This is a genomic window from Allobosea sp. P1_B10 (assembly GCF_056406735.1).
In genome coordinates this window covers 53070-166439 of sequence record NZ_JBFTZP010000009.1, presented here as the reverse complement: position 1 = coordinate 166439, position 113370 = coordinate 53070, and the positions used below count along the sequence as shown (strand labels likewise).

The 113370-nt window shown below is 65.0% G+C and carries 109 protein-coding genes (2 of these 109 running past the window's edge); 44 read left to right on the top strand and 65 right to left on the bottom strand.

Annotation, left to right across the window (positions count from 1 at the left end):
- Positions 1–258, top strand: the 3' portion of a protein-coding gene (locus AC1D2L_RS19235; RefSeq protein ID WP_476847500.1) for a 5-oxoprolinase subunit C family protein. Its footprint begins 747 nt before the window's first position; 258 of the gene's 1005 nt are visible here — the last part of the coding sequence; its start codon lies beyond the left edge, outside the window; the stop codon is at positions 256–258.
- Positions 259–291: 33 nt separating this feature from the next.
- On the opposite strand, the gene AC1D2L_RS19230 is transcribed toward AC1D2L_RS19235, so the two are convergent.
- From AC1D2L_RS19230 to AC1D2L_RS19200, 7 genes are all read right to left on the bottom strand, one after another.
- On the bottom strand, positions 292–1107 hold the full coding sequence (locus tag AC1D2L_RS19230; protein WP_476847499.1) for an ABC transporter permease: 816 nt from the start codon (positions 1105–1107) through the stop codon (positions 292–294).
- Positions 1108–1109: 2 nt separating this feature from the next.
- Positions 1110–2024, bottom strand: a complete 915-nt coding sequence (locus AC1D2L_RS19225) for an ABC transporter permease (protein WP_476847498.1) — start codon at positions 2022–2024, stop codon at positions 1110–1112.
- The gene (locus AC1D2L_RS19220) at positions 2021–3166 is read right to left on the bottom strand and encodes an ABC transporter ATP-binding protein (RefSeq protein ID WP_476847497.1); all 1146 of its coding nucleotides are present in this window, start codon (positions 3164–3166) and stop codon (positions 2021–2023) included. The genes AC1D2L_RS19225 and AC1D2L_RS19220 overlap by 4 nt, the downstream gene beginning before the upstream one ends.
- A complete protein-coding gene (locus AC1D2L_RS19215) occupies positions 3166–4221 on the bottom strand; it encodes an ABC transporter substrate-binding protein (RefSeq protein WP_476847496.1) in 1056 nt (351 codons plus the stop codon). The genes AC1D2L_RS19220 and AC1D2L_RS19215 overlap by 1 nt, the downstream gene beginning before the upstream one ends.
- Before the next feature lie 156 nt (positions 4222–4377).
- Positions 4378–5676, bottom strand: a complete 1299-nt coding sequence (locus AC1D2L_RS19210) for an NAD(P)/FAD-dependent oxidoreductase (protein ID WP_476847495.1) — start codon at positions 5674–5676, stop codon at positions 4378–4380.
- Positions 5677–5699: 23 nt separating this feature from the next.
- Positions 5700–7193, bottom strand: a complete 1494-nt coding sequence (locus tag AC1D2L_RS19205; RefSeq protein ID WP_476847494.1) for an aldehyde dehydrogenase family protein — start codon at positions 7191–7193, stop codon at positions 5700–5702.
- Positions 7190–8296: a mandelate racemase/muconate lactonizing enzyme family protein gene (locus AC1D2L_RS19200; RefSeq protein ID WP_476847493.1), complete on the bottom strand. Its 1107-nt coding sequence runs from the start codon at positions 8294–8296 to the stop codon at positions 7190–7192. Before AC1D2L_RS19200 ends, AC1D2L_RS19205 begins: the two co-directional genes overlap by 4 nt.
- Before the next feature lie 139 nt (positions 8297–8435).
- Here AC1D2L_RS19200 and pdxR point away from each other — a divergent pair, with 139 nt between their 5' ends.
- The 3 genes from pdxR to AC1D2L_RS19185 all read left to right on the top strand — a co-directional run bounded on the left by pdxR (position 8436) and on the right by AC1D2L_RS19185 (position 12059).
- Positions 8436–9920: a MocR-like pyridoxine biosynthesis transcription factor PdxR gene (gene pdxR, locus AC1D2L_RS19195; protein ID WP_476847492.1), complete on the top strand. Its 1485-nt coding sequence runs from the start codon at positions 8436–8438 to the stop codon at positions 9918–9920.
- A 113-nt stretch (positions 9921–10033) separates the two neighbouring features.
- Positions 10034–11644 (top strand): GMC family oxidoreductase, encoded by a 1611-nt coding sequence (locus AC1D2L_RS19190; RefSeq protein ID WP_476847491.1) that lies wholly within the window; start codon positions 10034–10036, stop codon positions 11642–11644.
- A 70-nt stretch (positions 11645–11714) separates the two neighbouring features.
- Entirely contained in the window at positions 11715–12059 is a 345-nt protein-coding gene (locus AC1D2L_RS19185; protein ID WP_476847490.1) for a RidA family protein, read from the top strand.
- Between the two features lie 71 nt (positions 12060–12130).
- On the opposite strand, the gene AC1D2L_RS19180 is transcribed toward AC1D2L_RS19185, so the two are convergent.
- Genes AC1D2L_RS19180 through AC1D2L_RS19140 form a run of 9 tightly spaced genes read right to left on the bottom strand, consistent with a single transcriptional unit; the run spans position 12131 to position 21099 of the window.
- Positions 12131–12547, bottom strand: coding sequence for a Rieske (2Fe-2S) protein (locus AC1D2L_RS19180; RefSeq protein ID WP_476847489.1), 417 nt, complete (start codon positions 12545–12547; stop codon positions 12131–12133).
- A 1-nt stretch (position 12548) separates the two neighbouring features.
- Positions 12549–13655, bottom strand: a complete 1107-nt coding sequence (locus AC1D2L_RS19175) for an amidohydrolase family protein (protein WP_476847488.1) — start codon at positions 13653–13655, stop codon at positions 12549–12551.
- Positions 13652–14716 (bottom strand): amidohydrolase family protein, encoded by a 1065-nt coding sequence (locus AC1D2L_RS19170; protein ID WP_476847520.1) that lies wholly within the window; start codon positions 14714–14716, stop codon positions 13652–13654. Before AC1D2L_RS19170 ends, AC1D2L_RS19175 begins: the two co-directional genes overlap by 4 nt.
- 2 nt (positions 14717–14718) lie before the next feature.
- Positions 14719–15975 (bottom strand): MGH1-like glycoside hydrolase domain-containing protein, encoded by a 1257-nt coding sequence (locus AC1D2L_RS19165; RefSeq protein ID WP_476847487.1) that lies wholly within the window; start codon positions 15973–15975, stop codon positions 14719–14721.
- Entirely contained in the window at positions 15972–17039 is a 1068-nt protein-coding gene (locus AC1D2L_RS19160) for an ABC transporter ATP-binding protein (protein WP_476847486.1), read from the bottom strand. Before AC1D2L_RS19160 ends, AC1D2L_RS19165 begins: the two co-directional genes overlap by 4 nt.
- Positions 17040–17082: 43 nt before the next feature.
- Positions 17083–17901, bottom strand: coding sequence for a carbohydrate ABC transporter permease (locus tag AC1D2L_RS19155; RefSeq protein WP_476847485.1), 819 nt, complete (start codon positions 17899–17901; stop codon positions 17083–17085).
- A complete protein-coding gene (locus AC1D2L_RS19150; RefSeq protein WP_476847484.1) occupies positions 17898–18746 on the bottom strand; it encodes a carbohydrate ABC transporter permease in 849 nt (282 codons plus the stop codon). The genes AC1D2L_RS19155 and AC1D2L_RS19150 overlap by 4 nt, the downstream gene beginning before the upstream one ends.
- Before the next feature lie 9 nt (positions 18747–18755).
- The gene (locus tag AC1D2L_RS19145) at positions 18756–20048 is read right to left on the bottom strand and encodes an ABC transporter substrate-binding protein (RefSeq protein ID WP_476847483.1); all 1293 of its coding nucleotides are present in this window, start codon (positions 20046–20048) and stop codon (positions 18756–18758) included.
- Positions 20020–21099 (bottom strand): substrate-binding domain-containing protein, encoded by a 1080-nt coding sequence (locus tag AC1D2L_RS19140; RefSeq protein WP_476847482.1) that lies wholly within the window; start codon positions 21097–21099, stop codon positions 20020–20022. The genes AC1D2L_RS19145 and AC1D2L_RS19140 overlap by 29 nt, the downstream gene beginning before the upstream one ends.
- A gap of 350 nt (positions 21100–21449) precedes the next feature.
- On the opposite strand from AC1D2L_RS19140, the gene AC1D2L_RS19135 reads away from it, so the two are divergent.
- The 4 genes from AC1D2L_RS19135 to AC1D2L_RS19120 all read left to right on the top strand — a co-directional run bounded on the left by AC1D2L_RS19135 (position 21450) and on the right by AC1D2L_RS19120 (position 26864).
- Positions 21450–22538 carry a linear amide C-N hydrolase gene (locus tag AC1D2L_RS19135; protein ID WP_476847481.1) on the top strand — a complete coding sequence of 363 codons (1089 nt, stop codon included), beginning with the start codon at positions 21450–21452 and terminating at the stop codon, positions 22536–22538.
- 122 nt (positions 22539–22660) lie between these two features.
- A complete protein-coding gene (locus AC1D2L_RS19130) occupies positions 22661–23500 on the top strand; it encodes a hypothetical protein (protein WP_476847480.1) in 840 nt (279 codons plus the stop codon).
- 278 nt (positions 23501–23778) lie between these two features.
- The gene (locus tag AC1D2L_RS19125; protein ID WP_476847479.1) at positions 23779–25359 is read left to right on the top strand and encodes an ABC transporter substrate-binding protein; all 1581 of its coding nucleotides are present in this window, start codon (positions 23779–23781) and stop codon (positions 25357–25359) included.
- A gap of 11 nt (positions 25360–25370) precedes the next feature.
- The gene (locus AC1D2L_RS19120; protein WP_476847478.1) at positions 25371–26864 is read left to right on the top strand and encodes a M81 family metallopeptidase; all 1494 of its coding nucleotides are present in this window, start codon (positions 25371–25373) and stop codon (positions 26862–26864) included.
- 37 nt (positions 26865–26901) lie between these two features.
- Here AC1D2L_RS19120 and msrA (AC1D2L_RS19115) read toward each other — a convergent pair whose 3' ends face one another.
- Both msrA (AC1D2L_RS19115) and AC1D2L_RS19110 read right to left on the bottom strand, forming a co-directional pair.
- A complete protein-coding gene (gene msrA, locus AC1D2L_RS19115; protein ID WP_476847477.1) occupies positions 26902–27426 on the bottom strand; it encodes a peptide-methionine (S)-S-oxide reductase MsrA in 525 nt (174 codons plus the stop codon).
- Positions 27427–27586: 160 nt separating this feature from the next.
- Positions 27587–28087 (bottom strand): class I SAM-dependent methyltransferase, encoded by a 501-nt coding sequence (locus tag AC1D2L_RS19110; RefSeq protein WP_476847476.1) that lies wholly within the window; start codon positions 28085–28087, stop codon positions 27587–27589.
- 167 nt (positions 28088–28254) lie between these two features.
- Between AC1D2L_RS19110 and AC1D2L_RS19105 the strand changes: the two genes are divergently transcribed.
- Positions 28255–29235 carry a Bug family tripartite tricarboxylate transporter substrate binding protein gene (locus AC1D2L_RS19105; protein ID WP_476847475.1) on the top strand — a complete coding sequence of 327 codons (981 nt, stop codon included), beginning with the start codon at positions 28255–28257 and terminating at the stop codon, positions 29233–29235.
- A gap of 30 nt (positions 29236–29265) precedes the next feature.
- Here the strand turns inward: AC1D2L_RS19105 and AC1D2L_RS19100 are convergent, their stop codons facing one another.
- Positions 29266–29847 (bottom strand): regulatory protein RecX, encoded by a 582-nt coding sequence (locus tag AC1D2L_RS19100; protein ID WP_476847474.1) that lies wholly within the window; start codon positions 29845–29847, stop codon positions 29266–29268.
- Positions 29848–30267, bottom strand: a complete 420-nt coding sequence (arfB, locus tag AC1D2L_RS19095) for an alternative ribosome rescue aminoacyl-tRNA hydrolase ArfB (protein WP_476847519.1) — start codon at positions 30265–30267, stop codon at positions 29848–29850.
- A gap of 37 nt (positions 30268–30304) precedes the next feature.
- Here arfB and mazG point away from each other — a divergent pair, with 37 nt between their 5' ends.
- Positions 30305–31144, top strand: a complete 840-nt coding sequence (gene mazG, locus AC1D2L_RS19090) for a nucleoside triphosphate pyrophosphohydrolase (protein WP_476847473.1) — start codon at positions 30305–30307, stop codon at positions 31142–31144.
- Positions 31145–31223: 79 nt separating this feature from the next.
- Here mazG and hflX read toward each other — a convergent pair whose 3' ends face one another.
- The 7 genes from hflX to dusB all read right to left on the bottom strand — a co-directional run bounded on the left by hflX (position 31224) and on the right by dusB (position 40527).
- Complete coding sequence (gene hflX / locus AC1D2L_RS19085; protein ID WP_476847472.1) at positions 31224–32612, bottom strand: GTPase HflX; 1389 nt, start codon at positions 32610–32612, stop codon at positions 31224–31226.
- 5 nt (positions 32613–32617) lie between these two features.
- Positions 32618–32866 (bottom strand): RNA chaperone Hfq, encoded by a 249-nt coding sequence (hfq, locus tag AC1D2L_RS19080; RefSeq protein WP_056713550.1) that lies wholly within the window; start codon positions 32864–32866, stop codon positions 32618–32620.
- Between the two features lie 218 nt (positions 32867–33084).
- Positions 33085–34452, bottom strand: coding sequence for a nitrogen assimilation response regulator NtrX (gene ntrX / locus AC1D2L_RS19075; RefSeq protein ID WP_476847471.1), 1368 nt, complete (start codon positions 34450–34452; stop codon positions 33085–33087).
- Complete coding sequence (locus tag AC1D2L_RS19070) at positions 34449–36725, bottom strand: sensor histidine kinase NtrY-like (RefSeq protein ID WP_476847470.1); 2277 nt, start codon at positions 36723–36725, stop codon at positions 34449–34451. The genes ntrX and AC1D2L_RS19070 overlap by 4 nt, the downstream gene beginning before the upstream one ends.
- A 154-nt stretch (positions 36726–36879) precedes the next feature.
- The gene (ntrC, locus tag AC1D2L_RS19065; protein WP_476847469.1) at positions 36880–38328 is read right to left on the bottom strand and encodes a nitrogen regulation protein NR(I); all 1449 of its coding nucleotides are present in this window, start codon (positions 38326–38328) and stop codon (positions 36880–36882) included.
- Between the two features lie 20 nt (positions 38329–38348).
- Positions 38349–39488 carry a two-component system sensor histidine kinase NtrB gene (locus AC1D2L_RS19060; RefSeq protein WP_476847468.1) on the bottom strand — a complete coding sequence of 380 codons (1140 nt, stop codon included), beginning with the start codon at positions 39486–39488 and terminating at the stop codon, positions 38349–38351.
- 16 nt (positions 39489–39504) lie between these two features.
- Positions 39505–40527, bottom strand: coding sequence for a tRNA dihydrouridine synthase DusB (dusB, locus tag AC1D2L_RS19055; RefSeq protein ID WP_476847467.1), 1023 nt, complete (start codon positions 40525–40527; stop codon positions 39505–39507).
- Between the two features lie 181 nt (positions 40528–40708).
- On the opposite strand from dusB, the gene AC1D2L_RS19050 reads away from it, so the two are divergent.
- Both AC1D2L_RS19050 and AC1D2L_RS19045 read left to right on the top strand, forming a co-directional pair.
- On the top strand, positions 40709–41902 hold the full coding sequence (locus AC1D2L_RS19050) for a bifunctional 2-C-methyl-D-erythritol 4-phosphate cytidylyltransferase/2-C-methyl-D-erythritol 2,4-cyclodiphosphate synthase (RefSeq protein WP_476847518.1): 1194 nt from the start codon (positions 40709–40711) through the stop codon (positions 41900–41902).
- A gap of 5 nt (positions 41903–41907) precedes the next feature.
- Positions 41908–42399, top strand: a complete 492-nt coding sequence (locus AC1D2L_RS19045; RefSeq protein WP_476847466.1) for a CinA family protein — start codon at positions 41908–41910, stop codon at positions 42397–42399.
- A 3-nt stretch (positions 42400–42402) separates the two neighbouring features.
- On the opposite strand, the gene AC1D2L_RS19040 is transcribed toward AC1D2L_RS19045, so the two are convergent.
- The 11 genes from AC1D2L_RS19040 to AC1D2L_RS18990 all read right to left on the bottom strand — a co-directional run bounded on the left by AC1D2L_RS19040 (position 42403) and on the right by AC1D2L_RS18990 (position 51970).
- Positions 42403–42873, bottom strand: coding sequence for a type II toxin-antitoxin system RatA family toxin (locus AC1D2L_RS19040; protein WP_476847465.1), 471 nt, complete (start codon positions 42871–42873; stop codon positions 42403–42405).
- A 20-nt stretch (positions 42874–42893) separates the two neighbouring features.
- Entirely contained in the window at positions 42894–43901 is a 1008-nt protein-coding gene (gene lipA / locus AC1D2L_RS19035; protein ID WP_476847464.1) for a lipoyl synthase, read from the bottom strand.
- Between the two features lie 98 nt (positions 43902–43999).
- Positions 44000–44263 carry a GlsB/YeaQ/YmgE family stress response membrane protein gene (locus AC1D2L_RS19030; protein WP_476847463.1) on the bottom strand — a complete coding sequence of 88 codons (264 nt, stop codon included), beginning with the start codon at positions 44261–44263 and terminating at the stop codon, positions 44000–44002.
- An 80-nt stretch (positions 44264–44343) separates the two neighbouring features.
- Positions 44344–44688, bottom strand: coding sequence for a GlsB/YeaQ/YmgE family stress response membrane protein (locus AC1D2L_RS19025; protein WP_476847462.1), 345 nt, complete (start codon positions 44686–44688; stop codon positions 44344–44346).
- Positions 44689–44731: 43 nt separating this feature from the next.
- On the bottom strand, positions 44732–46174 hold the full coding sequence (gene lpdA, locus AC1D2L_RS19020; protein ID WP_476847517.1) for a dihydrolipoyl dehydrogenase: 1443 nt from the start codon (positions 46172–46174) through the stop codon (positions 44732–44734).
- Positions 46175–46189: 15 nt separating this feature from the next.
- Positions 46190–47563 (bottom strand): pyruvate dehydrogenase complex dihydrolipoamide acetyltransferase, encoded by a 1374-nt coding sequence (locus AC1D2L_RS19015; protein ID WP_476847461.1) that lies wholly within the window; start codon positions 47561–47563, stop codon positions 46190–46192.
- Entirely contained in the window at positions 47554–47937 is a 384-nt protein-coding gene (locus tag AC1D2L_RS19010; protein ID WP_476847460.1) for a hypothetical protein, read from the bottom strand. Before AC1D2L_RS19010 ends, AC1D2L_RS19015 begins: the two co-directional genes overlap by 10 nt.
- 3 nt (positions 47938–47940) lie before the next feature.
- Complete coding sequence (locus tag AC1D2L_RS19005; RefSeq protein ID WP_476847459.1) at positions 47941–49341, bottom strand: pyruvate dehydrogenase complex E1 component subunit beta; 1401 nt, start codon at positions 49339–49341, stop codon at positions 47941–47943.
- 60 nt (positions 49342–49401) lie between these two features.
- A complete protein-coding gene (pdhA, locus tag AC1D2L_RS19000) occupies positions 49402–50499 on the bottom strand; it encodes a pyruvate dehydrogenase (acetyl-transferring) E1 component subunit alpha (protein WP_476847458.1) in 1098 nt (365 codons plus the stop codon).
- Between the two features lie 177 nt (positions 50500–50676).
- Positions 50677–50988 carry an FtsB family cell division protein gene (locus AC1D2L_RS18995; RefSeq protein WP_476847457.1) on the bottom strand — a complete coding sequence of 104 codons (312 nt, stop codon included), beginning with the start codon at positions 50986–50988 and terminating at the stop codon, positions 50677–50679.
- 70 nt (positions 50989–51058) lie between these two features.
- Entirely contained in the window at positions 51059–51970 is a 912-nt protein-coding gene (locus AC1D2L_RS18990; protein ID WP_476847456.1) for a helix-turn-helix domain-containing protein, read from the bottom strand.
- 227 nt (positions 51971–52197) lie between these two features.
- Here AC1D2L_RS18990 and AC1D2L_RS18985 point away from each other — a divergent pair, with 227 nt between their 5' ends.
- Genes AC1D2L_RS18985 through AC1D2L_RS18970 form a run of 4 tightly spaced genes read left to right on the top strand, consistent with a single transcriptional unit; the run spans position 52198 to position 58425 of the window.
- A complete protein-coding gene (locus AC1D2L_RS18985) occupies positions 52198–54414 on the top strand; it encodes a TonB-dependent siderophore receptor (RefSeq protein ID WP_476847455.1) in 2217 nt (738 codons plus the stop codon).
- 58 nt (positions 54415–54472) lie between these two features.
- A complete protein-coding gene (locus AC1D2L_RS18980; RefSeq protein ID WP_476847454.1) occupies positions 54473–55369 on the top strand; it encodes an ABC transporter substrate-binding protein in 897 nt (298 codons plus the stop codon).
- Between the two features lie 4 nt (positions 55370–55373).
- Positions 55374–57347, top strand: coding sequence for a Fe(3+)-hydroxamate ABC transporter permease FhuB (gene fhuB / locus AC1D2L_RS18975; protein ID WP_476847453.1), 1974 nt, complete (start codon positions 55374–55376; stop codon positions 57345–57347).
- A complete protein-coding gene (locus AC1D2L_RS18970) occupies positions 57340–58425 on the top strand; it encodes a DUF2218 domain-containing protein (RefSeq protein ID WP_476847452.1) in 1086 nt (361 codons plus the stop codon). Before fhuB ends, AC1D2L_RS18970 begins: the two co-directional genes overlap by 8 nt.
- 8 nt (positions 58426–58433) lie before the next feature.
- On the opposite strand, the gene AC1D2L_RS18965 is transcribed toward AC1D2L_RS18970, so the two are convergent.
- The 3 genes from AC1D2L_RS18965 to AC1D2L_RS18955 all read right to left on the bottom strand — a co-directional run bounded on the left by AC1D2L_RS18965 (position 58434) and on the right by AC1D2L_RS18955 (position 59702).
- Positions 58434–58670 carry a hypothetical protein gene (locus AC1D2L_RS18965; RefSeq protein ID WP_476847451.1) on the bottom strand — a complete coding sequence of 79 codons (237 nt, stop codon included), beginning with the start codon at positions 58668–58670 and terminating at the stop codon, positions 58434–58436.
- Positions 58671–58839: 169 nt separating this feature from the next.
- On the bottom strand, positions 58840–59187 hold the full coding sequence (locus AC1D2L_RS18960) for an ArsC family reductase (RefSeq protein WP_476847450.1): 348 nt from the start codon (positions 59185–59187) through the stop codon (positions 58840–58842).
- Positions 59188–59204: 17 nt separating this feature from the next.
- On the bottom strand, positions 59205–59702 hold the full coding sequence (locus AC1D2L_RS18955; protein ID WP_476847449.1) for a peptide deformylase: 498 nt from the start codon (positions 59700–59702) through the stop codon (positions 59205–59207).
- A gap of 321 nt (positions 59703–60023) precedes the next feature.
- Between AC1D2L_RS18955 and AC1D2L_RS18950 the strand changes: the two genes are divergently transcribed.
- The 8 genes from AC1D2L_RS18950 to AC1D2L_RS18915 all read left to right on the top strand — a co-directional run bounded on the left by AC1D2L_RS18950 (position 60024) and on the right by AC1D2L_RS18915 (position 68264).
- The gene (locus AC1D2L_RS18950; RefSeq protein ID WP_476847448.1) at positions 60024–61550 is read left to right on the top strand and encodes a xylulokinase; all 1527 of its coding nucleotides are present in this window, start codon (positions 60024–60026) and stop codon (positions 61548–61550) included.
- A 5-nt stretch (positions 61551–61555) separates the two neighbouring features.
- A complete protein-coding gene (locus AC1D2L_RS18945) occupies positions 61556–62497 on the top strand; it encodes an ABC transporter permease (protein ID WP_476847447.1) in 942 nt (313 codons plus the stop codon).
- Positions 62498–62527: 30 nt separating this feature from the next.
- Positions 62528–63469 (top strand): sugar ABC transporter substrate-binding protein, encoded by a 942-nt coding sequence (locus AC1D2L_RS18940; RefSeq protein WP_476847446.1) that lies wholly within the window; start codon positions 62528–62530, stop codon positions 63467–63469.
- Between the two features lie 159 nt (positions 63470–63628).
- The gene (locus AC1D2L_RS18935; RefSeq protein WP_476847445.1) at positions 63629–64402 is read left to right on the top strand and encodes an ATP-binding cassette domain-containing protein; all 774 of its coding nucleotides are present in this window, start codon (positions 63629–63631) and stop codon (positions 64400–64402) included.
- 7 nt (positions 64403–64409) lie between these two features.
- Positions 64410–65336 (top strand): nucleoside hydrolase, encoded by a 927-nt coding sequence (locus AC1D2L_RS18930; protein WP_476847444.1) that lies wholly within the window; start codon positions 64410–64412, stop codon positions 65334–65336.
- Between the two features lie 25 nt (positions 65337–65361).
- Positions 65362–65883, top strand: coding sequence for a hypothetical protein (locus AC1D2L_RS18925; protein WP_476847443.1), 522 nt, complete (start codon positions 65362–65364; stop codon positions 65881–65883).
- A 48-nt stretch (positions 65884–65931) separates the two neighbouring features.
- Positions 65932–67050: a mandelate racemase/muconate lactonizing enzyme family protein gene (locus tag AC1D2L_RS18920; RefSeq protein WP_476847442.1), complete on the top strand. Its 1119-nt coding sequence runs from the start codon at positions 65932–65934 to the stop codon at positions 67048–67050.
- A gap of 8 nt (positions 67051–67058) precedes the next feature.
- Positions 67059–68264 carry a mandelate racemase/muconate lactonizing enzyme family protein gene (locus AC1D2L_RS18915; RefSeq protein ID WP_476847441.1) on the top strand — a complete coding sequence of 402 codons (1206 nt, stop codon included), beginning with the start codon at positions 67059–67061 and terminating at the stop codon, positions 68262–68264.
- A gap of 8 nt (positions 68265–68272) precedes the next feature.
- Here AC1D2L_RS18915 and rsgA read toward each other — a convergent pair whose 3' ends face one another.
- Positions 68273–69298, bottom strand: coding sequence for a ribosome small subunit-dependent GTPase A (gene rsgA, locus AC1D2L_RS18910; RefSeq protein WP_476847440.1), 1026 nt, complete (start codon positions 69296–69298; stop codon positions 68273–68275).
- Positions 69299–69504: 206 nt separating this feature from the next.
- Here rsgA and AC1D2L_RS18905 point away from each other — a divergent pair, with 206 nt between their 5' ends.
- The 7 genes from AC1D2L_RS18905 (at position 69505) to msrA (AC1D2L_RS18875) (ending at position 77352) form a co-directional block, all read left to right on the top strand.
- A complete protein-coding gene (locus AC1D2L_RS18905) occupies positions 69505–70974 on the top strand; it encodes a M81 family metallopeptidase (protein ID WP_476847439.1) in 1470 nt (489 codons plus the stop codon).
- Positions 70975–71077: 103 nt separating this feature from the next.
- Positions 71078–72679, top strand: a complete 1602-nt coding sequence (locus AC1D2L_RS18900; protein ID WP_476847438.1) for an ABC transporter substrate-binding protein — start codon at positions 71078–71080, stop codon at positions 72677–72679.
- A gap of 107 nt (positions 72680–72786) precedes the next feature.
- On the top strand, positions 72787–74253 hold the full coding sequence (locus AC1D2L_RS18895) for a M81 family metallopeptidase (RefSeq protein ID WP_476847437.1): 1467 nt from the start codon (positions 72787–72789) through the stop codon (positions 74251–74253).
- A 27-nt stretch (positions 74254–74280) separates the two neighbouring features.
- On the top strand, positions 74281–75222 hold the full coding sequence (locus AC1D2L_RS18890) for an ABC transporter permease (protein WP_476847436.1): 942 nt from the start codon (positions 74281–74283) through the stop codon (positions 75220–75222).
- 17 nt (positions 75223–75239) lie between these two features.
- A complete protein-coding gene (locus AC1D2L_RS18885; protein WP_476847516.1) occupies positions 75240–76118 on the top strand; it encodes an ABC transporter permease in 879 nt (292 codons plus the stop codon).
- A 134-nt stretch (positions 76119–76252) separates the two neighbouring features.
- Positions 76253–76504 carry a hypothetical protein gene (locus AC1D2L_RS18880; protein ID WP_476847435.1) on the top strand — a complete coding sequence of 84 codons (252 nt, stop codon included), beginning with the start codon at positions 76253–76255 and terminating at the stop codon, positions 76502–76504.
- 98 nt (positions 76505–76602) lie between these two features.
- Entirely contained in the window at positions 76603–77352 is a 750-nt protein-coding gene (gene msrA, locus AC1D2L_RS18875; RefSeq protein ID WP_476847434.1) for a peptide-methionine (S)-S-oxide reductase MsrA, read from the top strand.
- 15 nt (positions 77353–77367) lie between these two features.
- Here msrA (AC1D2L_RS18875) and AC1D2L_RS18870 read toward each other — a convergent pair whose 3' ends face one another.
- Positions 77368–77853, bottom strand: coding sequence for a GAF domain-containing protein (locus AC1D2L_RS18870; protein ID WP_476847433.1), 486 nt, complete (start codon positions 77851–77853; stop codon positions 77368–77370).
- A 138-nt stretch (positions 77854–77991) separates the two neighbouring features.
- Between AC1D2L_RS18870 and AC1D2L_RS18865 the strand changes: the two genes are divergently transcribed.
- Complete coding sequence (locus AC1D2L_RS18865) at positions 77992–78270, top strand: YARHG domain-containing protein (RefSeq protein WP_476847432.1); 279 nt, start codon at positions 77992–77994, stop codon at positions 78268–78270.
- Positions 78271–78381: 111 nt separating this feature from the next.
- Positions 78382–79890 (top strand): helicase HerA domain-containing protein, encoded by a 1509-nt coding sequence (locus AC1D2L_RS18860; protein WP_476847431.1) that lies wholly within the window; start codon positions 78382–78384, stop codon positions 79888–79890.
- Between the two features lie 9 nt (positions 79891–79899).
- Here AC1D2L_RS18860 and AC1D2L_RS18855 read toward each other — a convergent pair whose 3' ends face one another.
- Positions 79900–80475 carry a TIGR00645 family protein gene (locus AC1D2L_RS18855; RefSeq protein WP_476847430.1) on the bottom strand — a complete coding sequence of 192 codons (576 nt, stop codon included), beginning with the start codon at positions 80473–80475 and terminating at the stop codon, positions 79900–79902.
- Between the two features lie 270 nt (positions 80476–80745).
- Between AC1D2L_RS18855 and AC1D2L_RS18850 the strand changes: the two genes are divergently transcribed.
- Both AC1D2L_RS18850 and xth read left to right on the top strand, forming a co-directional pair.
- Positions 80746–81165, top strand: coding sequence for a BA14K family protein (locus AC1D2L_RS18850; protein ID WP_476847429.1), 420 nt, complete (start codon positions 80746–80748; stop codon positions 81163–81165).
- Between the two features lie 144 nt (positions 81166–81309).
- Positions 81310–82095, top strand: a complete 786-nt coding sequence (xth, locus tag AC1D2L_RS18845) for an exodeoxyribonuclease III (RefSeq protein ID WP_476847428.1) — start codon at positions 81310–81312, stop codon at positions 82093–82095.
- Positions 82096–82156: 61 nt separating this feature from the next.
- Here the strand turns inward: xth and AC1D2L_RS18840 are convergent, their stop codons facing one another.
- The 5 genes from AC1D2L_RS18840 to dps all read right to left on the bottom strand — a co-directional run bounded on the left by AC1D2L_RS18840 (position 82157) and on the right by dps (position 89421).
- Positions 82157–83092, bottom strand: coding sequence for a tetratricopeptide repeat protein (locus AC1D2L_RS18840; protein WP_476847427.1), 936 nt, complete (start codon positions 83090–83092; stop codon positions 82157–82159).
- A complete protein-coding gene (gene ilvD / locus AC1D2L_RS18835; RefSeq protein WP_476847426.1) occupies positions 83079–84809 on the bottom strand; it encodes a dihydroxy-acid dehydratase in 1731 nt (576 codons plus the stop codon). The genes AC1D2L_RS18840 and ilvD overlap by 14 nt, the downstream gene beginning before the upstream one ends.
- A gap of 277 nt (positions 84810–85086) precedes the next feature.
- Positions 85087–85539, bottom strand: coding sequence for a YqaA family protein (locus tag AC1D2L_RS18830; protein ID WP_476847425.1), 453 nt, complete (start codon positions 85537–85539; stop codon positions 85087–85089).
- Between the two features lie 440 nt (positions 85540–85979).
- Positions 85980–88799: a valine--tRNA ligase gene (locus tag AC1D2L_RS18825; protein ID WP_476847424.1), complete on the bottom strand. Its 2820-nt coding sequence runs from the start codon at positions 88797–88799 to the stop codon at positions 85980–85982.
- Positions 88800–88941: 142 nt separating this feature from the next.
- The gene (dps, locus tag AC1D2L_RS18820; RefSeq protein ID WP_476847515.1) at positions 88942–89421 is read right to left on the bottom strand and encodes a DNA starvation/stationary phase protection protein Dps; all 480 of its coding nucleotides are present in this window, start codon (positions 89419–89421) and stop codon (positions 88942–88944) included.
- Between the two features lie 311 nt (positions 89422–89732).
- On the opposite strand from dps, the gene AC1D2L_RS18815 reads away from it, so the two are divergent.
- Positions 89733–90218 (top strand): pyridoxamine 5'-phosphate oxidase family protein, encoded by a 486-nt coding sequence (locus AC1D2L_RS18815; protein ID WP_476847423.1) that lies wholly within the window; start codon positions 89733–89735, stop codon positions 90216–90218.
- Positions 90219–90255: 37 nt separating this feature from the next.
- Complete coding sequence (locus tag AC1D2L_RS18810) at positions 90256–90483, top strand: hypothetical protein (protein ID WP_476847422.1); 228 nt, start codon at positions 90256–90258, stop codon at positions 90481–90483.
- A gap of 55 nt (positions 90484–90538) precedes the next feature.
- On the opposite strand, the gene AC1D2L_RS18805 is transcribed toward AC1D2L_RS18810, so the two are convergent.
- The 3 genes from AC1D2L_RS18805 to AC1D2L_RS18795 form a co-directional block, all read right to left on the bottom strand.
- Complete coding sequence (locus tag AC1D2L_RS18805) at positions 90539–91132, bottom strand: PopZ family protein (protein ID WP_476847514.1); 594 nt, start codon at positions 91130–91132, stop codon at positions 90539–90541.
- 220 nt (positions 91133–91352) lie between these two features.
- Positions 91353–92774 carry a TolC family outer membrane protein gene (locus AC1D2L_RS18800; protein WP_476847421.1) on the bottom strand — a complete coding sequence of 474 codons (1422 nt, stop codon included), beginning with the start codon at positions 92772–92774 and terminating at the stop codon, positions 91353–91355.
- Between the two features lie 161 nt (positions 92775–92935).
- Positions 92936–93577 (bottom strand): protein-L-isoaspartate O-methyltransferase family protein, encoded by a 642-nt coding sequence (locus AC1D2L_RS18795; protein ID WP_476847420.1) that lies wholly within the window; start codon positions 93575–93577, stop codon positions 92936–92938.
- A gap of 827 nt (positions 93578–94404) precedes the next feature.
- Here AC1D2L_RS18795 and AC1D2L_RS18790 point away from each other — a divergent pair.
- Both AC1D2L_RS18790 and AC1D2L_RS18785 read left to right on the top strand, forming a co-directional pair.
- The gene (locus tag AC1D2L_RS18790; RefSeq protein WP_476847419.1) at positions 94405–96309 is read left to right on the top strand and encodes a hypothetical protein; all 1905 of its coding nucleotides are present in this window, start codon (positions 94405–94407) and stop codon (positions 96307–96309) included.
- Between the two features lie 80 nt (positions 96310–96389).
- Positions 96390–97931, top strand: a complete 1542-nt coding sequence (locus AC1D2L_RS18785; protein ID WP_476847418.1) for a class I SAM-dependent methyltransferase — start codon at positions 96390–96392, stop codon at positions 97929–97931.
- Positions 97932–99211: 1280 nt separating this feature from the next.
- Here the strand turns inward: AC1D2L_RS18785 and AC1D2L_RS18780 are convergent.
- The 10 genes from AC1D2L_RS18780 to AC1D2L_RS18735 form a co-directional block, all read right to left on the bottom strand.
- Positions 99212–99580 (bottom strand): response regulator, encoded by a 369-nt coding sequence (locus tag AC1D2L_RS18780; RefSeq protein ID WP_476847417.1) that lies wholly within the window; start codon positions 99578–99580, stop codon positions 99212–99214.
- 47 nt (positions 99581–99627) lie between these two features.
- Positions 99628–100794: a sensor histidine kinase gene (locus AC1D2L_RS18775; protein WP_476847416.1), complete on the bottom strand. Its 1167-nt coding sequence runs from the start codon at positions 100792–100794 to the stop codon at positions 99628–99630.
- A gap of 387 nt (positions 100795–101181) precedes the next feature.
- Complete coding sequence (locus AC1D2L_RS18770; RefSeq protein WP_476847415.1) at positions 101182–101904, bottom strand: SOS response-associated peptidase; 723 nt, start codon at positions 101902–101904, stop codon at positions 101182–101184.
- Between the two features lie 300 nt (positions 101905–102204).
- Entirely contained in the window at positions 102205–102402 is a 198-nt protein-coding gene (locus tag AC1D2L_RS18765) for a hypothetical protein (protein WP_476847414.1), read from the bottom strand.
- Between the two features lie 75 nt (positions 102403–102477).
- Positions 102478–102906 carry a hypothetical protein gene (locus AC1D2L_RS18760; RefSeq protein ID WP_141740031.1) on the bottom strand — a complete coding sequence of 143 codons (429 nt, stop codon included), beginning with the start codon at positions 102904–102906 and terminating at the stop codon, positions 102478–102480.
- Positions 102907–103547: 641 nt separating this feature from the next.
- Positions 103548–103733 (bottom strand): hypothetical protein, encoded by a 186-nt coding sequence (locus AC1D2L_RS18755; protein ID WP_476847413.1) that lies wholly within the window; start codon positions 103731–103733, stop codon positions 103548–103550.
- Positions 103730–104917: a Na+/H+ antiporter NhaA gene (gene nhaA, locus AC1D2L_RS18750; RefSeq protein ID WP_476847412.1), complete on the bottom strand. Its 1188-nt coding sequence runs from the start codon at positions 104915–104917 to the stop codon at positions 103730–103732. The genes AC1D2L_RS18755 and nhaA overlap by 4 nt, the downstream gene beginning before the upstream one ends.
- 148 nt (positions 104918–105065) lie before the next feature.
- The gene (locus tag AC1D2L_RS18745; protein WP_476847411.1) at positions 105066–105578 is read right to left on the bottom strand and encodes a DUF1993 family protein; all 513 of its coding nucleotides are present in this window, start codon (positions 105576–105578) and stop codon (positions 105066–105068) included.
- A 78-nt stretch (positions 105579–105656) separates the two neighbouring features.
- Positions 105657–106034 (bottom strand): hypothetical protein, encoded by a 378-nt coding sequence (locus AC1D2L_RS18740; protein WP_476847410.1) that lies wholly within the window; start codon positions 106032–106034, stop codon positions 105657–105659.
- Entirely contained in the window at positions 106031–106252 is a 222-nt protein-coding gene (locus tag AC1D2L_RS18735) for a hypothetical protein (RefSeq protein WP_476847409.1), read from the bottom strand. The genes AC1D2L_RS18740 and AC1D2L_RS18735 overlap by 4 nt, the downstream gene beginning before the upstream one ends.
- A gap of 84 nt (positions 106253–106336) precedes the next feature.
- Here AC1D2L_RS18735 and AC1D2L_RS18730 point away from each other — a divergent pair, with 84 nt between their 5' ends.
- Positions 106337–106834 (top strand): hypothetical protein, encoded by a 498-nt coding sequence (locus AC1D2L_RS18730; protein WP_476847408.1) that lies wholly within the window; start codon positions 106337–106339, stop codon positions 106832–106834.
- 37 nt (positions 106835–106871) lie between these two features.
- On the top strand, positions 106872–107138 hold the full coding sequence (locus AC1D2L_RS18725; RefSeq protein WP_476847513.1) for a DUF7696 family protein: 267 nt from the start codon (positions 106872–106874) through the stop codon (positions 107136–107138).
- Positions 107139–107190: 52 nt separating this feature from the next.
- On the opposite strand, the gene ligD is transcribed toward AC1D2L_RS18725, so the two are convergent.
- The 3 genes from ligD to AC1D2L_RS18710 form a co-directional block, all read right to left on the bottom strand.
- Entirely contained in the window at positions 107191–108195 is a 1005-nt protein-coding gene (gene ligD / locus AC1D2L_RS18720; RefSeq protein WP_476847407.1) for a non-homologous end-joining DNA ligase, read from the bottom strand.
- A 67-nt stretch (positions 108196–108262) separates the two neighbouring features.
- The gene (locus AC1D2L_RS18715; RefSeq protein ID WP_476847406.1) at positions 108263–108637 is read right to left on the bottom strand and encodes a hypothetical protein; all 375 of its coding nucleotides are present in this window, start codon (positions 108635–108637) and stop codon (positions 108263–108265) included.
- Positions 108638–109184: 547 nt separating this feature from the next.
- Positions 109185–109541, bottom strand: a complete 357-nt coding sequence (locus AC1D2L_RS18710; protein WP_476847405.1) for a helix-turn-helix domain-containing protein — start codon at positions 109539–109541, stop codon at positions 109185–109187.
- A 217-nt stretch (positions 109542–109758) separates the two neighbouring features.
- On the opposite strand from AC1D2L_RS18710, the gene AC1D2L_RS18705 reads away from it, so the two are divergent.
- The 3 genes from AC1D2L_RS18705 to AC1D2L_RS18695 form a co-directional block, all read left to right on the top strand.
- Positions 109759–111657, top strand: coding sequence for a hypothetical protein (locus AC1D2L_RS18705; protein WP_476847404.1), 1899 nt, complete (start codon positions 109759–109761; stop codon positions 111655–111657).
- 78 nt (positions 111658–111735) lie between these two features.
- Positions 111736–113277: a class I SAM-dependent methyltransferase gene (locus tag AC1D2L_RS18700; RefSeq protein WP_476847403.1), complete on the top strand. Its 1542-nt coding sequence runs from the start codon at positions 111736–111738 to the stop codon at positions 113275–113277.
- On the top strand, positions 113277–113370 hold the start of the coding sequence (locus AC1D2L_RS18695) for a hypothetical protein (protein WP_476847402.1). It continues 134 nt past the right edge of the window; only the first 94 of its 228 coding nucleotides appear in the window; it begins with the start codon at positions 113277–113279; the stop codon falls past the right edge of the window. Before AC1D2L_RS18700 ends, AC1D2L_RS18695 begins: the two co-directional genes overlap by 1 nt.

The window sequence follows — 113370 nt, the reverse complement described above, 5'->3', positions numbered from 1 at the left end:
ACCACCGGTGGTTATCCGAAGATCGCCACCATCATCAGCGCGGATCTGGGCCGCTTCGCCCAGCTGCCCGCCGGGTCGCCCGTACGCTTTATCCGGGTTTCGATCGAGGACGCGATCGAGGCGGCGCGGCAGATGCGGCTGCGTATCGCAGGGCTGCACAACCAGCTCGCCCCCCTCCAGCCGGAACTGACGAGTGAGCGCTTGCTGTCGCTCAACCTGATCGACGGCGTCGTCAGCGCGGGCGTGGCGCAGCGCTGAAGCGAGTGATTTCGCGCGAGACCTTCGCGCGCCTTAGGTCTCCGCCTTGCCGATCATTTGCGAAATGGCCAGGAGGAGCGAGGTGATCACGATCATGATGGTCGAGATCGCCGCGATTGTCGGGTCGATCTGGTCGCGGAGTGCCATGAACATCGCCCGCGTGAGGGTTGAGTTGTCGCCGCCGGAGACGAAGAGCGAGACAACCACCTCGTCGAACGAGGTCAGGAACGACAGCAGCGCCGAGGTGACGATCGCGAAGCTGATCTGCGGCATGGTCACCTGCAGGAACGCCTGGGTCCGCGTCGCGCCAAGGCTGCGGGCGACGCGCTCCTGATCGAGATCGAAACTCTTCAGCGCCGAACCCACGATCATCATAACGATCGGAACCGCCAGCACGGTATGGGCCAGCACGATGCCCAGGAACGAGTTGACCATCTTGAGCTGCACGAAGGCATAGAACAGCGCGATGCCGACGAGGATGACCGGGATGATGGTCGGTGTCAGCAGCGCCAAGATCGCGACCCCGGTGAAGCGCAAGCGCGAGACATGGAGGCCATAGGCGGCGAGCGTGCCGAGCGGCGTCGCCAGCAGGGCCGTACAGAACCCGGCCTTGAGCGACGTCTCCGTCGCCGCCATCCAGCTGCGTGACGAGAAGAACGCCTCGTACCAGCGCAGCGACCACTCCCGCGGCGGGAATTCCAGATACTGCGATTTCGAGAAGGACATCGGAATCACGATCAGCGTCGGGATCGCCAGGAAGGCGAGGACCAGCACGCCGACTGCGTAAAGCCAGAGCCGTGAGCGATGCGTGATCTGCGTATCGCTGGCGGCGCGGTTCAACCAGCTCATGGTCAGTGTCCCCCGCCGAAGAGGCCAGCGCCACGCGACAGCCGCGCGGCCAGCACCAGCACGGCCAGCGTGATCACCAGCAGCACGACGCCCAGCGCGCTTGCTGCACCCCAGTTGAAGAACAGCTCGATGTCGTTGGCGATGCGGTTGGAGACCATCGTGACCTTGCCGCCCCCGAGCATGGCCGGCGTCACGTAGAAGCCAAGGCAGAGCACGAAGACGAGCGCCGAGCCTGCAGCCAGTCCCGGCAGCGAAAGCGGGAAGAACACGGTCCAGAAGCCATGGGCCGGCGTCGAACCGAGGCTCGAGGCGGCGCGCAGCAGGTCGCGGTCGATCGCGCGCATCGTGCCGTAGAGCGGCAGGACGAGGAAAGGCAGCATTATGTGCACCATGCCGATCAGCGTGCCGCCGACATTGTGGACGAGTTGAAGCGGCTCGCTCCAGAATCCGAGCTGGATCCCCCATGTGTTGATCAGGCCGCTGCGCTGCAGCAGCACCAGCCAGGCATAGGTGCGCACCAGCAGGGAGGTCCAGAATGGCAACAGGACCGCGATCATGCAGAGATTGGCGGCGCGGCGCGGAAGCTGCGACAGGAAATAGGCCAAGGGATAGCCGAGCAGGATGCAGATCGCCGTGGTCAGCAGGCTGATTTCGAAGGTCGTGCGGAAGGTCCGGCCATAGGATGGCTCTGCCACCATGCGACGGTAATGCTCGAGGCTGGGCGCCCCGGCATCGTCGAGGAAGGACAGGCCAAACAGCCAGCCGACCGGCAGCAGCACGGTGATCCCAACGAGGAGCAGCGCGGGAGCAGCAAGCGCAGCCAGCCCGAGCCGTTCACGCCAATGGTCTCGGCGCAGCGCGGCGGCATGGAAGTCGCCTCCGGGCTCGCCGGCGATGCTCAGGGCGGGCGCGTTCATGCTTGCGCCTTCCCCTCGTCCGCCAGCAGAACGGTGTCGCGGACGGCGATGCCCACGGCGATTGCGGACCCGCGAGCGGGCGGCGGGGCATCGTCGCCGCGTGTCGCCATGCGCAGGCTGACCGCGCTGCCATCGGCGAGCACCAGCTGGAGCAGCAGCGTATCGCCCTGGTAGATCGCGCTGTGGACCTTGCCCTCGAAGCGGTTCATCGCCTCCGTCTCGCTGCCGTCGAGGATGTGGAGCCGCTCGGGCCGCAGCATCATCACGCAGCGTCCCTGCGAAACCGGGACGCTGGGCGCCCGGATATCGGAGCCGGCGGCGTGGCAGACGCCGTCGAAGACATCGACATCCAGGAACGAGGATTCGCCGATGAACTCCGCGACGAAGCGGCTGCCGGGCTGGTCGTAAATCGCTCTCGGCGTGTCGATCCGCGCGATCCGGCCGCGATCGAGCACCGCAATCCGGTCCGACATCGTCAGCGCCTCGCGCTGGTCGTGCGTGACGTAGACGGTGGTAGTGCCGAGCCGGTCATGGAGCTGGCGCAGTTCGATCTGCATTCGCTCGCGCAATTGCTTGTCGAGTGCCGACAGCGGCTCGTCCATCAGGATGATGCGCGGCTCGAAGACGATGGCGCGGGCGAGCGCGACGCGCTGGCGCTGGCCACCCGAGAGCTGCGTGATGCTACGCGTGCCATAGCCGCCGAGCTGGAACATCTCGAGCGCGGCTTCGACGCGGGCGGCGATCTCGGCTGCCGGTACGCCACGCAGCCGCAAGGGAAAGCCGACATTGCGGGCGACGTTCATGTGCGGGAACAGCGCATAGTTCTGGAAGACCATGCCGATCTCGCGCTTGTGCGGCGAGAGACGCACGACCTCGCGCTCGCCGAAGCGGATGCTTCCCTTGTCGGGCCGCAGGAAGCCCGCAATCGCCATCAGGAGGGTCGTCTTGCCCGACCCCGAGGGGCCGAGCAGGGTCAGGAATTCGCCGGGCCTGACATCGAGATCGATGTCGTCGAGCACGGAGACGGCGCCGTAGGATTTGCTCAGGCGCCGCACCGCGATCGGCAGCGCCTTGCCGGCGGCGGAGGCGAGCGCCGTTGCGACTGGCGCAACCTCACGCTCGCCAAGGGTAGCCTCCCGCATCATTCGGTCAGCATGTTCTGGTACGCGGCAGAGGCTTGCGCCTCGAACTTGATGTACCAGTCGAGGTCGATCGCGATCTGCTTGGAGGCGTTGTCGGGATGTGAGGGCAGCGCCTTGGCATAGGACGCCTCGATCGTTCCGAGGTCGTAGGCCTTCTTGTTGGTGGGCCCGTAGGTGATGTATTTGGTGAATTCGGCCTGGTATTGGGGCTTGCTGATCTCAGCGAGGAACTTCATCGCCAGATCCTTGTTGGGCGCGCCCTTGGGGATGGCGAAACAGTCATTATCGAGCAGGCCCTGATTGTAGGTGTAGGCGACCTTGGCGCCGTCCTTGGCCGCGACGTCGAAGCGCCCGTTCCAGCCGGTCACCATGTCGACCTCGCCATCCTTCATCAGCTGGGCGTGCTGGGCGCCCGAGCTCCACCAGACCGCGATATGGGGCTTCAGCTCGCGGATCTTCTTGATCGCGCGCTCGATGCCGCCGGGCTGCGACAGCACCTCGTAGACCTTCTCCATCGGCACGCCATCGGCCATCAGCGCCGGCTCCAGCGCCCCGGCGACGCCCTTGCGATAGGCGCGCTTGCCCGGGAATTTCTTGACGTCCCAGAAATCGGCCCAGTTCTGCGGGCCGTTCTGGCCATAGGTCTTGGTGTTCCAGGCCATCACGGTCGAAAAGACATCGCCGCCGATGCAATAGTCCTGCACCGTCTCCTTGATGAAGCTCGAGACGTCGATGACCTTGTAGTCGAGCTTCTCGAGGATGCCTTCGGTGCCGGCGCGCGCGGCGCTGCCCGAGCCGCTGGCGACCACATCCCAGGTCACGGCGCCAGCCTTCACCTTCAGGCGGAGGTCCGCGATGCTGCTATAGGTCTCTTCCTTGATCTTGATGCCCAGCGCCTTGGCGGCAGGCTGGAAGAGCGCCTTGCTCTGGCCCTCCTGGTAGGAGCCGCCGAAGGAAACGACGGTGAGTTCCTGTGCGAGGGCCGGCATTGCGCCCGCCAGGCTCAGGAGAAGGACGAGGGTCGACCGCGAAGGCAGGATCGGCTGGCGCTGCATGTCAAATCTCCTGGGCTGAAATACGCATGGGCATCAGCGGTTTTAATGTCGCCGGAGCGATCCGGCGGCCCACCGCTGTGAGCCTGCAGAATTTGGGGAAATTGGTCTGGCTATAAGGTCCATTCTGAGAATTAGGGTAATCCAATCCGGCGCAGTTCAACGCGCCAGCCGATCACGCCAGCGGTAATACAGAACAGATGGCGCAAGGAACCAGGGATTGCCGGTATACAAAGGGCGCGTCGAGAATGGCAGGTCGTCCAGCGCGGTCTTTCCCTCGGTCAGGCCAAGGACCTGCTGGCCCAGCCGCATGCCGAAATAACTCGCCGTGCCGACCCCTGCCCCGCAATATCCCATCGCATAGTGGACGCCATCATGGCGGCCGATATGCATGAGTTCGTCGAATGTGTAGGCGACGTAACCGCTCCAGGAGTGGCTGATCCGCGTCGTCGCCAGTTCCGGGAAGATCGCGCTCATGTCGGCATGGAGTTTCGGCCCGCTACGGCGCGGATCGGTCTCGTTGAGCGAGACCCGGCCACCGAACAGGATGCGCCGCCGGTCCGGCGAGGCGCGGTAGTAGTAGACGACCTTGCGGGTATCGCTGACGATGCGGTTTCGCGGAATGAGCCGGTCGATCACGGCCGGGTCCAGCGCCTCGGTCGCAATCATGTAGCTGCCGATGGGAATGACGCGGCGGCGCAGCCAGCCGGTGGGCGGGCCGGTATATCCGTTCGTGGCAACGACGACGTTGCGCGCACGGATCGTGCCCCGCGGCGTCTCGACCACAAAACCGTGCCCCTCGCGGGTGATCGCGGTTGCTGGGCAATAGGGCACGAGGTCGGCGCCGGCGGCGACCACGCGATCGAGCAGGCCCTGGTGATAGCGCGCCGGATTCACGGAAGCGTGGCCGGAATAGATCGCGCCGCCATGATAGAGATCAGAGCCGATCTCGCTGCGCTGCTCGGCCTTGGGCACGACATGGCACTCCACCTCGAGGCCCTTGGTCTGATTGGCGACGCGGCGCGCGAGTTCCTCGTACTGCCCCGGCGAATGGGCCGCGTGGAACCGCCCGACCACGCCGAAATCGCAATCGATGGCTTCGTCGCGCACGAAGTCGCCGATGAAGCGCAGGGAGTTGTGCCCCTCCTTCAGGATCGCGAAGGCCTTTTCCTTGCCGTGACGGCGGGCGAGCACATCGAAGCTCGGCTTGATGCTGGTCGAGATCTGCCCGCCATTGCGGGTGCTGCAGCCGAAGCCGGCGGCCTCCGCGTCGAGGACGACGGTGCTGCGCCCGCCCCTTACGGTCTGGAGCGCTGCATGGAGGCCCGTATAGCCGGAACCGACGACCACGACGTCGGCCTGCCTGGGTGGCTCGCTGCGGGACAGATCGGGCCGCGGCACGCCGTCCCACCAATAGGGCGCCGCCTTGAAGTCGGCGCTGAACAGATCGCTCGCCATGTCGTCGTATCCCCCCGGCCGACTCAGAGCCTGGCCACAACACTCTTGAGCTTGCAGTAGCTGCGCAAGCCCGCCATGCCCTTCGCTCGGCCGAAGCCGGATTTGCGATTGCCGCCGAATGGCATGGCGATGCCGCCGGCGAAGAACTCGTTGATGTAGACCTGGCCGGCATCGACAGCCCGCGCGAAGCGCCAGCAATTGGCAAGGTCGCGGCTGTAGATCCCCGCGACGAGCGCATAGGCGGTCGCGTTGGCAGCCGCGATCGCCTCGTCGAGATCGGCGACGATCTGGACCGTCAGGACCGGACCGAAGATCTCCTCCTGCACCAGCGGATCGTCGGGGCCGCGTGCCAGGATGATGGTGGGACGATAGAACCAGCCGCCGCCGCATTGCTCCGCCGGCACGATACCGCCGCCGATCAGGATGCTGTTGCCGGCGGCACGGGCGCGCTCGACATGGGCGTCGATACGGGCGAGTTGCTGGGCGGAGTTGATGGGACCGATCGCGGCCTCACTCAGGCCATGCCCGAGCTTCATGGCGGCGACACGGGCGACGAGCCTGTCGAGCGCCTGTTGGGCGATAGGCTCGTCGAGGATCAGCCGAGACCCTGCCGAGCAGATCTGCCCTGCATTCTCGTAGATGGCTCCGATCACGCCCTCGATGGCCTGGTCGAGATCGCAATCGGCCATCAGCACGACCGGCGATTTGCCGCCAAGTTCGAGCTGGAGCCGCGTCACATGCTCGGCCGCCGCCCGCATGACGCGCTGGCCGGTCGCAACAGAGCCGGTGAAGGTGATGTGGTCGATGCCGGGATGGGAGACGAGCGGTTCGCCGGCCTCGGGGCCGGTTCCGGTGACGACGTTGAAGACGCCCTCCGGCAGGCCCGCCTCATGCAGCAGTTCAGCCAGCATCAGGGTGGTGAAGGGCGTCTGCTCGGCCGGCTTGACCACAAGGGTGCAGCCTGCCGCCAGAGCCGGCGCTATGCCGCGCGCTGCGGTCGAGAGCGGATAGTTCCAGGGAATGATCTGGGCAACGACCCCGACCGGCTCATCGATGGTAAGGCCGACATAGTCGGGCCCGAGCGGGATGGTGTCGCCGTGCAGCTTGTCGGCCGCTCCCGCATAATAGGCGAAGGCGCGCACGACACCGCCGACATCGCCCTCCGATTCGGTCAGCAGCTTCCCGGAATCGAGCGTCTCGACCACGGCGAAGCGCGCGGCCCGCTCTCGCAGCTGTTCGCTGGCGCGCATCAGGATCGCCCCGCGCGCGGCCGGCGTCAGCCGCGACCATGGACCCGACAGAGCCTCCCTCGCCGCCTCGACGGCGCGTGCGACATCCGCCGCGTCGCCTGCAGCGAAGCTGGCGAAGGCGACGCCGCGACCGGGGTCGAAACTCTCCATCTCGCGGCCCGATGCCGATGCCACAAAGCGGCCGCCAATGAAGTGCCCGCGCGGCAGGCCGGCAAGCGTGCCTGTGGACCTGGCTTCCTCGACCAGTTGCACTCTGTCGGAACTCACGCCGACACCTCGGTCACCTGATAGGTCGCCCGATCAAGCCAGCTCGGCTCGATCTCGACGCCCCAGCCGGGTTCGGACGGGATCTGTACCATGCCGTCGCGTGCCGTGGGCGGATTGCGAAGCAGGCCGCGCTCCCAGGGGTAATAATCCTCGCCCTCGATCGAGAACTCGACATAGGGACCGGCATTGGCGAGCGCGCCCATGACGTGCAGCGTGAACACCGTCACCATCGACTGGTTGGCCGAATGCGGCGTCACCGGGAGCCCTGCCTCGGCAGCCCAGCGCGCCACCGTCAGCATGCGCCCGACGCCGCCGATATAGCAGATGTCGGGCTGGACCACGTCGACCACGCGCCGGTCGATCATGGCGCGCCAGACAGCGAGATCGCAGTCCTGCTCACCGCCGGTGACATCGAGATCCAGGGCCTCCCGGACCTCGCGGGTCCAGGCATGCTCCCAATAGGGACAGGGTTCCTCGAAATGGACGATGCCGTGGTCCTGCAGCATGCGGCCGACCGCGATCGCCTTGGCCGGCGTATAACCGCTATTGGCATCGACCAGCAGCGTCGCCCCGTCGCCGAGCGCCTTGCGGACCTGCGGGACGATCGCCTCGGTGCGGCCGGGCCACTCGTCGAGATCGCGGCCGCACTCGCGCCCTACGCGGAATTTGAAGGCGCTGTAGCCATGGGCATCGCGCAGCCGGAGCAGGCGTTCCGCCTCGGCCTCCGGCGTGATCTCGCCGCGCTTCATGCTCGAGGCATAGACCGGAAACGGTCGCGGCGTGCCGCCGAGCAGCTCGCAGACGCTTTTGCCCTCCCTGCGCCCGCGCAGATCCCAGAGCGCGGTATCGAGCCCGGTCAGTGCGCGGCAGAGATAGGAGCCCGGAAACTTGTGTTCGCGCTCGCCAATCGTCGCCACGAGATCGTCGATGTCGGCGTTGTCGGCGCCCACGGCCCAGCGGGCAACCTGGCGGTGGAAGACGGTCGCGGTGATGTCGGCGTTATAGGGCGAGAACTGCCCCCATCCCTGGCTGCCATCCTCGCAGGTGGCGCGGACGAAGCCGACATCCTGGGTCGTGAAGCTCTCGAGCCGGGTGATCTTCATCGCTGCGCCGCCGCCTGCATCGCCGTGACCCTGCGCGATTGCAGGGCTGCGGCATGCCTTGAGAAAGGGGCTTGAATTGGTCTGAACCCAAGGTCCATTCTGGCGAAAGCAGCAGACCAATAGCTGCGCTGGGGGGACGATGGTCAAACGAGAGGAAGGCGTGCTGCTGCAGTCGATCGTGCTGGACCGCGATGGGCCCTACGGGCTCAGCGTCCAGATCTGCGTCGGGTTGCGGGAGTTGATCCTGAGCGGCGCCCTCAAGGTCGGCGAGCGGCTGCCGGCGACGCGGACCCTGGCACAGGAGTTCGGGGTCGCCCGGACGACCATAGTCGAGAGTTTCGAGCGGCTTGCCGCCGAGGGGCTGGTGGAGACGCGGGTCGGCGCCGGAACCTATGTCAGCCAGGCGCTGTCGAGCGAGCGGCCCGCGCCTGCCGCAGCAGCAGTCGCGGTGCCGACCGCGAAGCTCAAGCTGGCGCAGGCGATGGACTCCGCCTCAAAGCTGTTCGGCGCGCGCCTGCCGCATCAGGCCCGCGCCTTCACCACGGCGCTGCCGGCATTCGACGCCTTCCCCATGGCGCAGTGGGCGATGCTGTCGGGCCGGCACTGGCGCAAGGCGCGCCATCAGGTTCTCGGCTACCCCGACCCGCATGGCGAGGCGGTTCTGCGCCAGGCGATCGCAGCCCATCTGCGGCTCAACCGCGGCATCGCCTGCGAATGGCAGCAGATCTTCATCGTCGCCGGCGCGCAGCAGGCCTTCCAGCTGCTCGCCGCGACGTTGATCAATCCCGGCGACAAGGTCTGGTTCGAGAACCCGGGCGCAATCGGCGCGCGCAACAGCCTGATCCTGTCGGGTGCCGATATCGTGCCGGTGCCGGTGGACGATTCCGGGCTGATTGTGGAAGCCGGACTGAAGCGGGCGCCGGACTTCAAGCTCGCCTTCGTAACGCCCTCGCACCAGCAGCCGCTGGGCGCGAAGATGAGCCTGGAGCGGCGGCTGGCGCTGCTCGAGGCGGCACAGGCGAGCTCGGCCTGGATCATCGAGGATGATTGGGACGGCGAGTTCTGCTTCCATGGTGCGCCGATCTCGACGCTGACCAGCATCGATTCCACCGGACGGGTGATCTATGTCGGCACCTTCTCGAAGACGCTGTTTCCGTCGCTGCGCCTGGGCTTCCTGGTCGCGCCGCCGCAGCTCGCCGAGCAGATCGGCATTTGCCTCGATGCCTATTCGCCCGGCGTCCCGACGGCCTTGCAGGGCATCGTCGCCGATTTTATCGTCGAGGGCCATTTCGCCACCCATGTCCGGCGCATGCGCAAGCTCTATCAGGAGCGCCACCAGGCACTGCTCGACGCCGCAAGCGAGCATCTGGCGCAGGATCTGACGGTGGTGCCGACCCATACGGGCATGCACACCGTCGCCTATCTCCGGGACGGGCTCGATGCGTTGGCGCTGACGCAGGCAGCCGCGAGGCGTGGCATCACGGTCGCCCCGATCAGCCGCTTCGGCCTCGAGCCAGTCGAGCGCGACGGGCTCGTGCTCGGCTTCAGCGGATTTACGCCCGCGCAAATCCAGGCCGGCGTGCTGGGCCTGCGGCTGGCGATCGACGATCTCGCCCGAGACTGAGCGAACCAGGATTGGACTGGCCCCGCAGGCAGAATGGCCCTTAGCGGCAAGCCCAATTCTCCGTAGACCTTTCTGACATTCGCAGTGCCGGTGCTCCCGGCGGGGAGACCGCCTTGCAGGAATGGGACGTCATCGTCATCGGCGCGGGCTCGGCCGGCTGCGCGCTGGCCGGACGCCTCGCCATGGCCGGACGCGGCCCCATCCTCGTTCTGGAGGCCGGTCCGCGAGATCTCAGTCCCTGGCTGCATCTGCCGATCGGTTACGGAAAGACCTTCTACAATCCGCGGCTGAACTGGATGTACCGGACGCAGCCCGAGCAAGGGCTGGCCGGCCGCGAGATCTATCAGCCGCGCGGCAAGGTCGTGGGCGGTTCGAGCGCGATCAACGCGATGGTCTATGTGCGTGGCCAGCCGGAGGATTTCGACGGCTGGGAGCGCATGGGCAATCCCGGCTGGGGCTGGGGCGAGGTCCTGGCGAGCTATCGCCGGATGGAGGACCATGCGCTTGGCGCCTCGGCCTGGCACGGAGCGGGCGGCCCCTTGCATGTCGAGGATATCTCGAAGGCGGTGCACCAGCTGACGCCGCTGTTCCTGAAGGCTGCCCAGGAGGCCGGCCTGCCCTTCAACCCGGACCTGAATGGGGAGAACTGCGAGGGCGCCGGCATCTACCAGATCACCACGCGCGGCGGCCTGCGTGAATCAGCGGCGCGCGCCTATCTGCATCCGGCCAGGAAGAGCGGGCGCGTGCAGGTCGAGACCGGGGTGCTCGCCTCGCGCATCGTCTTCGAGGGTCGGCGCGCCGTCGGCGTCGAGGGTGTCCGAGATGGCCAGCCGGTCCATTTCCGGGCCACCAGTGAGATCGTCATTGCCGCGGGCGCGATCAACTCGCCGCAACTGCTGCAGCTGTCAGGCATCGGCGCGGCAGAACTGCTGGCCCGACACGGCATCGCGACGGTGCACGCCTTGCCGGCCGTGGGCCAGAACCTGCAGGACCATCTCTGCTATGACCATGTCTATCGCTCGCGTCAGCCCAGCCTGAACGACAGCCTGCTCTCCTGGCCCGGGCGCATCGGCATGGCCCTGCAATACGCGCTGAACCGCAGCGGCCCGCTGTCGCTGAGCGTCAACCAGGGCGGCGGCTTCTTCAAGACCCGGCCCGATCTCGACCGGCCCGACATGCAGCTCTACTTCTCGCCGCTGAGCTATGAGCGCGCCCTGCCCGGCATACGTGCGCTGATGAAGCCCGACCCGTTTTCCGGGTTCAGCACGAGCATCTCACCCTGCCGGCCCCGCAGCCGGGGGCATATCGCGATCCGCTCGGCCGATCCGCATGAGGCACCCGAAATCGCGCCGAACTACCTCTCTGATGAGCAGGATGTCCGCGATATCCTCGTCGGCGCCCGATTCCTGCGTCGCCTGGCCGCCGCGCCGAGCTTTGCTGCCCTGATCGAGAGCGAAATCCGCCCGGGCCCGGCCTGCATCGACGACGAGGCGCAGCTCGAGGCGATCCGGCAGCAGGCCTATTCGGTGTTCCACCCCTGCGGCAGCTGCCGCATGGGCCCCGATCCCGCGAATTCGGTCGTCGATGCGAGCCTGAGGGTGCATGGGCTCGAAAACCTGCGGGTCGCGGATGCCTCGATCTTCCCGACCATCCCCTCGGGCAACACCAACGCCCCGGCCATAATGGTCGGAGAGCGAGCGGCCGAGATCATGCTCGCACAATAGCGCGCGCACGATCATCGGCCGCCCATCGCAGCAAGGTCCGCCGGGCCTTCAATACCCTCATGGAGAGATCATGATCACACGTCACGAAGTCACCGGACGGCTGAGCAAGGTGCTCGTCGCCAACGGCTTTGCCTTCCTTTCCGGACTGACAGCCGGCGATCGCAGCGGCGGCGTTGCGGCGCAGACCGCCGACATCCTCGCGCAGATCGACGGCTATCTGAAACTCGCCGGCACGGACAAGAGCCGCATCGCAGTCGCCAATATCTGGCTCAAGGACATCTCGACCTTCAGCGAGATGAACGGCGCCTGGGAAGCCTGGGTCGACAAGGCCAATCCTCCGGCCCGGGCGACGGTGGAGTCGCGCCTGGCTGCCGACAACATCCTGGTCGAGATCCAAGTTCAGGCCGTCGTCTGAGCTGGCCGACAAGAGCCTCCCCGCCAGCTCATCCGGGCTGGCGTGGAGGTCGCGCGTGTGCTCGCAGGCCCTCAGGCCTCGACCACGATATAGTCCTGCTCGACCATGACCGGGACCGTTTCGGCCTTGTAGGGGCCGTCGAAGAGGTCGGCGCCGCGCTTCACCTCGACCTCATAGGCCTTTGCGCGGATACGCCCGGGCTCGGCGCGGGATTTGCCCGTGCGGATGTCGAATTCCCATCCATGCCAGGGGCAGCGCAGTATCTCGCCGCGCCGGGTGTAGCTGTACTCGCCGGGTTCGGATCCGGCTTCGACGAGGCCGGTCGTGCGGCCCTGGCAGAGATCGCCGCCCTGGTGCGGGCAGCGATTGAACAGGCCGAAGAACTCGCCGTCGAGGTTGAAGATCACGACCTTGCGGCCGGCGACCTCCGCGACCAGCCGTTCGCCGGGTGGCAGATCCGATGCCGGCGCGATCACATGCTTGGCCATCTCAGCCGATCCCGTAGAGCGCCCTGGCATTGTCGATGAAGAGCGCCTGTCGTGCCTGATCGTCGAGCTTGACCGGCACGGCCCAGAGCGGGTCGTCGAAATCCCAGTGCGGGTAGTCGGTGGCGAAGAGCAGGCGGTCGATGCCGATCCATTCGACGATGTCGTGGAAATGCTTGCGCTTCTCCGGCTCCTCCATCGGCTGGGTCGTCATCCAGACGTGGTCGCGGATGTAATCGGTCGGCTTGCGCTTCAGATGCGGGGTCTCGTCGCGCATGCGGCTCCAGTGCTTGTCGAGCCGCCAGCCCAGCGACGGCAGCCAGGCGAGGCCGGCCTCGATCAGCACAACGCGCGTACCGGGATAACGCTCGAAGACGCCCTCCAGCACCATCGAGGTCAGCAGCGCCTGGCAGCATTGCGAATGTCCGACCATCTCCTCGATGTAATAGGACGGCCAGCCGCCGGCCGTGACGGGATAACCGCCATAGCCGAAGGCATGCACGCCGATGGGCAGCTTTGCACGCTGGGCAGCCGCGTAGATCGGCCAGTAGCGCCGTTGGCCCAGCGGTTCGGCGGTGCGGCTGAGCACCAGAACCTGGACGAAGGCCTCATGCCCGGCCCAGTGGTCGATCTCGGCGGCAGCCGCCGCGGGATCCTCGTAGGGCACCACGATCGAGGCCTTCAGGCGGCTGTCCTTGCTGGTCCATTCAGCGACCTGCCACTCGTTCAGCGCGCGCGACAAAGCTGCGCTGTAGTCGAGGTTCTGGGCCGCGCCGGCAGCAGGGGCGATCACGGTCATGACACCGAATTCGACCCGGTTGGCGTCGAGATGCTGCTTCTGCATGAAGCCGAGATCGCTGCCGGGCCTTCCGTCGACAGGCCAGGCATCGAGGCGGGCAGCGTCGGGCTGGCCCTTGGGATAGGCCGGGCCGCTCTGATAGCCGTGACGCGGCAGCATGCCGTAGCTCAGCGCATGCTCCTGCCAGCGCTTTGGCAGATACGGCAGGATGTCGGAGGGCTTGCTCAGGCAAGGGTGGATGTCGCAATCGGCGATCACGGGCCGCACGATTGCGGTGTCCGCCTGCGGCTTGGTGGGAAGCTCCATGTTCATGCCAGATCCTCCTTGATGCGGGGATAGGTCGCCAGCGGATTGTCGATCAGGATCTTGCGCCGGACGCTGTCGGGCAATCGCGGCGGCAGGACGTCGGCCCCGTCGAACTGCCAGTGCGGATAGTCGCTGGAATAGAGCAGCAGATCCTCCGAGCCCATCTGGTCGAGCACGCGCTGGAGCGCGTCGCCATCGACTGGCGCATCGACCGGCTGCAACGTGAATCGGACCTGGTCGCGGATGATCTCCGGCGGCGGGCGGTCGACCCAGGGGATCTCCATGCGCAAGCCACGCCAGTATTTGTGCAGTCGCCAGAGATAGGCCGGCAGCCAGGTGAAACCGGATTCGATCAGCACGACCTTGAGGTCAGGGAACTTGCTGAAGACGCCCTCGCAGACGAGACTGGTCAACTGTGTCTGAAAACCTTGCGCCTGGTTGACGTAGTCCTCGGTGAAATAGGACGGCCAGCCGACAGGCGTGACGGGATGGCGATAGGTCGAGCCGGCATGGATCCCGATCGGCAGCCCATGCCGGTTCGCGGCCTCGTAGATCGGCCAGAGGCTTCGCCGGCCGAGCGGCTGGTCGCTGAGACAGGGCAGCAGGACCTGCACGAAGCGGCGGTCGCCGGCCCGGCGCTCGATCTCTGCCGCGGCGAGGTGGGGGCTCTGGATCGGCACCACGATCGAGGCGCGCAGGCGCGGGTCCCGGTCGAGCCATTCCGCCGCCAGCAAGTCATTGACGGCGCTCGCGAAGGCAGCCGCCATGTCCTCGCTGAACAGCGTCGTCACGGCGTAGAGGCAGTTCAGGATGCCGGCCTGCGCGCCAAAACCGTCGAGCGCCTGCGATCCTAGCAAGGCCACATCCGAGCCGGCCTTCCTCCCCTCGATCCGCCAATCCGGACGCGACGAGATCGGCGCGCGCAGGGGATAGCTCGTCGATTCCAGATCATGGATGCCGCGCTGCGCGACCGCATCGGCCCATTGCGGTGCCAGATAGGGAATGAGCGAGGCGATACCGGGCACCGCCGGATGCAGGTCGCAATCGATTGCGCCGCGGGTCGGCATAGTCACGCTTTGGCTCCCTCTGCGAGCAAGAGATCAATTGCAGCCGTCCAGGAAAACGTGCCGCCGCCGATGCCGTTGCGATTTGTGGGGTCGAAATACTCGCTGAAACCTGCGTCGCCGATGAGCCGGCGGGTATCATCGACGACCAGCGCCGCCGCGTCCGCTTCTCCGGCCTCGCGCAACCCCTGCGCGATCATCCAGCTGACGACGGCCCAGACCGGCCCGCGCCAATAGCGCTGCGGCTCGAAGGCGGGCTCCGCCGGATCCGTCGACGGCACCAACGCGATGCCTTCGCGCCGCCAGGATTTTATCCGCGCCGCGAGCACCCCAGCGTGGTCATGCAGGCCGGCGAAGAGCGGCAGGAAGCCGGCGGACGTCCTGACCGCGATGGGGGTGTCCGTGACGATGTCGCAGGAGATGTAGGAGCCGAGCTGCTCGTGCCAGAGCGTCGCCAGCGCGGCTTCCTTGCGGGCGATCCGAGCGGAGATCGCCGCCATGTCCGCTGCCGAGCCGAAGCGTCGCGCAAGCGCCAGCAGATCCCGCTCGGCTCGCAGCAGGATCGCATTGGTCCCGACATCGGCCACCTTGAAGGGCGAGACCTCCAGCATCCGCGTCGCATCCCATCCGGCCTCGCGGAAGAGATCGACCAGATGGATGAAGCGCTGGTACTCGATGCCACGCGGACGGAACGAAGCATCGACGAGGCTGGTGTCGCGGCGGCGGATTTCGGTCACGGTGTCGGTTGGCACGCGCTCCAGCGCAACGTCCCAGGCCGGACTGTTGTCCATGCCTGTCTCCCATGGATGCAGCGTCGCGACGAGGCCGCTGCGAACGGGATCGCGCGCCCTCTCCCACCACTCGTGGTTCAGGAGCAGGCGCGGATAGATCGCGGCCGCCCGCTCCTCGCCCGCCGCGCCCAGTTGCTCGAGCACGGAGCGCACGGCGCTCGCCAGCACCGGCGGCTGCGTGATCCCCGATGTCGGAGGATTTCGCTTGATGCCCCAGACCTCTGGGCCCGGGAAATAATCGTCGGAGGGAGCATGGAAGACGATCTGCGGAATCAGTCCGTCCTCCCATTGCCCTTCGAGCAGGCGCTCGATCTCGCGCCAGGCGCGCGGGCCGTCGAATGTCGCCCATCCCATCGCGACGAAGGCCGAATCCCAGTTCCACTGGAAGGGGTAGAGCCGGTCGGTCGGCACGGTGTAGCCACCCCGGTCATTGGCGCGCAGCACGGCGCGGGCCTGCTCGATACGCGTCATGGGCGGGTCTCCAGGGCTAATCCATCGCGGTTCATCCAGCTCAGGCGCCCGATATCGGGCTTGAGCCGCAGGGTCGCGCCGGGTGTCAGTGGCGGCAGCGCCCCGCCCGCCGGCAGCACGACCCGTATCGGCTGCCCGCCGGCTGCGGTGCCGGTCAGCTGGACCTGTGGACCGAGCAGCTCGGCGACCTTAAGGGACATCGGGAAGCCCGCCTCCCCGTCTTCGGCCAGCGCGACATCCTCTGCCCGCAGGCCCAGCAGCAAGGTTTCGGGCGCGCCTGCCGGTGCCGGTAGCGGCATGCCGTCGAGATCGACGCGGCCGTCCGCAACGCGCAGTTCGAGGAAGTTCATCGGCGGGCTGCCGACGAAGCCACCGACGAAGCGGGTGCGCGGCCGGTCATAGATGTCCGAAGGTGTGCCGAACTGCTCGATGCGGCCGCCATGCATCACCGCGATCCGGTCGGCGAGGCCCATCGCCTCGGTCTGGTCGTGGGTGACGTAGAGGGTGGTCGTGCCGGCCTCTGCCAGCACGGCCTTGAGCTCGGCGCGCATCTCCAGCCGCAGCAGCGCATCGAGGTTAGACAAGGGCTCGTCCATCAGCAGCACCGCCGGCTCGACAGCGAGCGCACGTGCGACCGCGACGCGCTGGCGTTGGCCACCCGAAAGCTGGGCGGGATAGCGCTTCAGCAGGCCCTCGATATGCAGCAGCGACGCCGCCTTCTCGACCTGCGACGCGACACGCGCCTTGTCGGCCTTGGCCATGCGCAGCCCGAAGGCGACGTTCTCGAACACAGTCATGTGCGGAAAGACCGCGTAGTTCTGGAACACCATGGCGAGCCCGCGCTTGCGGGGCGGCAGGCCCGAGACGTCGCGATCGCCGATCAGAATGCGGCCGCGGCTCTGCGATTCCAGCCCGGCGACGATGCGCAGCAGCGTGGTCTTGCCGCAGCCGGATGGCCCAAGCAGGGCGAGAAACTCGCCGTCGGCGACCGTGAGATCGACCTCCGCCAAAGCGTGGACGTCGCCGAAGGATTTTGCCACGCCCTGGATCGTTATGCTGGCCATTCAGAAGCTTTCAAGTCGTTGGCGCGGACCGTGCCCGGGCCGCCTAGCGGTTGCCGATGCCCCACATCGAGAACAGGCGGCGACGCACGAGGAAGATGAAGAGGACGGAGGGCACGATCAGGATCAGGCCACCGGCGAATTGCAGGTGCAGCGGCGATTCCGAGAGCACCGACAGGAGATAGGCGGTCAACGTCCGCTGCCGCACCGTCAGCACGGACGCGGCAAACACCTCGTTCCAGGACAATACGAAGGCGAAGATCGAGGCCGCCGCGATTCCCGGCAGGGCCAGCGGCAGCACGACGCGCAAGAAGCCGGTGAAACGCGAGCAGCCGAAGACCCAGGCCGCCTCCTCCAATTCCCTGGGGATGCCCATGAACAGGCTGGCGCAGACCAGGGTGGCGAAGGGCGTCGCCAGCACGGCATGCACGAGCGCAACGCCGAAGGGCGTGTCGTAGACGCCGAGCCGGATGAAGGAGACCGTCAGCGGCAGCGCAAGGATCGCGACCGGAAACGCGCGCGTCATCAGGATCAGCACGCGGTAGGCGCCCGCCCCGCGAAAGCGGAACCGCGCCAGCGCGTAGCCGGCGGGCACGCCCATCGCCAGCGCCATGGCCATCGTCATGGCGGCAGCCTGGATGCTGACCCATGTCGCCCGCCAGACGCCGTCGATGGCGAGGAAGGTCTGCAACGTCGCCAGCGAGATGCCGAACGGCGCGAAGGGCTTTGGCCATTGCGAGACGATGTCGCGCCCGCCCGTGGCGCCCAGCGCCAGCAGGTAGATCGGCAGCAAGGTCCAGACGCAGAGTACGGCAAGCCCGGCGAAAAACAGCGAGCGGTCGAAGCGGGCGGCGCGCGGGTTCATGAGCGCTGCTCCGCCGGTGTCCGCAGCGCGACCAGATAGACGATCGTTGCTGCTATCGAGATGGCCATGACGAGGACCGCATAGGCTGCCGCGACCCCGTAATCCTGGCTGAAATACTGCCAGTTGAAGGCTTCGCTGACGAGAACGGGGAAGTTTCGCCCGCCCAGAGCGAGCGCCATCGCGAACATCTCGAAGGCGAGCACGGTGCGCAGGATCAGTGCGGTCTGGATGCTGGGCTTGAGCAGCGGCAGTGTGATGCGGACGAAGCGCTGCCAGTTGCTGGCGCCGAAGACCGCTGCCGCCTCCTCGTATTCCTTGGGCAGCAGTTGCACGCCTGCCAGCAGGATGACGAAGACGATCGCGGTTGCGCGCCAGATCTCGGCGATGACGATCGCCGCCAGCAGGGCCAGCGGCGTCTCATAGGTCAACCAGGCCTGGGGCTGGCTGATGAGGCCCATCTGGAACAGGAGCGAGTTGAACCAGCCCTGGTCGGTCAGGATTGCGAGCCAGACCAGCCCGGCCGCGAGGTCCGAGATGCCGAGCGGGATCGACCAGATCCAGACCAGGATGTCGCGGCCGCGCTTCACCTGCCGCAGCATCATCGTCATGCCAAGCGCCAGCGCGACCTGCAGCGGCACGGCGAGCAGCACCACGGTGAAGGTGTTGCGCATCGCGTCGGAGAAGTTGAGGTCGTCGGCCATCCGGTGGAAATTGCCGAAACTCCAGACGCCGCTCTGCTGGAAGGCCAGAATCGCGGTCTGCCCGAGCGGGACCAGGAACAGTCCCGTCAGGAACAGCACCGAGGGGGCGATCAGCAGATATGGCAGAGCGGGGTGCTCACGCATGACAGCTGCTCACTCGACCGGGCACGCTCCCTGGCTCGGCTTGTCCGGCAGCCAGCACGGCGCCTTGGTTTCCGTCATGATGCGCTTCAATGCCTCACCCTGGCGGTCTAGCGCGGCCTTGGGATCCTCTCCTCGCAGCACGATGCGCTGGAACGTGTCGACATAGACCTTGTCGAACTCGCCGCCGCGCTGGTCGAGACCCACAGGAAGCAGGCTGACGACAGCGTTCCTGGCGCTTGTCATCCTCTGAACCGCGTCGATCTGGAGCTTGAGGCCTGGGTCGATATCGGCCGGCATGTCCACCTTGGCGACGGGGAAGAAGGCGACCGCCTTCGCGGTCTTCACTTGCACGTCGGGGCGGGTCAGATATTCGATCAGCTTCTTGGCCTGCTCGGCCTGCGGCGCCCCCTTGGCGATGGCCAGCCCCGCGACGACGGGCATGTAGCCGAGCCCCTTGGGACCCGATGGCGCCGGGAAGGCGACGAAGTCGTCAGGCTTGCGCGACAGTGCGTCGATCAGCCTCGCGACATGGTCGAAGGCGACCCACACATCGCCCGAAAGCAGCGGCTCCTGCATGAAACCGTAGTTCGTCGAGTTCGGATTGACGGTCTTCCAGAGCTCGCGGAACTTGGTCCACATCGCGACCGCGTCAGGTGACTTGAAGGTGGTGACCACGCCTCCCGTGAACGAGGGATAGAGATAGCCCTCGAAGAAGCGGTGCATCAACCCCGTCGGCCCGGCAGGGAATCCGAGCATGCGCTTGCCCGTCTTAGCCTGAATGTTGGCGCCCCATTGGGCCAGCTGGTCATAGGTCAGCGCGTTGATGTCGGCGCCTTCCGGCAGGAAAGGCAGGGCCTGCTTGTTGGCAACCATGATGTAGGTCGCCTGCATCCAGGGAATGAACATCTGCTTGTCGGTGCCGAGCTTGCCGGCCTCGACCATGCCCGGATTGAGGCCGCGGTCCTTGAGAGTGGCCAGCACGTCATCCAGCGGCATCAGCGAATCCGCCGCCAGCGGCTGGAGTTCGCCATGGAGTGCACCGATCAGGCTGGAGACCGGCTTGCCACCCTGCTGCTCCGCCCGGATGTGAACACCGAGCTGCGGCGGCTGCTCGGTGACGAACTCAGCCCCGCCCGGAAAATCCTTCAGGATGTCGGTGCGGAGCTTCTGGGCCGATTCGATCGGGCGCAGCTGCGTCGACAGGAATACGACCTGCGCTGCGGCCGGATTCGCGGCGAGACCGAGCGCCAGGGCAGCGACAGCCCCTGAGAGTTTAAGCTGGGTCGCGAAGGCCTTGATCATGGATTGTGTCCTCCCTGGATTCGCTACGGCTCTTGGTCTGGCCGTTGGCAGTCGGTGCCGGTCCGTCGGAGCGGCGGGCAATGAATTTGGCGTGGCGAAGTTCGCGCATCTGGGCGCCGCTCTGGCCCGCGAGCTGCGCCAGCAGCATGTCGAGGATCGCCTGAGCGGCACTCTCGATGTCCGGGTCGAAGCTGGTCAGCGGCGTGGCGATGTAATGACCGACGGCCGAGTTATCGAAACCGATGACCGAAACGTCATGGCCGACCTTGAGACCCGCGCGATCCAGAGCGTGCAGCGCCCCGAAAGCGAGGCGATCGGTGGCGCAGAGCAGCGCAGTCGGTGGCTCGCGCGCGGCCAGCAACTTCACCGCAAGACGATAGCCGTTCTCCTCGCTCGGCTCGACGAACCCGGCGGGGCCGATGGCGATCCCGGCTTTCGTAATGGCCTCGCGCCAGCCGGCCTCCCGGAAGAAGCCGAAGCCGTATTCGAGCGGAGCGCCTATGAAGCCGATCTGGCGATGCCCGAAGCGGAGCAGGCGTTCGGTGGCCGCCTTAAAGGCCTCGGCGGCATCCGTATCGACCCAGGCGTGCCCACCCGCTTCGGTGCGCCCATAGGTGACGAAGGGCAGCCCGGCCTCGCGAAGATAGGAAACGCGTTCATCGTTCAGCCTGGTGCGGGCGACAATCATCGCATCCACGCGCCGGTTCTCTACGAACTGGCGGTAGAGCGCGAGTTCCTCGCTGCCCCCGTGAGCACTGGATACGATCAGATCGAGCCCCGCCTCGGCGAGGCGCGGCCCCATCGCGCCGATGAGGCGCAAGAAGAACGGCTCCCCCAATTGCCCGGGCGCGGTCGGCAACACGATGCCGACCGCATCGCTGCGTCCGCCGCGCAAACGCCGCGCGATCGTGTTGGGGCGATAACCGATGCGATCGGCCTCTGCCTGGACGCGCTTGCGGGTGCCCTCGGCCACGTCGTCATGACCGCCCAACGCCCGCGAGACGGTCGTGACGGACAGGTCGAGACTGGCGGCAATCCGGATCAGCGACATGGGTCCTCGCGCAAAAACGCTAATCCGAAACGTTTCGGTGTGTCAAGGAACCGTCGCTAGAGTTTCAAAACACACAGTTTTTCGGATTCACGGCCGCCGCACGCGCGACCGTGTACGGCCCAAAATGCGCTCGTGGAGTCCACAACCGCACCATCGCCTCACCTGTGGATGCTCCAAAAGCAGGGAAGCCACCGAAAACCGCACCGCCTTGCGCGCAAGCTGCATGACGGGTACCCAGTCAGGCATGCTTTTTCTTCGATAGACTGGATGACAAGGTACATTCGTCAATTGTTGGGCTCGGGGAAGAATATTAAATGAAAAGTGTAAATGCGCGTTCGAAACAATTTGGCATGAACGTTCGCCGTAAATTTGTAGCATTATTGGCCGCATCCGCCCTCACCGCGTCCCAGACCGCTCAGGCCTGCACAAGTTTCCTGATTCGAACGACCGACAACAGCGGCGTCTATGCACGCACGATGGAATTCGGCTTCGACATGCAGTCGCGTGCACTCGTCATCCCCCGCAACTACAAGCTTGCGGCGACAGGCACCGGCGGCAAATCCGGCATGAGTTGGACCGGACAATACGCAGCTGTCGGCATGAATGCGCTGGGCGCCGAGGCGCTCGTCGACGGGATGAATGAAAAGGGGCTGGTCGGCGGAATTCTCTACTTCCCCGGCTTCGCCGGTTACACGGACCCCGCAAAGGCTGACCCAGCGAAATCCCTCGCGCCCTGGGAGTTCCTGACCTGGGCCCTGACCAGCTTCGCGACCGTCGCCGAACTCAAGGCCGCGCTGGGTGACATCGCGATCATCAATGTCGTCCAGGAAAACATGGGGATTGCCCCGCCGGTGCATTACACGCTGCATGACGCGACCGGCGCTTCGGTCGTCATCGAGCCGATCGACGGGACGCTCAAGGTTCACGACAATCCGCTGGGCGTCATGACCAATTCGCCGTCCTTCGACTGGCACATGACCAACCTGCGCAACTATCTGAAGCTCTCCCCGGTCAATGCCGAGCCGCTGAAGATCGGCTCGCAAACCTTTGCCGCTCTGGGCCAGGGGTCCGGCATGCTGGGTATCCCCGGCGACCCGACGCCCCCCTCGCGCCTCCTGCGCGCGCTGGGTTACACGCTTTCGGTCGAGAAGAAGCCCTCGGGCCCCGAAAGTGTCCGGCTGGCGGAGCACATCATCAGCAATTTCGACATTCCGAAGGGCTGGGTACGCGACAAGAACCAGGGCAGCGAGCCACTGGAATACACCCAGTGGTCGACGGTCGCCGACCTCGCGAACAAGGTCTATTACGTCAAGACCTATGACGATCCGGTTCTGCGGGGCATCGACCTGACGAGCTTCGATCTCGACGCGAAGACACTCGTCAGCGCCCCAATGACGGCGGCCATGACACCTCCTGCGCTGGCTTTCCCCAAGCGCTGAGCCATCAGCCGCGCCTTTGCCTTGGGCCCAGCCGTCAATTGACGGTAACACCCTTGGCGGAGGAATCGCGGCTGGTCCCGTAGAACTCCCTTTTGAACCGCTCGCGCCGGGGGACCATCATCATGACTTCGACGACACCATTCCTTTCACTACGGTCCGCAGCCGCCGCGGCCTTGCTTGGCGCAGCGACCGCATTCGTGCCGGCTTGCGGCGCGCAGGCGGCCGATCTGCGCCCGGCTGCAGCTCAGAGCCCGACGGCGCCGGTCAGCCTGCGCGACTGGTCGCTGGTCATCACGCCCTATATGTGGGCCTCCTCGCTCAAGGGCGATGCCGCCGTGCGGGGCTATAGCGCCAACGTCGACGTCCCGTTCAGCGAGACCCTCAAGCAACTGCAGTTCGGCGCAATGGGCGCAGCGGAGCTCAGGCGTGGCAATTTCGGCGGCTACATCAATGCGGAATACGCCAAGGTTGCCAGCGAGAAGCATTTTTCGCGAGCTACGCTCGGCGTCGGGATGAAGAACTACCTGGTCTCGGGCGGCCTGTACTATCGCGTCTTCGAGTCGCAACTTGGCGGCAACACCGTTTTCGGCTCGCCGCGTGTCTTCGCGATCGAGCCCACGGTCGGCCTTCGCTACGCGCGGCTGACAACCAAGCTTCGAGTGGGAGGCTTCGGTGTGTCGGCGAGCGAAAGCTGGCTCGACCCGTTCATCGGCACACGCGTCACCTATGACATGAGCGACCGCTGGAACCTCGCTCTGGAAGGCGATGTCGGCGGCTTCGGTGTCGGCACGCGCCTGAGCCTCAACGGCCAGGCCGCAATCGGCTATCGCACGACAATGCTGGGCCTACCCACCACGTTCAGGGCTGGCTATCGCGTGCTGCACCAAGATTTTCGCGATGGTGGCTTCCAGTGGAAGGTAACCCAGCACGGACCGATCGCAGGCGCATCAATCCAGTTCTGACAAGCGCCCCACCGGCGAGCGCGGCAGGCAGCACATGGTCAAAAGGGCTGGCGGCATTCGATGCCGCCAGCCCTTTTTTGAGTCTTAGATTTCAGTGTTCCGGGCGTGCCCGGCCGTGCCGTTACCTACAGTAAGTCGGCAATTTCCGGCTTATTTGCAGATCCGCCGCCGCGCGACTTGCGCCCGTGATTTCCGGCGCTCTAGGATTGCTCAACGACATCGCGGCGACGCTCCATGATCCGCGACCATTCCATCTGTTCCAACGGAAGGTTTACGGTATGAAGCGTCGTACATTTCTTGGCGTGGCCGCAGGAGCTGCGGTCTCCGGGCTTGCAAAACCCAGTATCGCCCAGCCGGCCAGGGTGCTGAAATTCGTTCCCGAGGCCGATGTCGCGATCATCGATCCCGTCTGGACCACCGCGACCGTGACCCGCAATCACGGTTATCTCGTCTTCGATACGCTCTATGGCCAGACCGCCGACTATAATTTCGAGCCGCAGATGGTGGCCGGACATACGGTCGAGGACGATGGCAAGCTCTGGCGCCTCACGTTGCGCGAGGGCCTGCGCTTCCACGACGGCGAGCCGGTGCGCGCCCAGGACGTCGTGCCGAGCATCAAGCGCTTTTCCGCCCGCGATGCTTTTGGCCGCGCCCTGATGGATGCCACCGACGAGTTGTCGGCAGAATCCGACCGCGTCGTTAAGTTTCGCCTGAAGCGGGCCTTCCCGCTCCTTCCGGCAGCGCTCGGCAAGACCGGAACCTCGATGCCCTGCATCATGCCAGAGCGCTTCGCCGTGACCGACCCCAACAAGCAAGTCACCGAGATGGTCGGGAGCGGCCCCTTCCGCTTCAAGGCGAGCGAGCGCGTCTCTGGTGCCCTGACCGTCTATGAGAAATTCAGCGGCTATGTTCCGCGCGAGGGTGGCTCGGCCAGCTTTACGGCCGGCCCCAAGAACGTGTTCTTCGATCGCGTCGAATGGCGGATCATGCCCGACCCTTCTACGGCGGCCAATGCGCTGAGCGCGGGCGAGATCGACTGGTGGCAGAACCCGACGCCGGATCTGCTCGGCGTGCTGAAAGACCGCGCCGGCGTGAAGATCGAGGGTCTCGATCCGGCCGGCGGCATCGGCTGCCTACGGTTCAACTGCCTGCATCCGCCCTTCGACAATCCCGCGATCCGACGGGCGCTGCTCGGCGCCATCGACCAGACCGAGTACATGACCGCGGTTGCCGGCGACGAGCGTTCGATGTGGAAGGACCATGTCGGCGTGTTCAGCCCCGATACGCCGCTGGCCACGCGGGCCGGGACCGAGGCACTTGTCGGAAAGCGTGACTTCGCGGCGGTCAAGCGAGCGCTCGCCGAGGCCGGCTACAAGGGCGAGCGCGTCGTGATGCTCGACCCCAGCGACTATCCCTCGACGCATGCGCTGGCGATGGTCGCGGCCGACGCGCTGCAGAAATCGGGGATGAATGTCGACCTGGTCTCGACCGACTGGGGCACCGTCGTGCAGCGACGCGCCAGCCGGCAGCCCGCCGACAAGGGCGGCTGGAACATCTTCTTCACCTATCTCAACGGCACCAATAACTTCGACCCCGCGAGCCAGCTCGGGATTCGCGGCAATGGCGACCAAGCCTGGTTCGGCTGGCCGAAATCGCCGCGCCTCGAGGAACTGCGCGCCGAATGGTTCGTGGCCAAGGACATTGCTGCCCAGAAGGCGATCTGCGCCGAAATCCAGAAGCAGTTCTTCGTCGACGTGCCGTACATCCCGCTGGGTGCCTATTACGAGAAGACCGCCTATCGCGGGCTGACAGGTATGCGCAACGGCTTCGCCCAGTTCTATGACGTCAAACCCGCCTAAAACGGATCACCATGCGTATCGCTGTCCTTCAATTTGCCCACGAGACCGTCACCTTTCTGCCCAATGACACGAGGAGGGAGGATTTCATCTATCCGGGCTCGCCGGCGAGCGGCGAGGCACTGCTTGCCACCGATCCGAAGGGCTATATGGGCGGCTTCGTCCAGGTCGCGCGCGAACATGCCGATGTTGAATTGATCGGCATCACCTCGCCGCTCTGGCCCCTCACGGGGATCGGCTCGGGCTGGATCACCCGGGATGCCTACGAGCATTTTTTGGGGATCATGGTCGCGGAACTCAAGGCGCAGTCCAGTCTGGACGGCGTCTATCTGGCGCTGCACGGCGCGCTGGCTGTGCGCGGGGTGCCGCGTCCCGAGGCCGATATCGCGCGACGCGTGCGGGAGGTCGTCGGCAGGGACGTCTTCATCTCGGCCACTTTCGATCCCCATGGAAATGAGGACGAGGCCTTCCTTCAGCAGGCCGACATGGCCTTCAGCGTCAAGTATTTCCCGCATTACGACATGCACCTGCAGGGCGAACGGGCGGCGCGCATGCTGGTCCGCGCGATCCGCGGCAGCTTCAGGCCCGTGCACCGCGCGCTGCGGATCCCGATCATCGCGCCCACGGTGGTGATGTGGACGGGCGCCTCGCCATGGTCGGACCTGATCCAGCGCGCGCTGATCTGGGAGGCGCGCGAGCCCGATGTCTTCGTCAATATCTTCTTCGGCTTTCCGTGGTCGGACGTGCCCGATGTCGGCATGGGGCTTCAGGTCCTCACCAATGACGATGCGGCTCTCGCCGAGCGAGTGATCGCCGACATGGCAGACTGGATCTGGCGCCGGCGCGAGGCGCTGGTCAAAAGCGTCGAGATACATGCCATGAAAGAAGGCGTCGCCCTCGCCCGCGACGCGGTGGCGTCGGGCAAATGGCCCGTCGTCCTCGTCGACTACAGCGACCGCTCGGGCTATGCGACCTGGCTGTTGCAGGAGATCCTGGATCAGAAGTTGGAACGCACGCTGATCGCGACGGTCGCCTCGCCCGATATCATTCGGACGGTCCTGGCGGCGGGCGGCAAGGCTGGAGACCCCTTCGATGCCGAGATCGGCGGCCTGTTCGATCAATCGGCCGGCGCGCCGGTCCGCATCTCCGGAACCATACGTTCGGTCCACGCGAAAGGCGGTCGCGGCTCGGGTGACCAGTGGATCTGCGTGAGCTTCGGCAAGGGTAACGTCATCGTGCTCAGCCCCTACCTTGTGCAGATCATGGAGCCTTGGGAGCTATGGCAGCTCGGCCTCTCGCCAGAAGAGTTCGATGTAATCGCGATCAAGTCGCGCGCGCATTTCCGCCGGGGATTCGACGATAGCGGCTTTGCGCCGACGATCCTGCTGGTCGAGCCGCCGCAGCCCTTCCTTGGCACGGTGCATCTCGATGCCCTGCCATACGAGAATCTGAAGCTCGCGGATTATTATCCCTATGGCGAGCCGGAGTTCCCGGCCCGCCTCGGGTAAAATCAGCCTTTTAACCTCGGCTTCCGACCCTGTTCGCTCAGCCTGCCGCGTGCGAGCTGGCTGCGCGCACGGGGAGCTTCCATTCGGGACGCACGCGATGGCAGGTGTAGCCGCTCGGAAGCCGCTCCAGATAATCCTGGTGCTCCGGCTCGGCCTCCCAGAACTCGCCTGCCGGCGTCACATCCGTGACGACCTTGCCTGGCCAGAGGCCGGACGCGTCGACGTCGGCGATGGTGTCGATCGCGACCGCGCGCTGCTCGTCGCTGGTGTAGAAAATCGCCGAGCGGTAGCTGTCGCCGAGATCATTGCCCTGGCGGTTCAGCGTGCTGGGGTCGTGAATCTGGAAGAAGAACTCGAGCATGTTGCGAAAGCTGGTCTTAGCGGGGTCGAACACGATCTCGATCGCCTCGGCATGGCCGGCATGATTGCGATAGGTCGCATTCTTGACGTTGCCGCCGGTGTATCCGACGCGGGTCGAGATCACGCCCGGCAAGCGCCGAATAAGCTGCTGCATGCCCCAGAAGCATCCGCCAGCGAGGACCGCACGTTCGGTAGCGCTCATGTCAAATCTCCAGCTTGTTGCTTTGCCCTGGGAGCGGGATCGGATGGATCGGCGCTCGGCGGAATTGGGCTAGATATGAGCAGCCGCACTGGAGCTCGCAAGCCCGACTCCTGAGGTCGTGACGCGTCGCATTGCGATGTCAGGCGCATGCGCGCGCCACTCACACCGCGCCGGGGCGTCGGCGATAGGCGAAATAGCGGTCGACCGGTACACCCTCTGGGAGGGCCGTGGACTGCAGCGCCTCATGCTCGAGCGCCGAGCCGCTGATCACCAGCGCATCATCGCCGGCCACCACTGCGACATGGCTGGGCAGCCAGGCAAGCGCAACGGCGTCGCGCTCGGGAACGCCGGTGGTCGCATCGACATGGACGAGGACTGCGTTGCGGCCGTGACGGGCCGCGAAGGCAGGCAACGTCTCAGCCATGTCGCCGAGGACCAGCCTGTCGACCGGCGGCAGCGAACGCGGATTGGCCTTGGCCTCGCGCTCGAAGGCATGGATCTCCCGTTCCGGCAGGATTTCGCGCAGATGATCGTAGGTCCGGCCGTTGCCCAGCCCCAGCTCGAGCACCAAACCCTCGCGCCCTGCGATGGCGGCGGCAGCCCAGTTCAGGATGAGGCGCTGGGCCTCCAGGCGGCGGATGAAACTGTCGAGGCGGCTCATGCTGTTCCGATCGGTGGCGAGGTGGCGCAAGTCAACCGCGCCATGCTTGCCAAAGCAACCAACGAATGGCCTAATCCCGTCCAACTGCGGCAGCCATCGGGCCACGCCGCTGCCGAAATCCGGCCGATCAGAGCTGGAAGTCATGGATCGAGGGAGAACGTCAAGCAATGATCACGTCACGACGCCTGTTGCTGCTGCTTGCCGCCGCTGGACTGACCGCAGGCGCCGCCCTGCCAGCCGCGGCGCAAACCTGGCCGACGAAGTCGATCACCTTCATCGTGCCCTTCCCGGCAGGCGGCGGCACGGACGCCTTCGCCCGGCCGCTGGCGGCACAGCTCGACCAGCAACTCGGCCACCGCATCATCATCGACAATCGCGGCGGCGCGGGCGGCACGGTCGGTGCTTCGGCGGCGTCGAAGGCCGCTCCCGACGGCTACACCTTCTTCATCGGTGCGGCCCACCATGCCATCGCGCCGGCGCTCTATCCCAAGCTCGACTACAACCTTGAGAAGGATTTCATCCCGATCGGCGTCATCGCGCAGCCGCCGCAGGTTGTCGTCGTCAATCCCAAGAAGGTCGAGGCCAAGACTTTGGCCGAGCTGATCGCCTTCGCCAAGGCCAATCCCGACAAGCTGAACTATGCCTCGGCAGGCAACGGGACGACCCATCACCTGGCAGGCGAGTTGTTCAAGCTGCTGGCCAAGGCTCCCCTGACGCATGTCCCCTACCGCGGCGCCGGCCCCGCGATGCAGGATCTCGTCGCCGGCCAGGTCGATGTCATGTTCGACGGGCTGGGATCGTCTGCGCCACAGATTTCCGGAGGCTCGCTGCGGGCCCTCGCCGTCGCGGCGCCCAAGCGCGCCGACGCCATCGCCGACGTGCCCACAGCCAAGGAGGCAGGGCTTGATGGCTATGAGGTCGCGACCTGGTACGCAATCTGGGCGCCCAAGGGCACGCCGGACGCGATCGTCGCCCGCATGCGCGACGAGATCGAGAAGGCCCTGAAGGTTCCGGCGATCGCCGAGGCCTGGAAGAAGAACGGCTCGACCATTCCTGCCCTTTACGGGTCGGACTTCGGCAAGTTCGTCACCGCCGAGATCGCACGCTGGGGCAAGGTTGTAAGCGACGCGAACATCCGGCTCGACTAACGCAGGAATATCGGGGCCCGCCTGACCGGGTCAGGTTTCCACCTCGTCGCCCGCATCGTCAATGACGCTGCGGGCGACGTTCATTCTGAACCCCGCTCGCGCCAATGCCGCGAGATCCTTCTGGCGATTGGCGATGCGGTCGCCGCGGCTCCAGGGCCCGAGTCGCTTGCGTCGCGCTGCGATGCGCGCCGCGGCCAGTTCCTGCTCGTCATCGCTGGCACTGTGCTGCGCCGCGAGTTCGCGGGTAACGCCCTTGGCCGCAAGCTTTGCAGCCACCGCCCGAGACGATTGCCCCTTCCGGCGCAAGCTGTTGGCACGGGCCTCGGCAAAACGCGCGTCGTCGACGAGCCCAGATGACTGGCATCGCGCCACGACATCGTCGAGCATGGCGTCAAACAGCGCGGGCTCGTCGCCGTGATGGCGGCAGCTCACCATAACCTTGCGCTGAAGCACGCGGCGCAACTGCCCCGAAGGCGCTGCGTAGCGCTCGAGGTAATGCATCGCGGCCCGCTGCAGATAGTCAGGCGTGATGCGTCGCGGCGCCTTTCGCTCCGGGCGTTGGGCCCTGGCGAAGCGCCTGCCGCCGTCAGGCGGCGTCTCGTCGTCAGCCAATCAGTCAGCCCCCGGCTTCGAGCGACCGGCCTTGATGGACGAGCGCTTGTCCTTTGATACGAGGCGGCGCTCCTTCGAGGCCTTTGTCGGCTTGGTAGGCCGGCGCACCTGTGGCGGGATGGCGGCTTCGCGGATCAGCGCGAGCAGGCGCTCCAGCGCCTCCTCGCGGTTGCGTTTCTGGCTGCGCTGCGACTGCGCGACGATGAGGATGACCCCGTCCAGGGTCAGGCGGCTGCCCGCGAGCTTCATCAGGCGAATCGCGACGTCGTTCGGCAGCCCGGGCGAACGCCTGGCGTCGAATTTGAGCTGGACCGCGCTCGACACCTTGTTGACGTGCTGCCCGCCCGGCCCGGAGGCCCGGACGAAACTCTCCTCGATTTCGCTCTCGTCGATGGCGATGGACGGCGTCACTTGAATCATGGGAGAGACCCTAGCCCATTCCACGGAGACCTGCACGGTGAAGCCCTCCGGAGACATTTCCCGCCTGATCGAGATCATGGCGGCGCTGCGCACCCCCGGCACCGGCTGCCCCTGGGACCTCGAGCAGGATTTTGTGTCGATCGCGCCCTACACGGTCGAGGAGGCGTATGAGGTCGCCGACGCCATCGCGCGTGGTGACCTCGTCGACCTCAAGGACGAACTCGGGGACCTTCTGCTTCAGGTGGTCTACCACGCGCGCATGGCGCAGGAGCAGGACGCATTCGCCTTCGCTGATGTCGTCGAGGCCGTGACCTCGAAAATGATCAGGCGCCATCCGCATGTCTTTGGCGATGCCCGGGATCTCTCGCCTCTCGAGGTCAAGGCGCTTTGGCATCGCATCAAGGCGCAGGAAAAGGCCGAAAAGGTCGCCGCTCGCGAGGCCGCTGGCCTGCCCGAGAAGACAGAGGACAAGGGTGTTCTCGCCGGCGTGCCGCACACGCTGCCCTCTCTGACCCGCGCCTGGAAAATTCAGGCCAAGGCCTCGACAGTCGGCTTCGACTGGAACGATGCCCGGCTCGTGCTCGACAAGATCCGGGAGGAAACTGCGGAGATCGACGAGGCGCTCGCCTCAGGCGACAAGGCGGCGATCAAGGAAGAGATCGGCGACCTGCTGTTCGTAGTCGCCAATCTGGCACGGCATGTCGATGCCGATCCCGAAGGCTGCCTGCATGCCGCGAACGCGAAATTCGAGCGCCGTTTCAAGGGCATAGAGCAGGCGCTCGAAGCGCAGGGCAGATCCGCGAAGGATGCGACCCTCGAAGAGATGGAAGCGCTCTGGCAGGCAGTGAAGCGCTCAGAAAAGGCACCAAACGCCTGAACCGAGCCCGCGTCCTGGAGCGCCGCAGAGCGGCGTCTCACAGGATTGCGCTTCCGGCGACCATTCAGCCGGTCGCGTCTCAGTTCTGCCGGACCGCCTCGGGAAACCGCGCGCCGAACGATCCCTCGCGCTCCGGCGGCAGGCGCACTGTCAGGGCCAGCGTCCCATCCTCCGCATCCTCGCGTTCCAGGATCTCGCCATTGGCGTGCAGCCAGGCTAGCGACTTGCCGTCGCCCGGCTCGAGGCTAAGCGCGTAGACGGGCCGGCGCCTAGCGATGCGCTGCTCGATCGCGTCGGTCAGCCGCTCGATGCCGTCGCCGGTCAAGGCAGATACGAGAACCGGGCGGGAAACCTCAGGCTTGAGTCCCGCAAGACCGAGCTGGCGCTCGCGTTCCGGGATGTCGAGCAGGTCGGACTTGTTCCAGACCTCGACCACGCGCTGGCCGTCATCGGGATCGATCCCGAGATCGCGCAGGATCGCCTGCACGTCGGCGGCCTGGGCCTGCGTGTCCTCATGCGAGACGTCGCGGACATGCAGCAGCACATCGGCCTCGATCGCATCCTCCAGCGTCGCCCGGAAGGCGGCGACGAGCTGCGTCGGGAGGTCCGAGATGAAACCGACAGTGTCCGACAGCATGATGCGGGCGCCATGCGGCAGCTTGATCGCGCGCGCGGTCGGGTCGAGCGTGGCAAACAGCATGTCCTGCGCCAGAACCTCGGCGGAGGTCAGCCGGTTGAACAGCGTCGACTTGCCCGCATTGGTGTAACCAACAAGCGCAACTACGGGATAAGGCACGCGTTTACGGCTGGCGCGATGCAGGCCGCGGGTGCGCTTGACGCTTTCCAGATCGCGCTCGATCTTGGTCATGCGCTCCTGGATGATACGCCGGTCGGCCTCGATCTGGGTCTCGCCGGGGCCGCCGAGGAAGCCGAAGCCACCGCGCTGGCGCTCGAGGTGGGTCCAGGACCGCACGAGACGGCTCTTCTGGTAATTCAGGTGCGCGAGCTCGACCTGCAGCGTGCCCTCTCGAGTCCGCGCTCGCCGGCCGAAAATTTCGAGAATCAGGCCGGTGCGGTCGATGACCTTGCAGCCAAAGGCCTTCTCGAGGTTGCGTTGCTGGACCGGCGACAGCGCGCAGTCCATCACGACGAGGCCGATTTCCTCGAGCTTGATCCGCTCGGCGATCTCCTCGACCTTGCCCTTGCCGAGATATGTGGCTGGCCGAAAAGCCGTCAGCATGACCTGGATCGGCTCGACGACCGTCAGGTCGATTGCTGCAGCCAGGCCGACGGCTTCATCGAGCCTGGCTGCGAAGGACCGTTGATTGCTGTCGGCCGTGCCGCCGCCACGGCGCTGCGAGTACGGACCCACGACGTAGGCCCGAGTATTCGCGGCGATCTCGCGCTCGATCTCATCGAGCGGTTTGGTGACCGATTGTGGCTCGTCTGTCCCGCTGCGGCCGGACATCGGCCTCAGGCCTTGTCCTGTTCCTCGGGCTCGAACAGCTGCACGGGATGGCCCGGCATGATGGTCGAGATCGCGTGCTTGTAGACCAGCTGCGAGTGCCCGTCGCGGCGCAGCAATACGCAGAAATTATCAAACCAGGTGACGACGCCCTGCAGTTTCACGCCGTTGACGAGGAAGATCGTCAGCGGAATTTTCTGCTTGCGAACGTGGTTGAGGAACGTGTCCTGAAGGTTTTGAGCCCGCTCTGCGGCCATGGGTAGCCCCTATTGTTGGGATCGCTCATCGGCTTGAAGCCCGCGATCCATTTCGTTTCGTTTGCAGACGCGCAATCGGGCGCGCCGCCCTGAAACACCGACGTCACATAAGATCGTCGCATTGCGCGACAAAGCAAGTGCAATATCACTTCGCAGGTGCACATTGCCCGTGCATATCTCGCAGGCACTCATGCAAACAGCGCCTGCCCCGCCACGTTTCAGCCCACTCCGAGCGATTTCAGCTTCCGGTGCAAGGCCGAACGCTCCATGCCGATGAATTCGGCGGTGCGCGAAATGTTGCCCGAGAAGCGCGCGATCTGCGCGATCAGATACTCGCGCTCGAAGATCTCGCGCGCCTCGCGAAGCGGCAAGCTCATCAGCTTTTCGCCACCAGAGCCCGATGGCGTCGTCGGGACCATGGCCCCGACTTCGGCGGGCAGCATCTCGATCGTGATGTCGGCTGTCGGGTCGCCCTTGGTCAGGATCATCAACCGCTCGACATTGTTGCGGAGCTCGCGAATGTTGCCTGGCCATTCATGGGACTGGAGGACCGCCATGGCGTCGGAGCCGATCCGGCGCTTGGGCAGGCCGCTCGCCACCGAGATCTGCTCCATGAAGAACTCGATCAGCTCCGGCACGTCCTCGCGTCGATCCGACAGCGAGGGTACGCGCACCGGTACGACGCTGAGGCGGTGATAGAGATCCTCGCGGAACTGCCCGTCAGCGATCAGCTTGGCGAGATCGCGACTGGTCGAGGAGATGATGCGGACATCGACATGGACGCGCGTTGCGCCGCCCACGCGCTGGAAATTTTGGTCGACCAGCACGCGCAGGATGCGATTCTGGGTCTCGCGCGGCATATCGCCGATCTCGTCGAAATACAGAGAGCCGCCATGCGCCTCCTCGAGCGCGCCGACGCGACGCGTGCGGCCCTCGCCCGCCTCGACGCCGAACAGCTCCTCCTCCATCGTATCGGGCGTGATCGTCGCCGCATTGATCACGATGAACGGCCCGGAGGATCGGGACGAGCCCTCATGCAGGGTGCGCGCCGCCAGCTCCTTGCCGCAGCCGGGCTCACCGGTGATCAGGATGCGTGCATTGGTCGGCGCCACGCGCTCGATGGTCTGGCGCAGCTGGTTGACGACCGTCGAGCGGCCGACGATGCGGCTGGCCTGGACCGAGCGCGTCTTCAGCTCCCGGACTTCGCGGCGCAGGCGCGAGGCTTCGAGCGCACGCTCGGCCACGAGCACCAGCCTGTCGGCCTTGAACGGCTTCTCGATGAAGTCATAGGCGCCGCTCTTGATAGCGGAAACCGCGGTCTCGATGTTGCCGTGGCCCGAGATCATCACGACCGCGAGGTCGGGATGGCTCTCCTTGATCAGCTCGAGGACCTGCAGCCCGTCCAGCCGGCTGCCCTGCAGCCAGATGTCCAGGAAGACCAGGTTGGGCCGGCGCGCGGCGATCGCGGCAAGAGCCTCGTCTGCCGATCCAGCCTTGCGGGTACGGTAGCCTTCATCCTCGAGCAGGCCCGCGACCAGCTCGCGGATATCGACCTCGTCGTCGACGACCAGAATATCAGCGCTCATACGGCAATCCCATTCTGCTTGTCCCGGGCGGTTGCCGCTAATCTCTCGCGGCCGCTCGTTGTCTCGCTATCGGTCTCGGTGGCGGGGCCTGTCTCGGGGAACCACAACCGGACACGCGCGCCGCGCGTGCCCTGCTCGGCGTCCGGCCGATCGAGCAATTCGATGCCACCGCCATGGTCTTCGAGGATCTTGCCGACGATGGCGAGGCCAAGGCCGGTGCCGCCCTCGCGCGTCGTCATATAGGGTTCGAGCAGCTTCTGGCGCTGGTCGGCTGGCAGTCCCTTGCCGTTGTCGATGATGTCGATGACGATCCTGCCATCGTCGCGGCGCTCGAATGCGATCTCGATCTCGCCTCGCCCTCGGATGTCGGCAGGCACCGCCTGGATCGCCTCAGTCGCGTTCTTGATGACGTTCGTCAGCGCCTGCGAAATCAGGCGCCGGTCGAACTGGGCCAGAACCGCTTCCGCGGGCAGGTTGTCGGTCATCGTGATCTCGGGATTGCCGACGCGCATCAGGAAGACGATCTGCCGCGCGGTCTCGACGATGTCGTCGCGCGAAAGCGACGGCTTCGGCATGCGCGCGAAGGACGAGAACTCGTCGACCATGCGGCGGATATCGTCGACCTGGCGCACGATCGTCGCAGTGCACTGGTCGAAGATCTCCTTGTCCTCAAGGATCACCTTGCCGAACTTGCGCCTGATCCGCTCGGCCGAGAGCTGGATAGGCGTCAGCGGGTTCTTGATCTCGTGCGCGATGCGGCGGGCGACATCGGCCCAGGCCGCGGTCCGCTGCGCCGAGACGAGATCCGTGATGTCGTCCAGCGTCACGACGAGCCCCGCACCGGCGCCCTCACCCTCTCGGACGGCCCGGATATTGACCATCCGGTCCTGTCCGCCGCGCGTCAGCGAGACCTGCCCCGCGCTCTGGCGCGAACGCCCATGGAGCGCGTCGGCGACGAAGGTGGCAACCTCGGGCGCGACCTGCGCGATCGGTTCGCCAAATACGCGGCTGCCGGTGCCGAGAAGCCCCTCGGCCGAGCGGTTGATGATGGTGACGCGGCCCTCGCCATCGAGGCCGAGGACACCCGAGGAAACGCCCGACAGCACGGTCTCGGTGAAGCGCCGCCGTCGATCGATGACGTCGCTGGCGGTGACGAGCCCGTCGCGCTGTCGGCGCAGCTCCGCCGTCATCTTGTTGAAGGTCTCGCCGAGATGGGCGAGATCTCCCTCCGATCTCCTGATCGGGACCTGCACATAGAAGTTTCCGCTGGAGACCTGGTCCGTTGCATGGATCATCCGCCGGATAGGCGCCACCAGCCCGTTGGCAAAGCTCAAGCCGAGCCAGATCGCCGACAGCAGCAGGATCAGCGCGATCAGCGCATACATCGAGGCGAAGGCGATCTGCACGCCCTTCCGGCGGGCGTCGATGGCGAGATACTCGACTGCCGCGCCACGGGCGACCGCGGGGAACTCGACCGCCAGCGGGTCGACCTCGCGCGCGACGTGGAGATAGCCGTTCTCATAGGCGGGCAACCTGACCAGCGCGCCGAAGATACGGCCGGTCTCGGGCACGATACAGATCGGCTCCGGCGCGGAATCGGCGTCGTCGAAGGCGGCCTTGTCGGGCTGCGGAGCATTCTTCAGCACGTCGATGCTGGCGCGCACGAGCACCTTGTCGGGTGGCTGCATGATCGCCGCGACGGGCACGCCGAGTGCGGTGGCCCGCGCGGTCAGGAAGTTTTCGAACCATTTTCGGTCGACATCGTAGGCCGGCTTGGCACGCGCCAGGTCATCGGCAAGGACGCGGATCTCGCGACCCAGCGACTTGCACTGGTTGGCGGCATAGGCGTCGGCGACCTCGACGGACTTGAAGATCGCGTCGCGCATTCTGTCCGAGAACCAGGGCTCCAGGCCGCGCTCGATCGTTACCGTCGCGATGATCGCAACCAGAATCGCCGGCAATGTCGCGATGATGCTGAAAAGCCCGACGATTCGGACGTGGAGGCCGGCCGCGGCGGCTCCCGCGCGACGCGCCCTGATCAGCACGGCCGTCTCGAAGGCGACGATGATCAGGAGCAGCAGGATCAGCAGCGCATTGAGGATGAAGACGCCGACGACGACCTCGTGCACCGGCGCGATCGGCGTGACGCCGGACAGCACCATGAAGGTGACTAGCGCCGAGACGAGCGCGAAAACCACGACGATCGCCCCGAGCCAGCCCGAGACGCGCCGGGGCGCATCCTCGCCACGCGGCGTGATTCTGACATCGCTCATCGAAGCTGACACGGTTTCTTGACGACTCCCGGACGACCGGCCCGGAACGGGCACGGCCTGGCGCGCGGCATAGATGCGCCGACGCAACGGTGTTGTCAAAATGCGACATATGAAAGGCGGGAAACGCTCCGTTTCCCGCCTTTGCCGTCCGACCTCAGCGCGGTGAGCGTACCACCTGCATGTCGAGCTCGCGAATCTTCTTCCGCAGCGTATTGCGGTTGAGGCCGAGCAGTTCAGCTGCGCGGATCTGGTTGCCGCGCGTCGCAGCCAGTGCGGCGGCGATCAGCGGCGGCTCAACCTCGCGCAGGATGCGATGATACAGCCCGGGAGGGGGAATATTGTCGCCAAAACCGCCGAAGTACTGATTGAGATGGCGCTCGACCGAGCCGGACAGCGTTTCTGCGCGTTCCTGGGTGGTGGCGCCGGAGAAACTCGTCGCCTGGCTCGAGGGCTGAAGTTCAGCCTCGACGATCGGCGCGGTGATGGTCTCCTGGGGATAAAGCGCGGCCAGGCGGCGGACGAGGTTCTCGAGCTCGCGCACATTGCCGGGCCAGCGATAGCGACGCATCACGTCCATCGCTTCCGAATCGATCTGCTTGCGCGGGAGGCCCTCCTTCTCGACCAGCGAGAAGAAGTGGCGCACGAGATCAGGAATATCTTCGACGCGCTCGCGCAGCGGAGGCAGGCGAATCGGCACGACGTTCAGCCGGAAGAACAGGTCCTCGCGGAACAGCCCCTGCGCGATCGAGATACGCAGGTCCTTGTTGGTCGCTGCAACGATACGGACATTGGTCTTGATCGGGGTGCGACCGCCGACAGTCGTATATTCGCCCTGTTGCAGCACGCGCAGGAGACGGGTCTGCGCCTCCATCGGCATGTCGCCGATCTCGTCGAGGAACAGAGTGCCACCCTCGGCCTGCTCGAAGCGGCCCGAGGAGCGAGTCAGGGCGCCGGTGAAGGCCCCCTTCTCATGGCCGAAAAGCTCGGATTCGATCAGGTCCTTCGGAATCGCAGCCATGTTGATGGCGACGAAGGGGCCGTTCTTGCGCTTGCCGTAGTCGTGCAGCGCGCGGGCGACCAGTTCCTTGCCGGTGCCTGACTCGCCGTTGATCATGACGGTGAGATCGATGGGCATCAGTCGCGCGAGCGCGCGGTAGACGTCCTGCATCGCCGGGGAACGGCCGATCAGCGGAATGTCGTCGGGCTCGGCGACGTGGGGGCGGCCGCCGTCGCCGCGCGGACGAGACAGCGCCCGGCCGACAATTGCGACAAGCTCCTTCAGGTCGAAGGGCTTTGGCAGATATTCATAGGCGCCGCGCTCCGACGCCTTGATCGCGGTCATGAAGGTGTTCTGCGCGCTCATCACGATGATCGGCAGCTCGGGCCGCACGCGCTTGATGCGCGGCAGCAGGTCGAAGGCATTGCCGTCAGGCATCACCACGTCGGTGATGATCAGGTCGCCAAGCCCCTGTGCAGCCCAGGTCCAGAGTGTCGCCGCCTGGCCGGTGGTCCGCACCTCGTACCCGGCCCGTGCGAGAGCCTGGTTGAGGACAGTGCGGATGGCGGCGTCGTCGTCCGCGATGAGGATGTTACCCGTCGGCATTCAAATCGTCCTGTCGGCCTTTAAGCGCTCTGCCGCGACCGGGGCTGGTGCAACGGCAGCAGAAGTCGGAAAATCGTGCGGCGCGGGACAGAGTCGCATTCGACGATGCCGCCGTGATCGCCGATCACCTTGGCAACAAGTGCAAGTCCAAGGCCACTGCCCTGGGCCTTGGTCGTGACGAAGGGATCGAACAGGTGCGGCACCAGGTCGGACGGCACGCCCGGACCGTTGTCGCGGATGCCGATCTCCAACGGCAGGGCGATGCGCCCCTCGGCACCGGCGAGTTGCATCCTGATGCCCGGCCGGAAGGCGGTCGTCAGGGTGATCTCGCCGTCAATCGCCGTTTCGCCAATGGCTTCCGCCGCATTCTTCACCAGGTTCAACAGGACCTGGACGAGTTGGTCGCGGTTGCCCGCGACCGCGGGCAGCGAGGGATCGTAGATCTCGTTGAAGCGGATATGGCGGGCAAAGCCCGACTGCGCGAGCCGCTTCACATGGTCGAGCACGTCATGGACATTGACCGGACCGCGATCACTCGGCCGCTCATCGCCGAAGAGTTCGACGCGCTCGACGAGCTTTACGATCCGGTCGGTCTCGTCGCAGATCAGTTGGGTCAGGAGGCGATCGCTGTCGGGGACGGAGGCTTCTAGCAGTTGAGCCGCGCCGCGGATGCCGGAGAGCGGGTTCTTGATCTCATGCGCGAGCATGGCGCCGAGCGCAGTAATTGAGCGGGCTGCTCCCCTGTGGGTCAGCTGCCTGTCCATTTTTTCGGCAATTGTACGTTCTTGTAGCATAACCACGACCGCATCGCCCTGGCTGGGCAAGGGAGAGGCAAAGACATCGACCACCCGATCGACGCCCAGTCGCGGCGAGCCGAGGTCAAGACGGTACTCGCTGACGCTCGCGCCCCGGCGCTGGACCTCCTCGATCAACGCCAGGACAGGCGAACCGAAGGCGATGTGATCGTCGATGCGCTGGCGCTTGAGAACGACGGTGCTCGACTGGAAAAAATCCTCGGCGGCAGTGTTGGCGTAGAGGATGCGATGGCTCTCACCCACGACCAGTACCGGCATGGGCAACACGTTCAGGGCCTGGGCTTCGATCAAATCGATCAGGAAATCCTCGCTTCCCGTTCCGCCGTCCAGAAACGCCATCGCCATACGCAAAACCTTTCGCTCAAGCCGCGACGCGGTCGAGTTCGCCAGAGAACAACCGTGCCAGTGAAGCGAGCACAGCTTGAGGATCGTTCGATGTCAGCAGGGTCTGCCGGCTGTCGGCATCAGGCGCGCAGCCGCTTGCCAGCGCCTCGTTGGCATAGGCCGCCAGATGCTTGCGGGCATGCCGCACGCCATGGGCGATGCCCATCAGGCTGAGCAGCCCTTCATAATGCTCGCGTGCCACGGCGTGTTTTTCCACCACGGTCAACGCGCGTACGGGGAGGCCAGCGAGTCCGGCGCCGATATCGCCGACCAGCCAAGGCCGCCCGAGCGCCGCACGACCGACCATGACGAAATCGGCTCCCGATTGCGCGAGACAGGTCCGGGCCTGATCGAGGTCATGGATATCGCCATTGGCGACGAGCGGAAAATCGCCGGCCGCGCGCACGGCCTTGATGGCCTGCCAATCGGCCGTGCCCTTGTAGAACTGCTGCCGTGTACGACCATGAACCGTGATCAGCGCGGCGCCCTCGGCCACCGCCCGGCGCGCCAGTTCGGGCGCATTGCGCGAGGCATCGTCCCATCCCAGCCGCATCTTGACCGTCACGGGCACCTTCACGGCCTGAACGCAGGCGCGCACGAGCGCCAGAGCATGGTCGAGATCGCGCATCAGCGCAGAGCCGGCCCAGCCTCCGGTGACCTTCTTGGCCGGGCAGCCCATATTGATGTCGACCACGGCAGCGCCATTGCTCTCGGCAAGGCGGGCGGCCTCGCCGAGCCAATGCGGATCGCAGCCGGCCAGTTGCACGACATGGGGTGAGATCCCCGCCCCCTCGGCACGAATCCGTGCTTCCTCGCTGCCCCGGACGAACTCGTCCGAAGCGACCATCTCCGAGATGACGAGGCCGGCGCCATAACGCGCGCAGATTCGGCGCATCACGATGTCGGTGACGCCCGACATCGGAGCCAGGAACGCACGCGACGTCGGAGCGACACCACGATCAGCCAACGCAACCACGCCCGAATTTGAGGCAATATCCATTATGCATATTTATTGGACATTGCTGCAATTGCGCAAGAGCCCAATACCCATGTTGCGATGCAATAACGCCGCACCCCTGCCGCTCCGTCAATGGCCACTGACAAGCCAGCGGGCTTGGCGAACGAACGAGCTGCGCCTATCACCAAAGCCCTTACAGGACCGAGACGCCGTGCCAACAGAATTGACAGATCGCCCCCTCCCAGTCGCCGCACTGCTGGTCGCCGCCGGCCGTGGCCTGCGGGCAGGCGCTGGCATGCCAAAGCAATACCGTACCCTCGGAGGCCGGTCTGTTCTTGCGCAGGCCCTGACGCCTTTTTTGGCTGAACCCGGCATCGACCGGATCCAGGTGGTGATTGGCGTCGGGGATGAGGCACGCTATGCCCATGCGATCGGCAGCCTCGAGACACGGAAGCTGACGGCGGCCGTCGTCGGAGGCGAGACGCGGCAGGCCTCGGTCCTGCGCGGGCTCCAAGCGCTGGCCGCAGGGGGCTTTGACGGGGTGGTGCTGGTGCACGATGCCGCCCGACCCTTCGTCTCGCCAGCCCTGATCGGCACCGCGATCGGCGCGACGTGGGACGCGGATGCTGCTGTTCCAGCCCTGGCAGTGACAGATACGATCAAGCGGGTTGACGAGCGGGGTCGGGTCGTCGAGACGCCGCCACGGGACAGGCTGGTCAGCGTGCAGACGCCCCAGGCCTTCCGCTTCAGCGTCCTGCTCGCCGCCCATGAAGCTGCTGCGGCCGCCGGCGTCGACGGGTTGACCGACGACGCAGCCCTGATGGAATGGGCCGGACACCCAGTCGCTACGTTCCCGGGCGATATCACAAATATCAAGCTGACCCATCCGCAGGATTTCGAGCGCATGCCGACTGACCGGCCAACAGAATTCCGTGTGCGCGTCGGCACAGGCTACGACGTGCACGCTTTTCAGGAGGGCGACCACGTCTGGCTCGGCGGCGTCAGGGTTCCCCACGACCAGGGTGTGCTGGCGCATTCGGATGGCGACGTGGCCTTGCACGCACTGACCGACGCGCTGCTCGGTGCGCTGACCGATGGCGATATCGGCACGCATTTTCCGCCGAGCGACCCTCAATGGAAGGGCGCGGCATCGATGCCGTTCCTGACCTTCGCAGCCAACCGGGTCAGGGAGCGTGGCGGCAAGATCGATTTCCTCGACCTCACCATCATCTGCGAAGCGCCCAAGGTCGGCCCGCATCGCGAGGCGATCCGCCAGGCGATCGCCGACGGGACCGGCGTGCGCATCGACCAGGTCGCGATCAAGGCCACGACTTCGGAGCGGCTTGGCTTCACCGGTCGCCGCGAAGGATTGGCGGCGCTGGCCACAGTGACGATTCGCCTGCCCGAAAAGGAGTAGCCGACATGCCCGATCTCGCAATCCGCTCGCTCGCCGCCGAACTCCTGAAAATCAGCCGCGAGCGCGGCGTTACCGTTGCAACCGTGGAATCCTGCACGGGCGGGCTGGTCTGCGGCGCGCTCACGGCGATTTCGGGTTCGTCGAGCATGGTGATGGGCGGGCTGGTGACCTATTCGAACGAGGCCAAGGTCGCGCTTGCCGGCGTTCCGGCCGAACTCATCCAGGAGCATGGCGCGGTCAGCGAGCCGGTCGCCCGCGCGATGGCGGAGGGCGGCCGCGACCGGGTCGGTGCAACACTTGCCGTCTCGGTCACAGGGGTTGCCGGCCCCGACGGCGGCAGCGATGCCAAGCCGGTCGGGCTCGTGCACTTCGCCTGCGCCGGCCCCGACGGGACACTGCATCGCGAGAAGCGCTTCGGCCCGCAAAGCCGCGACGAGATAAGGCGCCTGAGCGTGCTTGAAGCCCTCGACCTGCTGCGCGAGGCGGCGCTGGCCTGAGCCCTAGCCCAGCCTGGCCGGGACCTCGGCGCGGTAGATCAGATCGGCACGACGCTCGAAAGCTTCGGCGAACTTCCGAAACGCCTTGTCGAACATCGTCCCCATCAACAGGCCCAACATGCGGCTGGCGAATTCATAGGAAATGAAGAAGCCGATCTCGCAGCCGCGCTCGTCGGGCTTGAAGCTCCAGCGGTTCTCGAGATAGCGGAACGGCCCGTCGACATATTCGACCAGGATCTTGAGATTGGCCGGGTCGAGCGTGACACGGCTGGTGAAGGTCTCGCGGATCGCCTTGTAGCCGACGGTCATGTCGGCCACGAGCACCTCGCTGCCGTCTTCGCGCGGGGTGCGCTTGCGGATGACGAGCCCCTCGCACAGCGGCAAGAACTGCGGGTATTTCTCGACATCGGCCACAAGCGCGAATATCTGCTCGGGCGAATGCTTCACCCGGCGGGTGCTGTTGAACATCGGCATGGTGCGACCTTGATCCCGGCTCAGGCGCCGAGCTTGGAGGCCCGCGCCGCGCGCAGCTTGGCGAAATCCTCGCCGGCATGGTGCGAGGAGCGGGTCAGCGGCGTCGAGGACACCATGAGGAAGCCCTTCACATAGGCGATCGCCTCAAAACCCTTGAACTCGTCGGGCGTGACGAAGCGGATCACCGCATGGTGCTTGCGCGAGGGTGCGAGATACTGGCCGATGGTGATGAAGTCGACATCGGCCGAGCGCAGATCATCCATCAGCTGGAGTATCTCGTTCCGCTCCTCGCCGAGGCCGACCATGATGCCGGACTTGGTGAAGATGGTGGGGTCAATCTCCTTCACCCGCTGCAGCAGCCGCAGCGAGTGGAAGTAGCGCGCGCCGGGGCGCACCTTGAGGTACTTGCCGGGGACGGTCTCGAGGTTGTGGTTGAAGACATCGGGCTTGGCCGCGACGACGACTTCGAGCGCGCCGGGCTTGCGCAGGAAATCGGGCGTCAGGATCTCGATGGTCGTGCCGGGCGAAGCCTCCCGGATCGCGTGGATGACGCGGGCAAAGTGCTCGGCGCCGCCATCCTTGAGGTCGTCGCGGTCGACCGAGGTGATCACGACATGCTCGAGCCCGAGCTTGGCGACGGCCTCGGCGACCTTGCGCGGCTCGTCATGGTCGAGCGCCTGGGGCACGCCGGTCTTCACGTTGCAGAAGGCGCAAGCCCGCGTGCAGGTGTCGCCCATGATCATGAAGGTGGCGTGCTTCTTCTCCCAGCACTCACCGATATTGGGGCAACCCGCCTCCTCGCAGACCGTGACCAGCTTGTTGGCTTTCACGATCTTCTGGGTCTCGGCCCATTTGGGCGAGCCCGGCGCCTTGACGCGGATCCAGTCCGGCTTGCGCAGGATCGGGTTCTCGGGCCGCTTCTGCTTCTCGGGGTGACGCAGTTCGACCGGAGCCGACGGCGCCTCAGCCTTCGGATTTCCGATATTCGGCCGCGGATCGCGGTTCAGCAGGTCGAGAACGAGCGCCATAACCCTATTTCCATACGTGGCAGGCAGGGCCGGAATGCCCTCGCCTGCTCTCTAGCTAATCCGCCTGACGGCGGACGACAACAGCACCTGGAGTCGCGTCAGCTGCGCGGCTTGCGTGCGGCGTTCCAGATCACGATGACCACGACCGCGCCGACGACAGCTGCCGTAAGGGTGCGCAGAAAGCCAAAGATCGGAATTTCAAGAAGTTCGGCGAGCCGGCTGCCGAGGAACGAGCCGGCAACGCCGACAAGCATGTTCGTGAAGAGGCCGTGATCGGACGAAGTGATGCGCTCGGCGATCCAGCCCGCGAGCAAACCGATGAAGATCGTCGCGAAGAAACCGTAGCCCGGCTGCGCCGCCATTGCGGCATTGATCGAGTCCATCCGTCGTCATCCTTCGTCAGCCCAGACACGCCGCGGCGCGAACTTAGCACAGGTTGGGTTCAGGCGATAAAACGAGCCAGGAGAACGACCAGAATGGCGCCCAGCACCGCCATCGCCGCATCGTCGAGAAAGGCATGACCCGTGCGCACACGCCATCCCGTCAGCCGGACTAAGCCCTGCCCGACCAACATGCCCAGCACCCCTACGACGGCATGCCGGACCAGCCCGCCGCCGCCGACGACCAGGCTGGCGACGAAACCTGTCGCCGTGCCGAGTGCAATCGTCGGCGCCAGCGCCCGCCAGTCCACCGCCAGACCCTGCTGCCCGTGGGGCGGCAGGATCTCGACCTTTTCATCCGCGATGATGCGGTCTGCCGTGCGTCTCTTGCGCGTACGTGTCGTCATGGCGCCGATATGTGGATGAGAGCGCGGGATTGGAAGCCTCGCCTCAGGCGTTCAGCACCCTGCCGTAGGCGTCGAGCACGCTTTCCTTCATCGTTTCCGACAGGGTCGGATGCGGGAAGATGGTGTGCATCAACTCTTCCTCGGTGGTCTCGAGGTTCATCGCGACGACAAAGCCCTGGATCAACTCGGTGACTTCCGCGCCGACCATGTGGGCCCCCAGGAGCTTGCCGGTCTTGGCGTCGAAGATCGTCTTGACCAGCCCGCTGTCCTCGCCGAGCGCCACGGCCTTGCCGTTGGCGACGAAGGGGAAGCGCCCGACCTTGAGCTCGTGCCCGGCGGCCTTGGCCTTGGCCTCCGTCAGGCCGACGCTTGCGATCTGCGGGTGGCAATAGGTGCAGCCCGGGATCATCAGCTTGTCCATCGGGTGCGGATGCAGCCCCTTGATCGCTTCGACGCAGATCACTGCCTCATGCTCGGCCTTATGGGCGAGCATCGGCGGGCCTGCGACGTCGCCGATCGCATATACGCCCTTGATGCTGGTCCGGCAGACATCGTCGATCGCGATGAAGCCGCGATCGGTCTTCACGCCGAGCGCCTCAAGGCCGATATTCTCGACATTGGCGACGACGCCGACTGCCGAGATCATGCGATCTGCCGTGATGGTCTGCTTAGCGCCCTTCTCGTCCTCGATATGAGCGGTGATCGAGTCGGCGGATTTCTCGACCTTGGTCACCTTCGCGCCGGTGAGGACCTTGATGCCCTGCTTCTCGAAAGCCTTGCGCGCGAAGGCGCCGATCTCGGCGTCCTCCACAGGCACGACCTGCGGCATGACTTCGACCACGGTCACCTCGACGCCCATCGTCCGATAGAACGACGCGAACTCGATGCCGATGGCGCCGGAGCCCATGACGAGCAGCGACTTCGGCATCTTCTGCGGGACCATCGCCTCGAAATAGGTCCAGATCAGCTTGCCGTCGGGCTCGATGCCAGGCAGGGCTCGCGGCCGGGCGCCGGTCGCAATGATGATGTGATCGGCCGTGTAGGTGCCCTCGCCCTTGGCCGTCTTCGGCGGCGGCACCTGCGGCTGCATCGCCGGCTTCTTCGTCGGCGCAACGATGACGGTGCCGGGCTTGGTCAGCTTGGCCTCGCCCCAGATCACGTCGACCTTGTTCTTCTTCATCAAGAACTGGACGCCGTTGTTCATACGGGTCGCGATGCCGCGCGAGCGCGCCACGACCGCGGCGAGATCGGCCTTGAAGGTGCCTTCCAGAACCAGCCCGTAATCCTTGGCGTGCTGGCCGTAATGCAGGATCTCGGCCGAGCGCAGCAGCGCCTTGGTCGGGATGCAGCCCCAGTTGGAGCAGATGCCCGCCAGGTGCTCGCGCTCGACGATCGCGGTCTTGAAGCCGAGCTGCGCTGCGCGGATCGCCGCGACATAGCCGCCCGGACCGGAGCCGATGATGATGACGTCGTAGTCAGCCATGATGTCTCTCCCGCGCCGTCAGACCAGCATCGACATGGGCTTCTCGATGAAGCCCTTGAACGCCTGCATCAGCTCGGCACCGAGCGCGCCATCGACGGCGCGATGGTCGGTCGAGAGCGTGACCGACATCACGGTTGCAACCGCGAGCGCCCCGTTCTTGACCACGGCCCGCTGCTCGCCGGCGCCGATCGCCAGGATCGTCGCATGCGGCGGATTCACGATCGCCGCGAAGTCCTTGACGCCGAACATGCCGAGATTGCTGACCGCCGTGGTGCCGCCCTGATACTCCTCGGGCTTCAGCTTGCGGTTCTTGGCGCGGGCCGCCATGTCCTTCATCTCGTTGGAGATTTGGCTCAGCGTCTTGTGGCAGGCGTCGCGGATCACCGGGGTGATCAGGCCGCCGGGGATCGACACCGCGACGCCGACATCGGCGTGCTTGTGCTTGAGCATGGTGTTCTCGGTCCAGCTCACATTCGCCTCGGGCACCGCCCGCAGCGACAGGGCCAGAGCCTTGATCACGAGGTCGTTGACCGAGAGCTTGTAGGCCGGCTTGCCGTCCTTCTCGGGGGCGGCTGCGTTGAGCTCGGCCCGCAGCTTCAGCAGCGCATCGAGTTCGCAATCGATCGTCAGATAGAAATGCGGGATCGTCTGCTTGGCCTCGCTGAGGCGGCGCGCGATGGTCTTGCGCATGCCGTCATGCGGCACCTCTTCGTAGGAACCAGGCGCAAACAGCTTCTTCACGGCTTCATCGGACATGCCGGCGGCCAGCGGAGCAGCCGCAGGCTTCGGTGCAACCGCCGAACCCGTTGCAACAGGAGCGGCAGCAGCCTTGGCGCCACCACCGGCCTTCGCCGTCTCGATATCCTTCTCGACGATGCGCCCATGCGGGCCCGAGCCCTGGACCTTCGACAGGTCGAGGCCGGCCTCCTTGGCCAGCCGTCGCGCCAGCGGCGAAGCGAAGGGCCGGTCGCCTTCGGCCTTGCTCGGCGCAGCCGCAGCGGCGGGCGCTTCGGCGGCAGGCGCAGTTGCCTTGTCGTCAGCCTTGGGAGCCTCAGCCTTGGCGGCCTCTGCCTTGGGAGCGTCGGCCTTGGGAGCGTCGGCCTTGGGAGCGTCGGCCTTGGCAGGCGCTGGCACGGCCTTGGCGTCCTCGCCCTCGGCCGCGATCACGCCGATGACCTCGTTGACGGCGACATCGGCTGTGCCTTCGGGCACGACGATCCTGGCCAGGATGCCTTCATCCACGGCCTCGACCTCCATGGTCGCCTTGTCGGTCTCGATCTCGGCGATGATGTCACCGGACTTGATCGAGTCGCCTTCCTTCTTGAGCCATTTGGCGAGGTTGCCCTTTTCCATGGTCGGAGAAAGAGCCGGCATGAGGATGTTCACGGGCATGGCTGGAGGCTCGCTTTTTCCAATGCGATGAGCAGCAGGCGGCGGGCTATGCCCATGCCGAAGCTCAGGGAGACTAAGACGAATGCGAGGTAATCGAGATGTTCGAGCGCGCTGCCGGCAAGCGACCCGCCAAACATCAGTTCCGGCGCGAAGGCCTGCATCGATTCCGGGACCAGGGAGAGCACCCCGCTCGCAGCGAGACAGTACGCAATGAGATCGATGCGGTGCAGGCGCAGTCTCGCAAGCGTCGCACTACGAGGCGTTACCGGTCTGGGACTCAGCCGCTGCCCGGGTCGGAAATAGGCGGCGGAAACTCCGCCACCCACCAGCGCCAGGCCGACCGAGGCCACCATGGCTTCGACCGTCAGCGCCATGACTCAGCTCCGATAGCAGACGGCCTTGGCCGCCGCGATGACCTCGCCGACATTCGGGAGGGCGAGCTTCTCGAGGTTGGCCGCATAAGGCATCGGCACGTCCTTGCCCGTCACGCGGGCCACCGGCGCATCGAGGTAGTCGAACGCCGCCTCCATGATGCGCATGCCGATCTCGGCGGTGACACCCGACTGCGGGAAGCCTTCCTCGACGGCGACGCAGCGATGCGTCTTCTGTACCGAGGCGATCACCGTCTCGATGTCCATCGGGCGGATGGTGCGGAGATCGATGACCTCGGCCTCGATGCCGTCCTTGGCGAGAGCCTCGGCGGCGGCGAGCGCATAGGTCATGCCGATGCTGAAGGACACGATCGTGACATCCTTGCCGGGGCGCACGACCTTGGCCTTGCCGATCGGGACCAGGACGTCGTCGCCCTGCGGCACCTCGAACTGACGACCGTAGAGGATCTCGTTCTCGAGGAAGATGATCGGGTTGGGATCGCGGATCGCGCTCTTGAGCAGGCCTTTTGCGTCCGAAGCGCTATAGGGCGCGATGACCTTGAGACCGGGCACGTTGGAGTACCAGGCGGCATAATCGTGGCTGTGCTGGGCACCGACGCGCGCGGCCGCGCCATTGGGCCCGCGGAACACGATCGGACAGCCCATCTGGCCGCCTGACATGTAGAGGGTCTTGGCGGCGGAATTGATGATCTGGTCGATCGCCTGCATGGCGAAGTTGAAGGTCATGAACTCGACGATCGGCTTGAGGCCGGTCAGCGCCGCGCCCACGCCGATGCCGGCAAAACCATGCTCGGTGATCGGGGTGTCGATGACGCGCTTGGCGCCGAACTCCTGCAGCAGCCCCTGCGTGACCTTGTAGGCGCCCTGGTACTCGGCGACCTCCTCGCCCATGACGAAGACGTCACGGTCGCGGCGCATCTCTTCGGCCATGGCATCGCGCAACGCCTCGCGGACCGTCATGGTGACGATCTCGGCACCGGCCGGGAACTCCGCGGAGGCGTCGTAGGTCTTGGCCTGGGCCGGGACCGTGGGCGGGGCGGAGGCGGCGGGAGCAGCGGCAGGCTCCTCGGCCTTGGGTGCGGGCTCAGCGGCCTTCTCGGCTGGCTTGGCGGCGGCAGGCTCGCTTGCGGCGCTGACATCCTCGCCCTCGGCCGTGATCACGCCGATGCGCGTATTGACTGCGACATTGTCGGTGCCGTCAGCCACGAGGATCTTGGCCAGGATGCCCTCATCCACGGCCTCGACCTCCATGGTCGCCTTGTCGGTCTCGATCTCGGCGATAATGTCGCCGGCCTTGACCTTGTCACCTTCGGCTTTCAGCCACTTGGCGAGCTTGCCCTGCTCCATGGTGGGCGAAAGGGCAGGCATGAGAATGTCGATCGGCATGAACGCACCCGGAATTCTAGGACAGGTCGGGACTGGCGGGGAGTGGGCGAAGCGCGGCCGTCAGGCCCGCGCCGCCTCCAGCGTGATGTCGGTGAAGAGCTCGGACGGATCGGGCTCGGGGTCGTGGGTCGCGAAGTCCGCGGCGTCGTTGACGATCTCGCGCACCTTCGCATCGATAGCCTTGAGCTCGTCCTCGCCGATCTTGAAGTCGCGGGTGAGGCGCCCCCTCACCTGCTCGATCGGATCGTGCTCCTCGCGCATGCGCTGAACCTCGTCCTTCGAACGGTACTTGGCGGGGTCGGACATCGAGTGGCCGCGATAGCGATAGGTCTGCATCTCTAGGATGTAGGGGCCCTTGCCGCTGCGGGCATGTTCCATGGCGCGCTCGCCGGCGGCGCGTACCGCGCGCACATCCATGCCGTCGACCTGCTCGCCGGGAATGCCGAAGGATACGCCACGGCGGGAAAAATCGGTCTGCGCGGAGGCGCGGCTCACCGAGGTACCCATGGCGTAACGATTGTTCTCGATCACGAACACGACCGGCAGCTTCCAGAGCTGGGCCATGTTGAAGCTCTCATAGACCTGGCCCTGATTGGCAGCGCCGTCGCCGAAATAGGCCAGCGAAACGCGGCCGTCCTCGCGATACCAGTTGGCGAAGCCGAGGCCGGCGCCAAGCGAGACCTGCGCGCCGACGATGCCGTGGCCGCCATAAAAATTCTTCTCGCGGGAAAACATGTGCATGGAGCCGCCCTTGCCGCGCGAATAGCCGCCGCGCCGCCCCGTCAGCTCAGCCATCACACCGCGCGATTCCATGCCGCAGGCAAGCATATGACCGTGGTCGCGATAGCCCGTGATGACCTGGTCGCCATCCTTAGAGGCCATCTGCATGCCCGTAACGACCGCTTCCTGACCGATATAGAGGTGGCAGAAGCCGCCGATGAGGCCCATGCCGTACATCTGGCCGGCCTTCTCCTCGAAGCGGCGGATCAGCAGCATCTCGCGATAGGCGTGGAGATCTTCGTCCTTGCTGAAGACCGGGACATTGCTGAGCGCAGCCGCATCCCTGTCATTCGTTGCCTTGGCGGCCCGCGCCTTGGCGGGTTTTGTCGCAGCTTTCGCCTGAGCGGGAGCTTTCATCTTGCGCGCGGCAACGGCCATAGGCGGTCCTCCAAGGTTCTTCGACCTTTGTTGTAGAGGATCGTAAAACCGTTGGCGAGGGAGCCATCTCGCAATGCAGCATGAGACAACACACTGATATCTCAACGACAATCAGTAGTAACCGATTTTCAGTTAACCGGTGTGTTTGGAACTATTTGGCGGTACCGAGGGGTACGGTCAACGCCCCATGACGATGACATCGTTCTTGTGCGTGCGACCCAGAACGGAGCGCGCATGCTCCTCGAGAAGATCGCGGTCGACGGCCTCGTCGCGCACAAGGGAAAGGCGTTGCTCCCAGACCTTGCGCTCGGCGGTCAGGACCGCAAGCTCGCCTTCGGTGGCCCGAAGCGCTTCCTGCAAGGTGCCGCGCGCCTCCAGCCCCCGCGCGCCGTGCTGGGCGTGGAAGAGGAAATAGCTCACGGCCGCGCCCGACACGAGGTAGAGCGCGAGAGTGATGAAAACGGATCTGACACCGCGGCGAATAACCATTCCCGCACGCTAGGACGGCTTGGTTTCTGATGCGTTAACGCGCCAGCATCCGATGCCCCGCAGACAGGCCTCAATGAGGCGCGGCGGGCAGCGAGACGCGGAAGCCGCGCATGGAGCGCTGCCAGGCGGCAGGTGTCTCGCCGACGATCCGCCGGAAGACGCGGGTGAAGTGGGCCTGGTCCGAGAAGCCGGCCTCGACAGCAACCTCGGTCAGGGCGCGATCACCCGCCATCAGCATCTCCTGGCCTTTGCGTACGCGCGCCTGGATCTGCCATTGATGCGGGGGCACCCCGGTCGACGCCTTGAAGGCGTGACTGAAATAGGATTGCGACAGACCGACCATCGCGGCGAGATCCTGCAGCCGGATCGAACCGCTGCAATGGGCGGCGATGTAGTCGGTGACACGCTGCAATTGCCAGGGCGCCAGTGGCGTGCGCCGCCGCGCCTGATGGCGGCCGATCGCGCAGACATCGACTAGCATCGCGAGCGTCAGGCTGTCGCCATAGAGGTCGTGCCGCGCGTTCGGAGCCGCACACTCATGCGCGATGAGGTTTGCCAGCGAAAGCAGCCGGTCGTCGGTGAAGCGGAGCCTCGGCTGCGCCAGCACGCTGGACTCGAACGGCTCAGCAAGGCGCTCGCTGACCTCGGCCGGGTCGAAATGCAGGTCGAGATGGCGCAGGCGCATCGGCCTCTGGACATTGCCCCAGAGTGGGGTGTGCGCAGGGATGTAGTTGAACGATCCCGTGCCACCGCAACCAGGCAAAGCCTCGCCGGTCGGCTTCAGCCGGGTCTCGAACGGACCGCCCTCCGCCGCGAGCACGATGAAGAGACGGGGGTGCTCCGAGACATACTGCCCGCGCGCGCCTGGCGCGCACTGCGCGTGCCAGAGATCGGCGACGACGCCGTTCCAGGAGCGCCACTTCAATTCCTCGACGACGTTCACGCCGTCACGGATCGATGTCATGCAGGGCTGGAAGGTCATGCTCAATTCCGGATCGAACGCTTACGGGCCGACAGGCCCGCCAACATTCGGCGCTTCGCTGCAGATGCTAACGCGGTAGCCAGGAACGTTCAACGGACAACATGATTGATCAAGCCAGACTTCGGATGAACTGTTAATCGCTCGACCCCGCCATCTTGTCGCATTTTGAATGGTTCTAATTTTGAACAATTCTCAAATGACGACACTGCATGAGATAGAGCGCCAATATGTGCTACGTCAGAGCCATGACCCCGAGACTTATTCTTGCCTCGACTACGTCACTCGGAGCTCTGCTGTTTAGCAGCGGCGTTTTCGCCCAGCAGGCTGCGCCGGCGATCCAGCTCGACACGCTCGTCGTCGAGGGGCAGGCCGAGACTGCCACCGGGCCGGTGAACGGCTATGTCGCGACGCGCTCGGCGACCGGCTCGAAATCGAACACGCCGATCACTGCGATTCCGCAATCGGTCTCTGTGGTCGGCCAGGACGAGATCAACGACCGCAAGGCGCTGAAGGTCGACGAGGCGCTGCGCTACACTGCCGGCGTCACGGCACAGGCCTTCGGGCCCGATCCCGATACAGACTGGCTCTTCATCCGCGGCTTCGCTGCGACCCAGACCGGCGTCTTTCTCGACGGGATGCCACTTTATGCCTTTGGCTTCGGCGGCTTCCAGATCAATCCGTTCCTGCTGGAGCGCGTGGAGGTGCTCAAGGGCCCGGCTTCGGTGCTCTATGGCGGCGCCAATCCCGGAGGCATCGCGAACCTGGTCCGCAAGCGCCCCGATGGCCGAAACTTCGGCTATGCCGAGGTCGGCATCAACCAGTTCGGCAATGCCTATCTCGGGCTCGATGTCGGCATGGCCGACAAGCAGGGCGTCTGGAGCACGCGGCTCACCGGCAAGATCTCGGGCGGCGACCAGTACACCGATATCTCCAAGGATTTCCGCGGCACGATCATGCCGCAGATCAAGTACCAGCCGACCGCCGCAACCAGCATCACAGCCTATGGCATCTATTCGTATCTCGATCAGATCCACATCGGCGGCGGGTTCCTGCCTTATGTCGGCACAGTCGCAAACGCACCCTTCGGCAAGATCCGGCGCAAGGCCTTCCTGGGCGAGCCGGATATCGACGACCAGAAGCGCCGGGAGACCATGCTGGGGTACGAGTTCCAGCACAAGTTCGACAGCGACTGGACCTTCAGCCAGAACGCGCGCTATGGCCGGATGAGGGGCTCGCAGCTCGGCCCTTACGGGTTCGGCTATGCAGGTCCGGATTCGCCGTTCGGCGGCCGATTCCAGCCATTGGGACCCGATTTCCAGCTCTACCGGATAGGGTTTCAGGAGCGCACCGAGGTCAACACCTTCACCATCGACAACCGGCTGGAGCGCAGCTTTCGGACCGGCGGCCTCGACCACTCGCTGCTGATCGGCGCCGACTACAAATACTTCAATATCGACCACACCCAGGCCTCGGGCGGCGCGACGACGATCAGCGTCACCAACCCGGTCTATGGCGCCCCGCAGGGGCCGACGTCGGTCTATCTCGACCAGAACCTGAAGCAGCACCAACTGGGCTTCTATGTGCAAGACCAGATCCGCTTCGGCGGCGGCTGGCTCGTGACGCTGAACGGGCGCTACGATTACGTCGACAAGAAATCCGTCAGCCCGGCCTCGCTGGCATTCTCGCCCAGTTATGAGAAGACGGAAGCAGCCTTCAGCGGCCGCGCCGGCCTGGCCTATGAGTTCGCCAACGGCCTGACGCCCTATGTCAGCGTCGCGACGTTCTTCAACCCCGTCTTCGACGCCAACGGAGCCGGAGTCACGGGACGCTTCATTCCGTTCCAGCCGGAGAAGGGCCATCAATTGGAGGCCGGCATCAAGTACAAGCCCGGCTTCATGGATGCGCTGATTACGGCGTCGGTGTTCCATCTCGTGAAGCAGAACGTGCTGACGCCCTCGCCCACCTTCTTCAACGCCTTCGCGCAGCAGCAGCTCGGCGAGGTCACGTCGAGCGGCATTGAGTTGGAAGCCAAGGCGAACCTGAGCGAGAACTGGAAAGTGCTGGCCTCGCTCACCGCATTCGATCTGAAGACGACCAAGGACACGCGGCCGGCCTATGTCGGGCGAACGCCGCAGATCGTTCCCGAGATCACCGCATCGGCCTGGCTCGACTACGCCGTCACGCAAGGCACGCTGAAGGGTTTGAGCCTTGGGGCCGGAGTGCGCTATGTCGGCAGTTCCTGGGTCGACAACGAGAACACCCTCAAGGTGCCGGCGGCAACGCTCGTCGACGCCGCGATCCGCTATCAGATCGGGAGCTGGGGCATGGCTGTGAACGTGACCAACCTGTTCGATAAGGCCTATGTCAAAAGCTGCCAGGGCGTTTCGGGCTGCGGCTATGGCGATGCCCGCACGGTGACGGTGTCGGCGAACTACAAGTGGTGAGCGCTTCGACCCGACAGGCAACGTGGGGGCCGGCGGCGGCCTTCCCGCTGCGGATGCCATGAGCCCGACACGCCGACAGGTCCTGGCGTCGGCAATGGCCAGCCTTGCAGCTCCCGCCCCGGGGGCTGCAGCGGCGGGCCTGCGCGTCGCGACTGTGGACTGGGCAGTGCTGGAAACGCTGCTGGCGCTTGGCGTCGTGCCTGTCGCAGCCACCGAACTGCTGCAGTTTCGCGAAGTCGCCGTCGAACCGGAAGTTCCGGCCGGGGTCGCTGATCTCGGCCTGCGCGGCACGGTCAATTTCGAGATGCTGCGGTTGGCGCGTCCAGAGCTGATCTTCAGCTCGAATTTCTACGCATCCTCCGAGCCGCGCCTGAGCAGAATCGCCCCGGTGGAGAGCTTTTCGATCTACCTCCGCGGTCAGAAGCCCTATCCGGCAGCCGAGGCGATGACGCGCGCCATTGGCGAGCGGCTGGGCATTCGCGAAACCGCTTCTCGCTATATCGCGGAAACGGAAGCCGAGTTCGCAGCCCTGCGAGCGCAGATTCCAACCGCTAACGCCCTTCCCGTGATTCCGGTCAATCTCGGGGATCCCCGGCATTTCCGCGTTTTCGGTGCGGACAGCATGTTCGGCGAAGGCCTCGCGCAACTCGGCCTCGCCAATGCCTGGACGGAGGCGACCAGCTATTCGGCCATGGCCCCGGTCGGGCTGGAGGCGCTCGCCCGCGTGCCAGACGCCTGGATCGCGCTGATCCCGCCGACACCGCCCGATGCGATGCGCGTGCTCGGCCGCAGCGCCTTCTGGAACGCGCTTCCCAACATCAGGGCCGGCCGCCTGCTGACGCTCGATTCGATCAACCCCTATGGCGGATTACCTGCGGCACGTCGCTTCGCGCGACTGCTGACGCAGGCCATGCTGGCAGCACAGGCGCGCCCGAACGGCCGGCACAGTGGCTGACGCAATGCGGTTCAGACGCGCCGCCCTGTGCTGGGCCGGCCTCGCCTTGCTGGCCAGCGCGCTCTTCGCGACAGGGATAGCGACGCGCCCTGCTCTCCCCGGAACTCCGGCCGTCGCGCATCAACTCGACCAGATCCTGCTCTGGCAGGGCCTCGTGCCCCGGTTTGTCACGGCGCTGCTGTGCGGCGCGGCGCTCGGGCTTTCGGGTGCGCTGCTGCAGCGGGTGCTGCGAAATCCCATCGCCGACCCTTCGACGCTGGGCATCGCCTCCGGCGCCCAGCTTGCCCTGACCGTCGCGACCGTCTTCGCACCGATGCTGATCGCACTCTCTCGCGAGGCGGTCGCCTTCGGCGGCGGGCTTGCCGCTGTGACTCTCGTGCTGGCGCTGAGCTGGCGGCGCGGTCTCGACCCGGTCACCGTGGTGCTCTCAGGCATGGTGATCTCGCTCGTCGCAGCGGCGCTGAGCGCAACCGTGATCCTGGCGAAAGGCGACTACGTTCTATCGCTCTTCATCTGGGGCGCCGGCTCGCTTCACCAGCAGAGCTGGGATGCTGCGCTTGCGCTCGGACCGCGCCTTCTCCTGGGCGGCATCGCCGCCGCCCTGCTGCTGCGCCCGCTCTCCGTGCTCGGCCTGGACGACGCCAGCGCCCGCAGCCTCGGGCTTGCGCTTCATGGCACGCGTCTGGCGGTGCTCGCGGTCGCCGTCTGGCTGGCCGCGACCGTCACGGCCGAGGTCGGCGTGATCGGCTTCATCGGCCTGGCCGCCCCGGCCCTTGCCCGGGTCTCGGGCGCGCGGACGCCGGGACAGATCCTGCTCACCGCGCCGCCGATCGGGGCGCTGCTGCTGTCGCTGACCGATGGCGCCGTGCAGGTGCTGGGATCGGGCGCCTCCGACCTCGCCCCGACCGGCGCCGCCACTGCGCTGCTCGGCGGGCCCCTTCTGCTCTGGCTGCTTCCGCGCGTTCCTGTCCATGTTTCGCCGCAGGCGATGCTCGCCCCGGAGGCCGTCAAGCGCGTCAGGCTTCCCGGCCGTGCGCTGCTGATCTGCGGCGCCTTGACTGCCAGTCTGTTCGTGCTGGCGCTGGTGGCCGGGCGTGGTCCAGCGGGTTGGTCTCTCGCGACCGGGGACCTCCTCGTCGATCTCCTGCCATTTCGGGTGCCGCGCATCGTTGCGGCCGGTGCCGCCGGTGCCATGCTCGGCGCGTCCGGCACGTTGATGCAACGCCTGACCGGCAACCCGCTTGCGGGCCCCGAGGTGCTGGGCGTCAGCGCCGGCGGCGGGGTGGGTCTCGCTCTCGTCCTGTTCCTGGTGCCTTCGCTGAATCCGTTCGTGCCGATGCTGGGAGTCGCCGCCGGCTCGCTCACCGTCATCCTGGTGATGCTGGCGATCGCCGCGCGGCCCGGCTTCGACCCTGCGCGCCTCTTGCTGGCCGGCATTGCCATGGGCGCGCTGTGCATGGCGATCGTTTCTACGGTGCTGGCACAGGGCGACATGAGCTCCTACGCGCTTCTGCTCTGGATGTCGGGCTCGACCAATCGCGTCGGCGCGTTCGAGGCCTGGGCCGGCGTGATCTGCTGCGCCGTTCTGGTCGCGCCGCTGTTCCTGTTCTCACGCTGGCTCGAAATCCTGCCGCTGGGCGAGGCGATGAGCCGGGGCGTCGGGCTCGCGCAACGGCGCAGCCGCCTGGTCCTGGCGACCTTCGCGGCGCTTCTAACGGGTGTCGCCTCGCTGCTGATCGGGCCGCTCAGCCTGGTCGGGCTGATCGCGCCGCATCTGGCCCGGCTCGCCGGCTTTTCGCGGGGCTATCACCAGTTGGCGGCGGCCGTGCTGACCGGCTGTGCCATCATGGTGCTGGCCGACTGGCTCTCGCGCGTCGTCGCCTTCCCCTACCAGATCCCGGTCGGCCTGTTCGCGTCGCTGATCGGCGGTCCCTATCTGATCTGGCTATTGAGTTCTGGAGAAAGCCGGCATGGCTGAGACGAGGATGCTGGTCGCACAGACCCGGGTTGCCTTGCATGACCCAGCAGCGATGCTGCGAAGGCTCTGCGAACATTTCGCCGAGCACGGCACCGTCACCGCGACCGAGACAGTCGGCCGGCTGGACGGCCCCTTCGGCAGCGTCGACCTCGAGGCCGGGAGGGAGGCACTGAGCGTACGCGTCGAATCGCCGGATGCGACGCGGCTCTTCGTGGTCCGCTCATCCGTGGCCGAGCACCTGGTCTCGTTTGCCGAGGGCGAGTCGATCACGCTCGACTGGGACGGCGACGGGGTTGCGTCGGCGGAGATCCCGTATTTCCGCGAGATGTCCGTGGTATCGGCTCGCAACATCACGCCGACGATGCGACGCGTGACGCTGGCCGGTGCGGATGTCGCGCATTTCGAGACTGGCGGGCTGCATGTGCGCGTCCTGATCCCCCCTCTGGGTCGCACGCCATGCTGGCCGACCGCCAACAGCGACGGCCGCATCATTTGGCCCAAGGGCGAGGATGAACTGACCGCTCGGGTTTACACCGTGCGCAGCATCCACAGGGCGCGCGGCGAGATCGACATCGATGTCGTGCTGCACGGGGATTCGCCGGGCTCCGTCTGGGCCAGGGGGGCGAAAGCAGGCGACCGCATCGGCTTGATGGGCCCGGGTGGCGGCGCGCCGACGTCCTCTGACTGGTATCTGCTCGCCGGCGACGAAACCGCGCTGCCGGTCATCGCGCGCATCGCCGAGGGCCTGCCCCCCGGCGCTCAGGCGACGCTGCTGATCGAGGTCGCGGACGCCACGGAAGAGCAAGCGATCCGCTCGCAGGCGACACTCGACCTGCGCTGGCTGCACCGAAACGGTGCCGAGGCCGGCACGACGGATTTGCTAGAGACGGCGGTGCGCGCTCTGCCTTGGCCGGAGGACACGGCGATCTTTGCGCTGATCGGCTGCGAGCACCGCGCGGCCAAAGCACTGCGCGGCTATCTGCGCAAAGAGCGCGGCCTGGCGCGCGACAGGCATCTCGTCGCCGCCTACTGGCGCCGCAACCATGCCGGCGAAGCGGCCACCGACGCGGACGCCTGACGCGCCCGCTACCAGCGCCCGCGATAGTAGAACGGCGGCGGTCCGAAGCCTGTGTCGAAGCGCTGCCGCAGCGAGGCGGAGCGGTCGAGGTCAAGGTCGAGCAGGCAGCGCGCGAAGGCATCCGAATTCTGGCGGAAGCCGTAGGAACGGCAACGCTCCTCGTCATGGGCGCGCTGCTCGGACGCGGTCACGCATCCGCCCGCCGAAAGGGCCAGGGCAAGGACTGCCAAGCTTGCGAACTTCATGGGTCCCCCTCGCGTCAGTCTTCCAGCCGCTCTTCAGCAAAACGGCTCAAGCCGTTGCAGTCGCGTATGTTCCGCCGATCGCATTCACCAACGGCGCGCTCCTGCCTAGACTATCAGGCCGAGATGTGGAGGCAATAAGGACATAGCTGGCCGTGAGTGCTCGACGCAGTCAGGCGAAGGCCGCCGCGTAGAGATCCGGCTTGAAGCCGACCAGCCTGCGTGAACCGAGATCAAGAACCGGCCGCTTGATCATAGAGGGCTGCGCCAGCATCAGCGCGATGGCCTTGCCGGCATCGAGGCTCTGCTTGTCGGCATCTGGCAGCGCCCGGAAGGTAGTACCTGAGCGATTGAGCACGACCTCCCAGCCAAGCTCCGCGACCCAGCGTTCGAGCGAGGCGCGATCGATTCCGCTCGCCTTGTAGTCGTGAAACTCATAGGCGACGCCCTTGGCGCTGAGCCAGTCGCGTGCCTTCTTCATCGTGTCGCAGGTCTTGATGCCGTAGATGGTGATCGCCATGACTGTCTCGTTTGGGCTCAGCGTCTGTCCAGTTTCTCGTAGCGCTTGATCACACGCTCGCGCTTAAGGCGCGAGAGGCGGCCGATCCAGAACAGGCCGTCCAGTTGGTCGATCTCGTGCTGAAGGCAGATGGCGAGCAGGCCGTCAGCCGCCTCCTGCTGCTCTGTGCCGTCGAGCCCGCGATAACGCAGCGTCACGCGGGCCGGTCGCTCGACCTCCTCGCTCACGCCCGGCATCGAGACGCTGCCCTCGGGATGCCGGACGGTGTCCGCCGAGGCCTCGACGATCTCGGGATTGACGTAGATCCTGGGCTCGGGCGCGTCCGGCAACTCGATCACGACCACACGCATCGCCACGCCGATATGCGGCGCGGTGATGCCGATGCCGGGAGCGGCGCGCATGGTTTCAACGAGATCGTCGGCGAGCGCGCGCAGGGCGGCATTGAAATGCACGACGGGTTCGGCGGGCTGACGCAGGCGCGCGTCGGGGTAGCGCAGGATGGGTCGCAGGGGCATGGAGGTCCGGACAATCGATCGGCGGCCAATCGCGGGAATATTCGCGCTGTCCTAGAGCAAGCGCGCCGGCGGCGCAAAGAGACGCGATGGGCTCACGCTCTCTCGCCACCATGGCGATGGCCATGCGGCCCGCCACGGGCTGAGTCGAGGGAATGGCCCTAGCGCCCTGTGCGTTATCAGGAATTGCCCTTGAAATCGCGGGGGGATTTGTGGATGGCTCGCGGGTACGGTTGTTGAGACACTGGTTTCGCGGACAATCGACCCCACGAGACCATTCATGGCATGCGCTGAGACCAGATCCGTGACGTTCGAGGCCAGGCGGTGAGCGTCGTGCTCGCCTGCGACCTAGGCGGTTCCAGCTTTCGCGCGGCGCTCGTCGACGACAACGGCGATGTGCGGGCCGAGGCCAGCGTGGCGGCTCCTGTCGCCATCGAGCGCGCGGGTGCCTCGGACATCGACGCCGGGGCCTGGTGGCAGTGCCTCCTCCATACGGCGACCGAACTGTCGCAAGCCTCGCCCGAGCTGTTTGCGCAGGTGCAGGCCATCGCGATCTGCGGTGTCACGCGCACGCAGATCTTTCTCGACGGCGACGGCCAGCCGCTACGGCCGGCCATGACCTGGAAGGACACGCGCTCGGACGCCACGGCGCAGCGGCTGGTCAGGGAGATCGGCGGCACGCACCCGGAGCTGGCGAAGGTCAATGCGTTTCATCCGCTGGCCCGCCTGGCCTGGGTGAAGCAGGAGGAACAGGCCCATTTCAGTGCCCTCGCCTGTGTGCTCGAGCCCAAGGATTTCCTGAACTTCCGCCTCACCGGCCAACGCGCCGGCGATCCCATTTCGATCGCGCGGCTGCTCGCCTCGGCGCCGTCCGTTGGCGGGGCGGACCTGCTCAGCGCAATCGGCCTGTCGTCGGCTATCCTGCCGCCCGTCCTGGAGCCCTGCGACCGCGTCGGCGGCGTGCTTGCCGGCCTGCCGTCGCCATTTGACGGCCTCGCGGGCGTACCGGTGTTCTGCTGCTCGAACGACACCTGGGCTGCAGCGCTGGGTCTCGGCGCCCTGCGGCCGGGCTATGCCTACAACATCTCGGGGACCACCGAGGTTCTCGGGGTCATGGTCGATACGGCCGTCGAGGCTGAAGGATTGCTGACGGTCGACTGGCGCGGGCTCTACCAACTCGGCGGGCCCAGCCAGAACGGCGCCGATACCGTGACGTGGCTCTTGTCGCTGCTGGGGCGAACCGATGATCAGGACGGTGCTGTCGCAGACAGCGTGAACGAACTGCTCGCCGGCGCAAGGCATCCGCAGCCGCTGCTTTTCCTGCCCTATCTGCAGGGCGAGCGCGTGCCTTACTGGGACCCGGCCCTACGCGGGGCCTTCATCGGTCTGGGCCGGCAGCATGGCGCGACCGACCTGGCGTTCGCGGTGCTGGAAGGCGTCGCCTTCCTCAATCGCGTCGTTCTCGAACGCGCGGAAGCCGCGACGGGACAGGCTGTGACCGAGATCCGCTTCGGCGGCGGCGCTGCCTCCAACCCCGTCTGGTGCCAGATCAAGGCCGACATCTGCGACCGGCCGGTCGTTGTCGGTACCGCCAGAGAGCCCGGCACGCTGGGGGCCGCAATCGTCGCGTGGACAGGGCTGGGGCGTTACGCCTCGCTGGCGCAGGCGCAGGACAAGCTGGTCGGCACAGCAACCCGGTACGAGCCGGATCCGGCACGGAAAGTGGCCTATGACGCCCAGTACCGTCTCTATCGCGATGCCGAACAAGCGCTCGCGCCGATCTCGCGCGGACTGTCCGCTCTGACGCATCCGGCCCGCGCAGCCGCGCCACACCAATCCAAGGGAGCCTGAAGCCGATGCGTGACGTGATCGGGCGCTTCGGCACGGCCATTGCGGGCCTGCTGCTGATCGTCTTCTTCCTGATCTTCGCGCCTAATTTCGCGAGCCCGACCAACATCATCAACGTGCTGAAGGATACGAGCTTCCTCGCCATCCTGGCGCTGGGCTTTGCGCTCGCCTTCACCGTGGCGGAGCTCGATCTCTCGATCGCGGAGGTCGCCAGCCTGGCCGCCGTCGTCACTGGCTGGATGGTGCAGTCGCAGGTTCATCCGGGCCTCGCAGTCGCAGCGGGGCTTTCGGTCGGCGTCGTGATGGGCACAGCCAACGGCCTCGGCGTCACGGTCCTGCGCATTCCCTCGCTGATCATGACGCTCGGCACCGCGGCGATCGCCAAGGGCCTCGCCTTCATGATCACGCAGGGCGTCGCCTTCGTCGGTCGCTGGCCTGTGAGCTTCACCGGGCTGGCGCGCGGTTCCAGCTTCGGCGTCCCCCATCTCGTGCTCTGGATGATTGCTGCAACGCTCTTCGCCTTCGGCCTGATCAAGTGGACGCGTACTGGCGCGCATATGGTCGCCACTGGCGAGGCCGATGAGGCGGCGCGCCTGGCCGGCATCGCCACGGGGCGGATGAAGCGCATCGGGCTCTTGCTGACGGGCGTCTTCGCCGCGATCATGGCCGTGCTGCTGGCGGCCAACCTGTCCTCGGCCGCGCCCAATATGGCGGGAGACTATCTGCTCTATGCGATTGCCGCCGTGCTGCTGGGCATGACGATGTTCGAGCCGGGCAAGCCCAATGTGCAGGGCACGGTCTTCGCCGCGCTGGTGCTCAAGGTCCTGGGCAACGGCCTCGTGCTGCTGGGGGCCGCCTACTACGTGCAGGATATCGTTCTTGGTGCCATCATCATCGGCTCGGTCGCGTTCTCGGCGAGTGCGATGAAAAAAGCTGCTTTCAAGGTTTGAGCTTCACAACGAAGCAATGGGGAAACACGCATGTTCGGATTGAAGAAACTGCTGATATCGGCTGCGGCTGTCGTGGCGTTCGGACAGGCGGCGCAGGCTTTCGAGCTTGGCGTCATCGGCTTCCAGTTCACCTCCGAGACGCATGCCCGCGTCGCCAATGCGGCGGCAGCGGCCGCCAAGGCCAAGGGCTGGGGCGTGACGCTGCTGAATTCGGAAGGCGCCCTGCCCAAGCATGCAGAGCAGTTCGATGCGCTCATCGCCAAAAAGGTCGATGCGATCATCGTCGCGATGGGCAAGCCCGTCGAGGCCGACGCGCAGTTCAAGGCCGCCAAGGACGCCGGCATCCCGGTGATCACCGTCCAGTCCGGCTCGAGCCCGCATGCGTTGTTCGACATCCAGACCAATGAATACAAGGTCGGCGCCGAAGCTGCTCTCTATCTGCTCGGCCAGCTCGGCTATCAGGGCAACATCGTCACCGCACGCTTCGATCTCAACGTCGCCTCGCGCATTCGCGGCCGCATCCTCGACGCCGCGCTCGCCGAGAACCAGGCGGTGAAGGAACTCGGCAAGTTCTCGATGGCGCGGACCCAGAGCTGGCGCGACGACGTCCGCTCGGGGATGCAGGCGCTGCTCCTGCAGAACCAGGGCAAGATCAACGGCATCTGGGCCTCGTTCGACGGACAGGCCTACATCATCGACGATTTGCTGCAGGCTCAGGGCGTCAAGAAGGGCCAGATCCCGCTCATCTCCGTCGATGGCGGCAAGGAGACCTATGAGCGGATCGCCGATCCCGCCTCGACCTTCGTCGCCACCGTCGCCGTCCCCTTCGAGGCGATGGGCAAGCAGGCTGTCGACGCGATCCAGACCATCGTGGTGGATAAAAAGCCCAAGGAAACCGTCGCGACCGGCCCCTATCTCTTCACCGAGGGCATCCTGGTCGACAAGTCCAATGTCCAGCAGTTCCTGAAGTAAGGCGCGCATAACGCGCCTCACTCACTGCCACCTGGTCAGGCTTGCCCCGACCAGCCTCACCTTACCCCGTCAAGGCGGAATTCAGGACGGGACTGCCCGGCGCCAAGGCCGGGCGAGACGGCGCGGATCGCGCCATTCGCGACAAGGCTGCATGGATCGATGAACGCAACGACTGCGCCCACCCCCATCCTCTCCCTGCGCGGGATCGGCAAGACCTATGGCGCGGTCGTGGCCGTCCGAGGCGTGGATCTCGACATCCAGGCCGGCGAGGTCGTGGCGATCTGCGGCGACAATGGCGCCGGCAAGTCGAGCCTGATCAAGGTGATCTCGGGCGCGGAGGAGCCGACCTCCGGCACGATCAGCGTGCGCGGGAAGCCGGTGCGCTTCTCCTCGCCCCATGACGCGCTGAACCAGGGCGTCGCCACCATCTACCAGGACCTCGCGCTCGCGCCGCGCCTCTCCATCGCTCAGAACGTGTTCATGGGCTCCGAGCTGACGCGCCCGCTGCTGCTGCCGTTCCTGCGGGTGCTCGACAAGAAGAAGATGATCGCGGAATCGCGGCGCTATCTGGCCCAGCTTTCGATTCCGATCACCGACATGACCCGCCCTGTCGAACGCCTGTCCGGCGGCCAGCGCCAGGCGGTGGCGATCTCGCGGGCGCTGCGCTGGAACGCCGAGATCATCATCATGGACGAGCCGACAGCGGCGCTCGGTGTCAAGGAAACCGCGCTGGTGTTGGACCTCATCCGCAAGCTCAAGGCCGACGGCCACACCGTGCTGTTGATCAGCCACAACATGCGCGACGTGGTGGCGCTCGCCGACCGCGTCGTGATCCTCGGCGCCGGCCGCAAATATGTCGACCGCCCGATCGAGGGCCTCACTGCCGACGATCTCAGCCACATGATCATGACCGGCAATGCCAAGGCAGCCTGAGACGACGATGCGCCAGCCCATCATCATCGATACCGACCCCGGCCAGGACGATGCCGTCGCGATCCTGCTGGCGCTGGCCGCGCGCGACCGCCTCGACGTGCTCGCCATCACCACGGTTGCGGGCAACGTGCCCGTCGCTCTGACCACGGCCAATGCGCTGCGCGTCTGCGACCTCGCCGGACGGCGCGACGTTCCTGTGCATCAAGGCGCAGAGACGCCGCTCCTGGTGCCTCTGGAGACGGCGGAATTCGTGTCCGGTCCCGACGGGCTGGCCGGGGCCGACCTGCCGTCGCCTTCGCGTGCGCCCTCGCCGGGTCACGCTGTCGAGGCCCTTGTTGCCAGCTTGCGCGCAGCAACGGCGCCGGTGACGCTGTGCCCTCTGGGACCGCTGACCAATATCGCGCTCGCCATCCGCATCGCGCCCGACATCCTGCCGAAGATCGAGCGGATCGTCCTGATGGGCGGCGCGCTGGGGCTGGGCAATATGACGCCGGCCGCCGAGTTCAACTTCTTCGTCGATCCGCACGCCGCGGCCATCGTCTTCGGCTGCGGCCGGCCGATCGTGAAGTTTGGACTGGGCGTCACGCATCAGGCCATTGCGACACATGAGCAGATCGCGGGCTTTGCTGCGCTCGGCACAGCCACGGGACGCGCGGTCCACGGCATGCTGACGCGCCCTCGCCCCGGCGGTCTCGGCACGACCGGCCACCCGATGCACGACCCTTGCGTCATCGCCTGGCTGCTCTGGCCGGAGCTCTTTTCCGGCCGCGACTGTTTCGTCGAGATCGAGACCGGAGCCGGGCCCTTGCGAGGGCGCAGCACGATCGACTGGAACGGACGGCTCAAGCGCGAGCCCAACGCGCTCGTCATCGACACGGTGGACGCGCACCCGCTGTTCGAGCGGATGACCGCCGTCCTCGCGACCCTGCCCTGATCCCGATTGCAGAGAAGACCAAGCCATGACCCATTTCGTCGCAGAACTGGCACAGGACGCCAATGCGGCCGTCGCGCGCATGCAGGAGGCGGCGCTGGCCGCTCGCCATGCCCATGCCCGGGCCGAACTGATGCGCCACATGCTGACCACCGCCCGCAAGGTCAAGGACAAGCCCAAGCCCGAGGCGATCGAGACCGTCGTGCGCGAATGGATGGACGCCTGGTATCTCGATCGCGCGGAATGGCCCCATATCGCTCGCGAGATGGAGGCCTTTACCGCCGCCTTCCACGACTATGCGAACGACGCCTCGGACGCCAATGACGCCAGCCTGCGCGCGGCCTGCGCGGCGCTCGACGCGGTGCTGGCGCGTGAGGGCACGACGATCTCCGACCAGATGGCCTGGCGCTCGCAATGCGCTCATGGCTGGTGGGGAGCTGTGGCGCCGATGCCTGCCGACCTGCCGGGCCGCAAGGACCGGCCCACCGTCCCGACGCTGCCCGGCGACGCCCCGTTCTGGGAGGCCGGTTGCGCTTCATTCTGCCGCTGAGAGAACGAGCCGGAAAGGCCGCTTTCAAACACTCTGGGAGGAGACATCATGCGTATTACCGGCATTGAGCCGTTCATCCTGCACATCCCGGTCACCGGCGGCTCCATCGCCGATTCCACGCACAGGATCAGCCATTGGGGCGTCGTCGGCGTCAAGATCGTCACCGATGACGGCCGCGAGGGCTTTGGTTTCACCGGCACCCATGCCGACCTCGCCTCGGACCGGCTGATCACCGCCTGCATCCGCGATTGCTATGCGCCGCTGCTGATCGGAGAGGACGCCAGCGAGACGACGCGGCTCTGGCTGAAGCTGGCGCGCCACCCTGCCCTGCAATGGGTCGGCCGCGCCGGCATCACCCAGCTCGCGCTCGCGGCGGTCGATGTCGCGCTGTGGGACCTGAACGCCAAGGCTGCCGACGTGCCGCTCTGGCATCTGCTCGGCGGCGCGACCAAGCCGAGGCTCGAGGCCTACAACACCGATATCGGCTGGCTCTCAATCCCGAAGGACGAACTCGTCGAAGGCGCGCGCATGGCCGTCGAGCGCGACGGCTTTCGCCGCATCAAGATCAAGGTCGGCCACGCCGATATCGGCACCGATATCGGCCGCCTGGAGGCCGTGCGGCGCGCGGTCGGCGACCATGTCACCATGGCGATCGACGGCAACGGCAAATGGGACCTGCCGACCTGCAAGCGCTTCTGCGCGCGGGCCGAGGCGCTCGACATCTTCTGGTTCGAGGAGCCGATGTGGTACGACGACGTCGGCTCGCACGCGGCGCTGGCGCGGTCGACCTCGATCCCCATCGCACTCGGCGAGCAGCTCTATTCGGTCGACGCGTTCCGCGGCTTCATCGCCGCCGATGCGATCCATTACGTCCAGCCCGACGTGACGCGGCTGGGCGGCATCACAGAGTATATCCAGGTGGCGGAACTGGCGCTGGCGCATCGCCTGCCCGTCGCGCCCCATGCCGGCGAGATGAGCCAGGTGCATGTGCATCTCGCCTATTGGCACCAGGCTACCCCGGTTCTGGAGTACATTCCCTGGATCAAGGACGCCTTCGCCGAGCCGGCCGATGTCGCCGACGGCTACTTTCTGCGTCCGCAGAAGCCCGGCGCCGGCACGACGCCAACCGCCGAGGCCTTTGACCGTTTCGCCCAACCGCTCTCCTGAGGCGCCTCATGAAGATTACAGCACTCGAAACCGTCCGCCTGACCGAATTCGGCAACCTCGTCTGGGTCCGCCTCCACACCGATGAGGGCGTCGTCGGCCTCGGAGAAACCTTCATGGGTGCGGCCGCGGTCGAAGCTTATCTGCATGAGACGGTGGCGCCCAAACTTATCGGCCAGGACCCGCGCCAGATCGAGGCGCGCAATGCAAGCCTGAACAACTATCTCGGCTGGCGCGGTTCAGGCGTCGAGACGCGCGGCAATTCGGCTGTCGATATCGCGCTCTGGGACATCTACGGCAAAGCGATCGGCCAACCCGTTAGCGTCGCGCTGGGCGGCAAGATGCGCGACACGATCCGCACCTACAACACCTGCGCTGGCTACAAGTACATTCGCGACGCCCGCTCGCAGACGGTGGCAAACTGGCATGTCGGGGAGCAGGGCGGGCCCTATGAGGACCTGGAAGGCTTCCTCAACAGCGCCGACGAGCTTGCACACTCCCTGCTCGAGCAGGGCATCACCGGCATGAAGATCTGGCCGTTCGACATCGCCGCCGAGCGGACTGCCGGCTGGGACATCACGCCCCAGGAGCTGAATACGGCGCTGGAACCGTTCCGCAAGATCCGCAAGGCCGTCGGCGACAAGATGGACATCATGGTTGAGTTCCACTCGCTGTGGAGCCTGCCCATGGCCAAGAAGCTGGCGGAGCGGCTGGCCGAGTTCGACACCTATTGGCACGAGGACCCCTTCCGGCTCGACAACGTCCAGGATCTCGGCGAGTACGCCCGGCATTCCAAGGCCTGGGTCTGCGCCTCGGAGACGCTCGCCTACACCCATTCGTTCCGGGAGTATCTCCAGACCGGCGCGGCGGGCGTCGTCATGCTCGACCTGTCCTGGTGCGGCGGTCTCTCGGAAGCGCGCAAGATCGCGGGGATGGCCGAGGCCTGGCACACGCCGGTTGCGCCCCATGACTGCACGGGACCGGTGGTCTATGCCGCGTCCTGCCATTTCTCGATGCACGCCCGCAACGCACTGATCCAGGAATCCGTGCGCGCCTTCTACACCGGCTGGTACACAGAGCTCGTCACCGACCTGCCCAAGGCGAAAAACGGCATGATCACCATCACGAATGCGCCGGGACTGGGCCTGGAACTGCTGGCGGGACTGGAAGACCGCCCCGATGCGATCGTCAGGTATACGCGCGCGTCCGACCTCTAGCGGCCGGTTCAGCGCTTCCGGCCGCGCGGGCCGCTCAGGTCCGGGGTGTTGCTGCGGTTCTCGTCGAGCAGTTTGCGCCAGCGCGTCAGTCGCTCGGGGTCCAGGGTCCCGGCGGCGACCGCTGCCTGCACGGCGCAGCCGGGCTCATGCGCGTGGGTGCAGTCGCGGAACTTGCAGGACGGAGCGAGCTCGGTGATCTCCGCGAACAGCGTCTCGATGCCATAGGCGGCGTCGCTGACATGCAGAGTGCGCATCCCGGGGGTGTCGATCACCCAGCCGCCCTGCGCCATCGCGTGCAGCGAGCGTGATGTGGTGGTGTGGCGCCCCTTCGCATCGTGCTCACGGATCGCGCCGGTCAATTGCGGAAGCTCGAGATTTGCGCCTGCCAGCGTGTTGACCAGCGTCGACTTCCCCACGCCCGATGAGCCGATCAGCGCCACGGTGCGGCCCTCGCCACACCAGGGAGCGAGGATCGTGGCGGCGTCGGCTGCGCGCGGGTTCACCGGCAGGACGACCAGGCCGCGCTGCAGGGCGGCCGCCTGCTCGCGGAAGGGCTCGACATCGGCCGCAAGGTCGCCCTTGGTCAGCAGGATCACCGGATCGGCGCCGGATTCGTTGACCAAAGCGAGGTATCGCTCCAGCCGGGCCAGATTGAAGTCGGCATTGCAGGAGGTGACGATGAATAGGGTGTCGATATTGGCGCCGGCAAGCTGAGGCGTCTTGCTGCCCTCGGTCTTGCGCGCCAAGGCGGTCCGGCGCTCCAGCCGGCGCCGCAGCAGCAGGGTCCCCGGGTCGATCAGCACCCAGTCTCCGACCGTGAAGTCGCTGGTACGCGCGAGATGGGCCAGCGTCAGCTCGACCGGCCCGGTCTCGCAGATCGCCGTCAGGCGGGCACGGTGGATCGTAGCGATACGCGCCGGAACGAGATGGCCTTCATCGGGCCCAAGCTGATCCGCGAAGAAATCGGACCAGCCAAGGCTGGACAGCGAGATGGACGGCGGCGCATCGGAGAGGTGTGTCACAGGCTGCCCCATAGCAGGCCTGCGCCCGCTTAGACAGTGCCGTCTGTTCCATCTGGCGGTCGACTCTGCGCGAAATCGGCGCATCGAAGGCGTCTTGCATTCCCGGCCCGGTTTGTCCTCCCTCAACGGCAGGCAGCCTGCCCTGCGCCACTCCGCTTGACAGTGAGGCGCGCCCCGTCGGAGCCTCGTCGCGATAGGAACTGGGAGGCTTCTTGATCATGCGTTTGTTTGCCGCGTCGCTAGCGACCGAGACCAACACCTTTTCGCCGATACCGACATCGCGAGCGAATTTCGAGGCGTCCGCCTATTTCCCTGCCGGACAACACCCCGACAGGGCCACGCATACGACGGCCCCCCTGTATGTGGCTCGGCAGCGCGCCAAGGCCGAAGGTTTCACGCTGATCGAGGGCTCCTGCTTCTGGGCCGAACCATCGGGAACCTGCGCCAAGGCCGACTACGAGGAGATGCGCCAGGAGATCCTGGACCAGCTCAAGGCGGCGATGCCGGTCGATGGCGTGCTGCTGGGGCTCCACGGCGCGATGGTGGCCCACGGCTATGACGACTGCGAAGGCGACATCATCGAGCATGTACGCGCCATCGTCGGGCCGAACGTCCCGATCGGCGTCGAGCTCGATCCGCATTGCCATCTCACCGAAAAGCGTGTGCGCAACTGCGATGCGATGATCCTCTACAAGGAATACCCGCATATCGACTTCGTCGAGCGTGCGGAGGAACTGGTCACGATCATCCTCGGGACGATCCGGGGCGAGATCAAGCCGGTGATGTCGCTCTATGATTGCCGCATGATCGAGCTGGTGCCGACCACGCGCGAGCCGGGCCGCTCCTTCGTCGACCGCATGAGCGCGCTCGAAGGCAAGGACGGCATCCTCTCGATCTCGCTGGGCCATGGCTTCCAGCAGGGCGACGTGCCGGAGATCGGGAGCCGGGTTCTCGTCATTACCGACGACAGGAAAGCCGTAGGCGACGCTCTCGCGACAAAACTGGGCGAGGAGTTCCGCTCGCTGAAGGGCCAGTTCGCGCCCCCCGTCGTGCCCTTGGACGAGGCGCTGGACATGGCGCTCGGCAGCAAGGCCAACGGCCCCTCGGTCATCGCCGATTCCACAGACAATGCCGGCGGCGGCGCGGCCTCCGACAACACCAACATCATCCACCGGCTGCGCGAGCGCGGCATCACCGACGCGGCCATCGGCCCGGTTTGGGATCCCGTCGCGGTCGAGTTCTGCCTGACCGCCGGCGTCGGCGCGACCATCCCGCTACGCTTTGGCGGCAAGGCGGCCGATACGTCGGGCGTTCCGGTCGATGGCCAGGTCACCGTGATCGGCGCCATCCGAAACGGAACGCAGAGCTTCGGGACGGCCAAGGTGCCCATCGGCAATGCGGTCGGAATCCGGATCGACGGCATCGAAGTGTCGCTGCTGTCGCACCGAACCCAGGCGCTGGGGCTCGAGATCTTCACCAGCGTCGGCATCGATCCGACGCAGAAGCGCATCGTCAGCGTGAAGTCGACCAACCACTTTCACGCCGCCTACGGGCCGATCGCCAGCGCCGTGATCTACACCGATGGCGGCGGGCCGTCGCATCTCGATGTCCGCAAATACCCCTATCGCAAGATCGAGCGGCCGCTCTGGCCGCATGACGAGCTGCCGCCCGGCCGCATCGTCATCTGATTTGGAGCTTGCGAAGACCAACACCGCCGTGAGTAAATGATCGATGTCGGCCAAACGAGGTGAAAAGCCCGTGGCCGCCGCGATTTCCTTGGGAGAGAGAAACATGACGACGACACGCCGTAGGTTCGTTCAAGGCGGTATTGCCGCCACTGCGCTGACAGCAGCGCCAGCCACGATCAAGGCGCAGACCACGCCCAGCGCTGCGCGCACCATCAAGACGGTCCTGCATGGCGATCTTCGCGTCTTCGACCCGGTCTGGACCACCGCGAACATGACGTCCTATCACGCGGCCATGGTCTACGACACGCTGTTCGGCGTGAACGACAAGTTCGAGCCGCAGCCGCAGATGGTCTCGAAATACGGCCTTTCGGACGACCGCAAGACCTACACCTTCGAGCTGCGCGACGGCCTGAAGTTCTCCGACGGCACACCCGTGACGGCGCGTGACTGCGTCGCGTCGATCCGGCGCTGGGGCGCTCGCGACGGCGGCGGCCAGCACATGATGGCGCGCATGGCCGACACGCCGGTGAAGGACGACAAGACCTTCCAGTTCGTCATGAAGGAGCCCTACCCGCTCGCGATCGAGTGGTTGGCGAAGGCCGCCACCAACGCTTGCTACGTCATGCGCGAGAAGGAAGCGCTGACCGACCCGAACCAGCAGGTCACCACGATCCTCGGCTCCGGCCCGTTCACGATGAACCAGGACGCGGTCGTCCAGGGCCAGCGCTACGTCTACGACAAGAACCCCGGCTACAATCCGCGTTCTGAGCCAGCCGTGTTCACCTCTGGCGGCAAGGTCGTGAATGTCGACCGCGTCGTCTTCGAGAACATCGCCGACGAAGCCACCGCGATCGCCGCCATTCGGGCCGGCGAGATCGACATGATCGAGTATCCCAACGTCGACCTGCTCGACTCGCTCGCCGGCGAGAAGGGCATCAAGCTCGAGGTCCTCAACAAGCAGGGCCAGCTCGGCTGGGCACGCCTCAACTGGCTCCACCCGCCGTTCAACAACGTCAAGGCCCGCCAGGCCATGCTTCACCTCATCCACCCGACCGAGGTGATGAAGGCGACCTTCGGCGACGAGAAATACTTCCGTGGTTGCTCGTCCCTGTTCGGCATGGGCACGCCGATGGAAAACGACGCCAACATCGACTGGTTCAAGGGCGCGCCGAACATCGAGAAGGCCAAGCAGCTTCTCAAGGAATCCGGCTATGACGGACGGCCCGTCGTCGTTCTGCAGGCGACAAACATCGCCTACATGAACAACGCCGCGAACCTGATCGCGCAGTGGATGCGCCAGGCCGGCTTCAACGTCTCGCTGCAGGCGTCCGACTGGGGCGCGGTCATCACGCGGCGCGCCGTCAAGGCGGCACCCGACCAGGGCGGCTGGAACGTGTTCTTCACCTCCGGCTCGGTGAATGGCTTCGGCAATCCCGTCGCGCTCAGCGGCCACGCCGCCAACGGCGAGAAGGGCTGGTTCGGCTGGCCCACCGACGAGAAGCACGAGGCCTTCCGCGACAAGTGGGCCCAGGCGTCGACCGATGCGGACCGGCGCCAGATCGCCCGCGACATGCAGCAGAACGCTTGGGACTTCGTCCCGCATGCCTATTTCGGACAGTGGTTCCAGCCGGCCGCGCTGCGCAACCTCACCGGGCTGATCGGCATGCCGGAGCTGATCCCGTTCTGGAACGTGAAGAAGGGCTAGACGCCCGATCGAGCAGAACCGCTGAACCCACCGGCCCCGGACGACAGTCCGGGGCCGGACATTCCGCGCATCCAGATTTGGGCGCGGCGTCTCCCGGAAGGCTCTTCATGCGTCTCTATGCTGCCGCAATGGCACTCGAAGCCAATACATTCTCGCCGCTGCCGACATCCTGGCAGGCGTTCGTCGAGAAGCTGCATTTCCCCCCCGGTACCCATCCAGCCGAACCCCGCCACCAGACCGGCGCATTCTGGGCCGCACGCGAACGCGCCAAGGGCGGCAGCTTCACCCTCGTCGAGGGATCCTGTTTCGCCGCGCAGCCCGGCGGGCCCGCGGCAACCGCGGCCTATGAGCGGATGCGCGACACCATCCTGGCCGAGATCGCGGCCGCCTTGCCTCTGGACGGCGTTGTCCTGGCCCTTCATGGCGCGATGGTCGCCTTCGGCTATGACGACTGCGAAGGCGACCTGCTCCAGCGCGTGCGCGGGCTTGTCGGCCCAGATTGCATCATCGGGATCGAGCTCGACCCGCATTGCCATCTGACACGGGCGAAATGCGAGTTCGCCGACATCATCATCCTGTTCAAGGAATATCCGCATACCGATTTCGTGGAGCGCGGCGAGGAGGTCGTGACCCTCGTGCTCGACGCCATTGCGGGGCGCGTGAAGCCGGTGCTGTCGCTCTATGACTGCCGTACCATTGCGAACTTCCCGACGACCATCGAGCCGATGCGCTCGCTCGTCGACGAGATCTCGTGCCTCGAGGGCCAGGACGACATTCTCTCGATCTCCATCGGCCACGGCTTCTACAATGCGGATGTGCCCGACATGGGCGCCCGCATCCTCGTCGTCAGCAATGACGCGAAGGCCAAGGGGGACTCCATGGCCGAACGGATCGGCCGGAAGCTGATCGGCCTGCGCGCCAGCTCGTCGCCGGAACTGGTCGATATCGACGAGGCGATCGACATCGCTGCGCAGTCGGACGTCGGGCCGATCGTTCTCGCAGATACCACCGACAATCCAGGCGGCGGCTCGGCCGGCGACAATACCGACTATCTGCGCCGCCTGATCGAGCGCAAGGTCACCAGCGTGGCTGTCGGCCCGATGTGGGACCCGATGGCGGTCCGCTACTGCTTCGATGCCGGGCTCGGGGCACGCTTCGGCCTGCGCTTCGGCGGCAAGACGGAGGTCGGCACCGGCCAGCCGATCGACGCCGAGGTCGAGGTGCTCGCCCTGAGCGAGGACGGTTTCCAGACATTCGCGGGAGCGCGCGTACCGCTAGGGCCGACCGCGACGATCCGCGTCGGCGGCGTCGAAGTCGTCCTGACCTCGACGCGGGCGCAGGCGATGGGCATCGACCTGTTCGGCAACCACGGCATCGATCCGCGCAGGCGACGGCTGCTGGTGGTCAAGTCGAACCAGCATTTCCATGCCTCCTACGCCACCATCGCCAGCCGCATCCTTTATGGCGACGGCAACGGCCTGCAGCCCGCCGACGTCAGGAAACTGCCGTTCAAGCGGGTTTCTCGCCCGATCTGGCCGCTCGATCCCGTCGCCGAACCCGGCTTCGTGCTGTGATGACATCGAGGGAGGACCATCGCGCCCATGGCTAGCTATCTGACCCAGCGCCTGCTCTCGACCATCCTGGTGATGACGCTTGTGGGCATCTTTGTGTTCCTGCTGCTGCATTTCTCGGCGGGCGATCCGGCTGCAATCATTGCCGGCGACTATGCGACGCCGCAGCAGATCGTCGCGATCCGCCAGCGCCTCGGGCTTGACGATCCGTTGCTCGTTCAGTTCGGCCGCTGGGCGTTCCGGGTGATCCAGGGCGATCTCGGCGTCTCGATCTTTTCCAATACTCCGGTCAGCGTCCTGATCCTGCAGCGACTCGAGCCGACACTGTCGCTGGCCATGCTGACCATGGGTTTTGCGGTCTGCATTGCCGTGACACTGGGCGTCGTCGCAGCCTGGCGCGCCGGCAGCGCCATCGACCGGTCGCTGATGGGCTTCTCGGTGCTCGGCTTCTCGATGCCGGCTTTCGTCGTCGGCTACGTGCTGATCTACATCTTCGCTATCGAGCTGCGCTGGCTGCCGGTGCAGGGCTATCGCTCCATCACCGAGGGTGTCGGTCCCTGGTTCCAGCACCTGATCCTGCCAACGGTGACCCTGGGCCTGTCCTATGTCGCGCTCATCGCGCGCATGACCCGCGCCTCGATGATGGACGTTCTCGAGGAAGACTACATCCGCACGGCCCGGGCCAAGGGCGTCGCCAACCGGACGATGCTGATGCGCCACGCGCTCAAGAACGCGGGCGTGCCGATCATCACCGTGATCGGCATCGGTGTGGCCCTGCTGATCGGCGGTGTCGTCATCACCGAGACGGTGTTCAACATTCCCGGAATCGGCCGGCTCGTCGTCGATGCCATCTCGAAGCGCGACTACCCGATCATCCAGGGCGTGATCCTGCTGTTCTCGGGCGTCTATGTCCTCGTCAACCTCCTCGTCGATCTCTCCTACACGCTGATCGACCCGCGGATTCGCTACTGATGGCTGGGCAAACGACGATGAGCGCAATCGAGATCGCGAACCCGGCTCCAGCCAAACTCCGGCTTGGCCGACGCATCCTGAGGTTCGCGCAGCGCAATCCCACAATGCTGCTGGGCGGTTTCATCCTGACCTTCTTCGTCTGCGTCGCGATCTTCGCGCCGTGGCTCTCCGGCGACCCGATGCTGAAGGCGCCGGCCCGCCGGTTGCTGCCACCCTCGCCGCAGTTCTGGTTCGGGACGGACCATCTCGGGCAGGACGTCTTCGCCCGCACCGTCCATGGCGCGCGGGTCTCTCTGATCGTCGGCATCAGCGTGGCGACAATCTCGATCCTGGTCGGCCTGTTTATCGGACTGATGGCCGGCTACTATCGCAGCGTCGAGGCCGTGGTCATGCGGCTGATGGACGGGTTGATGGCGATCCCCGCGATCCTGCTGGCCATCGCGCTCGTCGCGCTGAACCAGGGCAGCATCGGCATCGTCGTCGCCGCGATTGCGATCCCCGAACTGCCGCGCGTCGTCCGGCTGGTGCGGTCCATCGTGCTCAGCGTGCGCGAACTGCCCTTCGTCGAGGCCGCTGTCGCCTGTGGCGCCAAGACCCCGCGCATTCTAGTGCTCCACCTGCTGCCGAGCACGATCGCGCCGCTGATCGTTCAGGCGACCTATATCTGCGCCTCCGCGATCCTGGTCGAGGCGTCGCTGTCCTTCCTTGGAGCGGGCGTGCCTCCAGAAATCCCGAGCTGGGGCAATATGATCGCATCGAGCCGGCTCTATCTCGCCCGTGCGCCATGGACGATATTCTGCCCGGCGGTCGCGCTCGCACTGGTGGTTCTAGCGGTCAACCTGCTCGGCGACGGCCTGCGCGACAAGCTGGACCCAAGGCTTTCGCGCCGCATGTGACTGGCGCGGGAGGGGGCGCTTTCGGCAGCGAAGCGGCCCCTCGCAAGTGGCCCGGAAAGCCGGGCCACCCGCATTTTCCGTTCGCCTTTGCGAAAGAACAGAAGTAGTACATGGCTCGAATCCGGAGTTGAGCCATGAATGTCGATACCTTTATCGTCCAGCAGTTTATGACGAAGCGGAAGAAGCTCACCAAGGGCCCGGCCCAGTCTGCCCGGACGCGTCACCACGCCCTGATCGATGCCGAGCGCATAGCGACGCGAGCCGAGGGCGTCGCTGTGATCCATGTCGTCGCCGACGACGAGACAGGCGAGGTCAGCTCGATCGACGTGCTTGCTCGCCATGGCAGCATTCCGGAGGCCTTCGAGGAAGAAATCCGCGCAGCCTGAGCGTCGTTCAAGCGCAGTCACGTCTTCGAGACGCCCGCTGCCCCAGCCGGGCCCGCGGGGATATGTAGAAGGACACGCGGCACGCCGGGAGACTTCGCATGACCGACCGTATCGAGACCACGCGCAGCAAGGCTCCGTCCCGCCATCTGCGCCCTGCCCTGTTCGGCCTCGGCCTGCTGGCGCTTGCGGGCCTCGGCATCGGCATGTCGTCATCGCGCGCCGAGGAAGGCCGCATCATCCCGGCGCCTGTGCTCGACGAGCCCGCCTCACAGGCGCGGACCGAGGTCGCAGTGTTTGCTGGTGGCTGCTTCTGGGGCGTCCAGGGCGTCTTCCAGCACGTCGAGGGCGTCAGCAACGCCGTATCGGGCTATGCGGGCGGCGAGAAGGCCACCGCGAAATACGAGACGATCGGCAGCGGAAAGACCGGCCACGCCGAGTCGGTCCGTGTCACCTACGACCCCCGCAAGATCAGCTATGGCCGCCTGCTGCAGATCTACTTCTCGGTGGCGCATGATCCCACCGAGCTCGACCGGCAGGGACCCGATGTCGGCACGCAATATCGCTCGGCGATCTTTCCGCTCAACGCCGAGCAGGCAGGAATCGCGAAAGCCTACATCGCCCAGCTCGACCAGGCGCGCGCGTTCAATGCCGCGATCGTCACCAGGATCGAGCCCAACCGGGCGTTTTACCAGGCCGAGGACTATCATCAGGATTTCCTGACGCAGAATCCGCGGCACCCCTACATCGTGATCAACGACCTGCCGAAGATCGCGAACCTGAAGCGGATTTTCCCCGAGATCTACCGCGCCAAACCTGCGCTCGTGGCCGCGAGCGGCGCCACGAACTGAGGAGCCGACTGCGGCTCAGGCACTGGCTTTCAGATAGATCGCGGCGATAGCCTCGATGCCGGCCTGATCGGCAGTGTCGAAGCGCGAGACGCTGGGGCTGTCGAGATCGATGACGCCGATCACCACGCCATCGCGGATCAACGGCACGACCAGTTCCGAGCGCGATGCGGCGTCGCAGGCGATGTGTCCGGGAAAGGCATGGACATCCTCGACCAGCATCGATTGCCGACGCTCGACGGCCGCCCCGCAGACGCCACGCCCGACCGGGATGCGGACGCAGGCCGGCATGCCTTGGAAGGGGCCAAGCACGAGTTCGCCGTCGCGCATCAGATAGAACCCGGCCCAGTTGAGATCCGGCATCGTATTGAAGAGCAGGGCCGAGGTGTTGGCGGCATTGGCGATCGGGTCGCTCTCGCCGCCAAGGAGCGCCTCAAGCTGCTGGCCGAGTTCGCGATAGAACTCGCTCTTGTCGCTGCCGGTGATCGCGCGCGCCTGGAACATTGCCGCTCCTCCTTGGATTCCGCCGGCGTTCTAGCAGCGCAGCCGGTCCATGGCGAGCGATCGCGTCAGGCTCGCCGGCACGCTTGTCGCCCACTGCGGCATCGCGCAGATTGAGCGGCTCCGCCTCGGAGCCGCACCATGACGATCAGAGCCGCCCTGCTACTTTGCTGCCTCGTATCCGGGACGGCCGGTCTCTCGGCGCCAGCCATGGCGGAGACCTGCGGCGACCTCTGGTATGGCCGCAACGAGATCTACAAGGCGCAGGGCTACTGCTTCAAAACGGCCCGGGCTATCCGCGCCTTCGGCAATGCCGGCTGCCAGTACGACAGCCTCGAGGACGTGCCGCTGAGCCGGGCGCAGCAACGCGTCATCGCCGACATCCTTCGCGACGAGCGCGCCGCGGGCTGCCCGCGCTGACATGCCGCTCTGCTTTGTTGTGGAAGGCGCTCGCCCGGCGACCGCTCGGCCCGGCGGCCGTGCTAGAAGCCCTCGTTTGAACAGACGCAAGCAGGCGACACGATCAACGGCATGACCACGGCCATCGACATGGGCTTGACCAGGGACGGCGAACCCGCCCTGCTCGATCTCGCTGAATTGCTGGCGACGCGGCTTCTCGTGCAGGGCAATTCCGGCTCCGGCAAATCGCATCTTCTGCGTCGCCTGCTCGAGCAGAGTGCGCCTCTCGTCCAGCAGGCGATCATCGACCCCGAGGGCGATTTCGTTTCGCTCGCGGACCAGTTCGGTCATGTCGTGGTCGATGCCCAATGCGGCGACGCCGAATTGCAGCGCGTCGCCCTGCGCGTGCGCCAGCACCGGGTTTCCGTGGTCCTGAACCTGGAGAACCTGGAGGCCGACGAGCAGTTGCGTGCCGTCGCCGCGTTCCTCGGCGGGCTGTTCGACGTCGACCGCAGCCTCTGGTTCCCGATGCTGATCGTCGTCGACGAGGCCCAGCTCTTTGCGCCTGTGATGGCAGGCGAGGCGTCCGACGAGGCGCGCAGGCTTTCGCTTGGTGCCATGACCAACCTGATGTGCCGTGGCCGCAAGCGTGGGCTAGCCGGCGTGATCGCGACCCAACGCCTCGCCAAGCTCGCGAAGAACGTCGCGGCCGAAGCCTCCAACTTCCTGATGGGCAGGACATTCCTGGACATCGACATGGCGCGCGCGTCCGACCTGCTCGGCATGGACCGCAAGCAGGCCGAGATGTTCCGCGATCTCGAGCGCGGGCAGTTCGTCGCCCTGGGACCGGCTTTGTCCAAGCGCCCGCTTCCGCTGCGCATCGGTTCCGTGACCTCGGTCGACCGCGGCGGCGCGCCCGGCCTGATGCCGCTCCCGGAACAGGCACCGGAAGAGGCGGGCAAGCTGATCTTCACCGCCGGCGCCGACGAGCCCGTTCCCGTGGCGCGCTCGCCCCGTCCTTCGCCGCGTCCACGCCCGGCCAATGACGTGATGCGGCAGATCGAAACTTATCGCCCCGCCCCGATGCCGGAGGCCGAACCCGAGGTTCCGATGGAACCTGCGGAACGCGACGCCATCATGGTCGAGATCCTGCGCGAACTGATGGCCGACCCCGAGATCCGGACGCGCCAGATCGCGGTGCTTTACCAGGATTTCACTGTGCGTTGTCGCATGCGCCGGCTCGGCCGCCAGGGCCTGAGCCTCGATCAGTTCCGGCGTCGGCTGGCGGTTGCGCGCGCGGGCGCCAGCGATGAGATCACGTCGTCGGCGGTGTGGCAGGAGGCGGTCGATGCCTCGGCATCTCTGCCGGAAGACCTGCACGGACTGTTCCTGTTCATCGCGCGGACAGCGATCGAACGGTCACCCTGCCCCACCGATGCCGAGCTGGCATCGGTCTATGGCAGCCATTCGCCGAGCCGGGCCAGGCGGCTGCTCGCCTATATCGAGGAGCGCGGGCTCCTCGTCTGCCATGTAGATTTCCGCGGACAGCGCACCTTGGCGCTGCCCACGCTTGGACTTGAAACGATGCCGGGGCTCGCGCAACCGCGAACCGCCGGTCTGCCGCGTGGCCTGAGGGCCTGAGCGGCCCGTTCAGTGGCCCTTGCTGGTGCCGTGCGCCGTCATCTTGTCAACCCAGGCGATGCCGATGGCGGACAGGATGAAGACGACGTGGATCACTGTCTGAAGGATCACGCCCGTGACGGTGTAGTCCGTGGTGCGGCCCGTGCTGCCGATATTGCCGGCCTCGATGAAGGTCCGCAGCAGGTGGATCGACGAGATGCCGATGATCGCCATCGCGAGCTTGATCTTCAGCACGCTGGCATTCACGTGGCTCAGCCATTCCGGCTGGTCAGGATGGCCCTGAAGTCCGAGCCGCGAAACGAAGGTCTCGTAGCCGCCGATGATCACCATGATCAGCAGGTTTGAGATCATGACTACGTCGATCAGCCCGAGCACCACCAGCATGATCTGCTGCTCGCTGAAGTCGAAGGCGTGGGTGACGAGGTGCCAGAGCTCCTTCAGGAACAGGAAGACATAGACGCACTGCGCGACGATCAGCCCGAGATAGAGCGGCAGCTGCAACCAGCGTGACGCGAAGATGATGATGGGAAGCGGCTTCATCGCCGCGGCGCCTATGGCGGGCGGGGTCTCATCGTGTGGCGACATGAATGGTGGTTCCGAGCCTATTGGAAGGAGAACGCAGTGACAGGATGCTGCATTGCAGAAATACGCTGCCGACCGATGGTATTAAAGCCCCTCAGCCGCCGGACGCGATGAAAAGCCGCCAGGAATCACGACTTCTGATCATTATGTGTATGAAATTTTGCCCATCTTGACGATCCGCGCTTCCCTGCCGCTGCGCGTGCGACTAAGTTGAAACGCAACCGGGGGAACGCATTTGCGTTTCTCACGTTTCGGAGGGGAAAGGAGTTTCTCATGATCAAGACCCTGACCATTGCCGCCGCTCTCGTCGGCGCTGCCCTTGTCGCTGCTCCGGCATCCGCCGCGCCGATGAGCGCGACCTCGGGCTCGGCCCTGACGCTGGCCGATAGCGGCAAGGATCTCGTCGAGACCGTGCAGTATCGTCGTTACGGCTACGGCCCGCGCTACGGTTATCGCGGCGGCTATTATCGCGGGGGTCGCGGCGCTGCCGTGGGTGCCGGCATCGCGGCAGGCGCGATCGGCGCTCTGGCTGCCGGCGCAATCGCCGCCCAGGCCCGCCCGACCTATGTCGCTCCCGTCTATGGCGCCGAGGATGTGGATGCCGTGGCGTATTGCTCGCGTCGCTTCCGCAGCTACGATCCGGAGACCGGCACCTACATCGCCGCTGGCGGTGTCGTGCGCGCCTGCCCCTGATCGTCCGACAGGCTGATTTCTCACAAGCCTCCCCGCAGCGATGCGGGGAGGCTTTTTTCATGCTGCCATGCGCAGGTGCGAAGGGGTATAGGAGCCTTTGTCGTCCGGCCTGCCTCAAGGCCCCAACCGAATCGGAGCCTGTCCTTGAGAATCGCCACCTGGAATGTGAACTCTGTCCGCCAGCGGCTTGGCCATCTTCTCGACTTCCTCAATGAGGCGCAGCCTGACGCGCTCTGCCTGCAGGAAATCAAATGCGTCGACGCGGATTTTCCGCGTCGCGAGATCGAGGAGGCCGGCTGGCAGGTCGAGACCCATGGCCAGAAGACCTTCAACGGCGTCGCCATCATCAGCCGGGCGAAGCTCGAGGATGTCCGGCGCGGACTGCCGGGCGACGACGGCGACGAACAGGCGCGCTATCTCGAAGGCGTGCTGCCGCTCGGCAATGGCATGGTCCGGCTGGCTTCGATCTACCTGCCCAACGGCAATCCGCCGAACACCGAGAAATATCCCTACAAGCTCGGCTGGATGGCGCGGCTGACCGCCCACGCCCGCATGCTGATCGAACTCGAGGAGCCGCTGGTCCTGGCCGGCGACTACAATGTCATCCCAGAGCCCCGCGACGCTCGCGAGCCGGCGGCCTGGGTCAATGACGCGCTCTTCCTGCCGCAGACCCGCACTGCCTTCCGTGGCCTGCTCAATCTCGGGCTGACAGAAGCCTTTCGCGCCACGACCGAGGCACCCGGGCAGTACACGTTCTGGGACTATCAGGCCGGAGCCTGGCAGCGGAACAACGGCATCCGGATCGACCATCTGCTGCTCTCGCCGCAAGCGGCCGACCGGCTCGACGGCGTGCAGATCGTCAAGCATGTCCGCGGCTGGGAGAAGCCGTCGGACCACGTCCCGATCATGGTCGATTTGAAGGCGGCCTGAGCCGCCTGCGCGCCCGAGCTCAGCAGACCTGCGCTCAACCTGGACAGGGCTGTGAGGCCTCTCAGCGGTCGGCGGCGCGGCCGGCCAGCTGCTGGCGCTCGACGAGGGCCAGCGCCGCGCTGCGATCAGGCGGCGAGGCCGCAGCGAACGCTGCTTCGTAGCGCTCGATGATCCAAGCCTCACGGGCCGCATCGGCGCCGTCCCGCGCCAGCGACAGCCACATCAGGCCCAGAGCCGGGGCGCGCGGTACGCCTTCCCCGCCGCGGATCAGCATGTCACCAAAGACCGCACGCGCCGGAGCATGGCCCTTCTCGGCCGCAAGCTTCATCCAGCGGGCAGCCTGGCGCGAGTCGCGCTTGGCGCCGAGGCCGCGCATGTAGAGCCGGGCGAGATTGTACTGCCCGTCGGGGTCGCCGAAATAGGAGGCTGCGTAGTGGAACATGTCGAAGGCGCGATCGGCATTGACCTCGACGTAGCTGCCTTTGATGCCGTCCATGAAATAGCCACCCAGCGCCACGAAGGCGCCGCTGACGAGGCGGCCATCTGCGGTGCCCGGAATAGCGTCGGCATTCTCATCCGCAATCTTCGAAAAATACTCGAAGGCCTTGAGATCATTGGCTGGAACGCCATCGCCTGCGGCATACATCCGGCCCAGCTTGAACTGCGCCGTCAGGTGTCCCTGCGAGGCCGCATATTCGAGCGCGCGAACGGCGCCGACCTGGTTGCCTGCAGTGGAGTCGCGCATCCAGGCCCGGATCGCTTCGCGGGTATTGCTGAACGGAGCCAGGGGCAGCGCCATATGCGCTGCCGGCGCATTGGGAGCCGGCCCCACGGAACGCGTCAGCGGGCCAACCGACTCGGGCTCGGACAGCGCGATGCCGGGGATCGGACGCGGCGGCACCGGCACGCGGCCATCGGCATAGTCCTGCGCCCAGGCGGCCTGCGAGCCGCCCAGCATCAAGACCAATGCTGCAAGGATTGCCTCAGATGTCCGCATAGCAATGGGTCTCGGCCGCCCCTCCTGGGTGGGTGACGGCTCCGCCTTTGGCAGAGCCGACCGTCTGAGCGTATTTCCACAGCGCGCCCGAGGTGTAGTCGGTCTCGCGCGGTTTCCAGCTCTTAAGACGCTCCTCAAGTTCGGCATCAGAAAGGCGGCAAGCGAGCTTTCCTGTGATCGCGTCGAGCTCGATGATGTCGCCATCGCGCAGCAGCGCGATCGGGCCGCCGACGGCAGCCTCCGGCCCGACATGGCCGACGCAGAAGCCGCGTGTCGCTCCGGAGAACCGGCCATCGGTTATCAGCGCGACCTTGTCGCCCATGCCCTGGCCGTAGAGCGCAGCGGTGGTCGACAGCATCTCGCGCATGCCGGGGCCGCCCTTGGGGCCCTCATAACGGATGACGATGACGTCCCCGATCTCGTATTCGCGGTTGGCGACGGCCTTGAAGGCATCTTCCTCGCAATCGAAGCAGCGCGCCGGGCCGGTGAAGACAAGGCTCTCGCTCGGCATGCCCGCGATCTTCACGATCGCGCCTTCGGGGGCGAGATTGCCCTTCAGGCCGACGACGCCGCCATTGGGCGAGAGCGGCTTGTTGGCAGCACGGACAACATCCTGCTCGCCGTTCCATTTCACCGAAGCGAGGTTCTCGGCAATGGTGCGGCCGGTCACTGTCATGCAGTCGCCATGCAGGAAGCCGTGGTCGAGCAGGGTCTTCATCAGCAAGGGGATGCCGCCGACCTCGAACATGTCCTTGGCGACGTATTTTCCGCCCGGCTTCAGGTCGGCGATGTAGGGCGTCTTCTTGAAGATCTCTGCGACGGCGAACAGGTCAAAATCGATGCCGCATTCATGTGCGATCGCCGGCAGATGCAGCGCGCCGTTGGTCGAGCCGCCCGATGCCGCCACGACGGTCGCGGCATTCTCGAGCGCCTTCAGCGTGACGATGTCGCGGGGGCGGATGTTCCGCGCGATCAGCTCCATCACCATCTCGCCGGCGGTGTAGCAGAAGGTATCGCGCATGTCGTAAGGCGCGGGTGCGCCGCAGGAATAGGGCAGAGCCAAACCGATCGCCTCTGCTACGGTCGCCATGGTGTTGGCGGTGAACTGGGCGCCGCAGGAGCCGGCGGACGGGCAGGCAGCCTCCTCGAGCTCCTGCAGGTCCTCATCCGACATTGCGCCGACGGAGTGCTTGCCGACGGCCTCGAACACGTCCTGCACCGTGACAGGGTTGCCCTTGAAGGTGCCCGGCAGGATCGAGCCGCCATAGATGAAGATCGAAGGCACGTTGAGGCGCACCATCGCCATCATCATGCCGGGAAGCGACTTGTCGCAGCCAGCCAGCCCGACCAGCGCGTCATAGCAATGGCCGCGCATGGTGAGTTCGACGGAATCGGCGATGCATTCGCGAGAGGCCAGCGAGGACTTCATGCCCTGGTGGCCCATGGCGATGCCGTCCGTGACCGAGATCGTGCAGAATTCGCGCGGCGTCCCGCTGGCGGAGGCGACGCCTTTCTTGACCGCCTGGGCCTGGCGCATGAGCGAGATGTTGCAGGGCGCGGCCTCGTTCCAGCAGGACGCGACGCCGACGAAGGGCTGGGCGATCTGCCGGGCGGTCATGCCCATCGCGTAGTAGTAGGAGCGATGCGGGGCCCGCGCCGGCCCTACGCTGACGTGCCGGCTCGGCAGCCTCGACTTGTCGAACACACGCTCGTCCATTCTCGTCTCAGCCCCCCGGCGCCGCTTGTGAGATGCCACGCGGTCTAGTCTGTCCGCAATATGCATTGACGGAGGGTCACCGAACTCAAGGCCGTGCGCCATGCTTTACGCATGGCGAGCAAACCCTTGAGTTCTCAGCAACTTGCCGACGATCCTAGCTGGGCGCGCTTTGTGGCGGCTTCGCGGCGATTGTTCCCTCGAATAGACCGGATGATTGCGAAGCTTTTTAGCTGTTGCGTCGTTGCCACAATATGGAGGGCCTACGGAGCAGCGCCCGTCAGAGCACCATTGGCAGCACGAAGAAACCGCCGACCACGACGACGACGAGGGCGAGCGCCGTCATCGGCAGGTGCTTCTCGATGAAGATGCGAATGTCGTCGCCATAGAAGCGCAGCGCCACCGCGATCATCAGGAAGAAGGTGACGCGGGACACCACCATTCCGATCGTGAACTTGACGATATCGAAATGCAGGAAACCCGACATGATCGTAACGATCTTGAACGGGATCGGGGTCAGGCCCTTGGTCACGAGCACCCAGAACCAGTAGTCCTGCGACGTCGAGATCAGGTGGGCGGCCTTGTCCTGCAGGCCGTAGATGCCGATCAGCCAGGCGCCGACGGAATCATAGAGCAGCGCCCCGATGGCGTATCCGAGATAACCGCCCAGGACGGCGCCGAGCGAACAGACACCGGCATAGAGCCAGGCGCGATCCGGCCGAGCAATGCACATCGGTATCAGGAGCGGAAGTGGTGGAAGCGGGCTGAACGAGCTTTCGATGAAAGTCAGACCGAAGAGCAGCAGGGGTGCTCCGGGGTGAGATGCGTAGGAGACGCACCAATCATAGGCTCGTTTGAGCATCGCGTTCGAAACAACCGGTTCTGGGTTAAAGGTCTTGGGTCCGCGCATGCCTGCACTGCACGCAGCGCGTATCTAATCCATCAGGCGGGATGAACGCCAGAGGTGTCTCATCCTAAGGTCAACATGAAGACGGATCCGTGTCCGAAGGGCGACATTCCACGAAACATGGTGCGCCATAGTGACACTGGCGCGCACGGACGGAGGGCCACCCCGCCGCCTTGAAGCGGGAGAACCCACCGGCCCCCCCTGGTACGCCCCGCCAGCGCATCCAGGCGGAAGTGCCGCCCGGATGCGTCCGAGATCCCTCTCGATCAGGAGAGGCGCGCCAATGCCTCGGCGATCTTCAGCTTGCGCGCCTCTGCCGCGGCCTTCCGGTCGCGATTCTCCTCGACGATGTCTTCTGGCGCACGCGCCATGAAGTCGGGATTGCCGAGCTTGCGGTCGACCACGGCGATGTCCTGGTCGAGCTTGGCCATTTCCTTTGTCAGGCGGGTGCGCTCGACATCGAGGTCGATGATCCCCGCCAGCGGCAGGGCTGCGACCTCGCCGCGCACGATGATCTGCGCGGACTGGGGCGGCGGCGCATCGGCGAAGGCGATTTCCGAGACGCGGGCTAGACGCTCGATCATCGGGGCCCAGGCCTCGACGGTGGCGCGAGTCGCAGCCGAGGCCTTGACCAGCACCAGCGGTGCCTGCGTCCCGGCCGGGACGTTCGCCTCGGACCGGACCGAGCGGATGTCGGAGATGAGATCCACGACAAAGCCGATCTCGGCCTCCGCCGCCTCATCCTTCAGCGCCGAGAGATCAGGCCAGCGCGTCAGGCAGACCAGCGGGTCCTCGCCGGCGGCGAGCGGCCGCGGCGCGCCCTCGCCTGCCTTCTGGGCCCAGAGCTCTTCCGTGAGGAACGGCATGAACGGATGCAGCAGCTGGCAGATGAGATCGATGACATGGGCGACCGTCGCCAGGGTCTCGGCTTTCTCGGCGGCATCGACGCCCTCGCCCTGCAGCACCGGCTTGGCGAGTTCGAGATACCAGTCGCAGAACTGGTTCCAGACGAAGCGATAGGCCGCGCCGGCCGCCTCGTTGAACCGGAACGTGGGGATGCCGGCCGCGATCTCCTCGGAGGCGCGCGCGGCCTCGCTGAGGATCCAGCGGTTGAGCGGCTGCTTTACCGTCGACGGGTCGAAGCCGGCGACGCGGGCGCAACCGTTCATCTCGGCAAAGCGGGCCGCGTTCCAGATCTTGGTGGCGAAGTTGCGGTAGCCTTCGACGCGCGCAGTCGAGAGCTTGATGTCGCGCCCCTGCGCCGCCATCGCGGCCAGGGTGAAGCGCAACGCGTCGGCGCCGTACTTGTCGACGACCGTCAGCGGATCGATGACGTTGCCCTTCGACTTCGACATCTTCGCGCCCTTCTCGTCGCGAACGATGGCGTGGATGTAGACGTCGCTGAACGGCACCTCATCCATGAAGTTGAGGCCCATCATCATCATCCGGGCGACCCAGAAGAAGATGATGTCGAAGGCGGTGACGAGGGTCGCGGTCGGGTAATAGCGCTTGAGCTCTGGCGTCTCATCGGGCCAGCCCAGGGTCGAGAACGGCCACAGCGCGGACGAGAACCAGGTGTCGAGCACATCCTCGTCGCGGGTCAGCACGACGGTGTCGCCATAGCGGCCGAGCGCCTGCGCCTGCGCGGCAGCCTCGGATTCGGCGACGAAGCACTCGCCGTCCGGCCCGTACCAGGCCGGGATCTGGTGGCCCCACCAGAGCTGGCGCGAGACGCACCAGGGCTCGATGTTCTCAAGCCAGTCGTAATAGACCTTCGTCCAGTTCTCGGGCGTGAACTTGGTGCGGCCGTCCTTGACGGCCTTGAGCGCGCGGTTGGCCAGCGGCTTGACGTCGACATACCACTGGTCGGTCAGCCACGGCTCGATCACGACGTCCGAGCGATCGCCATGCGGGACGGTGTGAGCATGCGGCTCGACCTTGGCGAGGAAGCCTTCCTCCTCCATCAGGGCGACGATTGCCTTGCGCGCGGCGAAGCGATCCATGCCGTGCAAGGCCAGCGTCCGGCCCTCGGGCGAGGCACCCGCGAGGAACTCGTCATTGCCGTCGAGCAGGAGCCGGGCTTCGCCATCCAGGATGTTGATGACGTCGAGCTTGTGGCGCTTGCCGACCTCGAAATCGTTGAAGTCATGCGCCGGGGTGATCTTGACGGCGCCGGTACCCTTTTCGGGATCGGCGTAGTCGTCGCCGAAGATCGGAATCACGCGGCCGACGAGCGGCAGCACGACGTTGCGACCGATCAGGTGGCCGAGCGTCTCGTTCTCCGGGTGAACGGCGACGCCAGTGTCGCCCAGCATGGTCTCAGGCCGCGTCGTGGCGACGGTGATGAAGGTCGAGGGGTCGTTCGCGTCGTAGGTCGTGCCTTCGAGCGGGTAATTGAAATAGTAGAGATGGCCGCTCGGGTCCTTATTCAGGACCTTGTCGAGCTTGGCGGTGTCGAACGCATCCTCGTCGCCGCGTGTCCACTTGAACGAGCCGGTCTTGTCGACCTGCACGACCTCGAGGTCGGAGATCGCGGTCTGGAACTTGGGGTCCCAGTTGACCAGGCGCTTGGCGCGATAGATCAGCCCCTGCTTGTGCAAGGAGACGAAGACCTTGAGGACGGCCTGGCTCAGGCCCTCATCCATGGTGAAGCGCTCGCGCGACCAATCGCAGGATGCACCCAGCCGCTTCAGCTGGTTGACGATGGTGCCGCCCGATTCCTCCTTCCAGCGCCAGACCTCTTCCAGGAAGGCGTCGCGGCCCATGGTCCGGCGGTCCGTCTTGTTTTCGGCTGCAAGCTTGCGCTCGACCACCATCTGCGTCGCGATGCCCGCATGGTCGGTGCCCGGCTGCCAGAGCACGTCCTTGCCGCGCATGCGCTCGAAGCGGCAGAGCACGTCCTGCAGCGTGTTGTTGAGCGCGTGCCCCATGTGCAGCGAGCCGGTGACGTTGGGCGGCGGGATTACGATACAATAGGGCTCCGCGCCCGGGGCTGCGCCACGACCGGCCTTGAAGGCCTGCGCCTTCTCCCAGGCTTCACTGACGCGCGCCTCGACGCTAGCCGGCTCGAATGTCTTGTCCATCATCGCTTTGCTCGAACGCAGAAAGGCCGGGGGCACGCCCCGGCCATGGAATTGAAGGCCTGAAAGGTCGAAACGACTTAAGAACCCAAGCACGGGCCCCGCGTCAACGCCTTCGGCCCTTATCTAGACTCAAATCGCGACCGCGCTAGGGCGCGACGTTCGACTGAAGAAACCACAGGGCCTTGTCGAGCATGCGCGAATAGGCGGTGAGCAGGTCCGCAGTTCCGGCGTCGCCGACCTCGTCGGTGTCGTCGATCGCCTCACGCACCAGATTGGCCGTGGCTGCATAGCGGTCAATCAGAGCGGCCAGGTGATCGGACACCGCGACGATGTGCGTCGGATACGGTTTCAGGCTCGTGCCACTCGAAGTCGTCTGCGTCGTGCCGAGGGCGATGCCCCCAAGCTGCGCGATACGCTCGGCGACGGTATCGACGTGCAGGTCGAGGTCCTTGCGGAAACCATCAAGCATCAGATGGACGCCGATGAAGCCTGGACCCTTGAGGTTCCAGTGCGCCTGCTTCGTTACCAACGCCAGGTCGATGCCGTCGGCGAGGCGTTCGTTGAGGATGCCGATAACGCGGGTCCGGGTGTTGGACTCCAAGTCGATCCTGGAAGACTTCACAATTTTCGAACCGCCGGACGCCTTAGCAAGCGCCTTCGGCGCTGCAGCAGACACGGCTCCTGTCTCGTCGACGGCCTTGTCTGTGATCTTCGCGGCGGCCTTGGTGGCCTTCTTGCCTGTTGGGGTCTTGGACTTCTTCATGATGCTGTCCTCGCTAGTGCCGGCAAGAGCCGGCTCGTGTGGCGGCACTCATTGATACGCTTGAACGGCCCTCGCGTTCCCACGCGCCTCGGCTCCCCCCGATTTAGTGGGACCGCGACGGGGAACCCATGCCTCTCCCGGCGGTTTTCAGTACAGCAAAAGGGAGACAGCCAATGACCCATCACACCGACCAGGACCGCGTGTGGAACCTGATGGACGATATCGGCTTCGCTATGCTCGTGACCCATGACGGCCAGGGCGACGAATTGCGCGCACGGCCCATGCACGCCCATGCGCAACGCGAGGAAGACGCAATCTACTTCCTGACCGACAAGCGCCACCACAAGGACGACGAGATCCAGATCAACGAGAATGTCTGCGTCGCCTTCGCCGACAATAGCGGGCACCGCTATGTATCGGTAACGGGAACCGCGAATGTGATCGACGACCGGCGCAAGGTCGAGGAACTCTGGGAGCCCAGCAACAAGGCCTTCTGGGACGACCAGAACGACCCCAATATCCGCGTGCTGCGGGTCAAGCCGAGCATGGCCGAGTTCTGGGACAGCCCCGGCAAGATCGTGACCACGGTCAAGATGGCCGCTGCGGCGATTACGGGCGCGAAGATCGAGTTCGGCGAGAATCGCAAGGTCGCGCTTTGATGACCAGCTGTCTCTCGATTTCAGGAAGGCCCAGCCGATGAACCTCTTCGTCCATGCGCTCGGCGCCTGGTTTGCCACCGAGGCGGCGACCGGTCGTTACCCCCGCCCTGTCGCAGTCGGCATCGCAATGCTGGTCTCTCGGCTGGGAGCGCCGGCAGCAATGCTCACGGTCGCGGGCCTGATCTATAAAAAGCTGCGGGACGAGGGCGCCTTCGAGCGCCTCGAGGGCGTCCCGCCATCGCGGCGCCGCCCCTCCAAGAGCTGAGGCTTCAAATAAAGGTCGGCAGGCTGGCTCATGCGAGCATTGCCTGCCGGCCTTTTCAGTTGCGGCCGCCGCGAGCCACGCGCTCGATCTCGGCGCGCACCAGGCGCTCGACCATTGTCGGAAGGTTGTCGTCGAGCCAGCTTTTCAGCATGGGCTTGAGCATGTCCTTGACGAGGTCTTCGAGCGTACGGGCATTGTTGCTCAGGACGGTGTGCGCCAGTTGTCCAAAGGCACTGGTCACGGATGAACTGGCCTGATCGGAAAGCAACTGCGCCATGTCGAATTCGGGTGCGGCGGAAAACTCCGGAGCAGGCTGCACAGGCGGAGGTACAAAGACAGGCTGCTGAGCGACCGGGGTCGGTGTCACGGCTACGGGCGCGGCAGGCTCGGGCGTCTCGAGAAAATCGATATCGCCGGCTTCCTGGGCGGGCGAAACCGCTTCCGCAGGCGCGTCGACCACGAGGCTGGCTTCAGCTCCGAGATCCAGCACGTCGTCTTCTGCTGGTGTCTTCGGGCTTTCCGGAGCCGCTGCAGCGCCTGCGAGCAGCGCCTGCAGATCGTCGTCCCCCTTCGCGGCCGGAGCCGCTTCAGCAGGCTTGACCTCATCATCAGCGATGATCCGCCGGATGGAGGCGAGTATCTCCTCCATGGACGGTTCGTTGGTCTTGGCTTGCGCGCTCATGTTCGGTCCGGACCACTCGACAGAGGGCCCGCTGATCGAATCATGGCAGCCCTGTTGCGGAGTATTTCATGGCACAGAGCCCAGACAAGGCGCGTTTCAGCCAGCCCACAGGAGAAATGCCGAGTGTGACTGGAATATCATGCAACTGCGAAGGCGCCGGACGAGCCGACGCCTTGCTTCGCGGGGATCAACGCCCGTCAGGCGTCTGCGTGCCCCAGAGCAGGCCCTTGACCTGATCGTAATGCCGGCGGGCGTCGTAGATTTCCGTCTTCAGCTTCAGCTTCTCGGCGGAGAGCACGCCGACGGCCGACAAGACGGCATAGGAGGCGACGACACGGTCGCGCTGCGCTGTCACCAGCGTCGCGCGGGCGCTCACCAGTTCCTGCTGCGCGTTCAGCACGTCGAGCGTGGTGCGCTGTCCGACCTTCGCCTCTTCGCGAACGCCAGCAAGTGCCGTCTCGGCTGCCTGGACCTGAGCCTGGGCGGCGACGATCTGCGCCTTGGCGGCCTCGTGGCTGCCCCAGGCGGAGACGACGGCGGCGCGTACGGTATCACGCTGGGTATCGACCTCGATCCGGCGCTGGCCGGCTGTTTCCTTGGCCTGGCGGGTCCGAGAATAGACCTGTCCACCCTCGTAGATCGGAACCGTCAGCGTTCCGACCAGGCTGGCCGTGGCGCGGTTGTCGCCGAACTGGGTGACGTCGTAGCGCTGCTGCAGGATGCCTCGCACGCCGACGACCGGATAAAGATCGGCTTCTGTTACCTTGACCTGCAGTTCGGCTGCGTCGACGCCATGCAGCGAGGCGACGATAGCCGGATGGCCGATCAAAGCCGAATTCAGCGCCGTAGGCAGCGATTTAGGCATCAGGTTCTCGACCGGCCGGCCCGGCGCGAGGCGGCCCGGCTCGGCGCCGACATTCTGCCGATAGCGCGCGATGCTGGTCTTCAGGTTGGATTCGGCGAGAATCGCCTGGGATTGCGAGGATGAGAGCCGCGCTTCAGCCTGGGCGACGTCGGTGCGAGTGACTTCACCGACCTGAAATCGATCGCGCGTCTGGCGCAACTGCTCCTCCAGAACCTCGACGTTGTTCCGGTTCAGGTTGAGGATCGCGGTGTCGCGCAGGACGTTCATATAGGAGGTCGCAGCGTCGAGCAGGATGTTTTGCTCGGCATTCCGCAGCGCCGCACGGGCGCCCAGAACCTGCGATTCGGCCTGGCTGACGGAACTGCGGGTCTTGCCGCCGTCGAAGATGTTCTGGTCGATCTGCACGCCGGCGCCGCGCGGCCCCAGGCGGTTGGTGGCGCCGACCCGGCTCGTCCCCTGCGATGCGCTGAAGGGCTGATGGATGTCGGTGATGCTCGCGCCGATATCGGCCGATGCGAGGATCCTTGGGCGATAGCCGGCCAGAGCCTGCGGCACATTCTCGTTGGTCGCGCGCACTGCGGCACGCTGGGCATTCAAGGTCGGATTGGCCGAATAGGCGCGCGAAAGCGCGGCATCCATCGTCTGCGCGCTGGCTTGCGAGGCCAGCCCGCCGCCCAGGAGTAGCGCCACAGCAGCAGCCACGGCCTTGTCTGCGATCTTCTTATCGAATTTTGGTCGTGTCACCGGACGCCTCATGTGCGGACTGTAGTCACGCCCAGGCATCGCCCCAGCCTCGGCATATCGTGAGTCTTATACATACCCTGACATTGACCGAACGCCAACGCCGACTCGGGCTCGCCTACGGTTTCGCTGCCGCAGTGCCGCAAAAATGCGACACTTCCGACTCAAAACACGAAGGCCGGAACCTTCCGGAATTCACTCAGACCGGGCGCGGCCGCATCGAAGATCGGCCGTCCGGAAACGACCGAACCCGACTTCTGGTAGAGCTTCACGCGCGCCGAACGCCCGATCCCCTCGACCGCGACCATCCGGCCGCCGTCGCGCAGGAGCGCGTGCAGGCTGTCGGGCGCGATCTCGCAGGCGCCGCCGACGAGGATGACATCGAAGCTGCCGTCGCGCGGGCGCTCGGCGACGACCGCGACAGCGCCGACTTCGGCCTGCGCCAAAGCGGGACCTGCCAGGGCACGCGCCTCGGCATCGGGCTCCCACAATGTTGCCTTGGCGCCGACATGCGCCATCAGCGCCGCGCCGTAGCCGGTGCCGCCACCGAATTCGAGCGCGGTCTCGCCGGGTTGCACTGCGAGGTTCTGGATCATGCGGACCACGACCATCGGGGTAACCAGCGCCCTGCCCGTTCCCGGCAGCGCGATCGACTGGTCGAGATAGGCGAGGTGCGAGAGCGCCTCCGGCAGGAAAGCCTCACGCGGCACGGCGTCGGCAGCGGCAAGCACCGCGCGGTCCGTGACATCATATGTCCGCAATTGGCAGTCGACCATCATGCGGCGCAGCGCTGCGAAACTGTGCATGTACCGGTATCTCCGTCCGCCGGGCGCCTGTGCAGTCCTGGTAGCCTGGCCCGGTCAGACCGTTTGTGTTCGACGCCGCACCAAAAGGCAAGACGCCGAGCCCCCCTCAACCACCGCCATGCGACATCAGCGAACCCGCCACCGCGGAGCGCGACCCGGCAGCAGTGAGAATTATCACCGCTCCCGCCCCGACACTCGACGGCAACCCCGACAGCGAAACGTCGGGGAGTTCGCGCAGCGATGTAAGGACTCGCGCGCGATGCTCGCAGAGCTGACGCAGCGGAATCGCACCTTTTGTATCGCTCTCCTTATTGAGCACACCGGTAGGCAGGATGAGGAAAGCTCACCTACCGACGGCGCCACCCTGTGCCGTAAGGGAATCGATATCGAATCGATAGGGAGCGAAGATGCGCGGCATACCGTGACGTCCCGATCAGAGACCCAGATATTCCCTTGGGAACACTCGGCGCTTCCCCTACGTCATTCTCACTCACCCTCTCGTTTCGCGTTCACCAACCGCTGACATCTCCACCCATATCTCCACCTCGGATGTAAAGCTGTTTTTGCCGCCGTATTTGAGGCTGCCCTTGCGGAATTGAGGCATTTTTGGCTATTTTTTGCTTTTTTCTGACGAGGCAGAAGAATCTCAGATTCCCTCGATTCGCCTCATTCCCCAAGGTAATGTCCATCTACTCTGCGTTCTTTGAAATTTGACGTTAGGTCCTTTTGGATTAAAGCCACTTGTCACCTGTTACAGCAATGCTGTATAGGCAATTCAACTTGGCGAGTCAGTCGACCGTCCAAGGGGCAAAACCGAGGGAATTCCCATGGCACTTACGACAGTCGAACAAGTTAAAGCCGCTTATCTGGCCGTTAACCGCGTAGCCCTGAATGACGCGACCGCCGCCGCAGTGGCAGCGTCCATCGATGGCGGCACGACATCGATCCTCGCTTACCAGAATGGCCTCGTTGCTCAGGCTGCGACCACCACGCAGGCTGCCGTTGCGCTGTCGTCATTCTTCGAGGGAGTTGTGCCAACCTCGGCTCGGGTCGATTCGCTGACCGCTTTCGCTAAGACCCAGAACGACTACTACACCAACGTCCTGAAGTCCTCGAATGCACAGCTTGGCGCGTTCGAAGCTCTCGGCAAGGCTTTCGCTGCTGACCCGACCACCACCGTTGCTTTCGCTGCAAAGTACGGCGCACTTTCCGCCACCAACTTTGTCAACAACGTTTACGCTCAGGTCTTCAACAACTCTCCGGTCCCGTCGGCCGGCGCGCTCGCCAACCTCGTTGGCCAGATCGCCTACTTCACCGACCTTTACACCAAGGCCGGCATCCCGGCGGCTCAGGCCGACATCCAGGCCAAGGGCGCCGTCCTCGGCCAGATCATCGGCTACGCTGTCACTGCGACCGATGCGACCACAGAGGCTGGCTCGTCGTTTGACGATGGCGTCGCCACCGCTCTGGCTACCCTCGCCACCGAAGCCCGCACCGAAGTGACGCCCTCGACTGTTTACGGCAAAGCCTTGTCTGGCGCCGGCGCGACGATTGCCATTGCTGCCGACGGCTCTGTTTCGCTGGACGTTAAGGCTAACGGCGCAGCTCCTGGCAACGTGACTGCAACGGCGTTCGCTGACACCGTTTCGGGCACCATCAGCGGCAGCACGAAGGACATCTCGGTCAATACTGCTGCTGGCAATGACTCGATCGGTACCAAGGCTGCCAACGTCACTGTGACCCAAGCTGGCGCATTCAAGATCGCGATCGACGGCTCGGCTGGCGACGACGTTCTCTATGCGACACTCGGTTCGGACCTGACGGCCAACACCACGATCGCCAATGTCGAGAAGCTATACTTCGCGACCGGCGCTGGTATCAATGTCGCGGCCACAAACTTCTCGGGCGTTCAAGAGCTCTGGAACAACAATAGTGCCGGCGTTTTGGCCGTGACCGACGTCAAGGCCGGCGTGACGGTTGGCGTTGATAGCGCAGCCGCTGGCTCGACCTTCACGTACGCCGCAGGTGTGGCTGACGCCAAGTTGGCCCTGTCGGGCGCAACGGGCGGCGTCACCACGGTGAACGGCAACGCCACCGACCTGAAGACGCTCAATGTCGACGTCGTGAAGAACAGCATCACTTCGGTCGCCACGAATGCGGAGACTGTCAAGGTTTCCGGCGCCGGCGAACTTGCAGCAGCATCGCTGACCGGAGCCAACCTGAAGACCTTCGACGCTTCGACCGCCACGAAGGCGATCTCGCTCGGGGCTACAGCCACTGCTGTCAACTTCGGCGGTGACTCGACCATCAAGTTTGGCGCCGGCAATGACACGTTCTTCATTGCAACGAATGATCAGGACAAGGATGTCGTTACCCTCGGCGCCGGCAATGACTTCGTGACGGTCACAGGGCTTGCTGGCAACGTCGCCTTCACTGACGGTGCGTTGACCAAGATGATCGAGTTCACCGACTTCACCAAGGGATCGGACAAGATCGTCTTCACCGGCGTCGTTAAGTCAACGGCAAATCTGACGGGCATCTTGACTGAACAGGCTGCCCTTACGGCCGTTGCAGCGGTTGCCGCTGAGGACAAGGTGTTCTTCGAGTTCAACGGCTCGACCTACATCTTCAACGATGTCGCCGCTGCCGGCTCTGTGACAGCAGCCGACGGCATCGTGAAGTTGACGGGCTTCACCGGCGCTGTTCTGGGCACCGACATCCTGGCAGCCTGATCTGCCCGGCCTACCGCTAATGAGAGACCGCCTTCGGGCGGTCTCTTTTTTTCACGACAGCTCGGCTTCAAAGGCTGCCAATGACTTCCTGGTCCGAAGGCTACGTCTCCGACATCGCCTATTCGATCGGCTACTACCGTGAGATGGCGCCGGACCATGTCGGCTATGCCGCGCTGAGTCTGGGCAAGAGCCCTGGCGGCGCATTGCTAACCAAGCGCGTGCTGGAACTTGGCTTCGGGATGGGCCTTGGCTTCGTGCTCGCCGCAGCCGCCAATCCGCAGACGCAGTTCGAGGGCTGCGACTTCAATCCCGAACATGTCGCCCATGCCCGCAGCCTCGCCGACGGGGCCTGGCTGACCAATGTCACGATCCGCGAGGCGAGCTTCCAGGAGATGGCAGCCGAGGCCCGCGAGGGCCAGCACGATCTCGACATCATCCAGCTCCACGGAATCCTGACCTGGGTCTCGGCAGACGCGCAACGCGCCATCGTCGAGATCGCCCGCAAGCGGCTGAAGCCCGGCGGTCTGCTTTATGTCTCGTATAACTGCATGCCGGGCTGGGCGCCGATGCTGCCCGTGCAGCGCCTGATGCGCGAGCACGCCAAGCGCCATGCCGGCTCCTCGCTGGCGAAGACGGCCGGCGCCGTCGAGGCCGTCAAGGCGATGATTGCGGGCAAGGGCCGCTATTTCGCCGGCAATCCCGTCATCGATCAGCGCATCGACAAGCTCGGGACCATGCAGGCGAGCTATCTGGCCCACGAATATCTCAACGAGAACTGGTTCATCTTCCACGTCGCCGATGTCGCCGAGATGTTCGGCGCGGCGAAGCTCTCCTTCCTGGGCTCGGCGACGATTGCTGAGAACATAGACGCCGTCTCGGTCCCGGCCGAAATGCGGGAAATGGTAGCCCAGGCCAGCGATCCGATCTGGAAGGAGACGCTGCGCGACATCGCCGGCAACAAGCAGTTCCGCCGCGACATTTATGCCCGGGGCGTGACCACGCTGAACAATGTCGAGATGCTGCGTGCACTGAACGCAACGCATTTCACGCTTGCCATGCCGCGCAGCGCCGTCACCCTCAAGCTGCCGAGCCTGATGGGCGAACTCGATGCCAAGCCGGAGATCTACGGCGCCATAGCCGATTGCCTGGCCGACGGGATCGTACCCTTCGACGCCATCATGACCCTGCCCGCGCTGACGACGGTGGGCCTTGCAGGCACCCTCCAGGCGCTGGCCCTGATGGTCCATGCCGGGCAGGTGCTGCCGATCCTCGGCGGGATCGAAGCCGAGCACGCGCCCGCGCAGCGCTTCAACCGTATGCTGGCGGACCTCGCAGCGCAGGGGCGCATCCATAATTTCCTGGCGGCGCCCGCCGCGCGCGCCGGACTGCCCGCGACATCGACCGAGATGCTGATGCTGGGCGCGCTCTTCGACGGGACGCCGCGCGAGCCGGAGCCGCTGATGCTGCACATCAAGCAGCAGCTCGAAAGGCTGGGGATCACCCTCAACCGCGAGGGCAAGCCGATCACCGACCCCACTGAGGTCATGCAGATGCTGGCGCAGGAGGTTAAGGGCTTCCTCGAGGGCAAGCTGCCGCTGTGGACGCGCCTCGGTGTCCTCTGACGCCATGGGCGCCCCTGGCCGCGAGCATCGCGCCGGCTCTCAGCGCAGCGTGCCCGCGCCCGCGCAGCGTCACGGATTCGCGGCCCTTGATCTGTATCAAGGGCATCGCCGTCAGGGACAGCTAAGGCTTGCCGCGATCATGGGGAGGAGCGCGTGGCGAGGCTCCGATGGGGCCCATGACATCCGCGATAGCGGCACGCCGGAATGGACCCGGCGCGGTAGTCGACGACGCTCACCGCCATCGCCTGACAGCACGGCTTCGCCGTAACGAAATGCATGAAACCAAAGACGGGCTTGCGCTGTTCTACATCTTTCGATCTAGCATCAACCTAGCTCGTTAGAGATAAAATTTGTATTGGAGGAACGGAAAGTGACTGCGGGACGCAAACTTTCTCAGATCCATCGGCTTGCTCGACTTCGGCGCGAGGCTGCGAAGCGAAAAGACGATGAACAGCAGAAATCTGTGCAAGATAACCTTACGGAACGACCACCCTCCAAGCAGGACAATAATTCGGATTCATCGAGCGAAAATCCGGCGAAATCCATCGATTTCGTTCCCCCTGCGCGTAGTTGCGGCTAGCGCTCCCGATGTTTGCCTGCCGTGGTGCGCGTCGCTCCGCTTGAATGCTGCGGCGCTTATCGTTCGAAGCAATGAGCCCGAGCCAGCGCTTGCGTTCTGACGCACTCGGCCCGAGGCTGTGATCAGGCGCGCAGATGCCGGATCGCATGACGGCGTTGCCGATCCCCCCGATCGAGTGGGTCGGCGCGGCGTTGAGACGCCCGAGCCGACTCCACCGCGGCAATGACATCAATCGGCGGAGCAGGATTGTTATCGCCGGGACGAAGCCACCGTTGAAGGCGCCGCATCGTTAGCCGACCCAGCTTTGCGAGCACGACACGACAGCAACCGGCAAACACATCGGAGGGCGCGCACCAGCGATTTGGGCAGGCGTTTGCCCGCCAGCCTCGCGCGACACCAACGGCCGACCCATGACGGATTCGACCGCGGAACAAGTGCCCGGCGTGATGGCTCACGCTCAGGACAACGTGGTCAAAAACTAAATGAAATCAGAGATTAGAGATGTTGGAGGCCTCGCCCGAAACGCCGCATTCTAGCGTCGTCAATGGGTTAGAGCAGATTTCTGTCCCGCCACCCCTGCCGACTTTACTGGGGATTTCGCATGAATTGTCCCGCCGATCCGTCCACGCAGCCGCGCTCATGACCTCATCTCATTCGACGGCACAGGCTCCAGAGGCCTCGATGACGCAACTGGAAAGGCTTATGCCGCTTCCAGGAGCGCCGCCTTGACAGCCGCCCGAGCATAGGGCTTCGGAAAAAAGCGGGCTCTTGCGGGCATCTCATGCAATGCCGGTCGATGGTGGCCCGACGCGATGATGATCGTAACCGGCGGCCAGCGATCGCGAACGGCATGGGCGAGCTTGATGCCATCCCTGGATCCCGGCATGTCGATGTCCGTAAAGATGATCCGGATCGCCGGGTTATCTTCCATTAGCCGCAAAGCCTCGTCGGCATTCTCGGCCTCGAGTGCGATGAAGCCGGCCTCCTCGACAATATCGACGGCGTCCATGCGAACGAAGTGGTCGTCCTCGACAACGAGAACGGTGATCGGCGCGGCGGCATGGGACATGGTGATCTAACTCAGCTTTGCTCGAATCGTTGCACGGCGAGACGGCGTTATTCGTGGGTCTCAAGCTTGCCTTCCAGCAGGTAGCGAACGCCGGACGCCTCTCGGAAAATGCTCGCCTTGCCCCCGAAATAGGCCGGCACGATCCGTTCAGTGAGCCTGGACCCGAAACCTTTACGGTCTCCTGCGATGACGGCCGGCCCCCCACTTTCGCGCCACTCCAACCGAAACGTACGGTCAGATGCTACGAGCCACTCGATGTCGACTTGCCCTTCGGGCACCGACAGGGCGCCGTACTTGATGGCGTTCGTCGCGAGCTCGTGGATGCCGAGCGACAGGCCAAGCGCCTGCTGCGCCGAGATCTCGGCGTTCGGTCCTACCGCCTTGACGCGCGCCGAGCGGTCGACATGGGGCCTTAGGGCGCTATCTACGACATGGACGATGTCGGCCGCGGACCAGCTGGTCTCGGTCAGGATATCTTGCGCGCTCGACATGGCGGCCAACCTGCCGCTGATGCGCTCGGCCGCGGTCTCCATGTTGTCTGAATGCTTCATCGTCTGCGAGACGATGGCCTGCACGATGCCGAGCGTATTCTTCATCCGGTGCGCGAGCTCTCGCTGAAGGATCATGCGTTGGCGGTTGCTCTGGCGCTGCTCCTCCAGCATCGTCTCGGCATCCAGTGCGGCTTTGGCCAGCGCCGCCCGGTCCTTGACGGAGGCGGTCACGTCGATCGTCGTGTTGATCAGCCCCCTCACGACGCCATCGTCATCATGCAGAGGAGTATAGGCGAAGGTCCAGAAGGTCGCCTCCGGTTCGCCGTTGCGGGTCATGGTCAGCGGCATTTCCTCGACCCGAACCCCGACGCCCGACAGGGCAGACCGAGTGATCGGCAATACGTCCTCCCAGACGTCGGACCAGACGTCGGCGAAGGACTGCCCCAGCGCGCTGGGCTCCCGCTGCCCCAGCATCGGCCGGTAGCCGTCATTGTAGAGCATCACCAGATCTTGGCCCCAGAAGAAGCACATCGGCTGCTGTGACGACAGCATCAGCCGCGTCACGAACATCAGCGACTTCGACCAGGTCGTGATGGGGCCAAGCTTTGTACTGGCCCAGTCGAACGTGCGTATCCGCTCGCCCATCTCGCCGCTACCGGGGAATGGATCGATGTCGGTGGCCGGGCGGGAGGGCAGGTCTTTCCAGGCGGCTGTGGCGGGCACGGGCGGTCCGATCTAGGGGAGAGATGATGGCTTCATGGCCGAAAGGTCGAGCAGCGGCAAGGTCACGCCAGCAGCCCAAAACCAATCGCTACGATAAGACGCGGGCTAGCAATTCCGGTATTAAGAAGCATGCAGCGGAAATGGGCTCCGCGACCAATCAAGGGGCGACCGCGCGGGGATGAGCCGATGCCCACGCACTTCGATACCAGAATTGAACCTCCTCCCAGCCCTTGATAGCGTGGCGGGATGCTCTACCCGGACACACCTCCGAGCGAAAAGCCGTTCACAGGGACGCTGCTGTTCGCCGTGCTGGTCGGCGCCGTTGTCGGCGTGCTCGCGGCTCTGATCTGGACTTGGCTGTGACGAGGCTCAACCGGCCCGACTCAGTCAGCCATCCTCCCCGTCCTTCTTGATGCCTCGAGCCACCTCCGTAAGCGCACCATCAGGCAGCGGCCGTTGGAGCGCCCTGGCCTGTTCCCATGGCGCTGTCATCCACGCCTCGCCCTCCTCCGGCGTCGTGAGAATGACCGGCATGGCCTTCGGATGGATCGCCCCGACCTCGGCGTTCGGCTCCGTCGTCAGGAAGGCATAGAGGTCGATCGTCTCCATCCCGGTTTTGATCTTGCGGACGCTCTCCCATTGCGGTGCCCATATCCCGGCGAAGAACGCGGTTGGCCGCTCCTCGCCAAAGGCAAACCAGACATCCTGCTTGGAGCCATGGTCGAATTCGCTGAAGGACGTGAACGGTACCAGGCAGCGGCTCTCGACGCCCAGCCAACGCTTCCAATGCGCGCTCGAGGTATTGCGGACGTTTGTCGTCCCGCCGTCAGGCTCGACTTTCAGCAGTTCGTTGAAGTCGACTTCCTTGCCCTTCGCTCGCAGCTTGTCCGCCCGCTTGCTTGCGGCTTGATAGATCGACTGCTTCGAGCTCGGCATGCCCCAGCGAGTCATAGCGAGCCGCGGGCTTCCGCCCTCATTGCGGATGATCGGCGCTTGGTAGTCCGGGAAGATGCCGGGCTGCGATGGCATGTTGACGCCGGCATCGTCGAACGTCGCGAACAACTTGCGCATCGCCTCGACGTTCCGAGTATGGCTGTAGAGGTTACACATCCGGGTAGGCTAACCGACCGCGGGGGTTCCGTCAGCTATCGACCCATAGCCGACGTGGCAAAGGTCAGCTTCGGGCATTCTGATTGGCCAGCCGGCCAAGGGGCACAGAGTTGGGGCTGGAGCGCTGCCTGGAAGCGATGCTGGGGTGGTGCCGAAGTCGCGATTGGGGGCAGCATCCGTTCTCGGCAGGCGACCGCTTCTGCTCACGGACCCTGCCGACCCGTGCGAAAGTTGTGAACCTCGCCGCCGCAGATCAACGCCCGCGCCTTGATGCGGGCATCGAGGACAATGCCGGCGGCATCACAGCTGCAGCAGCAACTCGCGCAGCCCGGCGACAAACTTGTTCTGATGGCCGTTGCCCGGAAACGGCAGGTGATGCAGCTCGGCCTCGACCCCGGACAGGACCAGGGCAGCCTCGATATGGGCGCGAACGCAGCCGGCGACGCTGACGATCCGCTCTGGCCGGTACTCTTGGCTGCGAACGCCGCCACGCCGCAAGCGGCATCGTCTCGGTAATGGATTGACGGTCAGGGGGCATTACTACAGTTGTAGGTCGCTACCGTATAGATAGGATCATTGGCGCAAGTAAGCGGCATCAAGAGCCGCATTGCATCGCGCGGAAACTACGCGCCTTGCCGTTGTAAGGCATGCGAGAATATTGCCCTGACCCGCCACGATTCCTTTACAACGTCGATTGGCATCCGCGTTGCAGCTCTTCAAAACATTAGCCGCGCGTGCCGCACATTTTTTTGCTAACTTGTCTTTTTCTTGGGAAAGGCAACTAAGGAGGTCTGTTTTGACCCACCCAGCCGCGTCTGTTTGTACCGGCACTCCTTTGCCACTGCACCGCTCTTGTAGTTCTTTGCCGCAAGCAAGATCCTCCGCCCGCGCCTTCTGTGCCTCAGCAACGTTGAAGTGGGCATCAGAGATAAACATTGCAGCAGAGAACGCGATAGCTGTGATGACACCACAACGGCGGAAAGCACCTCGCAGCATTTTCATGCTCCTTCTCCCGATTTTGCGAGCGTAGCACGTATCGGCGCACTGCGCATCTCGTCGCCCGCCGTCGAGCCACGCGCCCTTCATAAGATATAGGGCGCGTCCCGCTTGATCCGATCGGACACCGCTGCGACGCGCACTGTGCCCGCTCCAGCCGACCAGCCAGCTTACGATACAACTTGAGGCGGTCACTGCGGGTGAGGATGGGCGTCCATTTCCTAGCATCTCGGCCCTCGGAGCCCTAATCCCAAGCCTCACAAGACGCGCCGGCCAAACTCAAACGGCCGCCACGACCGGCTCCGAAACGCGGAAATCGGTTGCAGTCTCTTTCGTCGAGCGGTTCCGCTTACGACCCATTTCGAACATAAGCGACGGACGCAGCTATCGCAGGTAGCGTCCCGCGCTCTGGATGGCCGAAAAAAATTGACGGAACCACGAAAGCGCCGCTGGAAACCACTGCTGGCTACGAGTGATTTCGGATAACGCCACCGACTACGATCAATGACACGCCTGCCGCGAACCAAACCGCAGTCGCGCCGATCGTAGGGCGATCGACACCCCTAAGAAGCTCGACGATGCATAGAACGAAGCCTAGCGCCATCAAGCCGTAGGCTAAGGTCAGCATGATGAGCAGCCGGTCTTGCTCAACCCAATAACCGCATCAGGATTATCGCCGCCCCGAAGGCGATGAGCCCGAGAATCAGGGTCGGGAATAGCGAAGACACCAGTGGGCCGCTGACCACACGACGAGACGTTCCATCGGGCTTGGCCCGGAAGATGAAGACCAGAGCCAAAGCAGCGGTCAACAGGCCTGCTCCAAGTAGCGTCATGACGTTTTCTCCGCACGAGGGATGAATGCTGGCTGTTGCAGTCGCAGGATCACGTAACCGGCCAAACCCGCAAGGACAGAGCCAGCCAGGATTCCGTGCTTAACGCGATCCTGCATTGAGGGATCGTCGAAGGCGAGCAGGCCGATGAACAGGCTCATCGTGAAGCCGATGCCGCAGAGCAGCGAGACGCCGAGCATCTGAGGCCATGTCGCGTATGGCGGCAGGTCGGCCCAGCCAGCCCGGACCAAGAGCGCGGCCGCGCCGAGGACACCGATGAGCTTGCCGAAAAGGAGGCCCGCAGCGACCCCGACCGCGAGTGTGTCCCCAAGCACGGCCGGCGTGATCGCGGCGAACGAGACGCCGGCGTTGGCGAACCCGAAAATCGGAACGATGAGAAACGCCACTGGCATGTGGAGGGCATGCTCCAGCCGGTGCAGCGGCGAGACCTCGCGCGAGGCTTCGGGTTTGCCTGGCGTTGGCACGATCGGGATCATCAGCGCAAGCAGGACGCCGGCGATCGTGGCGTGGACACCCGACATGAGGACGAGCACCCACAGGGCGGCGCCGAAAATCAGGTAGAGGCCCAGGCGATCGTGGCCAAATTGGCTCAGCGCCCGCAGGATGCCGAGCACGAACAACGCGCCGAGCAAGGCGTAGACGTTGATCTGGGCCGTGTAGAAGATAGCGATGATGATGACGGCCCCGAGGTCGTCAATGATTGCCAGCGCCGCCAGGAATACCTTGAGCGAGGTCGGCACGCGCGAGCCGAGCAGGGACAGGACACCAAGCGCGAAGGCGATGTCCGTGGCTGCCGGGATCGCCCAGCCCCGCAGCGCCGAAGGGTCGGCGCGGTTGAACGCCACATAGATTAGGCCGGGCACGATCATGCCGCCGAGCGCGGCGACGCCCGGGAGCGTCCTGCGGCCCCAGGTGGAAAGCTGGCCGTCGAGGACCTCGCGCTTGATCTCCAAGCCGACGAGCAAGAAGAACACCGCCATCAGGGCGTCGTTGATCCAGTGGAGCAGGCTGAGCGGGCCTATGTATATTTTCAGCGCAGCGAAGTAGGCCGGTGCCAGCGGCGAGTTGGCGACGACGAGGGCGAGAACGGCTGCGCCCAACAGGACCAGACCGCCGGCGGCCTCGTTGCGTAGGAATTCACGAAAAGTAGAAAATGAGCGAGGCATAGGCGCAGGTTTCCCGCGCTGGCGGCCCGACCTACGCTTCTCCTGCCCGCCCGAACTTCTCGGCGGAACACCCTACCCCCTGTATGGCATCGCCGTCGGCGGGACGCAATGTCGGGACCCCGCGTCAGCAAGCGACCCTTAGCGGACCTCACCGCTCTGCCGGAACCACGTATCGTGCCATATGCGGAAGGAAATCCATTTTGCCGACGCCTAATCCAGCATTGCGCAACAGTGCGTAGGACATGGTCACATGGAAGTAGAAATTCGGCACGATCCAGTCTCGAATATCCTCCTCTGAAGACATCACGAACCGAACGCCGTTGGGTAACGTCAGGTCGATGGCATCGTCGGCACAACCCCATTCAGTTGGATCAGACTGTTCGACATGTAAGCGCACGGCAGCAATTCTATCCCGGACCTCCACGAGAGTTCGGTACGTAGCTTCCTCGAGAGGAAGGTTTTTCCCTCCGACCTGATTAAGGGCAAGCACAACCTGATTGAGTGCGACGCGAAATTGCAGCTCCAGCGGAAACATGTCGTCGGTCAACTTTTCATCCAGCACGTCGTCCGCCATGCCGGCGCCTTGGGCCTTGACGATCAAATGGTCGAGGGTCCCCAGCATGTTGACGAAGGTAGCGCGCGCTGATTGGGCGTATGACATAGCGCATCTTTCGCAGATCGCTGTGGTGGGTGCCATGGATGAAGTCGGCTGTCGTTTCATCCTGGGCATTCGCGAAGATCAGTCTTCGCCGACCTTACGCCGACGCTTATTTGGCACAGGCTCAGCTGGCAGCATGTCGTCCTTGCCGCCCTCGATCAAGGTCAACCCCGTCATGCTCGGCGGCAGGTCGGGTGGCCGGGTCGTGTAGAGATCGGGCAGGTAGGCACCGCAGCGATGGCCGTATTTCTGCGGCTTCCGTAGCTCGGTGAACGGCGTGTAAGGGCACGGACCCATGAAGGCGCGCAGCACGACCTGAACCGGCAGACGGTGGCCGTAACGGGCGGCGCAGGACGCCAGTCGCACATCAGCCTCCCGCGCGCAGACATGGCAGCGCAACCGAATGACGACCCAGGGATATCGGCTCAGCGGCGTGCCGAGATGAGGCTCGTCGCTCACGGCTCATCGACAACCTTGAGCGGGCGCGCTCCTTGCGAAAAATAGCCGCGCAGGAAGCCGCGCGAGATTGAGCGATCGGCGTCTGCCAGCAGGGTGTCCCAATCCTGCAGGACTGCACGCAGCGCCGCGCGCTCGCTGCCATGCTCGACGATCAGATCAGCGATTTCGCACTCGATATCATCCAGATCCGGCTCTGGTTGCCGCTCTGCTGGTTCCATATTGCGCCCTCTATAATGAGAACGTAATGAGAACGAAATCGATCTAACGAGTCAAGCTTCAACCGGCCGAGCACCAACCTTCATATGGACAACCACCACTACCCGACCGCGCCCAGCGAGCGTGCCCAGGGTCTTCATCTGGCCGAACTCCACTGCCTAGACTGCCATCGCTTCGCCGACGTGCCTACAGACGGCCTGCCCGACGACACCCGCGTCATCGACATCTGGCAGCGCTTCCGCTGCTCGAAGTGCGGCGGCAAGCGCCTCCAGTCCCGCATGAGCATTCACGAGCACTACCGCGTGATGAAGGAGAGAACCGGCAAGGGCCACGGCATGGGCGTCCCTGGAACCGGAATGATCAGCGATCGTTCTGCGCTCGACAGGAGAGCGGCCATGGCCAAGATCGTGATCAGTACCCCCGAGCAATACGAGGCGGTCATGAATGAGATCGAGGCGTTATCCGGCGCCCCCGAGGGCTCAAAAGAAGAGAACCTGTTGATCGACCTGCTAGACGCTGCTCAGGAGTGGGACCGCGGCAACGGCGGCGAGGTTGCCGGCGACACTGAGCGGACTGCTGGTTGAGGAGCAGTCTGAAACGAATATCAAATTGGAATGGCCTATGCCTTTGAAGGATATTGACGGAGCTCGGCTCATGCAGTCCGAGCTAACCGGCGAATGGGTGCCGATCAATTCGGAGGAGTGGCTACTGGAGTGCCAGGCGGCGTTTCTGCTTGCCCTCCCTCGCCAGCAACGGGACATAATGCTCGAGGGTACGCCAGGCGGAGTTGGCTATCAGATCGGGATCAGAGGCATGCGGGGTGACGCGGTGGTGGCAGAGCTACGTGCCGCAGTTGACCGCCTCGCGGCGGTCAGAGGATCGAAATGAAAAGGCCATTTAGGGTTGACTGCCATCTCGCCTAGGTGAGCCGGCCTGGGCACTAGGCATCAAGGCGATACACCTCGACTTGGTCGGCATCCTCGCGCAGTCCCTTGAACGATGCGTGGCGGAGTTTCCCGTCGTCGGTCCACGCGCGGAAAGCGACCTCGGCCGCTAGGACCGGCTGCGTCCACCGCACATTCTTTCGCTTGAGGGCGATTGCGGGCTTTTCGATCACCAGCGCGTCGAGCTGCTTCTTCAGAGCCGCGCCCGTCTTTTGGGTGAGCCCGGTACCGACACCGCCGACATAGACCAGACGGTCGCCTTGGTAGGCCGCCAACAGCAGCCGGCCTATACCGCCGAGCGCCACAGCCGACGGCTCGTAGCCCACGATCAGGAACGTCTCCGACTGGACGCACTTGATCTTGAGCCAGTCCCCGCCCCTGCCTGATCGATACGGCGCATCGCGGCGCTTGGCGATGATCCCTTCGAGCCCGAGCTCACAGGCCAGCTTCAGGAAGTCCGCGCCGTGCGCGTTCACCTCCTCGCTCAAGCGGATCGAACTGTGCTGCTTGCCGAGGAGGCGCTCGAGCATCGCCCGGCGTTCTTCGAGTGGCAGGCCGCGCAGATCCCGGCCATCGAGGTAGAGCAGATCGAACGCATAGAGGATGGCGCCGGCCGCAGACTTCTTTCCACCGCGCCCGCCGAGCGCTTTCTGCAACGCCCCAAAGTCCGAAGCGCCGCGCTCGTCCAGGACAACGGCCTCGCCATCGAGGATCGCAGTGTCGAGCCCGAGCTCGCGCACGTCATGGGCGATGGTCGGGAAGCGCGAGGTCCAGTCGTGGCCGCCGCGCGTGAGTATCCGGAGCTTGCCGGGCCCGACGTGGATCGCGAGACGGTAGCCGTCCCACTTCACCTCGAAGGCCCAATCCTCACTGGTCGGCGCCTTGGCGGCTAGCAGGGCCAGGCACGGCTCGACCCGTTCGGGCATCGGATCCAGCTGAAGCCCGCGCTGGCGCTTGTTGACGCGGCGGGACACCACAGGGCTGGCAATCGTCTCGGCCACCGGGCCGGACCGCAACAAGCGACGCGCACACACAAACGCAACTCCGAACGCAACGAAACAGGTAGGCTCAGGAATTCATCTTCCGATCGTGGTCGGCATCGGCCTTGTCGGCCTCGGCGTCGGGCTTAGGTAACTCGAACTCACGCTGCTCGATAAGTGGAGCATTCATCCAATCGCCGGTCGCCTCGAGGCCTTTGTCTTCTGCATCGTCCACCAGCGTGGAGATCAAATCGTCCGCTTCCTCTGCGACCATGCTGATGTTGGCGTTCGCCCAGGCGGCGTCGCTTTCGTTCAGCGGGTTAGCCAGCACCCCCGCCAGGTCGTCGAGTTTGCGAGCGAACTCTTGCGCCTGCTCGGCTACCGGATCGGTATTTCGCCGGCCCTGATGCTCGGCCGCATCGCCGAGCGGCAAGGCCTCCTGCCGGGTATCGGGTCGCGGCACCTTGCCGCTTCTAATGGCTTCACTCCACGGGCCTGACCGCAACATTCGCTGGGCACACATGACGCAACTCCTAACTCGATTGGAGTCGCGAACGGGTGGCGCGGCGAATCGTTCCGCCCTGTTACGTGAGGGCACAATCGCCGAAGAAAAATAACGCATGCCGCAAGGGAACTGAAGCTCTTTTGCAACAGAGATTCTATCTGTAATGCTCGGCATAGCGCCATCAATATTGCCTCATATATGATCTCCCTAAGCAGGCCCAAGACTTCAAGTTTCTGCACCGGGGGATCGTAGACGTGGCGCGTAAGAGCACTCTCTCACTGGTACATCAGCGCGCTCGAATTCGCCGCACGCTGGCCGATAAAAAGAATGACCTTACGGCACATAGCGCGCCCATAGATATTTCAGCGCAAGCGAAAGCCCACCAAGAGAATTTAGATCAAGCCGATCAGCCGGCCCTAGACAAACCCGGCTCCAAGACCCGTCGCACCTCCGGCGCCTGAGGAGGCGCCCAACATGAAGTCAGGTGAATGCATTATCCGCGTGCTCACTTGGCATCCGGTGGCAGCTGCCCATCTCCGAACAGGATCGAGAACGTCTCCGGCGCGTAGTAAGAGAGCAACTTGATCACGAAGGCCTTGGGCTCCTGCCCCAAGGCGCGCGCGGCCTGCTCGAAGAGATGCGGCTGCAGATGGATCTTGCCGCTCTCCATCTGCGAAATGCGCGCGTAGTGCTTCATCTCGAGCGCGGCGGCCAAATCGCGTTGGCTTAGCCCCCGTGCCTCACGAAGGCCTTTCAGCCAAGCACCTGCCGCGACCGTGCGCAATGCCTCCTCGGTTGGCTCCGAAGTCTCAGGCGCGCGAATCAGCCGTCGCTTCTTAACGGCAGGCTTGAACTTCTGCACGTGCGAAACGCGGCCTGGACTCGCCGGAAGTTTTGTCACGACGACCACCCTACGTCATGACGCAAGGGAATTTGGTCGCTTCTTTTGGGCATGAATCTCATTTCCGTTGCGTCACCTTGAATGAGAGGGCTTGTCAGCCATTAGAGCATTACTGTATAGCCGTTTTCAACTTAGCGAGTCAGCCGACCAGCTAAGGGGCACAACCGAGGGAATTCCCATGGCACTTACTACTGTCCAACAGGTTCAGGCGGCTTATCAGGCGATCAACCGCGTACCGCTGAATGAAGCCACTGCTACCGCAGTCGCAGCGGCGATTGACGGTGGCACGACCACCTTCGCAACTTACCAGGCGGGCCTTATTGCTCAGGCAAGCACGACCACCACGGCCGCCTTCGCGCTGTCGACCTTTATCGAAGGCGTTGTGCCGACCTCGGCCCGTATCGACTCGCTGACAGCATTCGCGAAGACCCAGAACGACTACTATACCAACGTTCTGAAGTCGGCGAACGCACAGCTCGGTGCATATGAAGCTCTCGGCAAGGCCTTCGCTCAGGACCCGACCACAACTGCCACGTTTGCTGCACGTTATGGTGCGCTCTCGGCGACAGATTTTGTCACGACCGCGTATGCTTCCATTTTCAACGGCGCTGTCCCGACGACTGGCGCCCTCGCCAACCTCGTCGGCCAGATTGCCTACTTTACGGACATCTACACCAAGGCTGGCATTCCGGCTGCTAGCGCTGCTCTGCAGGCCAAGGGCGCCGTGCTCGGTCAGATCATCGGTTACGCTGCAACGGGCCCTGATGCCACCAGCGGCGCGCCCGATCCGTCGAATTTCGACAACAACATCGAAGCCTTGATCAACACGGTTGCCAACGAGGCTCGCGCCGAGACCCCGTCGACTGTCTACGGCGTCGGCACCCTCGGCGCGACGATCGATCTGACCCTTGCTGGCGGCGGCGGCGTCCCGCCGGCTCCGCTGACTCCTGCGAGCGAAGTCGGTCCGAGCTTCGGAGTAGGTCGCCAGACCACGCAGTTCGGTGACAAGATCTCCGGCACGATCGGCGTCAACGGTTACAACGACACCATCAAGATCGACGGTGGCGCTGGTGTCGATACGCTGACCGTGACCAACGGCGGCGTCGCTTTCGCCCCCGCTGCTGACATCCTCAAGAGCATTGAGAAGCTGACAGTTATCACCAGCGTCGGTGATTCAACTGCCAACGTTGCCAACATCAAGGGCCTGACCGACTTCACGCTCGGTGCTGCTTCGACCAACAAGCTGACCGTCACGGGTCTCGATGTTGCGACCAACGTGCACGTCGCTACCGCGACCGCCGCTGATCTCGTTGTCGGCTATGCTTCGGCTCCCGCTGCAGCGACAGTCTCGATCGACGCCAAGTATGCCGGCAACATCAGCTTCTCGGACGCTGCTGTGAAAACGGTAACTGCCAACGTCACCGTTGCCAGCGCGGGCGTGAACTTCAATGACAACGATCTCACCGGTATCACGGTCACCTCGAAGGGCGATGTCAGCATCAACAATGCCGGCACTGGCCTGAAGACCCTCGACCTGACCGGCGTCGGCACCTTCAGCAAGGTCAACTTCACGGGCGAGCTCTTCGCTAACGCCGTGACCTCGACCCTCGGCAAGGGCGCGGACGTGTTCGAGATCGATGCCAACAAGGCTCACTCGGTCACGCTCGGCGCTGGTGCTGACACGGTTGAGTTCAATGCTGCTGGCAACATCACCGACGTGACTTCGGCCGCGACTGTGATCAAGGGCATCGCTGTTGTCACCGACTTCAGCAAGGCTGACGGAGACATCCTGCGCCTCGACGACGGCTTGGTCCCGGCCGTCAGCGTGCGTACCGCGCTCGACGCCACTGCGATCGGCCAGATCAACTCGTCGGCTGATATCAAGGCTGCCGCGGTGCTTGCCGGCACGTTTACGGATGCTGCCCTCGCGCCGTCTTGGGCGATCTTCAACTACGGTGCAGATGCCTACGCTCTGTATGACTCGGCTAACGACGGCTTCACTGTCGGCGATACCCTGATCAAGGTCACCGGCTTCCAGGTTGCCGACCTGACCTCGACGAACCTCATCTTCGGCTGATTTCGTCAGATCAAGAAGAACGGAAGGCCGCCCTTCGGGGCGGCCTTTTTCATGTCAAGACGAGAGGAAAGAGCGCCGATGACATCCTGGTCCGAAGGCTACGTATCAGATATCGCTTATTCGATCGGTTATTATCGCGAGATGGCGCCCGCCCATTTGGCTTTCGCTGCGCTGAGCCTCGGCAAGAACCCAGGTCTCGCCAAGGCACCCAAGTGCGTCCTCGAACTCGGCTTCGGCATGGGCGTCGGCTTTGTGCTCGGCGCCGCCGCCAACCCCGCCTGCCACTATGAAGGCTGCGACTTCAACCCCGAGCATGTTGCCCATGCGCGCGCGCTCGCCGAGGATGCCGGCCTGAACAACATCTCGCTGCGCGAGGCGAGCTTTCAGGACCTGGCCGCCGAGGCACATGAGGGACAGCACGACCTCGACATCATCCAGCTCCATGGCATCCTGACTTGGGTCTCCGCCGATGCGCATCGCGCCATTGTCGAGATCGCTCGCAAGCGGCTGAAGCCCGGCGGCATGCTCTATGTTTCCTATAACTGCCTGCCCGGTTGGGCCGGGATGCTGCCGGTCCAGCGCCTCATGCGCGAGCGTGGGAAGCGCGTCGGCGGCAATTCGCTGGCGAAGACCTCCGCGGCGATCGCTGTCGTCAAGACTATGATGGAGAGCAAGGCGCGCTTCTTCGAGCACAACCCTGCAATTGCGTCACGGATCGAAAAGTTCAGCACGATGCAGCCGAGCTATCTGGCGCATGAATATCTCAACGAGAACTGGTTCATCTTCAATTTCGCCGATGTCGCCGAAATGATGAGCGGGGCCAAGCTGAGCTATCTCGGCTCGGCCACGATCTCGGAAAACCTCGATGCGATCGCCGTGCCGGCAGAGATGCAGGCTTTTGTCGCCGAGGCTGGCGCGGATACCGTTTGGAAGGAAACGCTGCGCGATTTCGCGGTCAACAAGCAGTTCCGGCGCGACATCTATGTTCGCGGTCTCGCTGAACTGAACGCGTTCGAGGTCATGCAGGAACTCGCGCAAACGAGTTTCACGCTGTCCATGCTTCGAAGCAGCGTGCCGATGAAATTGGCGGGCCCGCTTGGCGAGCTCGACCTCAAGCCGGATGTCTACGGCCCGCTGCTCGATCTGCTCGGCGACCGCATCGTGCCGTTTAACGAGATCGTGACCGCGATGGGGGCTCGAGGCGTCACCCCTGCGGGCGTACTTCAGGCGTTGGCGCTGCTTTCCCATGCCGGCCATGTCTTACCGGTCATCGGTGGCGCTAATACCGACGTCAAGGCCGGAAAGAGCTTCAACCGTATGCTGGGCAAGCGCGCCCGCCGCGGCCGAATGTACAATTACATCGCAGCGCCGCTGGCCCGGACGGGAATCATAGCAAACTCGACCGAGTTGCTCGCACTGGACGCGCTGTTTGAGGGCCAGAAGAACGCCGACAAGATCGCTGAGCATGTCGTTGCCGCCATGGCCGCGCTGGGGATTAACCCGATCAAAGACGGGCAAGCGATCACGGACCCCGCATCGGCAAAGACAGCTGTCACTGCCGATGTCGCCACGTTCGTCGCTGAAAAGCTGCCCGTTTGGCGCCGACTCGGGGTGGTGTAATGACACAGGCGGTGCTGTTCGAAACGATCCTTGGCGCCGGCCTTACCGACGACAAGGGGTATTTCTTCCTTCATGTTCGGGACGAACGCGGAA

What these genes read in the sequence shown, in the direction of transcription:
- AC1D2L_RS19160 (WP_476847486.1), bottom strand. Translation starts at nt 17,039, where the DNA reads ATGGCCAGCATAACGATCCAGGGCGTGGCAAAATCCTTCGGCGACGTC.
- AC1D2L_RS19015 (WP_476847461.1), bottom strand. Translation starts at nt 47,563, where the DNA reads ATGCCCGTGAACATCCTCATGCCGGCTCTTTCTCCGACCATGGAAAAG.
- AC1D2L_RS19005 (WP_476847459.1), bottom strand. Translation starts at nt 49,341, where the DNA reads ATGCCGATCGACATTCTCATGCCTGCCCTTTCGCCCACCATGGAGCAG.
- AC1D2L_RS18965 (WP_476847451.1), bottom strand. Translation starts at nt 58,670, where the DNA reads ATGAAGTTCGCAAGCTTGGCAGTCCTTGCCCTGGCCCTTTCGGCGGGC.
- AC1D2L_RS19215 (WP_476847496.1), bottom strand. Translation starts at nt 4,221, where the DNA reads ATGCAGCGCCAGCCGATCCTGCCTTCGCGGTCGACCCTCGTCCTTCTC.
- AC1D2L_RS18850 (WP_476847429.1), top strand. Translation starts at nt 80,746, where the DNA reads ATGATCAAGACCCTGACCATTGCCGCCGCTCTCGTCGGCGCTGCCCTT.
- ntrX (WP_476847471.1), bottom strand. Translation starts at nt 34,452, where the DNA reads ATGAGCGCTGATATTCTGGTCGTCGACGACGAGGTCGATATCCGCGAG.
- AC1D2L_RS18960 (WP_476847450.1), bottom strand. Translation starts at nt 59,187, where the DNA reads ATGGCGATCACCATCTACGGCATCAAGACCTGCGACACGATGAAGAAG.
- AC1D2L_RS18770 (WP_476847415.1), bottom strand. Translation starts at nt 101,904, where the DNA reads ATGTGTAACCTCTACAGCCATACTCGGAACGTCGAGGCGATGCGCAAG.
- AC1D2L_RS19170 (WP_476847520.1), bottom strand. Translation starts at nt 14,716, where the DNA reads ATGCCGACCCGCGGCGCAATCGATTGCGACCTGCATCCGGCGGTGCCC.
- AC1D2L_RS18725 (WP_476847513.1), top strand. Translation starts at nt 106,872, where the DNA reads ATGCCTTTGAAGGATATTGACGGAGCTCGGCTCATGCAGTCCGAGCTA.
- AC1D2L_RS18925 (WP_476847443.1), top strand. Translation starts at nt 65,362, where the DNA reads ATGACCCATTTCGTCGCAGAACTGGCACAGGACGCCAATGCGGCCGTC.
- AC1D2L_RS18705 (WP_476847404.1), top strand. Translation starts at nt 109,759, where the DNA reads ATGGCACTTACTACTGTCCAACAGGTTCAGGCGGCTTATCAGGCGATC.
- hflX (WP_476847472.1), bottom strand. Translation starts at nt 32,612, where the DNA reads ATGTCCGGCCGCAGCGGGACAGACGAGCCACAATCGGTCACCAAACCG.
- AC1D2L_RS19210 (WP_476847495.1), bottom strand. Translation starts at nt 5,676, where the DNA reads ATGGCGAGCGATCTGTTCAGCGCCGACTTCAAGGCGGCGCCCTATTGG.
- AC1D2L_RS18900 (WP_476847438.1), top strand. Translation starts at nt 71,078, where the DNA reads ATGACGACGACACGCCGTAGGTTCGTTCAAGGCGGTATTGCCGCCACT.
- AC1D2L_RS18785 (WP_476847418.1), top strand. Translation starts at nt 96,390, where the DNA reads ATGACTTCCTGGTCCGAAGGCTACGTCTCCGACATCGCCTATTCGATC.
- AC1D2L_RS18885 (WP_476847516.1), top strand. Translation starts at nt 75,240, where the DNA reads ATGAGCGCAATCGAGATCGCGAACCCGGCTCCAGCCAAACTCCGGCTT.
- AC1D2L_RS19120 (WP_476847478.1), top strand. Translation starts at nt 25,371, where the DNA reads ATGCGTATCGCTGTCCTTCAATTTGCCCACGAGACCGTCACCTTTCTG.
- fhuB (WP_476847453.1), top strand. Translation starts at nt 55,374, where the DNA reads ATGCGGTTCAGACGCGCCGCCCTGTGCTGGGCCGGCCTCGCCTTGCTG.
- pdxR (WP_476847492.1), top strand. Translation starts at nt 8,436, where the DNA reads ATGGTCAAACGAGAGGAAGGCGTGCTGCTGCAGTCGATCGTGCTGGAC.
- AC1D2L_RS19140 (WP_476847482.1), bottom strand. Translation starts at nt 21,099, where the DNA reads ATGTCGCTGATCCGGATTGCCGCCAGTCTCGACCTGTCCGTCACGACC.
- AC1D2L_RS19130 (WP_476847480.1), top strand. Translation starts at nt 22,661, where the DNA reads ATGACTTCGACGACACCATTCCTTTCACTACGGTCCGCAGCCGCCGCG.
- AC1D2L_RS18730 (WP_476847408.1), top strand. Translation starts at nt 106,337, where the DNA reads ATGGACAACCACCACTACCCGACCGCGCCCAGCGAGCGTGCCCAGGGT.
- AC1D2L_RS18870 (WP_476847433.1), bottom strand. Translation starts at nt 77,853, where the DNA reads ATGTTCCAGGCGCGCGCGATCACCGGCAGCGACAAGAGCGAGTTCTAT.
- AC1D2L_RS18935 (WP_476847445.1), top strand. Translation starts at nt 63,629, where the DNA reads ATGAACGCAACGACTGCGCCCACCCCCATCCTCTCCCTGCGCGGGATC.
- AC1D2L_RS18815 (WP_476847423.1), top strand. Translation starts at nt 89,733, where the DNA reads ATGACCCATCACACCGACCAGGACCGCGTGTGGAACCTGATGGACGAT.
- AC1D2L_RS18840 (WP_476847427.1), bottom strand. Translation starts at nt 83,092, where the DNA reads ATGCGGACATCTGAGGCAATCCTTGCAGCATTGGTCTTGATGCTGGGC.
- AC1D2L_RS19040 (WP_476847465.1), bottom strand. Translation starts at nt 42,873, where the DNA reads ATGCCGATGTTCAACAGCACCCGCCGGGTGAAGCATTCGCCCGAGCAG.
- AC1D2L_RS19105 (WP_476847475.1), top strand. Translation starts at nt 28,255, where the DNA reads ATGATCACGTCACGACGCCTGTTGCTGCTGCTTGCCGCCGCTGGACTG.
- AC1D2L_RS18990 (WP_476847456.1), bottom strand. Translation starts at nt 51,970, where the DNA reads ATGACCTTCCAGCCCTGCATGACATCGATCCGTGACGGCGTGAACGTC.
- AC1D2L_RS18760 (WP_141740031.1), bottom strand. Translation starts at nt 102,906, where the DNA reads ATGAAAATGCTGCGAGGTGCTTTCCGCCGTTGTGGTGTCATCACAGCT.
- AC1D2L_RS18955 (WP_476847449.1), bottom strand. Translation starts at nt 59,702, where the DNA reads ATGCCCCTGCGACCCATCCTGCGCTACCCCGACGCGCGCCTGCGTCAG.
- AC1D2L_RS18995 (WP_476847457.1), bottom strand. Translation starts at nt 50,988, where the DNA reads ATGGTTATTCGCCGCGGTGTCAGATCCGTTTTCATCACTCTCGCGCTC.
- AC1D2L_RS18905 (WP_476847439.1), top strand. Translation starts at nt 69,505, where the DNA reads ATGCGTTTGTTTGCCGCGTCGCTAGCGACCGAGACCAACACCTTTTCG.
- hfq (WP_056713550.1), bottom strand. Translation starts at nt 32,866, where the DNA reads ATGGCCGCAGAGCGGGCTCAAAACCTTCAGGACACGTTCCTCAACCAC.
- AC1D2L_RS18970 (WP_476847452.1), top strand. Translation starts at nt 57,340, where the DNA reads ATGGCTGAGACGAGGATGCTGGTCGCACAGACCCGGGTTGCCTTGCAT.
- ilvD (WP_476847426.1), bottom strand. Translation starts at nt 84,809, where the DNA reads ATGGACGAGCGTGTGTTCGACAAGTCGAGGCTGCCGAGCCGGCACGTC.
- AC1D2L_RS19030 (WP_476847463.1), bottom strand. Translation starts at nt 44,263, where the DNA reads ATGGCGGCGCAGCCGGGCTACGGTTTCTTCGCGACGATCTTCATCGGT.
- AC1D2L_RS19175 (WP_476847488.1), bottom strand. Translation starts at nt 13,655, where the DNA reads ATGAACATGGAGCTTCCCACCAAGCCGCAGGCGGACACCGCAATCGTG.
- arfB (WP_476847519.1), bottom strand. Translation starts at nt 30,267, where the DNA reads ATGATTCAAGTGACGCCGTCCATCGCCATCGACGAGAGCGAAATCGAG.
- ntrC (WP_476847469.1), bottom strand. Translation starts at nt 38,328, where the DNA reads ATGCCGACGGGTAACATCCTCATCGCGGACGACGACGCCGCCATCCGC.
- lipA (WP_476847464.1), bottom strand. Translation starts at nt 43,901, where the DNA reads ATGGCGCTCGTTCTCGACCTGCTGAACCGCGATCCGCGGCCGAATATC.
- AC1D2L_RS19135 (WP_476847481.1), top strand. Translation starts at nt 21,450, where the DNA reads ATGAACGTTCGCCGTAAATTTGTAGCATTATTGGCCGCATCCGCCCTC.
- AC1D2L_RS18890 (WP_476847436.1), top strand. Translation starts at nt 74,281, where the DNA reads ATGGCTAGCTATCTGACCCAGCGCCTGCTCTCGACCATCCTGGTGATG.
- AC1D2L_RS18830 (WP_476847425.1), bottom strand. Translation starts at nt 85,539, where the DNA reads ATGTGCATTGCTCGGCCGGATCGCGCCTGGCTCTATGCCGGTGTCTGT.
- AC1D2L_RS18790 (WP_476847419.1), top strand. Translation starts at nt 94,405, where the DNA reads ATGGCACTTACGACAGTCGAACAAGTTAAAGCCGCTTATCTGGCCGTT.
- AC1D2L_RS18700 (WP_476847403.1), top strand. Translation starts at nt 111,736, where the DNA reads ATGACATCCTGGTCCGAAGGCTACGTATCAGATATCGCTTATTCGATC.
- AC1D2L_RS18855 (WP_476847430.1), bottom strand. Translation starts at nt 80,475, where the DNA reads ATGTCGCCACACGATGAGACCCCGCCCGCCATAGGCGCCGCGGCGATG.
- AC1D2L_RS18825 (WP_476847424.1), bottom strand. Translation starts at nt 88,799, where the DNA reads ATGATGGACAAGACATTCGAGCCGGCTAGCGTCGAGGCGCGCGTCAGT.
- AC1D2L_RS18735 (WP_476847409.1), bottom strand. Translation starts at nt 106,252, where the DNA reads ATGGAACCAGCAGAGCGGCAACCAGAGCCGGATCTGGATGATATCGAG.
- AC1D2L_RS19125 (WP_476847479.1), top strand. Translation starts at nt 23,779, where the DNA reads ATGAAGCGTCGTACATTTCTTGGCGTGGCCGCAGGAGCTGCGGTCTCC.
- AC1D2L_RS18880 (WP_476847435.1), top strand. Translation starts at nt 76,253, where the DNA reads ATGAATGTCGATACCTTTATCGTCCAGCAGTTTATGACGAAGCGGAAG.
- AC1D2L_RS19110 (WP_476847476.1), bottom strand. Translation starts at nt 28,087, where the DNA reads ATGAGCCGCCTCGACAGTTTCATCCGCCGCCTGGAGGCCCAGCGCCTC.
- AC1D2L_RS19180 (WP_476847489.1), bottom strand. Translation starts at nt 12,547, where the DNA reads ATGGCCAAGCATGTGATCGCGCCGGCATCGGATCTGCCACCCGGCGAA.
- AC1D2L_RS18895 (WP_476847437.1), top strand. Translation starts at nt 72,787, where the DNA reads ATGCGTCTCTATGCTGCCGCAATGGCACTCGAAGCCAATACATTCTCG.
- AC1D2L_RS19060 (WP_476847468.1), bottom strand. Translation starts at nt 39,488, where the DNA reads ATGGCGATGGCGTTTCTGGACGGCGGAACGGGAAGCGAGGATTTCCTG.
- AC1D2L_RS19145 (WP_476847483.1), bottom strand. Translation starts at nt 20,048, where the DNA reads ATGATCAAGGCCTTCGCGACCCAGCTTAAACTCTCAGGGGCTGTCGCT.
- AC1D2L_RS18805 (WP_476847514.1), bottom strand. Translation starts at nt 91,132, where the DNA reads ATGGAGGAGATACTCGCCTCCATCCGGCGGATCATCGCTGATGATGAG.
- msrA (WP_476847477.1), bottom strand. Translation starts at nt 27,426, where the DNA reads ATGAGCGCTACCGAACGTGCGGTCCTCGCTGGCGGATGCTTCTGGGGC.
- msrA (WP_476847434.1), top strand. Translation starts at nt 76,603, where the DNA reads ATGACCGACCGTATCGAGACCACGCGCAGCAAGGCTCCGTCCCGCCAT.
- AC1D2L_RS19185 (WP_476847490.1), top strand. Translation starts at nt 11,715, where the DNA reads ATGATCACACGTCACGAAGTCACCGGACGGCTGAGCAAGGTGCTCGTC.
- AC1D2L_RS19025 (WP_476847462.1), bottom strand. Translation starts at nt 44,688, where the DNA reads ATGACGACACGTACGCGCAAGAGACGCACGGCAGACCGCATCATCGCG.
- AC1D2L_RS19165 (WP_476847487.1), bottom strand. Translation starts at nt 15,975, where the DNA reads ATGACGCGTATCGAGCAGGCCCGCGCCGTGCTGCGCGCCAATGACCGG.
- nhaA (WP_476847412.1), bottom strand. Translation starts at nt 104,917, where the DNA reads ATGCCTCGCTCATTTTCTACTTTTCGTGAATTCCTACGCAACGAGGCC.
- AC1D2L_RS18795 (WP_476847420.1), bottom strand. Translation starts at nt 93,577, where the DNA reads ATGCACAGTTTCGCAGCGCTGCGCCGCATGATGGTCGACTGCCAATTG.
- AC1D2L_RS18915 (WP_476847441.1), top strand. Translation starts at nt 67,059, where the DNA reads ATGAAGATTACAGCACTCGAAACCGTCCGCCTGACCGAATTCGGCAAC.
- AC1D2L_RS19010 (WP_476847460.1), bottom strand. Translation starts at nt 47,937, where the DNA reads ATGGCGCTGACGGTCGAAGCCATGGTGGCCTCGGTCGGCCTGGCGCTG.
- AC1D2L_RS19150 (WP_476847484.1), bottom strand. Translation starts at nt 18,746, where the DNA reads ATGCGTGAGCACCCCGCTCTGCCATATCTGCTGATCGCCCCCTCGGTG.
- rsgA (WP_476847440.1), bottom strand. Translation starts at nt 69,298, where the DNA reads ATGGGGCAGCCTGTGACACACCTCTCCGATGCGCCGCCGTCCATCTCG.
- AC1D2L_RS19070 (WP_476847470.1), bottom strand. Translation starts at nt 36,725, where the DNA reads ATGAGCGATGTCAGAATCACGCCGCGTGGCGAGGATGCGCCCCGGCGC.
- AC1D2L_RS19220 (WP_476847497.1), bottom strand. Translation starts at nt 3,166, where the DNA reads ATGCGGGAGGCTACCCTTGGCGAGCGTGAGGTTGCGCCAGTCGCAACG.
- dusB (WP_476847467.1), bottom strand. Translation starts at nt 40,527, where the DNA reads ATGGATATTGCCTCAAATTCGGGCGTGGTTGCGTTGGCTGATCGTGGT.
- pdhA (WP_476847458.1), bottom strand. Translation starts at nt 50,499, where the DNA reads ATGGCCGTTGCCGCGCGCAAGATGAAAGCTCCCGCTCAGGCGAAAGCT.
- AC1D2L_RS18755 (WP_476847413.1), bottom strand. Translation starts at nt 103,733, where the DNA reads ATGACGCTACTTGGAGCAGGCCTGTTGACCGCTGCTTTGGCTCTGGTC.
- AC1D2L_RS19225 (WP_476847498.1), bottom strand. Translation starts at nt 2,024, where the DNA reads ATGAACGCGCCCGCCCTGAGCATCGCCGGCGAGCCCGGAGGCGACTTC.
- AC1D2L_RS18860 (WP_476847431.1), top strand. Translation starts at nt 78,382, where the DNA reads ATGACCACGGCCATCGACATGGGCTTGACCAGGGACGGCGAACCCGCC.
- AC1D2L_RS18940 (WP_476847446.1), top strand. Translation starts at nt 62,528, where the DNA reads ATGTTCGGATTGAAGAAACTGCTGATATCGGCTGCGGCTGTCGTGGCG.
- AC1D2L_RS18780 (WP_476847417.1), bottom strand. Translation starts at nt 99,580, where the DNA reads ATGTCCCATGCCGCCGCGCCGATCACCGTTCTCGTTGTCGAGGACGAC.
- AC1D2L_RS19200 (WP_476847493.1), bottom strand. Translation starts at nt 8,296, where the DNA reads ATGAAGATCACCCGGCTCGAGAGCTTCACGACCCAGGATGTCGGCTTC.
- AC1D2L_RS19155 (WP_476847485.1), bottom strand. Translation starts at nt 17,901, where the DNA reads ATGAACCCGCGCGCCGCCCGCTTCGACCGCTCGCTGTTTTTCGCCGGG.
- AC1D2L_RS18810 (WP_476847422.1), top strand. Translation starts at nt 90,256, where the DNA reads ATGAACCTCTTCGTCCATGCGCTCGGCGCCTGGTTTGCCACCGAGGCG.
- AC1D2L_RS18930 (WP_476847444.1), top strand. Translation starts at nt 64,410, where the DNA reads ATGCGCCAGCCCATCATCATCGATACCGACCCCGGCCAGGACGATGCC.
- AC1D2L_RS18980 (WP_476847454.1), top strand. Translation starts at nt 54,473, where the DNA reads ATGAGCCCGACACGCCGACAGGTCCTGGCGTCGGCAATGGCCAGCCTT.
- AC1D2L_RS18985 (WP_476847455.1), top strand. Translation starts at nt 52,198, where the DNA reads ATGTGCTACGTCAGAGCCATGACCCCGAGACTTATTCTTGCCTCGACT.
- AC1D2L_RS18920 (WP_476847442.1), top strand. Translation starts at nt 65,932, where the DNA reads ATGCGTATTACCGGCATTGAGCCGTTCATCCTGCACATCCCGGTCACC.
- AC1D2L_RS19045 (WP_476847466.1), top strand. Translation starts at nt 41,908, where the DNA reads ATGCCCGATCTCGCAATCCGCTCGCTCGCCGCCGAACTCCTGAAAATC.
- AC1D2L_RS18745 (WP_476847411.1), bottom strand. Translation starts at nt 105,578, where the DNA reads ATGTCATACGCCCAATCAGCGCGCGCTACCTTCGTCAACATGCTGGGG.
- AC1D2L_RS18945 (WP_476847447.1), top strand. Translation starts at nt 61,556, where the DNA reads ATGCGTGACGTGATCGGGCGCTTCGGCACGGCCATTGCGGGCCTGCTG.
- AC1D2L_RS18865 (WP_476847432.1), top strand. Translation starts at nt 77,992, where the DNA reads ATGACGATCAGAGCCGCCCTGCTACTTTGCTGCCTCGTATCCGGGACG.
- AC1D2L_RS19230 (WP_476847499.1), bottom strand. Translation starts at nt 1,107, where the DNA reads ATGAGCTGGTTGAACCGCGCCGCCAGCGATACGCAGATCACGCATCGC.